Origin of the sequence: Pseudomonas fluvialis (assembly GCF_002835605.1) — a bacterium.
Taxonomy (GTDB): Bacteria; Pseudomonadota; Gammaproteobacteria; order Pseudomonadales; family Pseudomonadaceae; genus Aquipseudomonas; species Aquipseudomonas fluvialis.
In genome coordinates this window covers 230,687-326,341 of record NZ_PIYS01000027.1, presented here as the reverse complement: position 1 = coordinate 326,341, position 95,655 = coordinate 230,687, and the positions used below count along the sequence as shown (strand labels likewise).

Genomic DNA, 95,655 nt, shown 5'->3' with positions numbered 1-95,655 from the left:
GATTCAATTTGTTAAAGAGCGTTTCGATCAAGTCTTTCGTCTCAACCGAGGCCGCGCATTCTAAAGCAGCCCTTAAATCTGTCAAGCTGTTTTTGAAGAATTTTTCGTTTCTTCTCAACCGCTTAGCTGAACCGAAGCAGGGCTTCCGATCAGCGGGAGGCGCATATTACAGCATCCGAAAACACTGTCAAGCACCTCATTCATCAACAGCACCTCAGCCCTGCCGACCCGACGCATTCTACAGAATCGCACCGCTCTTGCAAGCCTTTTATCCACCTAAGCCTTTGGTTAAAAAGACTTTTTATGGGGGCCTGGCATTGCAAGAGCGGCGAATTATAGGCAGCTCAGCCCGCAGGTCAAGCTTTATCTCCAAACATCCCTCATCAGCCTCAAGGACATCGCAACAGCCGGTATACGCAATATCAACAGCAACCCACCCACCAAGGCATATGCCAACCATTCACCCCAGTCTGCCCTCACTACCCAGAGCATATGCAGCAATACCAAAGGCAGGATCAGATATATCGTGCGATGCAGGCGGCGCCAGTTCTTCCCCAAGCAACGCTGGCTAGCCCGTGTTGAAGTGAGTGCCAGCAGCAACAGGAGCATCCAGGCTAGCGCGCCAACCGCGATGTAGGGTCGCTGCGCCAGCTCTGCGGACAACGCCCCCCATTGCCAACCAAGCAAGAAGAACAGATAAGCCAGCACATGCAGGCAACCGGCAGTAAAACTCCACAAGCCAAGCTGACGGCGCATCAACTGCCACCCCGCCCAACCGGTTATTTTTCGTAGCGGAGTCATCGACAAACATGCCAGCAAATAGAGCAGAGCCCATGAGCCCAGACTGTCTACCAGCGCCTTGCCCGGATCCGCACCCAACTGTTCATTGATCGCCCCCCAGAACAGGTGCAGCAAGGGGACCAAGGCCAGAACGAATACCGAAACGCGCCAGTACAGTTTCGCTATCAATAGTTCACCCGCAAATCCATGTTGCTATATAGCCCCGCAACCTCCTTATACCCATTAAACAGGCGCGTATCGATTACGTTCGGCGCAAATAGCCTGCCCGGTAAGCGCCGCTCACGAGCCTGACTCCAGCGAGGATGATCCACATGCGGATTGACGTTGGCATAAAACCCATACTCTTGCGGCGCCATAGATTCCCAGGTGGTCAACGGACGCTCCCGTAGAAAGCTGATACGCACAATGGATTTGATGCTCTTGAATCCATATTTCCACGGCACGACAAGACGCAGAGGCGCCCCATTCTGCCCAGGCAGGCTACGCCCATACAGACCAACTGCCATGAAGGTTAATGGATGAGCCGCCTCATCAAGACGCAATCCCTCACGGTAAGGCCATTCAAGCAAACTAAACCCAGAACGCACACCCGGCATATTCTCAGCATCTACCACGCTTTCGAAGCGCACATAGCGGGCATGCGAACTGGGCTGGACACGCTCAAGCAGATCTCGCAGCGGAAAACCCAGCCAGGGGATGACCATGGACCAGCCCTCAACACAGCGCAGACGATAGATACGCTCTTGCAGTCGGTAGGGCGCCAGCAATTCATCCAAGGGCAGACGCCCTGGGCGAGCCACCTCACCATCCACCCAAAGCGACCAGGGTTGCGGCTGCCAGTTCCCCGCATGGCGAGCCGGATCCCCCTTCTGAGGACCGAACTCGTAGAAATTGTTGTATTGCGTGACATCACGAAAAGGCGTGAGCACCTCATCCCCGGCATCTCTACGCTGCCAACGTGCTTGCATCAGCTTGTCGCGCAACCAATCTGGATCCTGGCTCGCCGGCACCTCGCTATACGGAGAGACGCCTGCGCCACTCGCAGGTCCATGAGCACCTAGCAAACCAGCAGCCGCGAGCCCTTGAAGGAAATGCCGGCGCGCCCTATAAATCCGCTCATCGGTGACATCCGCCTCAGTATTACGCGAGGAGGAAAAGGACTGGATTAACATACAGGCTCCGCAGTCTTGACCTATGACAGGTCAACAGACCGCGGAGTGGGAGGAAAGTGCCTAGCTCACTGCCTTACGACGGCGCAACTGCAGGAGGTACTGCACAGGCCCGGAAGCCGCATAGGCCAGAAAAATCAGCAGCAAAATACGCGGCGGGTCACTGAAGACCACCGCAAACACCAGCACCACAACCAGAATCGCCACGAACGGCACACGTCCCTTCAGATCCAGATCCTTGAAGCTGTGGTACTTGATATTGCTGACCATCAACATGCCGGCAGCAGCGACGACCAGCGCCACCACAAACGCCATGTTAGAGCCCTTGATACCAAAATCACTGAAGGCCCAGACGGTGCCGGCTACCACCGCCGCCGCCGCAGGACTGGCCAGGCCGATAAAGAACCGCTTGTCAGCACTCCCGACCATGGTATTGAAGCGTGCCAGCCGCAATGCAGCACCCGCCACATAAATAAAGGCGACCATCCAGCCAACCTTGCCCAAACTCCCCAGAGCCCACTCGAAAGCCACCAGTGCCGGAGCCACGCCAAAGGCCACCATATCGGACAGCGAATCATATTCGGCGCCGAAAGCACTTTGCGTATTGGTCAGCCGAGCGACGCGACCATCAAGACCGTCAAGCACCATGGCGACAAATATGGCAATTGCCGCACTGGCGAATTGCCCGTTCATGCCATTGATGATGGCGTAGAAGCCGGAAAATAACGCCGCCGTGGTAAACAGGTTGGGCAGCAGGTAAATACCGCGATGGCGCACCTTGCGCCCTTCTGCATCTCGACCTTCTTCGACATGCTCATCGATAGGCAGCAGACTTTCGCTGCCGGCACTGCCCAGGGGCTCTTCGGGACGTTCACTCATGAACCATTCCTTGCGACTGATGCTGTATGAATTGAATCAGGCGTCACCCTGCGGGTTCAGCGCCGATGCGCAGGCTTTATACCAGATGCCACGCTGCAAAACGAAAAAACGCGGCTTGCGCCGCGTTTCTTCAGTCATCGTGCGACTCAGTTCTTGGCCTTGTCGACGATCTTGTTGGCAGCGATCCACGGCATCATGGCACGCAGCTTCTCGCCGACCACTTCAATGCCATGGGCAGCATTGTTACGACGGTAAGCAGTCATCGACGGGTAGTTGGTAGCCCCCTCGCTGATGAACATCTTGGCATATTCGCCGTCCTGAATGCGCTTCAGCGCATTGCGCATGGCGGCACGCGACTGCTCGTTGATGACTTCCGGACCGGTGACGTACTCGCCGTACTCAGCATTGTTGGAAATCGAGTAGTTCATGTTGGCGATGCCACCTTCGAACATCAGGTCGACAATCAGCTTCAGCTCGTGCAGACACTCAAAATAGGCCATCTCCGGCGCGTAACCGGCTTCCACCAACGTTTCAAAGCCCGCCTTGACCAGCTCAACACAACCACCGCACAGAACAGCCTGCTCACCGAACAAGTCGGTTTCGGTTTCGTCCTTGAAGGTAGTTTCGATGATGCCGGTACGGCCACCACCTACGCCACAGGCATAGGACAGCGCGACGTTCTTGGCGTTGCCGGAAGCATCCTGATAGATCGCGATCAGATCGGGGATACCGCCGCCACGCACGAACTCGGAACGCACAGTATGACCAGGCGCTTTCGGAGCAATCATGATGACATCCAGGTCAGCACGCGGCACAACCTGGTTGTAGTGAATCGAGAAACCGTGAGCGAAGGCCAGGGTTGCGCCCTTCTTGAGGTTCGGCTCGATCTCTTCCTTGTACAGCTTGCCCTGGAACTCGTCCGGGGTCAGGATCATCACCAGATCAGCAGCAGCCACAGCGCTCTTGACGTCAGTCACTTTCAGGCCATGTGCCTCGGCCTTGGCAACAGTCGCCGAACCGGCACGCAGACCAACGGTCACATCAACACCGGAATCCTTCAGGTTGCAGGCATGGGCATGGCCCTGGGAGCCGTAACCGATGATGGCTACTTTCTTGCCCTGGATGATCGACAGATCACAATCCTTGTCGTAGTAAACATTCAAGCTCATGGAAATCTCCTAGTGCGCGGCCTCAAGGCCATTTATTCAATTGGTTAGATGCTCAGGACCTTGTCACCGCGGGCGATGCCGGTAACACCTGTGCGTACGGTTTCCAGAATCGACGTAGTGCCGATGGCCTGGATAAAGCTGTCCAGTTTGTCGCTGGTGCCGGCCAGCTGAATGGTGTACACGCTGCTGGTGACATCCACGATCTGCCCACGGAAGATATCCGTGGTGCGCTTGATCTCGGCACGCTGCGCCCCGGTCGCCTTGACCTTGACCAGCATCAGCTCACGCTCGATGTGCGCGCTTTCCGACAGGTTCACCAGCTTGACCACTTCGATCAGCTTGTTGAGGTTCTTGGTGATCTGCTCAATGACGTCATCCTGACCAATGGTGGTCAGGGTCAGACGTGACAGACTGGGATCCTCGGTAGCCGCTACGGTCAGGCTTTCGATGTTGTAGTTACGCTGCGAAAACAGGCCAACCACGCGCGACAGCGCACCAGGCTCGTTTTCCAGCAACAGGGAGATGATATGGCGCATGATCAGGTCCGCTCCGTCTTGCTCAGCCACATGTCGCGCATGGCGCCATCGCGGATCTGCATCGGGTATACGTGTTCGCTGGTATCCACAGCAATGTCGAGGAATACCAGACGGTTCTTCATGGCAAAGGCCTCAGCCATCTTCGCCTTCAGCTCGCTACGCTCGGTGATGCGCATGCCGACATGTCCGTAGGACTCCACCAGCTTGACGAAGTCCGGCAGGGATTCCATGTAGGAGTGTGAATAGCGGCTGCTGTACTGCATATCCTGCCACTGACGCACCATGCCCAGCGCCTGGTTGTTCAGGCAGACAATTTTCACCGGCAAGTCGTACTGCAGACAGGTTGACAGCTCCTGAATATTCATCTGGATGCTGCCTTCACCCGTTACACAGGCGACGTCCGCCTCGGGGAAGTTGAGTTTGATACCCATCGCCGCCGGGAAACCAAAACCCATGGTGCCCAGACCGCCGGAGTTGATCCAGCGATTCGGCTTGTTGAACGGGTAGTACTGCGCGGCAAACATCTGATGCTGGCCTACGTCGGAGGTGATGTAGGCATCACCCTCGGTGACCTCCCAAAGAGTTTCGATGACCGTCTGCGGCTTGATGATCGAGCCGTCCCCTTCATCGTACGGGAACAGCTTGCGGCCACCGCGCCACTCGTCAATCTGCTTCCACCAACTGGCCACGGTTTCCTTGTGCGGAGCCTGACCGATCTCCTTGAGGATGGCGACCATCTCGCTCAGCACACTATCTACCGGACCAACGATCGGAATATCCGCCTTGATGGTCTTGGAGATGGATGCCGGATCGATGTCCACGTGGATGATCTTGGCGTTTGGACAGAACTTGGCCGCACCGTTGATGACCCGGTCATCAAAGCGCGCGCCAACAGCCAGGATCACATCGGCATGGTGCATAGCCAGGTTGGCCGTGTAGCTGCCGTGCATGCCGAGCATGCCGACGAATTGCCGGTCACTACCGGGATACGCGCCAAGCCCCATCAGGGTATTGGTTACCGGCAGGTTGAGCATTTTGGCCAGTTCGGTCAGGGCAGCCGAAGCGCCGCCCATGATGACCCCGCCACCGGCGTAAAGAATCGGGCGTTTGGCAGCCAGCAGCATTTCCGCCGCCTTGCGGATCTGTCCGGAATGACCGCGTGTAGCCGGGCTGTATGAACGCAGCTTGACCTTCTTTGGGTAGCTGTACTCGAACTTCTTGGTTGGATCACCCATGTCCTTGGGAATGTCCACCACGACCGGTCCTGGACGACCAGACTGCGCGAGGTAGAACGCCTTCTTGATCACCTCGGGAATTTCCGAAGGATGCTTGATGATGAAGCTGTGCTTCACGATGGGCCGAGAAATGCCCACCATGTCGGTTTCCTGGAAGGCATCGGTGCCTACCATGTTGCTCGGTACCTGGCCGGAAATGATGACCATCGGAATCGAGTCCATGTAGGCGGTGGCAATCCCGGTAATGGCATTGGTTGCACCAGGCCCCGAAGTCACCATGACTACACCGGCCTTGCCGGTGGCGCGCGCATAGCCATCCGCCATGTGCGTGGCAGCCTGCTCGTGACGCACGAGGATATGGGTTACCTCGGGCTCCTTGAACAAAGCATCGTAGATATGCAGGAGGGCACCACCTGGGTACCCGTAGATGTACTTAACGCCTTCGTCACGCAATGCGCGAACGACCATCTCAGCGCCAGATAAAAGCTCCACGTCAATCCCCTCTATAACGCTAGAACGCCAGCCAGCTGGCTTGGCTCTCAAATAGGTGCTGTCAGACACAGAGCATGAGCGACGGGTGGTCGCCGACTACGTCAGCTCCTGACTGAGCAAGCATCGGGATACGCCAGTTGTTTCTGGAGCACCCCACCCAGCGCGAGGTAACGCGGTACGGGTAGAACAGGTCGGCGCGGATATGCACCTCATGATCTGCTGCGCGAACTGACAGGAACAGTCCAGCGCCAGCGAATCCTGAATTGTTCGGATTAGACAGGGTCAAGTCAAGTCATGTGACCCAGTTATCTGCCCGCAAGAGGCGTGATGCAGTGCCAACACACGGCCCCGCGCTTTTGGTTATAGTAATCTCCAGCTTTGCTCAACCGGCACAAGGACATCGCATGCGTCGCATCATTCTCACGGGCAGCCTACTCATGGCCATGAGCCTGCCCAGCATGGCCGCCCAGGTCTACAAATGGGTCGACAGCAACGGCATAACGCACTTCAGCGCGCAACCGCCCGAAGACCAGAGCGCCACCAGCATCAGCACCACTATCAAGCCACCCAAGAGCAGTGGCAGCGTAGCGCCGCTGCCCAAGCTGGACAGCCAACTGGAAGCAGAACAGCAGAAAGCCACCGACGACAAGGTCAAGCGCGAAGTGGCCGAGCAAGAGAGCAAGCGCAAGCAGTATTGCAGCGACCTGCGCGAGAACCTCTCCCAGCTTCGCCTCAACCCACGGGTACGCGTCGAGGAAAATGGTGAAATACGCCGTCTAAGCGCCGAAGAACGCCAGGCGCGAATTAACGAAGCAGAAAAGAGCCTGCAGGAAAACTGCCCCTGATACCGTTCAACTGACGGAAGCAGCGTCACTCAGCAAAGCATCGAACTGCTCCAGCAGGGCTATCAGGCCAGGCGCCGATACGCCCTGCTGGGCAAAACTGTGCTGCGCCATGGGGGCGATCGCCGAAGCGTCCGGCAAGGGCGCACCTTCCTCAAGCAACTGGTGCATGCGCGGCAGAAATATCCACTGCAGCCACTCGACAAGGCTCAAGGTATCGACGCAGAAAGGTTCCCGACTGGCCAACCGCTCAACGCTGGGCGCCTGCGACACCCAATAGCCTTGCCGGCGCAGCTCCGCTTCGATCAGCAACAGCAGATCAGCCACCTGGTGGCTACGCGAATCCATCATCAGAACGTTGCCCGGGCCCGTTCGCGCGCCTGCGCCGCGCCCGCCGCATCGCCCAGCTGCTGACGCGCGCGGGCGATCACATCCCAGAACCCCGCCTGCATGGCAGTTCGCCCGCTGGCATAGGTCAAGCCACGTCGCGCCAGTTGCTCAGCCTGGGCGGCATCGCCCTGAGCCAGGCGCACTTCCGCCAGGCGATAGAGCACCTGCGGCTCCCGCGGTGCGATACGTTGTGCACGTTCAAGACTGGCCGCGGCACCCGCCAGATCACCATTGCCCTGCTGCTGCGCGGCCCCCGTCAGGAGCGCCAGCACCGGGCCATCCAACTGTTCATCGGCAGCCAGCACGGAAGACGAACCCGGCACCCCACTGGGCGCACTGTATACGGGGGTATTGGCAAGCGCTGGCGGCAAGGCGGGGGGTACCACGCCAGCTGGCCCGTCGACCACACTACTAGTGATCGGCGCGCTGGAGGTCTGTAACGGCGCACTGACCGCACCGGGCGGCACCATGACCACGACACCCGAGTCTTGCGGCAAGGTCTGTGGGGATAGCGTATCCGCAGCCGTATAGGCCGGCGCAGCAGAACCCTCTTCCAACTCAGACCAGGGCGCCCCGGCATCGACAACAGGAATGGCGCCCTGCTGCGGCGTGGCACAGCCACCCAGCAGCAAACCGGCAGCAAGCAGTATCGGCAACTTGTTCACGTCGCATCCTCGTAATTATCAATCAAGCCAGCCACGCACCCAGTCCATTACCGACTCCACCGGCGCGCCCAGCGACATACCGCAGGGCGTACCGGGAGCCGGCTGACTGCCGCGGATATAAGGCATTTGCACAGCACCGGGACAGCCCGGATCCGAACCCAGGCCGGTTTGCCCATCGATCCAGGCTGGCACCACGTTATCCGGCATCGGCATATCCAGCGGCAAGGGATCGGCGCGACGCATGAAATCGGTCCACACCTGCAGGGCGCCTGTGGCACCGGTCAGCGGTGTCTTGCCATTGTCGTCACGCCCCATCCATACCACACCCAGCAGATCCTGGCCAAAGCCGGCAAACCAGCTATCGCGCGAATCATTACTGGTTCCCGTCTTACCGGCCAGCTTGAGATTGGCTGACAACTGGTTGTACACCGACCGACCGGTACCTTCGCGCATGGTGCGCTGCATGGCTTCTTGCAGCAGGTAGATGGCACCGGGATCAAAGCGCTGCTGCACCTGGAAGGGATAGCCCTTGAGCGGCTCGCCATTGGCCGTCAAGACACTGCGAATGGCCCGCAAAGGGGTGTTGAAACCACCATTGGCCATGGTCTGGTACATCGCACCGACCTGCATGGGGCTCATGCTCCCCGCCCCCAGCAACATGGAGGGATAGGCAGGCCAGTCGACCTCTACCCCCAAGCGCTGCACGGTGCGCAGCACGCTGGGCACACCGAGCTCCAGCCCCAGGCGCGCAGTCGACAGGTTGTAGGATTGTGCCAGCGCCTGATAGAGGTACAGCGTGCCATGGCTTTGCCGGTCATAATTCTGTGGACGCCAGACCTGGCCATCCTGCCCCTTGACCGACAGAGGCTCATCCTGCAGCCAGCTGGTCAAGGTGTACTGGCTGGGGCGCTCCAGAGCGGTCAGGTAGATCGCCGGTTTGATCAGCGAACCGATCGGCCGCTGTGCATCCAGGGCCCGATTGAATCCGGCAAAGCGAGGCTGCCGGCTACCGATCAGGGCCTGCACTTCACCTGTTTCCGGGTTGCTGACCAACATGGCCGCCTCGACCTTATCCACCCCCTGGCGACCGGCCAGACGCTTGAAGGTTTCCGCCATGGCCGTCTCGGCCTTGCGCTGCAGGATGGGATCGAGGCTGGTAAAAACCCGCAGCCCTTCTTCGGTCAAATCCGATTCACGATAATCCTGACGCAATTGGCGCTTCACCAAGTCGAGAAACGCCGGGTAGGAACTGTTGGCCATGCTGCCGCGCTGGGTAACCCCCAACGGCCGCTGCTTGGCCGCTGCGCCCTGCGCGGCATCCACCACGCCCTGTTCAACCAGCAAGTCCAGCACCAGGTTGCGTCGCGCCAGGGCTCGTTCGGGGTGACGGCGCGGATTGAACACCGTCGGTCCCTTGACCATACCGACCAACAACGCGACTTGATCCAGCTTCAGCTCATTGAGCGGCTGACTAAAAAAGTACTGCGCGGCCAGACCAAAACCATGCACAGCCCGCTGACCATCCTGACCGAGAAACACCTCGTTGAGATAGGCCTCGAGGATTTCCTCCTTGCTGTAATGCAGCTCCAACAGCACGGCCATCATCGCCTCAACGGCTTTGCGGCTGAGGCTACGTTCACTGGTCAGATAGAAGTTCTTGACCAACTGCTGGGTCAGGGTACTGCCGCCCTGGCGCAACTGCCCGGCAGTAGCGTTGACCCACACCGCGCGCAAGATCCCTTTCGGCGACACACCGAAATGTTTGAAAAACTCGCGATCTTCTACCGCCACCAAGGTTTCCACCAGGTAAGGCGGCACCTGATCCAACTGGATCAACAGGCGATCCTCGTTATGCGCAGGGTACAGGCCACCAATCAGCAATGGCTCCAGGCGCGCTACCGGCAGATTAGCGCCGTTGGCCAGTTGCAGCGCCGCGACATAGTCGCCCGAGAAACGCACGCGCACGCGTTGCGCCGGTTCCTGGCCCTCATAGAACTGGAAGCCACGGCTATGCAACTCGATCTGGTTACCCGCCACGGCTACCGCACCGGGACCACTGGCCGATGACTCGCGTCGGTACCCCAACGCCTCCAGCTCACTCAGGAAATCGTCTCGATTGAGCTTGAGCCCGACAAACAGCTCCAGCGGCCGCGCATAGACCTTGGCCGGAACAGTCCAGCGCTTACCGGAAAACTTTTCCTGCACCACCGCATCGAGGTACACGGCAAATACCGCCAGCACCACCAGGCCGACCAGGGAAAGCTTGAATAACCAGCCCAGCCAGCGGCGACCGGCGGCAGGAGCAGAGCGTTTGGCGCGTTTGCGCGGAGTACGGGAACGAGTCATGGCGGGCGATTATACGCACTTTGCCCCACCCCAACAGGCACGCCGCAGCGGTTTGCACAGCAACGCACAGCAGCCATAATGCCAGCCCCGAACCACGCCCCAGCAAGGACTGAACGTGAGCCAAGCCCTGATCGCCGCCCTGCAGAACCCCGCCCTCTACCCCCACCCGGTGGAGCAGTTCCAGGTCATCGAGACCCATATTTCCTGGGTGCTGCTCACCGGCCCCTATGCTTACAAGATCAAGAAACCGGTCAACTTCGGTTTCCTCGATTTCACCACCCTGGCCGACCGCCAGCACTTCTGCGCTGAAGAGCTGCGCCTCAACCAGCGCCTGACGCAAGGTCTCTACCTGCAGGTACTGGCCATCGGCGGCAGCGAACAGCAGCCGCAGCTCGGCGTCGACGCCGGAGCGCCCGTGATCGAATACGCCCTGCAGATGCGCCAGTTCCCACAAAGCCAACTACTTGCCGAGGTACAGGCACGCGGCGAGCTGCTGCCACAACATATCGACCAGCTGGCCGAGCAAATCGCGCGCTTCCACGCCAGCACGCCGGCACTCCCCCGCGAGCACGCCCTGTGCAACAGCGCGGCGATTGGGGCGCCCATGTGGCAAAACTTCGAGCAGATCCGCCCGCTGCTGCAGGATAGCCGCGACCTGCAACAGCTGGAGGCCCTCGAAGCCTGGACACGCAGTACCTTTGCCCGTCTCGAGCCCCTGCTGGAGCAACGCTGCCAGCAGGGCATGCTGCGCGAATGCCATGGTGACCTGCACCTGGGCAACGCCGCGCTGCTGGATGGCCAGCCAGTGTTCTTCGACTGCATCGAATTCAATGAGCCGTTCCGCCTGATCGATATCGCCTCGGACGCCGCCTTCCTGGTCATGGACCTGGAAGACCGCGGCCTGAAGCCCCTGGCGCGGCGCTTCCTCGACCAATGGCTGGAGCACAGCGGCGACTATGCGGCGCTACCATTGTTCAACCTGTACCAGGCCTACCGCGCACTAGTACGCGCCAAGGTCAGCCTGTTCAGCATGGCCCAGGAAGGCGACGCTGTGCAGCGTGCCGTCATCCTTCGCCAATACCGTCGTTACGCCGACCTAGCGGAAAGCTACAGCGCCATTCCGTCGCGCTTCCTGGCTATTACCCATGGCGTATCCGCCGTCGGCAAGAGCCATGTAGCCATGCGCCTGGTGGAAGCACTGGGCGCCATCCGCCTGCGTTCGGACCGCGAGCGCAAGCGCCTGTTCGAGGCCCAACAAGGCGCAACCCAGGACACGCTGTACGCTGGCCTATATAGCAGCGAAATCAGTGCGGCGACCTACGCTCATCTGCATCGCTTGGCTGGCGACATTCTCGCCGCCGGTTATCCGGTGGTGATCGATGCCACCTACCTCCAACACAGCCAGCGTCAAGCCGCCCAGGCAGTCGCCGAAACACTGGGCTGCCCCCTACTGATCCTCGACTGCCACGCGCCACAGGCCTATATCGAACAGTGGCTGGCGCAACGCCAGGCCGACCAGCAGGACCCCTCCGACGCTACCTTGGAGGTAATTGCCGCTCAACAGAGCCGACGCGAACCCTTGCTACGCGAGGAGCAACTGCTCTGCCAGCGAGTGGACACCCATGACGCCAGCAGCCTGGACAGCCTGATCGAACGCATTCGCCAGCACCTTCCCGGCCTGTGACAGGTACGCCCGGGCAAAGCGCCCGGGCGCTGGCTATACTCGGGAAAACGGCCAACAGGATGACTTGCCATGCCCGCCCCACGCCAACTGGATAACCCGCTGTATCGGCTCCTGCACAGTGAGCGCGTCAAGGAATTCAACGCGCAAAAGCCAGCCGAAGGCCTGATCGACCTCAGCGGCGGAGATTTCCGTGGGCTTGACTTGCGTCTGCTCGACGCCGACCGGGTGATCCTCCGCGACGCCTACTTCCGTGGCGCAGACCTGCGCGGGGTAGACCTGCGTAGCTGCCAGATGGAGGGGGCGAGCATCGCTCATGCGCAAATCTCCGGCGCCTACTTCCCGGCCGAACTGAGTGCTGACGAAATCCTCATGTCGCTCAACTTCGGCACACGCATGCGCTATCGCCCCTGAGCCGCCAGCCATCATGCCCAGCACCAGCCGCGACGAGCTGCAGGAACTGCAGAATCTCGGCAAGACATCTGCCCAGTGGCTGCATGCCTGCGGCATCCACAGCATCGCCGAACTACGCCGACTGGGCGCAGTTCAGGCCTATGCCTGCGTGCGCCAACGCGGCTTCAGGGTCACGCGCAGCCTCCTCTATGCGCTGGACGCCGCGTTGCGCGACCTGCCCAGCCGGCAGCTGGATGAACAGCGCAAGGCCGAGCTTGATCGCCTTTACCACATCAGCCAGGAGCACAATGCACGCCAGCTCACACCTTGAACAGCGCGCCATTTACGCCCTGCCAGGCACAGCCTATTGTTTCACGGCCAGGCCCATGTCCAGCCATACCGCCACACTGACCAGCCGTCCTACCAGACTCACAGATCGCTCAAGGAATTACCGTCATGTATCTACTCGGGGAGCAACCGGCCTACGCCGACCAGCTGATCAACCGCCTGCAGAGCATTCCTGCCCAGTTGCTGCAGGGGCTAAGCCCGGAAGGCCCGGCACTGATCTTTGCCGGCAGCGACGATCTGTGCGCCGAACTGCCGCCCAACCAGCTGTACCTCATCGAGAACGGCCTGCTACACGCGTTGGTCGATGAGCGCCCGCTGTTCTATCTACAGGAAGGCGACCTGCTGGGCCTGCGCCAGGGCATTGACATGCCCAGCTGCCGCTACAGCAGTGACGAGCCGGTCACCTTGCTACCCTACGCGCGCAGCAAGGTCTTCCAGCATATCTATGCCGATGAAACTCGCCAGGAGCTGTTCCTGCAGTACTTGATCGGCCAAACCGCGCTGCTCTCCGACGCGCTGGCGCGCCTCAAGCAACCGGAAATCCGCCCCGCCACAGGCTTCCAGCATTTCGCCGCCGGAGAAGAGCTGATTCACCAGGGTGATGAGGCGGATCATGTATTCATCATCATCGAGGGACATGCCGAAGCCTATGTCGATGGGCACAAGGTCGGCGACGTACAGAAGGATGAGATTTTCGGCGCAATGGCCGTCTTCACCCGCGAGAAACGCAGCGCCACGGTCATCGCCAGCGAGCCCTGCACGGTCATGGTGATTCCCAAGGAGCAGTTCCTCAGCCTGATGCAGAGCAACCCACGCATTGCCCACAGCCTGATCGAAAGCATGGCGCGGCGCATCGACCTGCTTAATCGCGAGGTCACCCAACTGCGCCTGAAACAGGAGCCCGCCGAAAGTTTTTGAAAATTATTCTCAAAAAGACTTGCGCCATTTATGAGAATAGTTATTATTAACTCAACTGGCCGCGAGGCCAGCCAGATAGCGGAAAGGTCTGGCAGTCTGACCCTTCAGGTTATCTCCTCATCAGGCTAATCACGGTTTTTGACCCGGCTCTGCCGGGTCTTTTTTTGCCTGCTCAACGCTGCCGTAGGCTGGCGCAATAGTCCTGCTCCTCGACGGCCGCGCTGTACCACACATAGTCCGCCTGCTCAGCGGTGACCTCGCGCCCGGCCTCGGCGAGGATCAATACGCGAGCCGCAGGCCCGCCAAGATCAGCCAAGTGCAGGGGCACCCCCACATCGCGCCGCACGTGGTAGGCCCCGGCCAGCAGCATGGCCGGCTGCGCGGCGGCCAACAGCGCCTCGGCCATGCGCCGGTCACGCTGCTGCTGTACCGCCAGCATGGCCGGCAACTGGCTTTCCGGTAGTAACTGGCAATGGCTCTCGCGTATTTGCGCCAACAGTGCCTGACGCACCGCTGCAGCACTGCTCGCCGTGCCGACCAGCGGCGGAGGCTGGCGATACACCTGCAGCAACTCGCTACGACTCAGATTGGCAGCCAGCAATGGATAAGGCTGACGCAGTGCGTATTCCACCAGCGGCCCATAGAGATGCCAGGGCCAGCCGGCCTGCCAATGCAATGCCAGCAGCGGGTCCGCAGGTCGCGCACCACGCCGCCAGTCATCCTGCGCCTGGCGTAGCGCCTGCTGCTGACTGCTGTCGAGCATTTCCAGCAACAGGCTACCCTGTGCGCGGCGCTGCACCAGATTACGCAACAACCAGAGCTGCAGGGCATGATGATCGGGATTGTCGTGTTGCTCGCCGACCAGCAGCAAAGGGGTCGAGGCCAGTGCCTCCAGCAGTTGCGCAGGCGTCAACAGCCGGCCAGTGCGCAATTCGATGATATGCCCCAACTGGGCATGTTCGCGCGCTTGCGGACTTTGCCAGGCCGGCAGGGCGCTAGGCGCCTGCAACGACTGGCAGGCAACCAGGCCCAGCAGACAAAACAGTAGCAACACACGCATGTTTGACTCCTCGGGTCAGCGGATCAGCACCAGCGGATGATCCAGCAGGGGGTGACGCTGTACCAGCACCGGTAAGCCGAACACCTGCTCCAGCAAGCTGGCTTCGAGTACCTGCGCGGGGCTGCCCTGGGCGTGCACGTGACGCTGGTGCAGCAACAGCAGGTGATCACAATAGCGTGCCGCCAGGTTCAGATCATGCAGCACGACCAGCACCGCCACGCCACGCCACGCCAACTGTCGCACCGCCTGCAGGATGCCGTGCTGATGCGCCGGATCGAGCATCGCCGTCGGTTCATCGAGCAGCAACACCTGGCCAGGTTGACCAGGCCAGAGCTGTGCGAGCACCCGGGCCAGGTGCACACGCTGACGCTCACCACCGGATAACTCCAGGTAGTTGCGCCCTCGCAGATGTACGGCATCGGCGGCCTGCAGCGCCGCAGCTACCCGCTGCTCCGTCTGCTGGCGGGCTTCACTGTGTGGCAGACCGCCAAAAGCCACTACCGCTTCGACGGAAAACGCAAAATTCAGCGTCGAGCTCTGCGGCAGAACGGCAAGTTGAAGGGCGCGCTCACGCGCCGACCAGGCGCGCAAGGGGCGCCCCTGCAGCAACACCTGCCCCTGAGTAGGCTCCAGCTCTCCGCTCAACGCCGCCAGCAGCGAACTTTTACCCGCGCCATTGGCGCCCAGCACGCCCAGCACCTGCCCCGCCGGCAACGTCAATTCGACGCTTTCCAGCACGGCACACGGCCCCCGACAAACTTGCAGTTGCCGCGCCTGCAATACCCCGTCCATCAGTAGCGTCCCCGACTCAGCAGGTAGAGAAAAAAGGGCGCGCCGATCAGCGCGGTGACGATGCCCAGCGGCAACTCGGCCGGCGCCAGCAGCAGGCGAGCTGCCAGGTCGGCCAGCAACAACAGGCTGGCCCCGGCCAGGGCGGCCGCCGGCAACAGCAACCGATGATCCGGCCCGAGCAGCAGGCGCATCAGATGCGGCACCACCAGTCCGACAAACCCCACCATGCCCACCGCAGCAACCGATGCACCAACCGCCAGCGCGGTGGCCAGCACCAGCTCAGCCTTCAGCCGCTCGACACGAAACCCCAGGTGACGCGCCTCGGCTTCGCCGAGCAACAGCACATTCAGCGCGGCGGCGCGGCGTGGCAGCCAGGCCAGGGCCAGCAGGCCAATCAGCAGCAGCGGCCAGACTCGTGCGTAGCTGGCCGTATTCAGACTGCCCATGTTCCAGAACACCAGGCTGCGCAATTGCTGCTCATCGGCCAGGTAACTGAACAGGCCGACCAGCGCACCGGCCAGTGCCGTCAGGGCGATCCCTGCCAACAACATCGAGGCAACGTGAGTGCGACCGTCACGTTGACCGAGACGATAGACCAACAAAGTAACCAGACTGCCGCCGGCAAAGGCGGCCAGCGCCAGCGCCGAAGACTGCAGCCAGTCCGGCCAGCTGGCCAGGCCGAGCAGGCTGCCGCAGACGATGACCAGCGCCGCCCCGAGTGCCGCACCACTGGAAACGCCGATCAAACCCGGATCGGCCAGCGGGTTGCGGAACAGCCCCTGCATGATCACCCCGGACAGCGCCAGCAGCGCGCCCACGCACATCCCCAGCACGCTGCGCGGCAGGCGAATCTGCGCGACGATCAGCTCGGCCTGCTGCAATCCCGCGCCATCCAGCGGCACACCACAGAGGCGCAGCAGCGCCTGCAGGCTATCCAGCAATGGCAGGCTCAGCGGTCCCAGGGCCAGGGACAACCAGAAGCTGGCCAGCAGGAGTCCGGCGAGCAGCATGAATACGTAACGCGGAGCCAGGGAAAAGGCCATGTATGTGCCTGCAAGTACAAATCAGCCGGCAGGATAAGAGTCCGGCGCCCGCCTCGCCAGCCCCATGCCTGGTGCGCTTTGCCGGACAAGCCGCCGCCAGGCGATAATTGCGTCTTGTCCTACACGCCAGGAACAGCCGTATGCCACTGCTCTGCACCAGCCGCGAACTGCCCGAAGGCCAGAGTCGCGGTTTCCAGCACGGCACCCTGCGCCTGCTCGCCGTGCGGCATGCCGGACAGGTCTACCTGTACGAAAACCGTTGCCCGCACCGCGGCATTCCGCTGGAGTGGCAAGCCGACCAGTTTCTCGACAGCAGCGCCAGCCTGATCCAGTGCGCCAGCCACGGCGCACTGTTTCTCATCGAGGACGGCCAGTGCGTTGCCGGCCCGTGCAGCGGACAACGGCTACGCGCCCTGGCCTGCCACGAGGACGCCGCCGGCATCTGGCTGGACGCCGAATAGACCGCGACTCAGGCGGTGCCGCCCACCGTCAGCTGCTCGATCTTCAGGGTCGGCTGGCCGACGCCGACCGGCACCGACTGGCCATCCTTGCCACAGGTGCCCACGCCGCTGTCCAAACTTAGGTCATTGCCGACCATCGATACCCGGCCCATGGCTTCCGGTCCGTTGCCAATCAGCGTCGCGCCCTTGACCGGCGCAGTGATCTGCCCGTCCTCGATCAGGTAGGCCTCGCTGGTGGAAAACACGAACTTGCCACTGGTGATGTCCACCTGCCCGCCACCCAGGTTGGCGCAGTACAGGCCTTTCTTCACCGAGCGGATGATTTCCTGCGGATCGCTGTCGCCACCCAGCATGTAGGTATTGGTCATGCGCGGCATGGGCAGGTGCGCGTAGGACTCGCGCCGCCCGTTGCCGGTCAGCGCCATGCCCATCAGCCGTGCATTCAGCTTGTCCTGCATGTAGCCGCGCAGGATGCCGTTCTCGATCAGTGTGGTGCACTGCGTCGGCGTGCCTTCGTCATCCACACTGAGCGAGCCACGGCGCCCACTCAGCGTGCCATCGTCGACGATGGTGCAGAGCGGCGAAGCCACCGCCTGGCCCAGCCGTCCACTGAACGCCGAGCTGCCCTTGCGGTTGAAGTCGCCCTCCAGGCCATGCCCCACGGCTTCGTGCAGCAGCACCCCCGACCAGCCCGGACCGAGCACCACCGGCAGGCTACCGGCCGGGGCGGCGACCGCCTCCAGGTTGACCAGCGCCTGGCGCACCGCTTCGCGGGCATAGGCCATGGCCCGCTCCTCGCCCTGGCTATCGGCCTGCAGGAAATAGCGGTAGTCACTACGCGCGCCACCGCCTTGCGCGCCGCGCTCACGACGCCCTTGCTGCTCGACGATGACACTGACATTGAAACGCACCAGCGGACGGATATCCGCACTCAGGCTGCCATCCAGTGCCGCGACCAGAATACGTTCCCAGACCCCGGCCAGGCTGACTGTGACCTGTTGCACGCGCGGATCGAGCGCCCGCGTGGCGCGGTCGATACGTTGCAACAAGGCCACCTTGTCTGCCCGCGACAGTACATCCAGCGGATTGTCCGCCGCGTACAGCGGACTGAACGGCGGCACCTGGGCGGCCTGCACCCGCCCCTGCTGCCCGGCCCGGGCAATCGAACGGGCGGCACGCGTTGCCTGGCGCAAGGCGGGCAGCTCAATACCGTTGCTGTAGGCAAAACCGGTTTTTTCACCGGCCAGCGCGCGCACACCAACGCCCTGGTCGAAGTTGAAACTGCCTTCCTTGACGATGCCGTCTTCGAGCATCCAGCTCTCGGAAATCTGACTCTGGAAATACAGGTCGCCGGCATCCACGCCAGGCCCGGCCAACTCACCGAGCAAAACCGGCAACTGCTCAAGGCTCAAACCACCCGGAGCCAGCAAATGTTCGCTGACCTGGGCTAGATAATTACTGCTCATGCGCACTCCACAACGCTCGTTGGCAAAGGGCCAACGAGCTGAAAACGACGATGTTCTTCTACCGGCATGCGCTGGCGAATGGCCTGCTGTTCCGCGACATCCACAGTAGCCAGCAAGACGCCGGAGCCTGCGGCCTGCTCGGCGAGCACCCGCCCCCAGGCATCGATGATGGCCGAATGCCCGAAGGTCTGCCGTCCACCCGGATGCATGCCCCCCTGATTGGCCGCCAGTATGGCGCATTGGCTTTCAATGGCGCGAGCACGGGTCAACACCTGCCAGTGCGCCGCGCCGGTCACTGCGGTGAATGCCGAAGGCGCACTGATCAGCTCGGCACCGGCCTGACGCAAGGCGATGTACAGCTCGGCGAAACGCAGGTCGTAGCACACCGTCAGCCCCAGCCGGCCACAGGGCGTATCTGCCAGCACCAACTGCTCGCCGCACGCATAGTCGTCCGACTCACGATAGCGCCCGCGCTGGTCGGCCACGTCGACGTCGAATAAATGCAGCTTGTCATAGCGTGCCACCCGCTGCCCCTGGTTATCGAAGAGCAGCGAACAGGCCCGGGCGCGCGCCTCGGGCTGGCCGTCGGGTGGCAACGGTAAGGTGCCGGCCACCAGCCACAAACCGAGGTCGCGCGCAGTCTGGCGCAACCAGGGCAATAGCGGCCCTTCACCCAAGGCCTCGGCGCGCCCCAGCGCCGCCAGATCGCGCCGCCCCATGGCCGCAAAGTTCTCCGGCAATACCGCCAGGCGCGCACCGCCTGCTGCCGCCTGGTGCAGCAGTTGCCAGGCCTGCTGCAGGTTGTCGGCCAGGTTATCCTGGCTGACCATCTGAATGACCGCCACTGTCATACACGCGCTCCCTAGCGAGGTTTTTCGAAGGGTTTGTCGAAACTGATCTGCGGCTCGTTCCATGGCCCCTTGACGTCATACTGCACACTGGCAAAACGCGCCAGGCGATCACCCAACAACTTGTCGACGACGAACAACGCACCGCCGATGGCCGGCGCGCCAACCGCTACCGCGGCCAGCGGCAGGTTGTTGCTGACCGGCAGAGTGACCAGAAGCTTGGCATCGATCTGTTCGTTGGCCATGTCCAACGTGCCATTGAGCTCCAGGTTGCTGGAGGGGCCACTCAGGCGCAACGGTTTGCTGGTGACGAATACCCCGTCCCGTGCATGCAGCTGCCCACGTACTTTGTCGTAGGCCAGGCCCCGCCCCAGCAGGTCGGAGAAATCCAGACGCAGACGCCGGGCGATCGAGTTGAAGTTAAGCAGGCCGAACACGCGCAACGCCTGGCTACCGCCATCGGCCTCGACAAACTGCCCCTTGTCGAGACGCGCATGCAGGTCACCGCTCACACGCTTGAGGCTGACCCAGGCCGGTGAGCCAGGCCAGTGAGCATCCACATCGACACGAAACGACTCGCTGCTGGCGCTCGGCGCGTAGTCCCAGGCACGCAACACCTTGCCCAGATCGCCCCCCTGCAAGCGTCCCCGATAGCTGCTCTGGCTGTGTTCGGCGCTGCCGGTCCAGGTCGCCTCCCCGGTCAGCTGCAGGCCGCGCATCTGCAGGTCGAGCTGCTGCAGACGCACCCCGTCGGCCTGCGGTCGCGTTTGCAGACGCCAGCGTCCTACCGGCACGCCGGCCAGGCGCAACTCATCGATCTGCATATCCATCGCCGGCACGCGCCGCGGATCGAACCCAGCCAGCGGATCGGGGCGTGGAAGCGCTGTCGAAGGATCGACAGGCGTCTCGCCACGCGGCAAGTCAAGGTAGTCCAGCTGCAGCTGCAGAGGCGCCTCGCCCTGCTCGGGCCAGAGCAGGCTGCCACTGACCAGCGGACTGCGCAGCGCCAGACGCCAGGCCTCGGCCTGCGGCTGCAACTGCACGGCCGCCTGGTCGATCGTCAACTCGCCGACACGAATCTGCGCGATGTCCAGATCAACCAGGCTCAACCAGCGCAGATCAGTCGGCTGCTGGGCCTGGTGCTGCTGGTGCCAGCGCTGCCACTCCTGCAAGTCCAGCTGTTGCAAGGCACCACGCAAGGACCAACCCGGCTGTACCGGCAGACGTGCTGCAGCGCCACCCAGGCGCACTTCGCCGCGACCGTCGCGCCAGCGCTGCGGTGCTGCGGCCGCCGCCAGGCTGAGCAGACCGTCCATATCCAGCCAATAGCGACGCTCCGCGCCACTCAAGGTCATGCGCCAGGCCATATCACGGCGCTGTTCGGCCGGTTTTCCGAAAGGCTCCGGCAAGTCGATGTGCAGGCCACGCAGGTCAGACAATACGCGTAGCAAGCTGTCCTCATCGGCCAGCAGCACACGCAGGCGATAGGGCAACTGGCCGCGTAGCGGCGTACTGGCCGGCAGTCCCTGCCATTTCAGCAGGGCTGCCACGGGCGCTCGTCCCTGTACCTCAAGACGCGTCCGCGCACGGCCCTGGCGGCCTTCGGCAAAGGCTTGCAGGTTCAGCACATGCCCCAGGGTGCGCGCACTCAGACCGGTGCTGCGCATGCCCAACGCCGTGTCATAGTCAAAGCGCCCGGTGATCTCGCTGAACTGCAGGTCGGCCTGGGCCAGATACAACTGTGCCTGCTCGGTCTGCAACTCCACCTGTACGCGCGGCGCCTGGCCCTGCTGCAAAGGCAGGTCCAGATGCAGCAGCCCCTGCACAGGGCCCGCTCCTCGCCAACCGGCAAACACCTCGGCACTGGGCTGCGGGGTTTCCTGCAACAAGCCCAGAGCGTGCTGCAAATCGGCCTGCAACTGGCTGTGAAGCTGCAGGCGGGGTATTTGCCCTGGCTTGGCAGTGGCCACCTCGGCCTGTGCCTGGGCGATCTGAATCGCCCCCACCTGCCCCTGCTGCAGTCCCACCCGCACGCCATTGTCATCAACCAACACCTGGCCGCGCCCTTCGCGCAGTGCTGGCCAGCCGGCCTGGTAGGCCAGTTCGGCCTGCTCGACATCAAAGTACAGGCTGAGGCTGCGCGACTCCGGCGAGGCGCCCTTGTTCAGCGAACCCTGATACTGAAAATACCCCTGCTTGACCCGCCCGCCCTGCAGCGCCTGGCGTAACCAGCCATCCAGTTGGCGACTGAAGCCTGGCGAATGGCTCGGCAAGTACTTGCCGGCAAAGCGCGCATCGCCCTCGCGCAGGCCTACGCGCAGGTCCATGTAATCCTCGGCCTGCGGATCGAAGCGCAAACGAATCATGAAGTCCCCGGCCAGGCGACCTTCATCGGCCTCCAGCTGCAGGTAGGGGCTGATCAGGCTGAAAGCCTGCTCATCCACTTGCCAGAGCAGGCGTGCGCGGGGCTGTCGATAGTGCCAGGGCTCGGCAAACAGGGTCGGGAAATGCAACATGAAACGCTCACCCGCCAGTTGCAGCTCGCCGCCGGCCAGATCGCCAGCCACATAGCCGGTGATATGTTCCGCACCCGGCACCGCTCGCCAGGGAGCAAAGCCGACGTTCTGGAGATTGGCGGCAAAACTCAGTCGATCAAGGCCCTGGCGCTGCGGGTAGAAGTCCAGCTGCAAGGCCTCCAGCCGGCCATGCCCGGCCATGCTCAGCATCACCTCATCGGCCAGCGGCGGCAGACCACCCCAAGCAGATAGCAAGGGCGTCAGCACGGCCAACGGCAACTCGCTGGCGCGCAACTGCCAGACCGGCTCATCGGCATTGCGCGTCTGTATCACCTGCAACTGACGCAGCAACCAGCGTTCGCCACCCTGGCTGAAGCCCAGATCCTGCAACTGCAACCAGTGCCCCTGGCTGCGCTTGCGATAATGCGCCAGCAGGCTCAAATCATCGACTGCCTGGGCCGCCTGCTCACCGCGCGCCAGCTCTAGGGCCGCGCCCTGCAAGCGCAGGCTGGCCGCCTGTAGCGCGCGCGCCTGCCAGTCCAGCCACAGCTCACCGCCGAGCTGCAACTTGCCGAGCTGCCATTGTCCCTGTAGCGCCTCCGGCAGCAGACGCTGTAGCCAGGGCGCCCAGTCGCTCAACGGCAACTGCGCGTAAAGCCGCACGGCACTGTCCCGCCAATTTTCTCCCGCTGCCTGCAGCTGCAACTGCCAGGCCAGCGGCTGACCGTCGGGAAGCACCACCCGGCCATCCAGACGCACCCCGGATGCGCGACTGCGCAGGCTCAGGTTGACATAGCTGAGCGCCAGCGGCTCACCGGCCAGCGGCTGCACCAGCAAGTGACTGTCATACAGGTTCACCTGGCCCAGCTGCCGCAAGCGCTGCAGCATGCCCGGCCAGCTCGGCGCAACGCCCGCCGAGGGCGAGGCCAAGCCCTGCACCTGCCACTGTCCGGTCGCCTGCTCCTGGAGCTGCATGTGCAGACCACTCAGGCTCATGCTCATCAGGCGCAGCTCGCCGGCCAGCAGACTGGCGGGGATATCCGGACGCAGCTCGATGCGCTCCAGCAACAACCGATCATCGCCGTCACCCAGCTGAACCTGATGCGCCGCCAGGGTGGGTGACAGGCCATGCCATTGCCCGTCGAGCCGCTCGATACGTACCGCCATGCCCAGGCTGCGCTGCAGGCTGGCCTGCAGCTGCGGGCGATAGTCATCGAGCAGTGGCAACAACTCGCGGCCCACGCTGACGTACAGCGCAAGCAGCACCAACGCCAGAGCCAGCAGGCCCTGCAAACCGCGTAGCAGCCTCAGCAGCCACTCCCCCAGGCGTTTCATCATCGCGCCCCGCTCAGAGCAGCACCACGTCGTAGTGCTCCTGGGAGTAGGTGCTTTCCACCTGGAACTTGATCGGCCGACCGATGAAGGCCTCCAGGTCGGCAACGTTCCCCGACTCCTCATCCAGCAGGCGGTCGATTACCGCCTGGTTGGCCAGCACCCGGTAGCCTTCGGCCTGGTAGGCCCGTGCTTCACGGAGAATCTCGCGGAAAATCTCGTAGCAGATGGTTTCCGCCGTCTTCTGCAGGCCGCGCCCCTGGCAGCTCGGGCAGAATTCGCAGAGCACCTGGGTCAGGCTTTCACGGGTGCGCTTGCGAGTCATCTGCACCAGGCCCAGCTCGGTGATGCCGATGATGTTGGTCTTGGCGTGGTCGCGCTCCAGCTGCTTCTCCAGGGCACGCAGGACCTGGCGCTGGTGCTCCTCGTCTTCCATATCGATGAAGTCGATGATGATGATCCCGCCGAGGTTGCGCAGGCGCATCTGCCGGGCGATCGCCGTTGCCGCCTCAAGATTGGTCTTGAAGATGGTTTCCTCAAGGGTGCGGTGCCCGACAAAACCACCGGTATTGACGTCAATGGTGGTCATCGCTTCGGTCGGATCGATGATCAGGTAACCGCCCGACTTGAGTAGCACCTTGCGCTCCAGGGCCTTCTGGATCTCGTCCTCGACACCGTACAGGTCGAAGATCGGCCGTTCCCCTGGGTAATGCTCCAGACGGTCGGCCACCTCGGGCATCAGCTCGTCGACGAACTGGCAGACCTTCTGGAAGGTTTCCCGGGAATCGATGCGAATCTTCTCGATCTTCGCATTGACCAGATCACGCAGGGTACGCAGGGCCAGCGACAGGTCCTCGTAGATCACCGAAGGCGTCGCGGCGCTCTGCATCTGGCTGCTGATCTGCAGCCACAGACGGCGCAGGTAGCGAATGTCGGCAAGAATATCCTCGCTGCGCGCGCCATCGGCCGCGGTACGCAGGATGAAGCCGCCGGTCTCTTCGATACCCTCGGCAGCGATGCAATCGGCGACCACCTGTTTGAGCCGCTCGCGCTCTGCCTCATCCTCGATCTTCAGCGAGATACCCACATGCGCGGTACGCGGCATATAGACCAGATAGCGCGAAGGAATCGACAGCTGGGTGGTCAGGCGTGCGCCCTTGCTGCCAATCGGGTCCTTGGTCACCTGCACCACCAGGCTCTGCCCCTCATGGACCAGTGCGCTGATCGGCTCCACCGCACTGCCCTCACGGCTGGAGATTTCCGCGGCATGGATAAACGCTGCGCGCTCCAGGCCGATATCCACGAAGGCCGCCTGCATGCCCGGGAGGACCCGCACCACCTTGCCCTTGTAGATATTGCCGACGATGCCGCGCTTCTGCGTGCGCTCGACGTGGACTTCCTGCAGCACACCGTTTTCCACCACCGCCACGCGTGACTCCATGGGGGTGATGTTGATCAGGATTTCTTCACTCATCGCTCGTATCCACCTAGAACGCTCAAGGCTGCGGGCTGCACGCGATGCGTGAACAACCGGCAGGCTTTAGCCTTCTGCGGCCTGCCAGCAGGACATGCCAAAACGTTCCAGCAACTGCGCGGTCTCGCACAGCGGCAAACCCACCACGCCCGAATAGCTACCCTGCAGCGCCTCGACGAATACCGCCGCCAGCCCCTGAATGGCATAGCTACCCGCCTTGTCGCACGGCTCGCCAGTCGCCCAATAGGCTTGCGCCTCGCCTTCACGCAACACACGAAAACGTACCTGACTGGCTACCACGATACTCTCACAGCGCTGTCCCTGGCGCAGCGCCACGGCGGTCAGCACCTGGTGCGTGCGTCCGGACAGCGCCGCCAGGGTAGCCAGAGCATCCGCACGATCGCGCGGCTTGCCAAGAATCCGTCCGTCCAGCACCACCGAGGTATCGGCGCCCAGCACGCAGGCGCCGCTCTGCGCCGGCAGGGTCTGCCAGGCTGCCGTGGCTTTTTCCCGGGCCAGCCGCTCGACATAGGCATCAGCCTGTTCGCCGGCATGCGGAGTCTCGTCGATGTCCACCGGCAGACAGCAAAAGGGCACGCCGATCTGCGTCAGCAGTTCGGCACGCCGTGGCGAGGCCGAAGCCAGGTAGAGGTCAACCATGCCCGTCTCCTCAGTTGACCTGGAAACGCCGCTGCAGGCTGCGCAGGCCACCCTGCACCCAGGGCCAGAGCAGCGCGCTGACCAGCGCCGGCAACATGAACTCCAGGGTTGGCGGGCGATTGCCGGCCAGCGCCTGCAGCCACAACTGCAGTAACTGCGCCAGACCGAAGATCACCAGCAGGACCAGCGCCTGCTGCCATTGCGGGAACACCCGTAGACGCTGCTGCAGGCCTAGCACCATGGCGCAGACCAGGCAAAGAATCAGTGCGTTCTGCCCCAGCAGGCTGCCGTACAGTACATCCTCAGCCAGACCGAACAGCCAGGCCGTGGTCAGGCCCAGGCGGTGCGGCACGCTGAGTACCCAGAAGCTGAGAAACAAGGCCAGCCACAACGGCCGGCCGATATCCATGAAGGCCGGCATGGGGGCGACACTCAGCAGCAACGCCAGCAACAGCGTGAGCATGATCAGCCAGCCGCCGCGCGGCGCGGGAGCAGCCATCATGGTTGCGTACCGGAAGTGCTGGGCTGCGCCTGCTCCGCCGCCGCACGGTCAGCCTGTTCCTGAGCCTCGGCCGAATCCGCGGCACGCTGTTCGGCACTGCGCGGATCGGAGAACACCAGCAGCAGATAACGGCTGCGATTGAGTGCCGCGGTCGGCACCGCGCGCACCACGGCAAAAGGCTGCCCCGAGTCATGGATGACCTCCTTGACCACCGCCACCGGATAACCCGCCGGGAAGCGCTGGCCCAGCCCCGAGCTGACCAGCAGGTCGCCTTCCTTGATATCCGCGGTATCCGCCACATGGCGCAGCTCCAGGCGCTCCGGGTTGCCGGTACCCACGGCAATGGCGCGCAGACCATTGCGATTGATCTGCACCGGAATGCTGTGCGTGGTATCGGTGAGCAGCAACACGCGGGCGGTATAGGGCATCACCTCGACAACCTGGCCCATCAGTCCACGGGCATCCAGCACAGGCTGGCCAAGGGTCACGCCATCGCGGCTGCCCTTGTCGATCAGGATGCGGTGCGTGAAGGGGTTGGGATCGACACCGATCAGTTCGCCGACCAGCACCTGCTCATCGACCAGCGCCGCCGAGTTGAGCAACTCGCGCAGGCGCACGTTCTGCTCGGTCAGCGCCGCCAGTTTCTGCAGACGGCGCTGCAAGAGCAGCGCCTCGGCCTTGAGCTTCTCGTTCTCCGCGAGCAGTTCGCTGCGGCTGCTGATCTGGCTGGTCATGCCTTCCCAGGCGCGCACCGGCAGGTCCGCCAGCCAGTAGAAGGGCGTGAGTACCAGGCCCAGCTGGCTGCGCACTGGCTTGAAGGTGTCGAAGCGCGCATCCACCACCATCAGGACGACCGAAAGCACCGCCAGGATCAGCAGGCGGACACCCAAGGCAGGTCCTTTGGCAAATAGCGGTTTGATGGCAAAGCCCTCGCAACGGCATGGATCAAGCAGCAAGCCTCCGGCCCGGCAGGCTACGGCCGGGCACCCTCAGGCGAGACCGGCCGCCGGTGGCTTACTCGGTGGACAGCAGGTCCATGGAGTGACGATCCATCATGTCCAGGGCCTTGCCGCCACCACGCGCCACGCAGGTCAGCGGGTCTTCGGCGACAATCACCGGCAGGCCGGTTTCCTGGGAGAGCAGCTTGTCCAGGTCACGCAGCAGCGCACCGCCACCGGTCAGCACCAGACCGCGCTCGGCAATATCCGACGCCAACTCGGGCGGCGACTGCTCCAGCGCGCTCTTGACCGCCTGCACGATGGCCGCCAGCGACTCCTGCAGTGCTTCCAGCACCTCGTGAGAGTTCAGGGTGAAGCTGCGCGGCACACCTTCGGCGAGGTTACGGCCACGCACGTCGATCTCACGCAGCTCGGCACCCGGATAGGCCGCACCGATCTCCTGCTTGATACGCTCAGCCGTCGACTCACCGATCAGCGAACCGTAGTTACGGCGTACATAGGTCACGATGGCCTCGTCGAAGCGGTCGCCGCCAACACGCACGGACTCGGCGTAGACCACCCCATTCAGGGAAATCAGGGCGATCTCCGTGGTGCCACCGCCGATGTCGACGACCATCGAACCGCGTGCTTCCTCTACCGGCAAGCCGGCACCGATGGCCGCGGCCATCGGTTCTTCGATGAGGAACACTTCGCGGGCACCGGCGCCCAGCGCCGACTCACGGATGGCACGGCGCTCGACCTGGGTCGACTTGCACGGCACGCAGATGAGCACGCGCGGCGAAGGCTGCAGGAAGCTGTTCTCATGCACCTTGTTGATGAAGTACTGCAGCATCTTTTCACAGACGCTGAAGTCGGCAATCACCCCGTCCTTCATCGGACGAATGGCCGAGATATTGCCCGGCGTACGGCCCAGCATGCGCTTGGCATCGGTGCCCACGGCAACCACGCTCTTCTGGTTGCCGACATTGCGAATCGCCACGACCGACGGCTCGTTGAGGACGATGCCGCGCTCGCGCACATAAATCAGGGTGTTGGCCGTACCCAGGTCGATCGACAGATCGCTGGAAAACATGCCACGCAGTTTCTTGAACATGGGGAATAGAGCCCTAGGCAGAGCGTCAGGAAAACGCTGGGTAAAAAAGTGCGGCAAACTCTAACAACGGCGAGCCTTTTGGGCAACCGGCCCGCTGTGGTAGATTGCCGGCTTCTATGGGCCTTGAGCGCCCATCTGCGCGGGCTTTGACCGCATCTTGCGGCGACCGTTCCCGACGGCCTGCAGCCCCCGAACCCCAGCCTGGAGAGATCACGATGGCGCTTGAACGCTCCGACGTGGAAAAGATCGCCCATCTGGCCCGCCTGGGCCTGAATGACGCCGATCTGCCACAGACCACCGCCACCCTCAACAGCATCCTCGGCCTGATCGACGCCATGCAGGCAGTCGATACCGAAGGTGTCGAGCCACTGGCCCATCCGCTGGAGGCCACCCAGCGTCTGCGCGCCGACGTGGTGAGCGAAACCAACCAGCGCGAGGCCTACCAGGCCATCGCCCCGGCCGTGGAAAACGGCCTGTACCTGGTTCCCAAGGTGATCGAATAATGAGCCTGCACCAACTGACCCTGAGCCAGATTGCCGAAGGCCTGGCTGCCAAGCAATTTTCCGCCGTCGAACTGACCCAGCACCTGCTGCAACGCATCCAGGCGCTCGACCCGCAGCTCAACAGCTTCATCAGTGTCACCGAAGAGCTGGCCCTGCAACAGGCGGGTGCCGCTGACCAGCGCCGCGCCGCCGGCGAACAGGGCGCGCTGCTCGGCGCACCGATCGGCCACAAGGACCTGTTCTGCACCCAGGGCGTGCTGACCAGCTGCGCCTCGAAGATCCTCAGCGGTTTCAAAGCCCCCTATAACGCCACCGTGGTGGACAAACTGGCCGCCGCCGGTACGGTCACCCTCGGCAAGCTGAACATGGACGAGTTCGCCATGGGCTCGGCCAACGAATCCAGCCACTACGGCGCGGTGAAGAACCCCTGGGATGCCACGCGCGTGCCAGGCGGCTCCTCCGGTGGCAGCGCGGCTGCCGTAGCCGCACGCCTGATCCCGGCCGCCACCGGCACCGACACCGGCGGCTCGATCCGCCAGCCGGCGGCGCTGACCAACCTGACCGGCCTCAAGCCGACCTACGGTCGAGTCTCGCGTTGGGGCATGATTGCCTACGCTTCGAGCCTCGACCAGGGCGGCCCGATGGCCCGTGACGCCCATGACTGCGCCCTGCTGCTGCAGGCCATGGCCGGCTTCGACGCCAAGGACTCGACCTGCGTCGACCAGCCGCTGGATGATTACCTGGCAGCGCTCAGCCAGCCGCTGGCCGGGCTGCGTATCGGCCTGCCCAGGGAATATTTCGGCGCCGGCCTGGATGCGCGCATCGGCGAGAAGGTCATGGCTGTGGTCGACGCGCTGAAAAAACTCGGCGCCACGGTAAAGGACATCTCGCTGCCGAACATGCAGCACGCCATCCCGGCCTACTACGTGATCGCTCCGGCGGAAGCCAGCTCCAACCTGTCACGCTTCGACGGCGTGCGCTTCGGCTATCGTTGCGAAAACCCGCAGAACCTCGAGGACCTGTACAAGCGTTCGCGCGGCGAAGGCTTCGGCGCGGAAGTGAAGCGGCGCATCATGGTCGGCACCTACGCGCTGTCGGCCGGCTACTACGACGCCTACTACCTGAAGGCGCAGAAGATCCGCCGGCTGATCAAGAACGACTTCGTCCGTGCCTTCGAGGAGGTCGACGTGATCCTCGGCCCGACCACGCCCAACCCGGCCTGGAAGCTCGGCGAGAAGAACAGCGATCCGGTCTCGGCCTATCTGGAAGACATCTACACCATCACCGCCAACCTGGCCGGCATTCCCGGCCTGTCGATGCCTGCCGGCTTCGTCGATGGCCTGCCAGTGGGCGTGCAACTGCTCGGCAACTATTTCCAGGAAGGCCGCCTGCTCAACGTCGCGCACCAGTATCAGCAGGTCAGCGACTGGCATAAACACGCCCCGAGCGGCTTCTGAGGACGATCACCATGCAATGGGAAACCGTAATCGGGCTGGAAATCCACGCCCAGCTTTCCACCCAGTCGAAGATCTTCTCCGGCAGCGCCACCACCTTCGGTGCCGAGCCCAACACCCAGGCCAGCCTGGTTGACCTGGGCATGCCTGGCACCCTGCCGGTGCTGAATGCCGAGGCCGTGCGCATGGCGGTGAAGTTCGGTCTGGCGATCGACGCCGAACTGGGCCGCACCAACGTCTTCGCGCGCAAGAACTACTTCTACCCGGACCTGCCCAAGGGCTACCAGACCAGTCAGATGGACCAGCCCATCGTCGGCAAGGGCTTCCTCGACATCACCCTGGAAGACGGCACGACCAAGCGCATCGGCATCACCCGCGCGCACCTGGAAGAGGACGCCGGCAAGAGCCTGCACGAAGACTTCCACGGCATGAGCGGCATCGACCTGAACCGCGCCGGCACGCCGCTGCTGGAAATCGTCTCCGAGCCGGACATCCGCTCGGCCAAGGAAGCGGTGGCCTATGTCAAGGCCATCCACGCCCTGGTGCGCTACCTGGGCATCTGCGACGGCAACATGGCCGAAGGTTCGCTGCGCTGCGACTGCAACGTCTCGGTACGTCCGAAAGGCCAGGCCGAGTTCGGCACCCGCGCCGAGATCAAGAACGTCAACTCGTTCCGCTTCATCGAGAAGGCCATCAACCATGAAGTGCAGCGGCAGATCGAGCTGATCGAGGACGGTGGCCAGGTGGTCCAGGAAACCCGCCTGTACGACCCGAACAAGGACCAGACGCGCTCCATGCGCAGCAAGGAAGAAGCCAACGACTACCGCTACTTCCCCTGCCCCGACCTGCTGCCGGTGGTGCTCGAAGACAGCTTCATCGAACAGCTGCGCGGCGAGCTGCCGGAGCTGCCGACGCAGAAACGCGAGCGTTTCCAGAGCCAGTACGGCCTGTCCGCCTACGACGCCAGCGTGCTCTCGGCCAGCCGCGAGATGGCCGAGTACTTCGAACAGGTCGCCGGGGTCTGCGGCGACGCCAAGCTGGCCGCCAACTGGGTGATGGGCGAGCTGTCCAGCCTGCTCAACAAGGACAACCTGGATATCGAGCAGTCGCCGGTTTCGGCCGAACAGCTGGGCGGGATGATCCTGCGCATCCGCGACAACACCATCAGCGGCAAGATCGCCAAGATGGTTTTCGAGGCCCTCGCTGCCGGCGAAGGTGCGACTGCCGACGAGGTGATCGAGAACAAGGGCCTCAAGCAGGTCACCGACTCGGGCGCCATCGAAGCGATGCTGGATGACGTGCTGGCGGCCAACGCCGAGCAGGTCGAGCAGTACCGTGCCAGCGACGAAGCCAAGCGCGGCAAGATGTTCGGCTTCTTCGTCGGCCAGGCCATGAAGGCCTCCAAGGGCAAGGCCAACCCGGGACAGGTGAACGAACTGCTGAAGAAGAAACTCGAGGGATGAAGCCGCTGCAAGCCGCACACCACACGCTGCAAGGAAGGCTCCAGCGACCCCGTCGCGGCCTTTCTCTGCTGGCCTGTGGTGCGCAGCTTGTCGCCATCCTGCTGCTCGCCGGCTGCTCCACATCGGGCCGTTTCGTCTCCAGCGAAACCGGCCAGGCCTCCTGGTACGGTGGAAAACACCATGGACGACCGACCGCCAGTGGCGAGCCGTTCAACCAGCATGCACTGACCGCTGCCCATCGCAGCCTGCCATTCGGCAGCCGCGTGCAGGTCACCAACCTGCGCAATGAACGCCGTGTGGTGGTACGCATCAATGATCGCGGGCCCTTTACCCGGGGCCGCATCATCGATCTGTCACGCGGCGCGGCGCAGCAACTGGACATGCTGCGCGACGGTGTCGTGCCGGTACAACTGCAACTACTGAGCGAATGAACACAGCCTCTTACAAAGAGCCGCACACGCCAGCCAAAGCGCCTCTGGCGTGCCGTCCGGCAATGATTACACTAGCGCCATTTTTCTGGAGCCTTGCGCAATGACCCTGATGACTTTCGTTTATATCGTCGCCGGCCTGGTGCTGCTGGTCGCTGGCGCCGAAGTACTGGTGCGCGGCGCTGCCAAGCTGGCCGCACAGTTCGGTATCCCGCCCCTGATCATCGGCCTGACCGTCGTGGCCTTTGGCACCAGCGCGCCGGAAACCGCGGTGAGCGTGCAGGCAGCACTGGATGGCAGCGGTGACCTGGCCATTGGCAACGTGATTGGCAGCAATATCGCCAACGTCCTGCTGATCCTCGGGGTGACGGCCGTAGTCGCCCCCCTGCTGGTTTCGCGGCAACTGATTCGCCTCGACGTGCCGATCATGATCGGCGCCAGCCTGTTGACCTTCGCCCTGGCCTGGGACGGCAGCCTGAGCCGTGTGGATGGCGCCCTGCTGTTCGCCGGGGTCCTGGCCTACACCGGCTTCCTGATCATCAGCAGCCTTCGGGAAAAAGGCATTGCCGCCGAGGACGACGAGTTCGCTGCAGAGTTCGGCCTCGACGAAACGCCCAAGCCCTACGCCTGGCTGATCAACCTGGCGCTGATCGCCGCCGGCCTGGTCCTGCTGGTCAGCGGCTCGAACTTTCTGGTGGAGGGTGCCGTTACCCTGGCGCGCGCGCTGGGCATTTCCGAGCTGGTGATTGGCCTGACCGTGGTCGCCATCGGCACCTCGCTACCGGAGCTGGCCACCTCGGTCATGGCTGCCTTCAAGGGCGAACGCGATATCGCCGTGGGCAATATCGTCGGCAGTAATATCTTCAACCTGCTCTGCGTACTCGGCCTGGCATCGCTGGTCTCGCCACAGGCCATCAGCGTGGCAGCCAACGCCCTGGCCTTCGATTTCCCGGTAATGATCGCGGTAGCCATCGCCTGCCTGCCAATCTTCTTCAACGGCTATTCGATCAATCGCTGGGAAGGTGTGCTGTTCGTCGGCTACTACGCGCTGTACACCGTCTACCTGATTTCCAACAGCAGTGGCGCGCCCTGGCTGGGCGCCTTCGAACAGGCCATGCTGAGCTTTGTCCTGCCGCTGACCGCCATCACCCTGCTGGTTCTGGCGGCACGCGCCTGGCAGCGCCAACGCCATCACTAAAGCGCACAGACCACAACGCCGCTGAACAGCGGCGTTGTGGTTTTCTTCAGGTCAGCGCCTGCGGCACTTTCTGGCACAGGCTGGCCAGCGCCTCCACCCAGCGCGGATGGGTATTCAGGCAAGGCACCAGCACCAGTTCCTCACCGCCGGCGGCGATGAACTGTTCACGACCACGATCACCGATTTCTTCCAGGGTCTCGATACAGTCGGCCACGAAAGCCGGGCACATTACCAGGAGCCTCTTCACCCCGGCGGCGGCCAGTTCGTCCAGACGCTCCTCGGTGTACGGCTCGATCCATTTGGCACGCCCCAGCCGTGACTGGAAACCCACCGACCATTGTCCATCAGTCAGCCCGGCGCGTTCGGCAAAGGCTGCCGCACTGCGCAGGCATTGCGCACGGTAACAGCGCTGCAGCACCTCGGCAGGCGCCTGCTGACAGCAGTCGACGCTACGCAGGCAGTGCTTGCCACTCGGATCGGCCTTGTGCAGGTGCCGCTCAGGCAGGCCGTGAAAGCTCAGCAGCAGATGATCGAAAGGCTGCTGCAGGTAAGGTTCGGCACTGGCCACCAAGGCATCGAGGTATTCCGACTGGTCATAGAAGGGTGCCAGGACCTGCAGACGCAGCGGCAAGCTGTGCTGGGCGATGGCCCGGCGCGCCTCTTCGATCACCGTGGTGGTGGTGCTGTCGGCATGCTGCGGATAGAGCGGCGCCAAGGTCACCCGGCGCACGCCCTGCTCAGCCAGGCGCTGCAGCGTGCCGGCAATTGACGGTTCGCCATAGCGCATCGCCAGTTCGGTCGGTCCATGCGCCCAGAGCGGGCGCACGGCGTCGGTCAGACGCTGACTGAGCACCACCAGCGGCGAGCCTTCATCCCACCAGATGGACTGGTAGGCGTGCGCCGAGGCAGCCGGCCGGCGCCACAGGATCAGCCCGACCAGCAGGCGCCGCAGCGGCCAGGGCAGGTCGATGACATAAGGGTCCATGAGGAACTGGTTGAGGTAACGGCGCACATCGGCCACCGAGGTGGAAGCCGGCGACCCCAGATTGACCAACAGCAGTGCGTGATCGGACATGCTCAATCCTTGTCTGTACCCGCCAGCAGGTCGGCCAGGGCCTCCTCCAGCGTGGTGAAGCGAAAACGGAAACCCGCCTGCAACAGGCGGCGCGGCACGGCGCGCTGGCCGTCCAGCAACAACTCGGCCAACTCACCCAGCAGCAGGCGCAAGAGCCCCGCCGGGGCGGCCAGCCAGGCTGGGCGATGCAGGGCCTGGCCCAGTGCCCTGGCAAAGTCGCGATTGCGGACCGGCTGTGGCGCGCACGCATTGTAAGGCCCACTGGCCTGCGGATGCTGCAAGAGAAAATCGATCAGCGCGATTTGGTCGGCCAGGTGGATCCACGGCATCCACTGTCGCCCATCGCCCAACGGGCCGCCCAAGCCCAGACTGAACGGCAAGTGCATGCGTTTGAGCAAACCACCCTGACGGGCCAGCACCAGACCGGTACGCAACAGCACCACCCGCAGGCCCAGCGCCTCGGCAGCCCGCGCACTGTCTTCCCAGGCAGCGCACAACTGGCTGGCAAAGTCCTCGGCGGGGCTACCACTGTTCTCATCGAGTTCCTGCTCGCCACCACAGCCGTACCAGCCCACCGCCGAGCCGGACAGGAGCAGCGCCGGACGCTGGCGCCGCGTGGCCAGCCACTCGACCAACTGATCGGTAAGCTGCACCCGGCTGGCCAACAGCTCGGCCTTGCGCCGGCGCGTCCACAGACGATCGGCAATCGGCGCCCCCGCCAGGTTGACGATGACATCCAGCGGCTCCTCACCCAGTTCCTGCAGGCGTCCGATACCGCGTACCTGTGCACCGCACAGCGCGGCAACCTGCTCGGGGCGGCGGCTCCATACGCTCAACTGATGCCCGGCCGCCAACCAGTGGCGGCACAGTGCCCGACCAATCAGGCCGGTCCCTCCGGTAAGCAGAATGTGCATGACGACGCCTCCTCAGGTAACGGCCTGCTAACCTCAAGCATAGATGATCGGCCAGCAAAAACATGTACAGAATAAAAGACTTTGTACAATATAGGTACATCAATCTCCAGCCACCTTGTGAGGCCGCCCATGCAGCACCCCATCGCCATCATCGGTACCGGCCTCGCCGGCCTGTCCGCCGCCCGCCGCCTGCATGAGGCCGGCCTGCCCGTGCAGCTGTTCGACAAGAGCCGTGGCAGCGGCGGGCGCATGTCCAGCAAGCGCAGCGACTGCGGCAGCCTCGACCTCGGCGCACAGTACTTCACCGCACGCGATCGACAGTTCAGCACGGCCGTCCAGCACTGGCAGGCACAGGGCTGGGTCGCCCCCTGGCTGCCGCGCCTGTACCAGGCTCGCCAGGGCCAGCTGAGCCCGTCGGTAGACAGTCAGGAACGCTGGGTGGCTACGCCGCGCATGAGCGCGCTGTGCCGCCAGCTGCTGGGCGATCTGCCGGTGCAGTTCGATTGTCGGATCAGCGAGGTCTTTCGCGGCAGCCAACACTGGCAACTACTCGACAGCCAGGGCAACAGTCATGGCCCGTTCAGCGCAGTGATCGTCGCCACCCCTGCGCCACAGGCCAGCTCGTTGCTGAGCGCTGCGCCGAGCATGGCGGCGCAGGCCGCCAGCGTGGTCATGGAGCCGACCTGGGCGGTCGCCCTGTGCTTCGACGAGCCGCTCGACACAGCGCTGGACGCCTGCTTCGTGCAGGACCAGGCGCTCGACTGGATGGCCCGCAACCAGAGCAAGCCGGGCCGCGAGACGCACCACGAACAATGGATCCTGCATGCCAGCAGCACCTGGAGCCGCGCGCACATCGACCTGGACAAGACAGCGGTGATCGACCTGTTGCACGGTGAGTTTGCCGAACTACTCGGCTGTCGGATTCCCCCCGCGACGCTGCGCCTGGCCCATCGCTGGCTGTATTCGCGCCCAGCCCAGGCGCATCAGTGGGGTGCCCTGGCGCAGGGTGAGCTGGGCCTGTATGCCTGTGGCGACTGGTGCCTGAGTGGCCGCGTGGAAGGCGCCTGGCTGAGCGGCCTGGAAGCCGCGCGCAAGCTGCTGGAGCACCGCGATGCCTGAACAACGCCACCGCCTCAATCCACGCAAGCTGCTCCTCTCGAAATGGACCGCACGCCAGGTACAGCAGCGCGAACGGCATTTTCTGGTCAACGACTGGTTGCGTGACGAACAGGGCGAAGTCCTGCAAGTCGAGCTGCAGGCGGTGCTGACACGCCGCAGCCAGTGGATCGACTGGCGTGAACTGCAGGACTCCAGCCGCTGGCAGCAGGGCTGGCACTGAGTTTACTGCGCCGCCAGCAACGCCTCGAATTGCTCGACCGGCACGGGCCGGGCAAACAGGTAACCCTGGAAATGCCGGCAACCACTGTCCAGCAATACCTGGCGCTGCGCCGGGGTCTCCACCCCTTCGGCAATCACCTGCAGTCCCAGGCTCTGCGCCATGGCACAAGTTGCCCGGACAATCGCCAGGCTGCTCGGATTGCCGGGCAGTTCACGGATGAACGACTGGTCGATCTTCAGCTGATCCAGCGGCAGCTTCTGCAGATAGGCCATGGACGAATAACCCGTGCCAAAGTCATCAATGGAAAAGCGTATACCCATCTGTCGCAAGGCATTCATGCGCTGGCTGGCAGCCGCCATGTCATCCAGCAGCAACGACTCGGTGATTTCCAGCTTGAGCAGCTGTGCCGCCGCGCCGGTTTCCTCGAGCAGCGCCTGCAAGTCTTCGACGAAGCCGGGCTGATAGAGCATCACGGCGCTCAGGTTGACCGCCAGGCTCAAGCGCGCCAGCGCGCCACCCTGGGCCTGCCAGCGCGCCAGTTGCAGACAGGCCTGGCGCAGTACCAGGCCATCCAGCGCCTGGATCAGCCCGCTGCGCTCGGCCAATGGAATGAACGCCGCCGGCCCCAGCAAGCCCTGCTGGGGGTGCTGCCAGCGCAACAGCGCCTCGGCTCCCACCACGCCGCAGCCCTCTTCCACCTGGGCCTGGTAGTGCAGGATAAAGTGTCCTTCACGCAGCCCCTGGCGCATTTCCTCCTGCAGGCGCAAGCGCGTACTGACTACGGCCTGCATCTGCGGGTCGAAAAAGCGCAGGGCATTCTTGCCGGCATGCTTGGCTTCATACATGGACAGATCGGCGCGTTTGAACAGTTCATCGACACTCTCGTGGTTACCGAGGAACAGCACCACGCCGATGCTCACGCTACTGTGCAGCGGCTGGCCGAGCAGGCTATAAGGCTGGCTGAGGCTGTGCAGGATCTGCCCACCCAGTTGCTCGGCGCGGCTGGCCGCCTGGTCGGCCTGCCCACCCAGCTGTTCGAGCATCAGCACGAACTCATCGCCGCCCAGACGCGCCACCGCCTCACTGCTGCGCACCAGGGCCGACAGTCGCCCGGCAGCCTGCAGCAACAGCTGGTCGCCCGCCTGGTGACCATACAGGTCATTGATATTCTTGAAATTATCCAGATCAAGGAACATCAGCGCGCCATACTGGCCACTCTGCGCACTGTGCGCCATGGCCTGCTGCAGGCGGTCGAGCAGCAGGCGCCGATTGGGCAGACCGGTCAATGGGTCGTAAAACGCCAGGTGGCGAATCTGCTGCTCTGCCTCCTTGCGCTCACTGATGTCACTGAGCGAGGCGACATAGTGGCTTACCCGGCCATCCGTGGCGCGCACGGCACTGATCGACAGCCACTCGGGGAAGACCTCGCCACTCTTGCGGCGATTCCAGATTTCTCCCTGCCAACTGCCGTGCTGATGGATCGACTGCCACATCTGCCGGTAGAACTCGACCCCCTGCTGGCCCGAGGAGAGCAGCCGGGTGTGCTGGCCAATCACATCGTCCGGCTGATACCCGGTAATCCGGCAAAAGGCCTGGTTGACCCGCAGAATGTGACTGCTGGCATCGGTAATGAACATGCCCTGCTGAGTTTCAAAGGCAATCGCGGCGATGCGCAACTCCTCTTCGGCCAGACTCCGCTCGGTGATGTCACGAATGATCATGACCACCGCCGCACGCCCCTCGAGGGTGACATCCAGGCGCCGCGCATGGGCTTCGAACAGCCGCAGCCCGGCCAGGGTCTGCATGCGGTACTCAGTGACCTGGGGCGCATTGCTGGACAAGGTCAGGCGTACGAAGGCCAGCAGTGACTCCGCCTGGCTCAGCGCCAGCACTTCATGCAGGCGCTTGCCGAGCAGCGCGCCGACCGGCAGGCGCAACAACTGCGGGTCAGGGGCAATCACCTCCAGATAGCGGCCGTCCTCGTCGAGCACCATCAACAGGTCAGGCAGGGCGCCGGCAATCGCCCGCAGACGCGCTTCACTGAACTGCAGGTCGCGTTCGGTGTGCTGGCGCTGGCCAATATCCTTGAGCAGCAAGCCCAGCATCACCCCGGCCAACGGCAGGACCAGCAACGAAGGCAGGGCCAGGTACGTGAGAATGCGCTGGTAGTGCTCGGCCGGCAGGGCGCTGAGCACCAGCAGCACGCCCAGATGTAGCAAAACGCCGAACAACCACAACGACAGGGCATTCAGTGGCAGTCGCCCGCGCTGCACCAGCGCACGCATGGCCAGGCCCATGAGCAACGGCAGGATGACGTTCGCCACCCCGACGTACATACCAATACCGCCCAGCCACAGGCGCCCCGCAGCCGCAATCAGCCCGGCCAGCAAGGCAACCCAGGCACCACCGAACAGCGCGGCCATGCTCAGCACCGCCGTCCGTGCATCGAAGAACACGCCCTCGTGCGGGGCAATCGGCAGCCACATGCCCACCAGGCAAATGACGCCAAACAGCAGCCCCGAACTCAAGCGCAACAGCCAGGGTCGCCCCTGGCAGGCGCGTACGTTGATCGCCTGCAGGTAGCACAGCGCCAGCAGCAACGCCGCGCCCGTGACGAAATCCATAATCATGCCAAGCAACCCTGTACACGCCATGCCCACTCGGCATGGCTACTACCCAGACGTTCCGTTGAGAAGCACTTCGCCGTTTTCACGCCACACTCAGCGCTGCATGAGCAACGGTTGCAACGCCTGTGCCAAGCAGGGCGCCATGGCAATGGCGTTGCTCGGGTGGCTGATGCAGTCGGTACTCCACACCCGGCCAACACCGGCCGCCGCGATCACCGCCAGGGCATCACCGGCGAACAGCGCATGCGTCACCGCCACATCCACCGTGGCCGCCCCCGCTGCCAGGGCCTGCTGTGCGGCCGCCGCGAGGGTTCGCCCGGAACTGGCCACGTCATCCAGCAACACCACGTTGCGACCACGCAGATCGAGCGCCGGCAGGCTGATCTGCACCTGACGATCGCCGCTCCGCAGCTTCGTGCACACCCCATGCGGCCAGCCATGCACAGCCGCGGCCTGACCGACCCACTGTGCCGACTCGGCATCCGGCCCCAGCAAGAGCGGCTGCTCAACCTGCTCGGCAATCAGTTCGGCAAGCATCGGCGCACCCGACAGGCTGACGGCCACACCCCGCGGAATGGCCTCGGCCAGGCTGGCAATGCGATGCAGGTGCGGGTCCACGGTGATCACCCCATCGAACAGGCCGGCCAGAAAAGGCCCGATGATTTGCTGGCTGACCACTTCGCCAGGGTGAAAGGCCATATCCTGGCGCATGTAGGCCAGGTAGGGGGCGACCAGCCACAAACGCTGTACACCCAGGCGACGTGCTTCACCCGCCAGCAAGAGCAGTTCGACGAGTTTCTCGTTGGGGCGATCCAGGCTGCGGTACAGCACCAGCTGTTCGGGCAGCGCCTGGCCAGGCTGCAGGGGCAGGCGCAGACGCAGTTCTTCATCGGGAAAACGGTGAGATTCGACTGCCGCGGCAGGCAGACCGCAGGCCTCGGCCAGACGCCGCGCAGGCAGCGCCTCCTCGGCGAAATACAGCAACAGGCTCTGGCTCATTGATCAGCACTCCACAAAAAAGGCCGGCAGCTGCTCTGCCTCGCCCAGGCTCACCCCCGAGGCACGCGCGCAGGCCTGGCGGGCAAATTCCAGATCCGCCGCATAGGCGGCATACACGCGGTACAACGGCGTGCCGGCGCTGACCCGCGCGCCCAGCTTGTGCAGCAGGTCAAGGCCAGCGCCCTGTACCTTGGGCGCACCGGCCAGACGGGCAATACGCGCTAACTGCAGGTTGTCGATGGCGACCAGCACACCCTCCGTGTCGGCACACACCTCGAAGCTCAGCGGCGCCAGCGGTGGATTCCGGTAGTCGAACTCTCGCAGCCCCTGCGCCTGCATGATCGCGTGCATCTTGGCCAGGGCCCGCCCGGAATCGAGGATATCGCGGGCAATGGCAAAGCCATCGCCACCGCGCACATCCGGGTCGAACTCCAGCATGCGCCCGGCCAGGCGCAGCGATTTCTGACGCAGGTCGTTGGGCGCGGCCGGATCATTGGTCAGTACCTGCAGGACATCACGCGCCTCCAGCACCGGGCCAATACCATTACCCACCGGCTGCCGACCGTCACTGATGATCACGTCAATGGCCAGCCCCATGCGCCCGGCCACATACTCGAACAGCTTGCGCAGCTTCTGTGCCTCGGGCATGGAGCGCACCTTGGCGCTCGGCCCGACCGGGATATCCAGCAACAGGTGGGTAGAGCCGGCAGCGACTTTCTTGGAAAGGATCGAGGCCACCATCTGTCCGGGCGAATCCAGGGACAGCGGCCGCTCCACGGCAATCAGCACATCGTCGGCCGGCGACAGATCGCTGGTGCCCCCCCAGGCCAGGCAGCCGCGGTGGGCGTGGACGATCTCCTCCAGGCGGGCGAAGGGCAACTCGACATTGGCCAGCACCTCCATGGTGTCGGCGGTCCCGGCCGGCGAAGTGATGGCCCGCGAACTGGTTTTCGGGCAGAGCATGCCGTGGGCGGCAACGATCGGTACGACCAGCATCGAGGTGCGATTGCCGGGAATACCGCCAATACAGTGCTTGTCGACTACCGGGTGCTCACGCCAGTCCAGGCGCCGGCCCACGGCGGTCATCGCATCGCTGAGGAAATACACCTCTTCGCGGTCCAGTTCACCCTGGTTGCAGGCGACCACGAAGGCCGTCAACTCGATCTTCGAATAGCGGTGCTCGCTGATGTCACGCACGATGGCCCGGAAGTCATCATGGCTAAGACGCTCCCCGGCAATCTTGCGGTGCAGCGCATGGATCGAAGCCGGCGGCTCGGCCTGGGAAATACTCGCTGGATGCCCGTTGGCCACGCCCAGCTGGGCAAAGGCATCTTCCGAGAGGCCCAGTTCGCCAACCGCCACGATGCATTCGTCATCCACCACATTGAGGCTGGCGAGGATGCGCCGGCCATTGGCGCTCACCTCAACCTTGGACAACGCCTGGAAGCCCTCGGCACGATAGATGGCACAGTCGCGGTGCAGGTAGGCGACGTTTTCCCGGTAGGTATCAATGGCCACCCGGCGCAATTGCAGGGTGGCACTGGCGGGTGTTCGGCGATGGGCCATGGGCGGTCTCCGCAGGTGACAGTGCTGTGCCTGAACGGCACGTTAGCAGAGGCATAAACAGGCCGGCCATTATGCAAAGCCGCGCATGCGACCTGTTGTCGCAGATCAGTATGTCAGTCGAACAACGCATCCAGCGCCTGCTCCAGGCGCGTCACGGCAATCACCTGCAGGCCGGCCGGCGCCTCCTTGGGCGCATTGCCCTTGGGTACGATGGCGCGCTTGAAGCCATGCTTGGCCGCTTCCTTGAGACGCTCCTGGCCGCTCGGCACCGGGCGGATCTCGCCGGACAGGCCGATCTCGCCGAACACCAGCAGGTCGTGCGGCAGCGGCTTGTTGCGCAGGCTGGAAATCACCGCGGCCATCAGCGCCAGGTCGGAAGCGGTCTCCAGCACCTTGACCCCGCCGACCACGTTGAGGAACACGTCCTGATCGTAGGTGGCAATGCCACCATGCCGGTGCAATACGGCCAGCAGCATGGCCAGGCGATTCTGATCGAGTCCCACGGTCACGCGCTTGGGGTTGGCCATATGGCTGGTGTCGACCAGCGCCTGCACTTCCACGAGCATCGGCCGGGTACCTTCCCAGGTGGCCATGACCACGCTGCCCGGCACCGCCTCCTGGGCACGGGTGAGGAAGATCGCCGAGGGGTTGGTGACCTCCTTGAGGCCCTTGTCGGTCATGCCGAACACGCCCAGCTCGTTGACCGCGCCGAAGCGGTTCTTCACCGCGCGCAGCAAACGCAGGCGGCCGTCGGACTCGCCCTCAAAGTACAAAACGGTATCGACCATGTGCTCCAGCACGCGCGGGCCGGCCAGGGCGCCTTCCTTGGTCACGTGGCCGACCAGGAAGATCGCCGTGCCGCTCTGCTTGGCGAAGCGCACCAGCAGCGCCGCGCTCTCGCGCACCTGCGCCACGCCGCCGGGAGCGGACTGCAGTTGCTCGGTGAAGATGGTCTGGATCGAGTCGATGACCATCACCTTGGGCTGCTCGCGGCGCGCCACGTCGATGATCGATTCGATGCAGGTCTCGGTCATCACCTTGAGTTTGTCCTGCGGCAGCTCCAGGCGCCGCGCGCGCATGGCCACCTGCTGCTGCGACTCCTCGCCGGTGACATACAGCGCGGGGAGCCTCTGGGCAATGTTGCACAGGGTCTGCAGCAGGATGGTCGACTTGCCGATGCCGGGGTCGCCGCCAATCAGCACCACCGAGCCATCCACCAGGCCGCCGCCAAGCACCCGGTCCAACTCGCCGGAGACGGTGGAGAAGCGTGGCACTTCCTCGACGCTGACCTCGGCCAGGGTCTTGATCTGCGCCTGCTGCCCGGCCCAGCCGCCGCGCCCGGACGGTGCGCCAGCGCCACCACTCTCGATCACGGTCTCGGTCAGGGTGTTCCAGGCCCCGCACTCGCCGCACTGCCCGGCCCACTTGGGAAAGGTCGCGCCGCACTCGGTGCAGCCATACATGCGCTTGGCCTTGGCCATGAAGTGTCTCCGCCACCGGGAAAAGCGCGGATAATAGCGCACCCAACCGCCGGGCGAGGCCCCATGCAGATCGAACTCATGCGCACCGACGCAACAGCCACCGAGCTGATCGCCAACCTCTACCAGTTCTATGCCTACGAGTCTTCGGACTGGGAGGATGAAGAGGTGGAGAACGACGGGCGTTTCTACATCCACCATGCACACCTGGCGCGCTACTGGCAGGAGCCGGACTGGAGCGCCAGCCTGATCCTGGTGGACGGCTTCATCGCTGGCTTCCTGCTAGTCGAGCGTAGCGAGCTGCCCGGCATCGACGCCAAGGAATTCGCCGACCTGTTCATCCTGCGCAAATATCGCCGACGCGGTATCGGCCGGGCACTGTTCCAGCAACTGGTCTGCGCCAGCGGTGAGCCCTGGGTGATCAGCCTGTACCGCGACGATCCGCTGGGTAGGCCATTTGCCCAGGCCCTGCTGGGCGAGTTGCCCAGCCACTGGTGGCGCGCCCTGCCCAGCCCCGAACCCGCGCTGCTCAGCTACCTGCTGCACTGTCCTCGCCAGTAGGCGCATACACCACGCGGTCGCGCCCCTGCGCCTTGGCCTGGTAGAGCGCTGCATCCGCCGCTTTGAGCACCTGGGCGACCGGCGTGGGCGGCCCCGGCCACAAGGCCACGCCCAACGACACGGTGACTGCCGTACCCGTCGGGCTGGGCATACTGGCCATGCTCAGGCGCAGGCGCTCGGCAACCCGCATGGCCACCGCGGCATCGGCCTGCGGCAAAAGCATGAGAAATTCCTCGCCACCGCTGCGGCACAGCAGGTCGGTACTGCGCGAGCAGTCACGCATCAGCCCGGCCAGGTGCTGCAAAACGCGATCCCCCAGCGCATGGCCATAACGATCGTTGATCTGCTTGAAATGGTCGATATCCAGTGCCAGTACGGCAAACGGCAGGCGCTGCTGCTGCAAGCGCTCCAGGCCAAGGGCCAGGCCGCGACGATTGAGCAGGCCACTCAGCGGGTCGGTAATGTTCTCCTCGCTGAGTCGGCCCAGCTTGTCGTGCAGCATCGCCAGCCCTTCCTGCATGGCGCGCTGCAACTGCTGCGCCTCGAAATACCAGGCGCGCACACGGCGCACTTCCTCATCGGCAGTCGGGCTGTCCCAGTGCTCCACGGTATCGGCCAGGTTACGCAGTGGCCTGGCAATCCAGCGGGCCAGCCAGGCAATCGCCAGGAGCGACAGCAGGGTGATGGGAATGCTGTTACGCAGCGTCTTGAGCATCAGCTCGTCCAGCTCTGCCAGGGTTTGCGCCGTCGACCGCTGCGCGACCACCCCCCAGCCAGCGCTGGGCACCGGTGCGTAGCCGGCCAGCATATCGATGCCACGTGAATTGATCAGCCGCTGCATGCCGGCACGCCCCTGCAGCACGGCCTCCACCGCCGGATTATGGAAGACCACCTGTTCGCCCACACGCTGCGCATCGGAGTGATAAATCAACTGGCGGCTGCGATCGACCACGTAGAAGTGCGTACCGTCACGGTAATAATGCTCGGCCAGCAAGGCATGCAAGGCATTGGGCTGCTGCAGATAGAGCGTACCCCCTACCAGGCCGAGTGCCTGGCCGGCGGCATCCACCACCGGATAGGAGAGAAACACCAGCAGTTCGCCATTGACGCCGCGAAAGGGTTGCGACACCCAGGAGCGCTGGCCATGTCCGTCATCGGCTACCGTGCCCTGGCTACGCAGGCCCAACATGGCAAGACCGTCGCTGGACGTGGCGATGATCCGCCCCTGTCGGTCATGTACGGTAACCGCGTTGAAGCTGCGGCTCAGGCGACTCAGGCGTTCAGCCTCATCCATCCGCGCCGCGGCATCTTCCCAGCCCTCAGCCAGGCGACCGGCGCTATAGGCCAGTTGCTCAAGGGTGTTGAGCAAAAACAGCTCCGTGCTGGCGGCCTGTTTGGCGGCATACACCCGGTTGGCCTCCAGGGTCTGCGCCATCAGCAGATCGCGCTCGGTCTGGTAGCTCGAAAGAACGGCGTTGATGAAGGTCACCAGCCCGACCGCCAGCCCCAGCAAAACGATCAACAGGCGCAGATCAGGTTTGAACATTCGCGTCTCACCCTCCCCACGGCACGAGTGACGTCGTTGCTATGTCTCAGCGTAGCCCTACTACGACGCCGCACAGCGCCCGACCTGGCAACCCCTGGCAAATGCACATGACCTCTCGCAGCCATCGTGCTGGCCAGCAGGCAACAGACGGCAGTTTAGCCGGGATGGCGGGTAAATCGACATGCCAGCCCTTACGCATCCAGCCGCAAAAGCCGTTTGTTAATGATAAATAGTCGCATTAATATGCGCGAATATTTCCACTTCCTGGATGTTTGCCGTGCCTGCCGCTCTCAACCATGTCGCCAGTCTTTACCAGCAGCATCACCGCTGGCTGCTGGGCTGGTTGCGCCAACGCCTGGATTGTCCGGCCCAGGCTGCCGACTTGAGCCAGGACACCTTTGTGCGCCTCCTCCAGCAACCGCAACGCCCCACCATCGACGAGCCGCGTGCCTTGCTGGGCACCATCGCACGGGGCCTGCTGATCGATCACTATCGCCGGCGCAGCCTGGAACGCGCCTACCTGCAAGCACTGGCCGTGTTGCCGGAGCCTCTGCACCCGGGCCCGGAAGAACAATTGCAACACCTGCAGACCCTGGTCGCGCTGGACCGTGTCCTCGATGGGCTCAAACCGTGCGTGCGCGAAACCTTCCTGCTTTCCCAGGTTGAAGGCCTCGCTTATGCGGAGATTGCCCAGCGCCTGGGACGCTCGATCAGTTCCATCCAGCAGTACATGGGCCAGGCCCTGCGCCATTGCCACCGCCAGGGGCTGCTATGAATGCACCAGACGATACGCTGTTGGAGCAGGCTATCGACTGGCGCGTATGCCTGCTCTCCGGCCACGCCACGCCCGAGCAACAAGCGGCCTGCCTGGCCTGGCGTCAAACCAGCGCAGCACATGAAGCCGCCTGGCAGCGCCTGGAACGCTTCAGCGAGCGCCTGGGCAGTCTACCCCCAGCCCTGCTGCAGCCCACCCTGCAAAAAGCCCGACATGACCCGCAGCGCCGCCGGGCCTTGCGCCAACTAAGCGTGTGCGGCCTGCTGCTCGGCGGCACGGTGCTGGGCCTTGACCAGGCACCCTGGCCTACCTGGCTGGCCAACCAGCGCACGGCCATCGGCGAGCGTCGCCAGTGGCGATTGGCCGATGGCAGCTTGCTGCACCTCAACAGCAACAGTGCAGTGGACCTCTTGGAACTGGGCGATCAGCGGCGCCTGCAAGTCCATCAGGGCGAGGTACTGATCGAAGCAGCCAGTCCCTGGCTGATCGCTTGTGCGCAGGGTCGCTGCCTACTGCAGGAGGGCCAGCTACAACTGCGCCTTGATCCACAACCGGTTCGCCTGAGCCTGTATCGCGGGCAGGCCAGCTGGCAGGGCGAAGGCGCACTCACAGACCTGGCTGCCGGCCATGACTACTGGGTGCGCGACACCCAGGCACAACTTGCCGGCCCCGCCGACATCGACCGTAGTCGCTGGCAACAGGGCCTGCTGGTAGCCAAGCAGATGCCGCTGGCCGAACTACTCGGCGCATTGCGCAGGCAGCGCCATGGCCTCTTGCGCTGGGCGCCGCAAGTCGCCGCCTTGCGCATCTCCGGGGTTTTTCCGCTGGATGACACGGAACGTGTGCTGCAGGCCGTCGCCCGAACCCTGCCGGTACGCCTGCACTACCGCACGCGCTACTGGGTCAGCGTGGAACCTGCCTAAAAAAAATTGCAGGTTTTGCACGCTCGTTCGGCCTCCTTGCCAACAGCCATTGGCCACCGGAGCCCACACCATGCGTCATGCCGTCGCCCCTACCCTGCTCAGCCTCTGCCTGCGCGCCAGCCTGCTCGGCCTGGCCAGCGGGCCACTCCTGGCCCAGGCAGCCGGGCAACCCTTCCAGATCGCCGCTGGGCCACTGGAGCAGGCGCTCAACAGTTTTGCCAGCCAGGCTGGCATCCTGCTCAGCTACGACCCGCAACTCAGCCAGGGACGCCAGGCGCCCCCCCTGCATGGCGACTACGCCATCGCCGATGGTCTGGCCCAGTTGCTCGCCGGCAGTGGCCTGCGTGCAGTACGCAGTACCGACGGCAGCTACCATCTGGAGCTGGCCGCCGAACAAGGCCAGCTGCAATTGCAAAGTCTCAGCGTGATGGCCGAGCTGGACAGCCCGGTCGGCGAAGACCGCGGTTATGTCGCCTACAACAGTCGCAGCGCCAGCAAGACCAACACCCCACTGGCCGCTACGCCGCGCTCGGTCAGCGTGGTCACCCAGCAACAGCTCAAGGACCGCAACAGCCAAACCATCAGCGATGCACTGCGCTACTCGGCAGGTATCCAGGGCGGCTACTTTGGCGAGGACAACAAGCAGGACTGGTTCATCCTGCGCGGCTTCAAGCAAGCCAACAACGGCCTGTTCCAGGATGGCGTACGCGTCTATTCCAGCGGCTTCTACAGCTGGCAGGTCGATCCTTACCTGCTCGAACGTGTCGAAGTTCTCAAAGGTGCCTCCTCGGTGCTGTATGGCCAGTCCACGCCAGGCGGCATCATCAACCTGCAAAGCAAACGCCCGAATGCCGAGGCACGCAACGAAGTCGGCCTGCAATACGGCAGCTTCTCCCGCCAGCAACTGCACTTTGACGTGGGTAGCGACCTGGACAGCCAGGGCAGCATGCGTTTTCGCCTGGTCGGTCTGAGTCGCGACACCGGCACCCAGGTCGAGCAGGTGGACAGTGAACGACTGCTGCTGGCTCCGTCGCTGCGGATCGACTTCGCCGAAGACAGCTCGCTGACCCTGCTGGCCAGCTGGCAGCAGGATAATTCCCAGCCACAGCTGCAGTTCCTGCCGGCAGAAGGCAGCCTGTGGGCAACCGGCAACGGACGCATCGCTGACGATGTCGCGGTCGGCAATCCGGCCTATGAGAAGTTCGACCGCCGCCAGTTCAATATCGGCTATGAGCTCAACCACCGCCTCGACGAGCACTGGGACTTCCAGCAGAACATGCGCTACGGCAAGCTGGATGTCGAGTTACGCCAGATGTACTACGCCGGCCATGCCATCGACCTGCTCAACCGGGCCGCCGGCGTCCTCGCCAGCCGTCTCAACCTGCCTTTCGACACGGCATTCGCCCTGGCCAGCGGCGCACTGCCCGACCTCAACGATCCCTCGCGTCGCACCATCATGCGCGGTCTGACGTATACCGATGGCCAAGCCGACAACCTCTCGCTGGACAATCGACTGCTCCAGCACTGGAGCCAGGACAACCTGGAAAGCACCCTGCTGCTCGGCCTCGACTACCAGCAATTGCACATCGACGAACAGGCTTTTGCCAGCGACCCGCTGATTCGCGAACCCCTGGATATCTACCAGCCTATCTACCCGGCCGGCACCAGCCTGATCAACAGCGCCACGCTGGCCCCCTTGAGCGCCGCCGACCTGCAACACAAGCAGACCCGTGCCGACCAGCTGGGTTTGTACCTGCAACATCAGCTCAAGCTTGACGAGCGCTGGGTCAGCCAGCTGGCCATGCGCTATGACGATGCACGCAGCGACCTGAACAACCGCAGCAGCGGCGTCAACAAGAGCCTGCGCGACCATGCCATGACCTGGAGTGCCGGCCTGGCCTACCTGGCCGACCACGGCCTGACTCCCTACGCCAGCTACTCGGAGTTCTTCCTGCCGGTTACCGACATCAACCCCAGCAGCGGTGAGCCGTATCAGCCAGAACAGGGCGAGCAGTACGAAGTCGGCGTGAAATACCTGCCCGAACAGCTCGACGCCAGCGTCAGCCTGGCCCTCTTCGAGCTGACCCAGGACAACGTGCGCAAGAATGGCAGCCATGGTGTGCGTACCCAGCTGGGCCAGGTGCGTAGCCGCGGCGTGGAGCTGGAGGCCAGTGCCGACCTCAGCCCGCAGCTGCATGTAGAGCCGCGCGATAAATCGTGTAATCACGCGCGATAAACGTAGCGCCGACTGAGTTTCAAATACGGCAAATGAATTACAAAATCAACGTGCTACACGCCGGATCGGCCTGACGCGGTGAACGCTTGAGGCGGTCTTTGAGTAGCTTGATGTATCGGTATAGCCATCGACCATTCGTCTTGAGTAAGCGTATGTCGCATTAAATTGGGTAGATGTCCGGTAATAGTTTTGGGCATCCAAAGCTTGCGCTCCACCTGTTTTGAACAGGGCAGGTGTAGATGCGCCAGCCGGTCGCAGGTTTGTGTAGATGACGCCCAGCTCGTTAATCGAGGGTAGGTACCAGTCGTCTATAGCACCGACCGCGTAGGCCTGGCAGTGTGCACTGGCCGGGTGAACATCAGTTGTCATCGCTAGGGTGTTAGCCAATCCATCGGTCAAACTGTCGGCGCCACTAGTAGTAGTAGTGGATGTCTTCCATCGACATCCGAGCGTGTTGATCAGTTCGGCCGAAACGTCAGCAATGATGAGCGCCCAGGTAGTACCACCGTAGGTGAGGTCACCGGCATAAAAACCACCTCCATATGCTGTACCTACAACGGTTGGAGGCGCGACGGGAGGCGTTGCTAGGATTGAGACCTGGTCGCTAATCGCTGTGTCAGTGCCGCGTACGGCTTGAACACGGTAGTAATAGGTTGAGCCATCAATAGCACTCATATCGTTGAAAGCTGAAGCAGACGCAGCGACTTCAGCGAGCGCAACCGGCAACGCCCCGACAGACATAGGGCTATCAGACCTATAGATAAGGTTTTTATCGGGAACGCTGTTATTAGTCCATGTCAGTCGTACAGGCATATCAGACCCCTAAATAGCTAGCCGTAAGACCCGTTGGGGCGAGCAGAGGCAGGTATCTGTTGAAGGTATGACGCTGCCTTTGGTAACTCTCAACCCCTCCACGGACAGCCCACAGTTCGACCGTGACCGCCCCTTCATAGGTAATAGCCAGAGTTGTAGATGTTCCCGTGAGGCCTGCTTGGCTATACAAAACAGCACCATCGGAAACTCTCAACAGTCTTGCGCTGTAGGTGACGCCGGCTTCCGGCCCCACACCGCCGAATGTCGTATCAATAAGCTGATCAGCCTGTGTCAGGCGATCCCTTCCAACCCAACTGATCGTTACATCACCCACAACACTCGCAGGATAGTAAACACCGGAAATCTTGAACTGCCCTGGTGGATATGGCCGCCCCTGCCGCCCCGCCAGGGTGAGCGAATCACTAGGAGCCAGCCCCTCGGCCAACTGCCCTTCGCTCGTATTCGTCAACAGTTTTGCCTGGATGGTAACGCCGCTGGTGTACTCGGTTTCGTCCGCACCCTCGAATCCATCGTAAAACCAGATCCGGGCGCCGGCAGCGTGCAGCGCAGGTACGGTATCGGCGCAGCCTCGGGCCAGGGTGACCTGGTTGGTGGTGAGGTTGATGGCATCCACGCGCACGATCTCGTCATCGAGCAGCGCGGCCTGGCCAACGGCGACCTGGTCGAGATCGAGGGCGGTGGTCACAGTCACGACGTTCGGGCCGGAAGATGCCGGCAGCGCCGCTACCAGTAACGCGGTGGGGCACCAGTCAGCGGTACCTCGATCCGCGAACGCGCCGGTGGTACCGGGGCGAGTCAGCAGGCTGTAGCTGAGTGAGAGGCCGCTCGGGCGGGCGGCCAGCGATGCAGCCCATGCAGCGGTCACATCGACCAGCTCAAGGTTGGCCTGGTCGATCAACCCTGCCAGCTCGCGGTATGGCACCTCCATCAGCCGGCGCACGCTAGGAGCGTATGGCGTGCGATCGGGCGGCACGTAGCCGCTCGGCGGTACAACGACGAACGACGATGACGGCAGGCCGAACACGTCCTGCAGACAGGTGATGGTGATTGTGCCGTTGACCAGGGTGCCGTCCTCGATGCGCCCGGCGCGTACTACAACTTCAGCAATACCGCGCTTGAGCGAGCGAATGCGGAACGGATCCGCCGGGCCGATGTTCGCGGCCCGCCGATCCAGCTTCACCTTGTACTTGCGCAGGTTGCTGGCCTTAACCCGCATGTCGCGCTGCACTACACGCGCGGCCAGATCGCCGGTCGGGATAGCCGGGTAGCTTTTGGTTTCGGACGATGGCCCTCCCTGGACCTGTGCAATCGCGGGGTTTACTGCACGCGCTCGATCCTTCTTGCCGGTAATGGCGTCGACGAACTCAACATAGAGCTGGCTCGGCGCCTGCACCGCGCTGCCGGTTTCGTCATCCTCGATGCTCAGCAGGCCGCTTTCCTCGTCGAACAGCGGCAGATCGGCCACGTTGTAGTCATCGCGGATCAGCTTGAGAGTGATGAGCCCGGTATTCCGATCCGGGCCACAGTACGCGCCGATGTGCTCGCAGATCTGGTCACGGAAATCGGCTAGGGTGCCCTGGCTGCGCTTCCAACCAATGCACAGACCGAAGCCTTCGTTGTAGAGCTTCAGCGCTGCAGCGCGCCAGGCGGCATCATCGAGCATCGAGCGATCGAGGCCACGGCCGTTCTCGCGGTTGGTGTATGTCTCATAGAGGATGTGAGCCGGATTCATCGCCCGCACCTGTCCGCCGGCGAGGTCGATCGCGCAGGTCTCCGGGTACCAGACCGGGCCATCCCAGCCCGCCATGCGGCGATAGCTGAGCGTCTCCCATTTCTTAGGGTAGGGGTTGATCGAGGTGACCAGGCCGGAATAGAAGAAGCCGGCAAAGCCCCTGAAGTTCGGCACCTGGCCGCCGCCAAGTGCGGCAGCAAGGCGCGTGTTCAGCGGCTGGGCCTCGTCGCCCATCATCAGATCGAACTGCCCTTGAATGCCCCCTTCGCCCTTGTCACCGCCGAACAGGTTGGGGGCGTTGATACTGATGGACTGGCTGCTGGTGGCATTACCCGACCATGCCACCTTGCCGCTGGCGCGGATCTGCAGCAGGCCATCAATGGCCTTGGCAAGCGCGCCGTGGATGTCGAACGAATAACGGAAACCGACCGTCTGGGCTTTAGGCTTGGCTCCCATTGCGGGCCTCCTCAACTACTCGTGCGTGTGCCACTAGGTGCTCGGCCAGCGCGTTGCCGGTGGCGAGCAGCAGCTCGGCGTCGATACCCTCGCGGACGAACTCCAGCCAGTCCAAACCGTGCTCGGCGAAGAAGGCACGGGACTGCTTGGCGCAATAGCCAGTGCGCGTCGTCCAGGTCGGCACCGTGTGCAGATGCTGGATGGTAACGATCAACGGATCGGTCACTTCTTGCTCCCCTTCACTTTGATGGCCCGGCTGCGCTGGTTACGCACAGAGAGCACCATCCAGTCCTCCTGCCACACCTGCCCAAAGATCCATTCCTTTTCCGTTCCCTCGTCGCAGCGCGGAAAGTCGAAGTCCTGGAAGAACGCCGGCTTGGGCTTCTGCGTCTTCGGCTGGTTGGCCTGACTGAGCAAAAAGCTGGCAACAAGGATTGCAATCTGTAGCCACATTTCAAAACACCTGATCGCCGTCGAAAGGGGATTTGCCGTCCATCTGTGGCTGGCCACGGAAATTCGGCAGATTGCTGAACTTGGCGTTGCAGGTGCTGGCGGTGAAATCGCAACCCGGATACACGCGAATCGACTGCCCAGCAGCCAGTGCAAAGGTTCCACCCATCAGCACCAGCTCGCTGCCGGCGTGGCGCTCGATCGTGCGGCGGTCATATTCGCCCTGGCCAATCGGCCAGTCGACCCAGCCAGCGGTAAACCAGCCATCCGGGTATGCAGCCAACGCACCGCTGCTGATCGCGGCGCCATTGAGCGACTGGATAACGGTGTCCACCCGCAATGGGTTGAGGTCGACCTTGCACCAGGGAGATCCGAGAATCGTGGTGCAGGTGCGGCTGAACGTGTCGATCAGGCCCGGCCGATCCATTTCCGCATCAATGTCGTTGCAGGTGATCGAGCAGGTGTCCAGCGCTGGCCAGCGCACGTTCGAGATCTCGCCGGTGTAGCGCCATTTGCGATCGCTCTCGCCGTAGTGCATGTCATAGATGATCAACCCGATAGACGCGCTGGGCTGACTATTGCGAAATGGCTGCGCGACCTCGATGTCGGCCGGCGCGGTAATAATCAGGCTGTCCTGCTTGGCAACGCCGCTCTGACGGATGCCGTTGTCGGAGATGCCGCCGCGAACCGTGCGGTAGATCTGAGTACCGAACGTGATATCCCGGCCGCCGGTGTTGTACAGCCAGCGCATCACGCCACGTCGGAACTCGTAGAGGCGGATTGGCGTACCTGCAGCCAAGGAAGTCTCGCGGCTGTCAAAACTCATACCGGATCAGCCCAGATATTCACCTGGCGCCCGTGTAGGTAGTACTCAAATCCATCGGTGTGGCGCCAAAACCCTCGCTTCAAACTGAAACGCCAGCTAGTGATGCGAACAATCTTCAACGTTTCGTTTTGGGCTGCAGCGGATTTAAAACTCATCGTCGCGCTCCTCTGTAAACACAGTTGCCCATGCGGCAACGCCCTGGCTGTCAGTCATGTGATCGATGCGCTGCGCGTCAGCATCGAATCGGCACAGGTTCATCCAGCTGATACGCGCCACGTCGCCCGGCTGCACCTCAATGCCTAGGGCGGCATCGAGGGCCAGGCGCTCGGTTTGGCCATCCAGCTCGATAGCGCCGGTGATGCGGCGCATCAGCACCGTGCCATTCCACAGCTCGATGCGGATATCGCGGCGCCCAGGCTTGCCGTTGCTGAACCGGGTGTAGCCGATGTTGGCCACGTCGAGGGTGGTGGCCACCGCCGAGGCTGTGGCCACCAGTGTCAGGTCATCCATATGGCTCGGTACCCAGACGACTTTTTGCCGGCCGTGCATGCCGTAGATGAACGAGCGCACCAGTGCGCGCGCTTCGCGGCCCAGATCCAGGTGCCGTTGGCCGAGCATCTGCAGGGCGCGCTGGGCGGTATCGGTGATCAGCGGGATGGCCATGCCGCTATCGAGCGTCGAGCGTAGGCGCTGGGCTGAGTGGGTCAGGTTCTCGCTGTCGTCCGGGCGACGATCCCAGACAGGCCTTCCTCTATACAGGGTGGTCGGCAGCCATTCCGGCCATTCGCATTCCTCGACAACCAGGAACTGCACGCTGGCCTCGATCAGACGATCGGTGAGCTTGCTTAGCTCAGGTTCAGCCAGCAGTTGGGCGGTGCGTACTGGATACAGACGCGAGCCAGCCGGCCACGCCTGCTGCGTGCCGCGCTTGAGCTGCAGGCCGGTGCTCTGCACATCAAGGATCTCCACCGTCTCACTGGTGAATGCGTCATCGCCACGCAGCATGGCCAGACCGCCGGCACGAAAATCTAGGTGCTCGGTAGCGCACTGGATGAACTCGGCGCCAACGTCCACGGCCATTTCCAGCAACTGGATGTCCGGCCATATCGGCATGGCCCAGATGCGATCGCTCCAACCAAACAGCGCCAGATCCAGGTACTGCCGCTCACGGCCCTCGGCATACATCGGGCCGCTGAACTCACGGCGCGGCGCCAGGCGCAGTTGGCGGCGCTGGCTGACAGCCGATTCGCTCAGCAGGATGTCGGTGGACGCAGTGAGCGTCTCCTCGATGCCATCGCCCCAGTCCGGCACGAATGTCCAGGCGATGATGCGGTTGGCGGTAATACGCAGCGCTGCAGTGATATCGCCCTCGAACTGCCACTCCAGGGTGGCATCCAGCACCGGCTGGCCATCGGGGGTGATCGTGACTTGCCAGATACGCTCCTTCAGAGCCGGGAACAGCAGCGGTACATCAGGCTGGCCACTGATCTCGATGCCTTCGTCGAGGCCATTGATGGCACTGAGCGTGCGTGGCTCCAGAAATGCGTTCCACAGGCTTACGGGCGACGACTGAGCGGAAACGACGTTGCCGAGGTCGAGGCGATTGGGGGTGATATGGATTCGGTTGTAGTAGTCATCAACGAATGCCCGCAAGCGCACGGCCGTGATCTCGCGGCCGCTGGCTAATACGGGGTATCCCGCATTCAACGTAGCACCACCAGTCAATCGCTGTGCCTCTGATTCAGTGGGCTGCTCAACAAACGCGTAGGTGTAGAGATCAGCCGCGAATAGCTTCGGCTCAATCGAGCCCTGCGTGATATTCAAATGCTGAGCACTCAACGTGGCCATCACGCGCCCTCGTAACGAATGGCCCAACCGAACGTTCCGGTATGACTGATGCCCTCGCTACCGCCCGCCCTAGCAGCTGTGTTTTTGAGATACCACGGAAAAATTTTCCAGCGATCAGAACCTATATTGATGATCTGACCTGGCGCGTAATTGTCGACGCGCGTATAGCGAGCATGTTGCAGATCCGCGACTAGGCTAACTTTTTGAGATGGGCGCTGTTTGTAGCAGCGGACTGGCAGTAAAACGGCCTCGCTGTTCCAGGCGCTCGGCAGCAGCCCGATCAACGGTACGAGCTGAGTGATACCCACCTGCGAGGTTCCGCCTGATATCGTGAGATTCCAGCCCTCAGAGTCCAACCCCGAATGCACATAGCAATTACGATTGCGCGAGCCAACCTGAATACTGGTTGCCCAAAAAATTGCAGGAGTGATCGTATTGTTTGTGTTAACGCCATCGGAACCCGTGATACTGATTCCGGTCGGATTATTCGCCTCCAGCGTCGCCCCCAACCACATGCCACTACCTGGCAGCCCCTCGATTATCGAGCGGCCGAATGCACACCACTGGTAGTAGTCAATGCTGTAATTGATAACGACGTAAACCTCCCAGTCGAATACGAAAATCTCGTATGCAACGGGGTAGCTGATGGACGTTGCGGCTAACTGACCCATGCGCACTACGGACGGTGCATCCCCGGCACTGGCCGAAGTGCGGCCCAACAACTCTAGATAGCCACTGACAACACGCAATCTGAGATACAACACCCCTTTACTCAGCACCTCACCAGAGCCGTCCCAGCTCCATCCCTCGGAGGTGCAAGCAGATACCAGCGCAGAGCGCACAGCGGCCATGTCGACGGCAGATCCACTGTAATAAGCCATCAGTTATCGAGCCTCAGTGCGTAGTAATCGGTAAACCCATTGCGGGATACGTCCTGAATCACCACATAGTCGTGACCGTCCAGGGTGAAGGTGTTCTCCACGGCATTATTGAAACCGCTGATATAGAAAATGCCGTCAAGCGCCCCCCACATGTTCGCGGCGTTGTCGTGCAGCTCGACAGGCAACGGATGGTAATAACCACCGGTATCGCGGAGCTGTGTACCTCCCGCAATCGCTGAGTTTCCCCACGGATACCCATACGGCTGCAGCCAACCATCATTGCTGCGCAGCGCCATGTTCGCCCGGTTGCCCTTGTAGGGAATCGAGTGGCTGGTATCGCTGAACCGCGTTGCAGCAGCCCCACTCAGCATCCCGGCGCAAACAACCGGATACGGGTACTGGCTCGGTCGGCCGTAGGGCAGGCACTTGCCGACATAGGCGCTCTCGTAGACCGGGGTGCCGACCTTCATGGCCAGAGCGATGCGCTGTGGGTTGAGGGTTAGCCAGTAATCAATGCGGTTGTTGTGCGCGGGCACGCCGCTCAGGCGCGCACCTGGTTGGGTGTCGAACGTATTGCCGGGTACGTAGCCGGTGAACACGCCGGCCAGCAGGTTGTAGTAGTCGGCCGAGGCGTCTTGGTAGGTGCGAAACCCAACGAAAATCTCCTCGTCGCCGGTGTAGCCCACGCCCTTGAGGATCAGCTCGCGGTTGGCTGGAGCCGTGTCGTAGCGCAGCACCGTCCAGCCGTTCGCCGAGGCGAAGTCGCGGATGGTCTGCAGCATCTTGTAGTGGGCAAGCGTGCCGCCCGAGTTGTCGACGAAGCCAATGGTATGAGGCATATCAGAGTCCCAGTAGCTGGCGCACTTCGGCACCGTTCTGTTGCAGGTAAACGAGAAAGTGCTCTTGGCCGGCTTTGCCCCAGGCCATGCTGGCCACGTCCTCGGGACGTTGAACGGCGTAGAGGTTCACGTTGTTCTTGAGGTTGGTGCCCATGCTCTTGGCCGGCTCAGCCAGGCGGGTGTTGCCCAGGCTTGGCGCTGCCAACGCGGGGGCTGGCACGCCAGCCAGGCCACCCGTGTTGTGGTGGTAGGCGTACTGGAAGGCCCAGTCATGCAACGCCTGCATGCCTCGGGCGTTGAAGTCCAAGAGGAAGTCGGTCGCACCTGGTTGCATGGCCGAGGCGGCGCGGATGACGACCTCCTCGGTCGAAAGTGCGGCCAGGATGGAGTCACTGGTGGGCGTGCCGGGGCCCTTGACCTTACCGCCCTCGGCAAAGCCAAACGCGCCGGTGTAGGTACTGGCACCGGTAGCTGCGCCGCCAGCACCGCCGGCCCCAAATCCAGCAAGCAAACCAAGACCGGTGCTTGCCCCACTAGCTGCGCTAGCACTGGAGATCGCAGCCGCCATTGCCGTCGCTGCAGAGGCGCCGGCGGCCGTAATTGAACCCGCCATGGCAGAGGCTGCAGTCGCACCACTCGTGGTGATGCCGGTGCTCATCGCTGTCGCACCGGTTGTTGTTGCCGTGGTGATAGCAGCCGCTGTTGCTGTGGCACCTGCAGCATCAGCCGCAGCATCTGCACCTGAACCGAAAAGCCCCATGACGCTGCCCGCCAGTGACTGGGCAATATTCTCGGCGGCCATGCGGGTCAATGCATCGAGCACGCTCTGACCTAGCGCGGTAACAGCCTCGCGCAGGGTCATAGTTCCGGTAGCTAGGCCTGTCAGGGCCTCTGTCAGGCCGGAAGTAAGACCGTCGCGCAAAGTCTCTTGCAGCTGTGTAGTCGTGGCCTGAAGCTGCTGTGCCTGAGCGTCCAGGGCGTACAGGGCTTGGGAGGCCGCCTCGCCGATTGCACCAGGTTGCGCAGCCAGCTCGGCCAGCACCGGGCGGATCTGTGCGAGCTGGGCGTAGGTCTGGCGGTGGATCTCCAGGATGCGCTCACGCGCCTGTAGCTCCGTGATCAGGCCGGCATCCTGCTGCACATTCACCGACTGCTCCTGGCGCTGCTGCTCGGCCAGGATGCGCTCCATCTCGCGCTGCACGTCGTCGACGCGCACCTTGGCTTCGGCTACCGGGATCAGCTGGTCTAGCCACGCTAGGCCTGCTTCGTTGCCTGCCTTCTCCAACTCGCTACGCATGCCAGAGAACTTGGTGCGGATCTCCAGCATTGCCGCATCGGTCTCGCGCCCGGCAGCACGCAGAAGCTCAGCTTCCAGTCCGGCGGCGGTGCGCGCATTGGCGTCGGCTTGGCGCTGCGCTTCGGCGGCGTCGATCATTGCCAGGGCCGCGTCAGCGCGTGCGCGCATGGCACCTGTCAGACCCTTTTCGGCCAGTTCGTACTGACGCACCTCGGCGGCCGTCATACTCAGTACAGCAGCCTGGCGTTCCAGCTGAGAGACATAGCTCTCGCGGGCGCGCTGATCACGGTCTACAGGCGAGCGCTGCTGGCGTTCGCTGTAGCGTTTTTCAATGGCGGCAATGTCTTTGTCAATCTGCGCATCGGTGATCAAAGCAGAGTCCGCATTACCCGCACGGATCTTCTCGATGTTGGCCCGGTACTCGGCGATTGCCTTTTCTTTCTGTTCCGCACGCGTGAGTCCCTGTTCACGCACTTTGGCAATCGCCTGCTGCGCCTCGATAGACTCTTGATTGATGCGAGTAAGCTCTGCCTGCCACGCGGCTTCAGTGTCGCGCTGCTCAATAGAGAGCCGCAACCGCGTGCGCTCCTGATCGAGCTGCTTGGCGCCTTCCTCAGTAGCACCTTGGATGGCAGGCGTCAGTTGATCCCACAGTTCCTTTGCCGCCCCCAGCGGGCCTAGCACCACTGCATTCGCACCCACTGCGCCAAGATCGACATCGCGAACACTACGACGATCTAATGCGGCAAGTTGCTCCTCCAGGGTCTGCTCGCGACCAACGCCTAGCATCTCGTCCCAGGCCTCGGCGGCAACACGCTTAATGCCTCGCCAAGCCTGTTCGATTACGCCCAAGTTGCCCTCGATCTGCGTGGCCCGGCTTTCCATGGTCTGAGCCAGCTCTTCCATAGCCAAACGGGCAGCCGCAGCCTCATCGCCTTGCTCTGCCAAGGCGGCGATCTGTTCATAAACAGCGGCGCTAAGGAAATTGTATTCACGGTTCAGCTCAGCCACAGCAGTGACCGGGCTTTCGGCTAGCTTGACGAACTCAGCAACGGTTTCAGAAACAGCTCGACCAGTAGCCTGGTTCATCGCTACGGCAGCGGATGCCACCATTTGGATCTGCTCAGCAGCGATGCGGCCACTACCCGCCACCTCAGCCAAGGCTGCAGAGGCCTGACGTTGTGTGCCGCGCACAACATCCATCGACGCGGCCATATTCATCAGCAGATCACTGCTGGTCCCGGCAGCATTGCCAGTCATGATCAACTGCTCGCGGAAGCGGATGGATTCCTGTGCGCCTTGGTACGTAGCCAGTGCTGTAGCGCCGATCGCGACGGTGGCCGCAGCAACCGCAAGCGTCAAAGGGTTCATCACACTAATCAACGCGCGACCAGCATTTCCCCAGCCGCCAAACGAATCCTTGATTTGCCCGCCTTGTTGCACCGCCACCAACCAGATCGGCATGCCACTGGCCAGGCTGGTAGTGATGTCGGTGATCTGCATCGGCAACTGACGCATGGCCTGCTGGTACTGCCCAGCCGTGATGCCGGCGACGCGCATGGCATCCGTGGTACCGCCGAGACGCTGGCGTTGCTCCTGGAGCTTGGTGTTGAAGGTGTCGAAGGTATCCAGATCGATCTGACCGGAGGCACGAGCACGGCGTAGTTGCTGCTCCATGTCATCCAGCTCGTCCAGTTTGCGGATCACCGGATCGATCTTGCCGAGTAGCTGTTGTAGCTCCTGGCCTTCTTTCTCGGTTGCTGCTGCCGCCTGGGCCGCCGCTTCGGCGGCACGCAGGTCGGCTTGCGCCTTCTCCTGGGCGGCACGCTCAGCGTTATGAAAGGCGTTCATCGCCTCGGTCTGAGCGGTTGCTGTCTGCTGCCAGGCCTGGTTGGCATTCTGGGTGGCACTGGTCGTGCGCTGGAGGCTCTCGGCCACGCTATCTGCAGCGGCCTGTTGCTGCAGGCTGGCCTCGACCATGGCGCGGATGCGGGCGGTTTGCTGGTCGGCGGTTTCGCCGATCTGGCCGAGCTGAGTGCTCGATGTCGCGGCGGCAGCGCCGACGTCCTGGACCGAATCGGCGAGCGCCTGCAGCTGCTGCTGACCCTGTTCCAGGTCAGTCTTGAGGCGCAGTGCAAATTCGATATCGCCGCGATTGGTCATCGGTCAGCATCCAGATGGGTGGGATGCGGAGATACTCGCGCGCGCGGGGCGGGATGTAATTTGGACGCGGCAAAAAGAAGCCGCCCGAAGGCGGCTTAGGCAGGCACCAGGGCGCAACCCCTGCTTATTTCCCGTACGTCATTTCTGGTATTGGCCGAATAAACCGGCTCAGGAGGTTTAACGGGGCTTTACTCTTCCTAACGTTGCACCGCACTGGCGGACGCCTGATTCACTTCTGGAGCATCCTGAAATGCTCCTCTGCTTCTTTGACGCTTCCACCGGCTTTGTTCAGGTCGATGAAGTTTTCGGCTCGTTCCAGGCGCCGCCGACGCTTTTCAGCCTCGAACAGCAGCAGGATCTGCCGCTGGGTATAGCGACCTATTCGCTCGACGTCGCCGTAGCCTGCTCGGATGAGGCAGGCGTAGACGTCTGCCCAGCGCGGCGCTTTTCCAGTTCGGCGGCCTGGACCCGTTCCGCCAGTATCCGACTGAGGACGCGCCGATAAAAAAAAGGGCCGTTGGCCGTCCACCAGCGCATCAGCAGTACGTCACCTTCGTCCTGGTTCTCCAGTGACTGCAGCTCCTCGACCTCGATGTCGGCCGAGGTGGCCACCGCCTGCAGGACAACATCCAGATGATCAACGACCAGTTCCATGATCTGTTCCAGCGGCGGTACCGATTCACTCTTGATCAGTTCATACAGCCCATCCAGGAATGGCCTGAGTTGCTGGCGAACCCGCAGGCCTTCGACGAAGCCGTATTCACGCACCACCACGATGCGCCCGTTCAGCTGTGCCTCCAGGTTGGGATGCAGTTTCTGCAGATCATCCGCGCCCTCGGCCGCTGGGGCCTCGGGTGCGGTGATCAGACCTTTTCTTGCTTTGCGCTGCGCCATGGTCAGGCAGCCATTTCAACGAAGCGGCCGAACTGACCCAGGTTGCCCGAGGCGGGCTTGCTGGAGTCCAGCAGCGTAGTGAAGGTCACCGGCGAGCTGGCCAGCTGGTTACCGCTGGTGATGAGCGAGAGTTGCTGCAGCAGACCAGCGCTGGTCTTGTAAAGCTCGACCAGAATGGGCGCACCGTTCTCTGCCAGGTTCACGCCCTTGTACTTCAGCGCGTAGTTCTTGTCGCTGCCGGCCAGGAACGCGGCCTGCTTGGTAGCACCATGGCTATAGGCTGCTTTCAGCGGTTGGGTCGGTGCCGGCGAGGTAGGCAGGGCCAGGATTTCCAGGTCGCCAAACACGTCGTACTCATAGTGGGTGCCGCGTACCAGCTCGACCGGGGTTGGCGTGGCGCTATCGGTGATCACCAGGTTACTCACGTTCATATGATCGAGGGTGAGCAGATCACCATTTGCCACCGGGTTAGGCAGCAGCTCCCCCGTTACGGTACCGGCAACCTGCGCACTCATGCGCGAGCGGGTGAAACGCCCCACGTTGTCGGCGTCGAGCTGGTGCAGGGTAGCGTTCCAGGCCATGCCGGCTTCTTTACCGAAGTTGCGCACCATGGCATTGACGCCACTGAACGACTCCCGATGCTGAACGCGGGTTTCGTTGCTCTGGCCGCTCAGCTCGGACACGTCACCAACCCAGACCCAAGGGCCCAGTTGCCCATTTGCGAGGATCTCGGCAATCCACAATTTGCCTTGGCCGAAGTAGTAGGACTCAGACATTGTGCACCTCGTTTATTCGGCAGCCGGAGCGGCAGCGTCGGTAGTTTCAGGGGTGTTGACCACGCCCGCGCGAATCAGGAAGTCGCGCTCGGGGGCGGTCACGTCGATGGTCTTGCCACTGGGGTGATCCACGCCGGCATGCTTGTGCGGCTTGGCCAGTTGCACCTTGTACAGCTCGGGCTTGGCAGCCGGCTTGGCTGCTGTTTCGGGTTGCTTGCTCACGGGTTGCCCCCTAGTACGTGGGTGGTGGTGTAAATGTCGATCCAGAGCACACGGTCGCTGTCGCTATCGAGCACCTGGCCCTTGAGCCAGGTGCACTCCTTCCAGCCGGCCGGTGCCCAGCCGATAAGTGCCTCGCGGGCCTTACCGACAAAATTCATCACTTCATCCTTGGCCGCGTCCGCATGCAGGTCGCGGTAGTTCCTGGCGCAGATCACCACGCCGAACACCGCAGCGGCTGCTGCTTTGCGCCGAGGTTGGCCGCCATCGGCTGCCGGGTTGCTCTCGGCGGCCAGCACCACCCAACAGTCGCCCGTGCGGAAATCCTGCAGGCCCTTGAGCGTGTGATACGCGGCGGCGCCACTGACCGCGCCGAAGTCCGCTACCTGGTTGCGCAGGCGGTTCTCGACGAGCGTTGTATCCAGGGGCGCGAAGTTCATCAGTACGCCTGCCTGTCTTTGCGATTGAACACGCTCGGCGCGGACTCGAAGCGCACGTCGACCATCTGCGGGTTGCTGGTGATCGGGTCTTCAGCGCCTAGGCTGAACTCGCCCTTGGCCACCAGGGCCAGGAACTTCAGCGCGTCCCGGTAGTTGCGCACGATCGGATCAGAATCCTCTTTACCGCCACGATCCTTGTGCAGCAGGTACCGGGCGATATCGCGCGCCCAGCCGGTGACCAGTTTTGGTACCGGGCTGAGCGGCAGCGGGTAGCTGCGCTTGGCCAGGCTGCCGTCGATGATGCTTTCAGCTTCAACAACGGCATCCTGGATGCGCTGCAGGGCATCATCCGCAACGGCGACCAGGTCAGCCGCCCAGGCGCTGCGGTCCGCGCCGCGCAGGGTGGCCTCCATCAGGTCGGTGGCCACCGCACGCGCGCCTTCCTTGGTAGCTACCTGGGCCAGCTCGCGTGCGCCTGGCCGTTCAGCCAGGTCGTCGAGGGTGATGTATTGCATGCTTACTCCTGACGCTCGCCGACACGGCCGGAGAAAATGCCGCGCTCAACCTTGAGGTTGGGCTCGTTCTCCAGCTGCTCGATCTGCTCGGCCGTCAGGGCGTCCAGAGCGATGCCGAAGCCCTCACGGGTGAAGCGAAAGCCGCAGCGGCGGAAGCCCTGCTCGGGGAGCGCCACCACCCATAGGCCCTCGATGTCGCCATCGTCGCCCAGGCCACCAAGCGCTGCAGGGTGGGCTTCCTGCCCGCTCGAACCGGCGTCCGAGCCGGGTGCCTCGCTCTTGGTAGATGCCGCCGGCTGGTTGTCCAGCTGTTCGGCGGCCGCAGGGGCAGCCACTGGGGCTGCCTTTTCTGCGCTCGTGGTGGACGCCTTTGCAGGCGCCTTGGTGGTGGACCCTTTACCAGCCATGGATCACCTCCATCAGGCCAGCCACGGGGTGACGAGCACGTCCACCACGTCGCGGTTGATGTTGGTGGCGCCGGCCGCGTTGCGCTCGGCCTTGACCACTTCCAGGGCGGTAGCACGCATGCTTGGCGGCACCACCAGCAGCTTCGGACGGATACCCAGTGGGCGTGCGTTGTCGCCCTTGAGTTCCTGCATGGCGGCATAGGCCGCGTTGAAGCTGTCGGCATCCAGCGCATTCTTGGAGGCGTAGGCCAGCTGCCAGAGGCCATAACCGACGTTCAAGCGAGCATCCACGCCCCACACGAACTCCTTGCGGTCGAACACGTTGGAGTCGGTCTCGCCGGTCTTGGAAACGAACTGATAGTTCTTGCGCTTCTGCAGGATGATCGGCCGCATCATGCGAGTGACGTCCAGCAGGAACCACGCCGTACCGCTACCACCCTGGAAGTTGCTCACCGACGTTTCCTGGCCGTTGGCGCCGATCACCGGGTGGTCGGTGTCGAAGAAGAACTGCCCGTCGTAGCACTTGCCGGTGAAACCATTCTTCAGATGGGCATACACCAGCTCGGCCGGGTGCTCCTTGGCGTCCTGGCCCAGTTGCGCCATCAGGGTGTTGTAGGTGCCGTACTGATCGTCCTCGATCGCCTCGCGGGGCACGCCCACGGTGTTCTCGAACGTCTTGTTCTTGATGCTGTAGTCATGCAGCGCCAGGTTCTGGATCACGCGGTCGCCCAGCCACTCACGGAAGCGGGTGGTAGCGCCCAGCCAGCCGTAGGTTTCGATGGCGGTGCCGGACTGCACTTCCATCACGATCTGGTCATAGTCGATCGCTGCGCCCTGAAATGCGCCCAGGAACGACGCCTTATAGCCGGTGTGCAGGAGAGAGAGGTTTTGCTTGTTGATGATCATCTGAGTCTTGCTCCTTAGATCTCGACCCAGACGCCATCGCTATCCACATCGCGGATAACGCCGGCAACCGAGCGGGTGTTGGTGGCGGAGGTCTTGGCGACCGTCTGGTCGTCGACGATGTAGGCGTTGGCGCCGATATCGGCGCGGGTGATCTCGTCGGCCGAGGCGCTGTTGACGAACGGGAACACGCCACGGCGGGTTTCCACGCGCAGATCACCGGCGGCACCGGCCGAGTTGTCGACATACTCCTGGGCGACGCCCCGAGCCTTCAGGGTGGTGGCGGTGCTGCCCGGTACGGCGTAGCCCGAGGCGTTGATACATACCAGCGCACCGGCAAAAATCTTGGCGCTGGCGGCCACCGGGTCGGAGTACTGCACGCCATCACGGCGCTTGGTGTTGCGGTCTTTGGTCAGCGCAGTCATGGCTTATTGCTCCTCGGCCTTGGCGGCCTTGAACTGTTCGGCGGTCAGGCCCATTGCCGAGCAAACAGCCAGCTCGTCCTGGGTCAGTCCGGTTTTCTCGTCCGCCACCGGGGCTTTGCCCTGGGTCTGGCTACCGGCGATAGCAGCGATCGGCTGCGCCTTGTCCAGGTAGGCGGTCAGGGCGGCGCGGTTGCTCTTGCCAAGGTCACGCGCCCAACCTTCCATGGTCTTGTGCAGGCGGCCGTCTTCCAGGGCGGCGGTGATCTGGTTGTCGAGGTCCTTCTCATCGCGCTCGCCCAGTCGGGCGGTGAGCGCGGCCATTTCGGCCTTGAGGCCATCGACGACCGACAACGGCACGAACTGAGCCGGGTCGACGCTGACGGCGGCCTTGGCCTTCAGGCCGGTGCAAGCTGCGACCAGGGCATCGCCGAAAACGGCGCCTTCATCCAAGCCCATCAGCTTGCGCAGGTTGGTGGTGTGGGCGGAGAGCGCGGCGATCGCCTGCTCTTCGGTGGTTTTATCGGCCTGCAGGCCGAGTGCGGCACAGACCGCCAGCAGCAGTGGGTTCACGGGGTTTTCCTCTGGGGAGTCATCGAAACAGCCGAACGACGCGGCGGCGCGCAGGCTGAGTTCCTGCATGCCGTCGATTGCCGGGGCATTGGTGAGCGCGCCCATCTGCACGTCCAGGACGTCGCCGGTGGTCGGGTGGTAAAGGAACACGGGGGAGAAATACTGGTATTCGCCCTCGGCGATGTACTGCGCGGCGCGGGCGGTCAGTTGCACCTGGGCGAACAAGCCTTCGCCCTCGCGCCACTCCAGTGCCTGGTACCAACCAGCAGCTGGGGCAGGCTGGCCGTTCTCTTCCTTGAGCAGGGTCTGGTGTTCGTAGTCGACCACGCGTTTGTTCTTGCGGGCGTGGAAGCGCTCGATGACCTTGGTGGCCACCGCCTGGTTGATGTGCCAGGACGGCACCTTGATCTCGCGGCCATCAGCCGGCAGGAAATGGCCAGCCGGGGTCACCTGAACCCAGATGGTGTTGTCGGCAGCCGGCGCCCCCAGTACGAAACTGCAGGCGGCGAGTGCAACGGCGAGAGGGAGGCGTTTTGTCTTCATGCCGGCAGCTTGGCGCTGCAGGCCGGCCAAGTAATTTTGACGGGGCAAAAATCTAACGAAGCGGGTTTTCAGCGATACCGGCCGCAACAATTCGCTGCCACCCCGTCGCGGCGTGTTTATAAACGCCCAAACGGCCCGTTGTAGGGGGCAGCGAATACAACGGCGGCACCCAGGCCCCTAAAACGCATTTACGGGCCTTTCTGTGCCGTTTTCAGCCTCCGCCCCAAACACCTGGCATCAGGTGCTTCATGGCAATGTTGACCAGCTCGTAGTTGTCGGCCTCGCTGGTACCCAACCACGGGCGCGCCGGTATGGTGATCTTGTAGGCGCCGATGGTCACCCACTGGCTGAAGTTGCTGCGCTTCTTGTTGACGAACAGGTTGCTGACTTCGCCGCTCTTGCCATCCTGGCGGAAATAGGCCTGCTGGTTGCGGGCGGCGATATCGATGCTGCCACCGAAGTGATGGATCGCCCCGTAGACCATGTTGGTGCCCACCAGCAAGTCGCCGCCTACCACCTGGAATCTAAGCCCATTGCTCAGAGGGCCGTCACGCACCAGGATCTTGTCCTGGTTTTTCTTCTTGCGCTTGAGGTAGGCCGGCGACAGCGCCTGCCAAGGCGTTCCATCTGGTGCTGACTGGCTGGCGAAACGCTGGGGCAATGCCTGGAAGGCCAGGTAGTTCCCCATATCGCGGAGCATCTGCGTCGGGTCAGCAGTGGCAGCGGCTGCTTCATTGATGACGGCCAGCGCGGCAACGGCATCGAACTCAAGCGTGGCACCGGCCATTTTCTGCTCCTATACTGAACTTACCTGATCGAGTGAGAGAGCCCCTGCCAGGGCCTCCAACCCTACACTCGCGGGAAACCCGGTGTGGCAGCGCCGGGTTTAGTCTTGCCTGCGATACAGCCTGATACCTTGGCGCACCGTCTCTAGGTACTCGTCCTGGTGAGGCGGAAACGTCGTCACGCCCACCCAGCCATCTTTGCCAACTTCGAACACCGCCACGGCGGGCACCTGCAGGCCCTCCACCGTGAATCGCGCTACATAGCGCCTGCGCACCACTGCTTGGCCGACAGCGCCCAGCCACTCCAGGCGTGTCCATACCTCATCAGGGGCCTTCAGCGCGTCAGCCAGCAGGCGCAGCCATCTGCCGCGTCCGTTTTTGTTGGCCTTCAGCTCGCCACTCTTTCGCTCGGTGAACAGTGCTTTGCCTATCACCAAGCGTTCGCCCAACACATCGCGAAACAGCGCCGGGCTCTCAAGGGAGGCGCCGAACTCGGCCAGGTAGCTGCTGGCGTAGGCCTCGTCGGTCAGGCCTTCCGGCAGCAACCGCTCGGTCGATATCGCCCTAGGTGGCGGCAGCGGGTCGCCGGCCAGGCGGCTGGGCAGACCCGGTGCCGTGGCCGGAATCAGCTCCTCATCGGGGCGCGGGCGCGGTACCGCACTCTCCAGCCGGGCTTGACCGGGAATGTGCTCGAAGCCGGGGTCGATACCCACCGGCACCGTCACGGTGCGCGGGCCTTGCGGGCTGCGCTGGCCGATGGTGCGCTGCTCGAAGACGATCGGCGGCGCGGTGTCCGGCCCGGTCTTGCCCATGCGTACCAGGTCGTCATAGCTCAGCGCCCGCACGCTGCACTGGCAGCCCCAGGCGTTGATCGGGAAGTGGTACTGCCACCAGGGGTCATCCCAGCGCAGCACCATGCCGTTCCAGGCTTCGTGTTCCGGGCGTGGGAACTCCACCGCATCGCTGTGCAGGTACTGCCAGAACGGGCGCTCCTCACGCACGGCCAGCAGCTGCTCGTAGCGGCCGGCCATGTAGCTGCTGCGCATGTTGGTCTCGTAGATCACCCGGCTGCGCCAGTTGCGGCCGCCGTTGTAGCTCCAGCCGTACTTGGCCACGATGCGGTCGAAGTCCTTGCGGAAGTCCTCAAGCGTGGTGCCGCCCTCAATCGCCCGTTGCACGGCCTGGTGGAAGTCCGCCACGAGGTCGTCACGGTTGGCGCCGGCCACGGTGAAGGCATAGTCGTGCTCGCGGCCGTATACGTCCGTCCAGCCGTTGGTGGGCAGGTTGAGCTTGCGGCGCAGGAACTGGTTCTGCTCCTGGAACGGCAGCGAGGTGGCGCTAACGGCCATTGGCGGCCTCCTGGACGATATCCAGGCGCCCCTGCAGGGCAGCAGCGGCCAGGGCCTGGGCCATGGCCTCGGCGTACTGCTCGATGCTCATGTCCGGCAGCAGCTCGGCCAGACCATCGCGGATCTGCTCCAGGCTCTCGGCCTGTTCCACCAGTTGGCGGATGCGCGTGATCCACTGGCCGGTGATGGGCTGCAGGTCATCGTCCAGGCGCTGCGCGGCGGTGGTGGCCGGTTTCTGCGCGGTAGCCGCCGCACGCACTGCAGGTGGCTCGGGCGGCGTCGGCGCCGACGGCTCGGCCTGCAGCTGCAGCACATCCTCGTTGTCGGCCGGCTCGGGGATGGCCACCTTCTCCTGGGCCCATTGGCGCGGGATCTTGAAGCCAAGCTTGACCAGGCTTGGCAGCGCATCGGCGTAGGCCTTGAGATCCTCGGGTTCCTGGGTGGGGAATACCAGGCGCGGGCAGCGCTTCCAGTTGTCCACCAGGCCATTGAGCACGGCGATGGGGTACACCAGGTCACGACTGATGGTGGCGGCCAGTTGCTTGGCGTCGGAGTCGCGCAGGTCGAGGCGCACCTCGTTGTGCACGTTGCCCAGGGCGTTGGTGTTGGTGCCTTCGCCGGTACCGCTGGTGAGGGTGCCGCCCAGGATCACCTTGGACTGGGTGCGCTCGCACCAGTCGATCATCAGTTTGAACGCGGCTGGATCGCCCTGGGCGGCGTTGAGGAACTCCATCTCCATGCCGATCGGGATGATGCCGGCGGCGCTATGGCCGAGCTGGGCCAGGGCGCGCAGCAGGGTCAGCTTTTCCTTCTCAGTCGCGCCGCCTGGGTATTTGCCTACACGCATGGGGATGCCGTAGATCTCCAGGAACTCGGCCAGGTCGCCCACGCTGTAGTTCTTGAACAGGTACGGCCACACCAGCACGCGCATCAACGCGCTGCGCTCCAGGTAGCCCGATTTGGCCTTGTGGATGTGGGTGATCCAGGTCATCGGCTGCAGCGGCTCGCCGCCCATCGAGCCGCGCAGGCGGATCTCCTGGCGCCGTTCGCCACGGGTAAGCTGGAACCAGGTCTGTGGGCGGTGATCGATGGCACGCGGCAGCCAGTCGCCGTCTACGCGGTGCCAGCCGTCGAACTCCAGGCAGGCAAAGCCTTTGCCGATGGCGTCGGTCACGTCGAACAGCATCGCTTCGAAGTCATCCAGCCCGGCCAACAGGCTCTCCAGGGCGGCGGCGGCTTCTTTCTCCTTGGCAGTAGGGTTGTCGGGCGGGACGATCTGCCACTCCAGCTGAGAGACCGCGCGGCGCCGCTTGTCCATCTCGGCGAATACGTGGCCGTCCTTCTCCTCGATGTCTTCGAACAGCTCGTACTGCGCGACGATATCGCCCTGTTCGGCGGCATCGAGCAGCGCGGCCAGGCGGCTGGGCGTCAGGCCGCGCGAGGGGTGGTTGCCCACCTCGTGGTGCAGGCTGGTCAGGTGGGCGGTCTGCGGCTCGCGGATCTCGGCCAGGCGGATCGGCTGGCCATCGGGGCCCAGGATGCGGGATGTGGTCACCATGCTGTCGGTTCCGGGAGAGTGAGGTCAGTGTCGTTGTCATCGACGTTGTCGAAGCCACGGCTGTGGCGTGGCAGTGCGGTGAACTCGATGGCGCCGCCTTCCATGAAGCTGGCGCGCACCGCCATGACCAGCGATACAGCGCTGTCGCCATGCCGCTTGGCCTTGCTGTCCTGCGCCTGCAGATCCTTGGTGCGGCCCTTGTCGATAACCGGCACACCCTTGTCCACCTTGATCGCCAGCAAGTCATCGAGGCGGGTCTGGTGGCGGGCGATCTGCAGGTTGAAGGCTTCCAGCTCGCCCTTGAGCTTGGGCATCCACAGGGCGTACCAGGCCAAGTTCAGTTGCACCTGGTCTACCAGGCCGGCGCCATAGCGCAGCGCGGCCTGCTCGGCGAGGTAGCCGCCGTTGCCGGTGGCGTCGAACGCCAGGCCGCTCAGGCGCGGCAGGCGATCGCAGATGTAGAACATGATCTGGCGCTGCGCCTCATAGGTGAGGTTGCGCAGCTCGACCTCGAAGGGCACGCGCTTGCGCAGCAACGGGTCGATCTGTAGCGGCGTGAATACCGTAAGATCGCCACGGCGGGCGAAGTCCTCACCGAAGGTATGGCGGTTGCGCGCGTTCAGGCGAGCCAGCTCGGGTGCCAGGTTCTCCTCGCACCAGGCGCGGATCTCGGCCTCACGCATCTCAGGCGTCCACTGCTCGAAGCCCTCGGGCGCCTCATAGCGGTAGATGCGGATGGAGTGGTCATCGACCATCGCCTGTTCGATCAGCACCCGGCTCAGGTAGGTGCCGCCTGATTTCTTCGGCACGCAGCCGTACTCCTCCTCGGCTGACTCGACGTTCGGAGCGTTCTTGTAGAGCTTGTCGCGCCATTGCTTCTCGGCCTCGGGCGACCACTCCTGGTTGGTGACATAGCAGATCCGCTTGTACAGCCCCTGGGCCAGAGCGTCGTCGAGGGTGATGCGGTGGATGCTGTAATCCTTGCGGCCCTCGCGTGCGTCCTGGATGTAGCTGTTGAACGCGTTGTCGACGCCGTTGTGGGTGCTGATCAGGCGCACCTTGTTGCCCCACATGGTCAACGCCAGGGCGGCCTTGAGCAGCTCCTCCAGGGATTCATGGAAGGCCGCCTCGTCAATCACCACATCACCCTGCAGGCCGCGCAGGTTGCTGGGGCGCGAGCTGAGTGCCTGGATTTTGAAACCGCTCTTCGGGAAGCGGATCATGTACGCCAGGATCTCCTCGCGCCGGCCTTCATCCCAGAAGGTTTGCTCGTAGACGTCGGCCTGGGCCATCTCGTTGAACGCACGGGAGAACAGCGCGCAGGCACCGATATACTCCAGCGCCATCTCCTGCTTGCTGCCCACGTAGAACGTATTGCAACCACCGCGGCGCCGAGGCTTGGCGGCGTTGATCACGTTGCGCCCTGCCTCGGCCCAGGTCAGGCCGGTACGGCGCGACTTCTCGGCGATCATGATCTGGCTGGTGTCGTCGAACCAGCGCTGCTGGTACGGCAGGAAGACGCCTTCTTTCTCCGGTACCGCATCGGCCATGTCCTGGGGCACGACGACGCCATGCAGCTCCAGCTCGGCGGCGAGATCGATCTTGCGGGGCTTGGTCAGCGCCTTTAGCGCTTTGGCCTCTGGCTCACTCACTGGGCTCTTCCTTCGGTTCGATGGCAGTGCAGCGGTAAACGGTTTTGTCGACGAAGAAGGCGCCAAGGCGCTCGCACTCAGCGGCCACGGTGATATGGGCATGGCGCCAACCCAGCAGCCAGCCGATCCAGAGCAAGCCGATAGCAGCCAAGAACTCCATCAGTTGGCCCTCCAGTAGCTGAGCCACACACGGTACTTCGCACACACCAGCTGTCGTACCGCCAGGTTGAACCAGGCGCGCCGTATTTCCTTGGCGATGACCTCGGCAACAAGGACTGGCAGGACGGAAATCAGCACCAGCCGCTTCATCAGGCTTTCCCCATCAGTACGCGACGGATTCGGTCTTCGAACTCCTCGCTCATGCCATCGCTGCCGCGCATCTCTTCCAGACGCTGCTCCTGCTCGGCCAGCAGCGCCTCGCGGGCCTCGCGCTCGATCGCCTTGCGCTCCTCGCGGCTGGCCTTGCTGGCCTGCAGCACGTCCTTGGCGGCGCGGGCCAGCTTGCGCACGTCGTCGATGGTGGTCTTGTCGTCGATCTGCGCGCCCAGGGTCGCGTGCGTGGTCAGGGTCTGGATCGACTGCACCATCAGCGCGCCGGCCTTGTCGTTGGGGTTCTCGCCCAGCTCCTCGACCAGCAGGCTGGCCATGGCCTGCTGCTCGCGCAGCCGCTTGGCCATCTCGTCGAAGCTCACCTTGTAGCGGCCAATCGCCGAGCGGCTGGGCTTGTCCGCGCTGGGGAAGTGCTCGTGCAGATCCTCGATCAGCTCGTCCAGGGTGAGGCGGCGCTCGCGCAGGCGCTTCTCGATGTGGGTACGGACTGCCGGCTCCAGCCGGTCGATGCTGGACTTGCGCCCCATGGTCAGGGCCTCGGCTTGCTGACGCCCGGCACCGAGGCACGGCCAGCAGCTACGTCGCCGCCGCGCTCGGTCAGGGTCACGACCAGGACGGAGCCGATGTCCTCGATCGATACCAAGCCCTGTTCGCCGAGCCAGGTCAGGTCACCCTTCACCTGGTCGCGGCTCGGGTGGTGCCCGAACTGGCCCAGCAGGTTGGCGATCACCGAAGAGTTGGAGCGGTACTGCGGCAGCTCAGAGAGGATGCGCAGCATCACCAGGCGCTGATCCTGGCGCAGAAAGTCAGCGTATTGAGTGCTCATTGCAGCCTCACTTGTTGTTCAACAGGTATTCGTTCATGCGCTCAACCGCGCGGGCCAAAGGGTCGAGTGCTTTGGTCACCCCTGCGATCTCGACCTTGATTGCCTTCATATCGCCGGCCAGGTCGGCCAGTTCGCCCGCCAGCTCGGTCAGCTGCTCGCTATCGGGCAGGTGATTCATGCGCTGCTCCAGTACCAGGATGCGGTTGTCCTGCCCGTTAAGCCGACCGGCCAGCTGTTCGGCATCGGCCTTGGAGCTGGCTTTACGGGCGCTGCTGATGGAGAACAGCCCCACCGCAACCGTGAAAACGAACTGGCCGGCGCGCAGCATGTAGTCGAGATCCATCAGTGTTTGTCCTTGTCGTGTAGGTCGATCAGCGCGTTCAACTGCGCCAGGTTGGCGAGCGCCCACGCGCCGTAATCGCGGGCATGGGCCAGGATGTCAGCCGCGCTGACACCGCTTTCCAGTAGCTCGGCGTCAGCGCCGGGGGCGGGCCAGGCCGCTGCTTGAGCGCCGGGGGTAGCTCGGCATCCGGCTGTGGCGGGCAGACCGGTTCCAAGGGCTGCGTTGAAGTCGCGCAGCCAGCCGCAAGTGACAATGAAGCGAGGAGCAGGCACAGGCGCAGCGCCTGGCGCGGGGCGGTACTGAGTCGATACATGGGCGATTCGCTCCTGGTTGAGTTGGTGCTTTAGGCGCTGGATTTCATCCTGGGCGGACAGGTACTGCAGTTCGGCCTGGTTGGCGCGTTCTACCTGCTGGCGGTACAGCAGCAGGCTCTCTTGGGCGGCGCGGCGGCCTTGTTCGGCGTACTCCAAGCGCAGGCTCTGCAGGGCTGACTCTCCCTCGGCCTTGGCCGTGCGGTATCCGCTGTCATACATGCCCGAGCCATGCACCCCGAAGGCGGCGGCGAAGGCGATGACCAGCAACAGCCAGAGGTGGTCGCCGGCCCAACGAATGAGGGTATTCATCAGCGCCGCCCCTTACGCCGTTGCCGGTATGAGCCCGGCCTGGCTGCCGGGTCGCGGTGTGGCGGCGAGGCGTACAGCTCGCTGGCGGCGAGCCAGTTCAGTGAGCAGGCTGCAGGTGATGTAGTGGCGATGCTCATCGCCAGGCACAGCAGTGGTACTTTCATCATGGCGGTACCTTTCGGCACACACGCCAGGGCCCCAGCCGGCAGCCACGTACATCGGCTCCCAGCGCAGCAGGATGGCGCGCGGGTAATGGCGGTTCTCTTTGAAGTTGCTGGCCGAGCGGCCGGAATTGTGCCGCTCGACATGACCGAACCAGGCCAGCGGATCGGCGCCCTTTGCCGATGCCAGACGTCGATCACGATTCACCCAGCCATTGCCGCCGTTGTAGCCGGCCATCACAAAGGCCCAGCGGTCACACTCGCTAACGGCCTGGTTTCGCTCATAGAGCCAGCGGTCGAACGCCACCATGGCCCGCAGCGCCCACCCAGGGTTGTACGGCTGCGCCGGGCCCAGGCTGCGCGGGTAGATCTCGGCCATCCAATCGGCAGTCGCTGGCATGAACTGCGCCAGGCCCTGGGCGCCGACCGGCGAGCGAGCATTCACGCGCCAGGCGCTCTCCTGGTGCACCTGCGCGGCGAAGGTCGCCACAGGCGCGCCCAGGCCCCATTCAGCATGGGCGGCGCGCACCAGGGTGCGGCGGTGCTGCTCGGCAGCCGTCGGAATTGCAGCATCGGCGCTGGGCACCATAGAGCAACCGAGCACGACAAGAAGCACGAACAGCGGCCACAGGAACAGGCGCGGTTCGATCATCCAGATGATGTACAGATCGTTGCCGATCTCGGCGAGCCAACGCTTGAGGCGCGTCATAGTCAGAGCCCCAGCGTCATGCCGAGGACGCACGCCAGCACGATCAGGGCGCGGCGTAGCCAGGCGCCAACGATATGGATGCCGCCGATGCACTGATGAGGCCGGGCCTCGACCAGGAACAGTGCCCGATCGATGTAGTAGCCCAGCACAGCGCCAATGGTGATCAGGCTGGCCTTATACAGCACCACCTGCAGCTGCTCGGGGCGCACATACCAGATGGCGACGAGCAGCAAAATGGAAATGACAGCGAAGACAGTCATGCGCGGCAAGAAGCGGCGCTTGGGCTTGTTCTGACAGGCGGTGGCCATGGGGTGCGCTCCGAGGTTGGCCAATCCCTGGCCGTTGCTGTGCTCATACCGGCAGTCCGACCGGGAGAGAGATCACAGCTTCGCCTCGCGCGCGCGCGGAGTAATTTGGACGGGGCAAAAATACATTGCCGCAACAAGGGAGAAGAATCAGACGACCGAGAGTGCCCCCAGAGAGAGAGTTACAGCCATGAAAGACAAAGCCCTTCAAGACCTTTGCAATACCTGGGCTCAGCGAGCACAGGCCAAGTTTGCCAGTGCCGAGTTGGAAAAAGATGAAGTGGGGCGCCGCTTGATCGAGCACGGCGCCACGTGTTACGCCAACTGCGCGCTTGAGCTGCGCGAGCTACTCCAGACCCGGAATATGCCTACGGATCTCCAACTTGAGAAAGTCCAGGAGAACACCAAAAGTCCATGAGGCCGATGGCTTGATAACCTTTTCCTTTGCGCTGTTCCAGATCGTGTCATTACGAATGGCATCAGCAAAGTCATGGCCTAGCCAGGTCAGTCTCCAAAGCAGCGCTGCAGTCGGGATTCCACGCTGAGCAGGTGCAAGAGCGCCCTCGGCGAGTCCCGCCTCGATTAGCAGCTGTGCGTGGTAATTAAATTCAGCCTTATCGACATCAGGCAAACCGTTCAGGTGACTATTTTCCAGGGCGATAACCATCGCCCTAATTAAATCCATGTCACGCTTCATCCCTATACCCTCTACTGATTGAATCCTGCACGTAGGACATTCACTGCCCCATGATCAGCCGATAGCGCCGCTGGTATTCCTCGTAGCTCAGCCCTGGAGTCCGGGTCAGCTCTTGCAGTTGCTGCTCCTGAGTCGCCGCGCCGCTGGTAGAGGGCTGGGGAGCCACTGATGCTGCAGGCGTTGCACTGGAGGGCACGGAGGCTGGCGTCACAGCATGACCTGCACTGGGTATGCGATAGGCCGTCGCCTCAATCAGGTACTCGTTGACGAAGCAGTTGTAGGCCGGGAAGGGCTGAGTCTGCGACATGATCTGAACGTAGTTGGCCCCCATGGCATGCGCCCGGTTACGTAGATTGGCCACAGCTCCAGCGTAACTACCCCGGTACCCGAAAAGACCACATCCATGTCCATGGACCCCAGTGACTTCGCCGAGGTACTGGTAGCCCGTGACATCCCCCTTACCAATCTGTATCAGCTCCGCACCGGCAACTAATGGCTGTGGGTGCTTGCCCGCACACCCTGCCAATGTCATGGCCATTGCCAAGCCTGTGAACATCATCGCAACTCGCTTCATTCCCTTGCTCCCTTGGTTCAGAAAATCCAGCCGATAACCACCCGGCCAGCAGCACAGTGCACACCTGCTCCATTCCATTAACGTCTGCGGCGCAGTTCTGCCTCAATCGTGTCGATATAAGCCTGGCTGTCTTGCATCAATCGCCCTTCAACGCGTCGAATCCGCATCATCCAGGTCGACAGAATGGCCATCAGGATAATCGTTGGCGCCAGTACATAAGGCATGGTTTGCGGCCCCAGACTCAGTAACCAGCCACTGAGCAAGCCAACGGCCATCAGCGCCAACATCAGCATCAGCAGAAGACAGGGAGCATTTAGCCAAAAGCCTCGCCAGCCGCTCCACCACTGTGCCTTCCAATGAGCCAAATGGTTGAGTAGTTCGGAAACGGCCAAATCTGCCCAGGTGCGCTTCTGCCCCTGCGAATTGAAAACTATCTGGGTGCCGCCCAGCGAGATATTGCCGGAGTTATTACCGCCCACCGTTATCGATATCGAGTGCTCTTTTCCATCCTTGGGCAAGGCGTCAATTTCCTTGCCGAGCAACTCAGAAAGTTTCTGCAGATCATCGTCCTTCATACCTCACTCCTTACGCGCCGTGCGCTATCGACTTACTACCAACTTCAAAATCCGCTCGACTTTGGGCTCATCCAGGGCCGGCTCGTCAGCCAACACGTTGTAAACCTCGGCCGCCAGCACCACCAGACGCTTGGCGGGCCAGCGCTTGCCGGCCTGCGCAGCAAAGCGCTCCAGTAGCTCAACGATGCGCGCCAGGCGATCCGCATCGATCTGCGGTACCGCGCCAGAGTGCGTGACCGGATTGGCTTTTTCAGTCACATGTGTCGACGTCGACACATGTGACTGTTCGGTCACACATTGCAAGCGCTGCCCAGTTACCACGTAAAGCACATCCAATCCATGCTCCGCCAAAACGCCCAGAACGGTCGCGTTTGGCGCGGCTGCGCCTTTCTCCCAGTTGATCTGCGAGTGCTTGGAGGCCCCAGCCAGGGCAGCAAATTCCGTCTGGCTGAAGCCCAAGCGCTCCCTCTCAGCCTTAAGTCGAGCGCCAAGGTTCATAAATATCTACCAATCGCTTGACTGGTAGAGAATTCTCTACCATCATTAACCGCACACCACAGCGCAACACCTCGCCTAGCCACGAAGGTAAACGCCATGAACCCAGTACAAACCCAGAGCATCCAGCAGCGAGCTGCTGAAGCGCTGGCCGCTGCCAAGGTTGTGCCTGGCAACGGTATCGACACCTTTTCATACCTGAAGCTAACCGCCGAACAGCAGGCCCTGATCGATGCCGCCATCCTCGCGGATTTCGACGGCACCAATCACAGCGAGCTGGCGTGCCGTTATCGCGTCACCCTTCGTAAGGTTTACCAACTGGTGAAGCAGTCACTACGGCAAAACGTGTCTCTGGCGCTCCATCGAGTCGCGGATAGCGAGGCTGAAGTGATCTGGGCAAGCAGTCTTCACTCAGCGGAGCCCCTACGGCTGCTCGAAGCTGGGCTTGAAGCCTTTCAAAAGGCCAAAGCAAGGCTTCAGGCAGAGGCACATGACCCGGCTGGCCTTCTTCTATCGCATCGGCTTCTAGTCGCCATCGCTGTTCTTCCAGCAGGGCATCCAACAGTTCTTGCGGCGAGTAACCGGGGACCTGCTGCAAGCGCGCCAGCAGAAACCCCACCAGGCATTCAAAGCCCTGCAGGTAATCCGCCTGTTCCTGAGCCTGTTCCCTGATCGCTGCCAGCAATGGTTCCAACTGATCCATCAGCGCCGTTCCCTTGCCAGAAAACCGCAATCTACCACACGAGGCCCGACATGAAAGGCAAACGCAGTACTCCTAAAGCGGCCCCGCTGCCGTACCCGCAAACCGCCGAGAGCGCCAACGCCTGGTTCATCACCCATGGCATATGTAAGGCGCAATGGGCCAGGGAGATGGGTATCGAACGGGCCATTCTGGTCGACCTGTTGCGCGGCCGCCTCAAGGGGCTGCGTGGCGAGGCGCATCTCGGAGCCATCGCCCTGGGTCTCAAGGCTGCCCCTGAGTCCTCCGCATCCACCCGCCAGGTCGCCTGAGGGCCATTGCCATGTCCATTACTCGTGGCTTTGCGGCTTGGTTTCACGGAAGGCTTGATCCATTCGCTCCCATTCAGCAGCCAAACCCAGCATTGCCTGATGAGCCTGTTCGGCAAGCGGATGCTCACCCCATGGGAACGTCCGTAGATCCTGCATCAGCGCCTCGGCGCTCAGCCCCTGAAGCGCCAGCCGCCGCACCAATAGCGCCCATGAGTAGGTCGTCGCCGCAAGTCGCACTTGAAGCTCATCGGAATTTAGACGGTCTCGCATAACCCACCTCGTTCGTGAATGACGAGAACAGGCTGGCCCACAGGCAACCGCATTGCCAAGGGTGAAACAGCGTTTTTGATTGGACGCCGCAGCAGACGGCCCTAAGGAGCCCCATCCAATGACCCGCCGCAATTGGAAACACTGGGTACCACGCTCGCCCGCCGAGGCTATGAGCGGCTGCGCCGAGCATGCATTGCAGCGCCATAACCGCGGGATCGAGCGGCTTGCCACAGACCATCTGTGCCAGAACAACGCCAGCTCGCTCTACAAGTGGATGGGCAATGGCCGTCTGCCGCTGACCATGGTGTTGCCATTGGAAAAAGCCTGCGGCCTGCCGCTGATCACCCGCTACCTGGCGGCCGCCCACGGCAAGCTGCTGGTGGACATCCCGATCGGTAAGACCTGCAACAGCGAGGATCTGCAGCAGCTGCAGGGCGTGCTGCACAACGCCACCGGCGCACTGCTGGCTTTTTACGGCGGCAAGCAAACCGCCGAGCAGACCCTGGATGCCATCCGCGCTGGCCTCGAATCCCTCGCCTGGCACCACGGCAACGTCGCCCAGGCGCAAATCCCACAACTCGACTTTGGAGTGGCTGACGATGAGTAAGGCCATCGACATCCGCATGCTGCTGCGCCGCCTGGACGAACAGGCTCAGGAGCAGCTCTGCCAAGAGGTGGCGCGCCTCTTTGATGAGAACGCATGCCTGCGCGCCGAGCTGGCCCGCATGGAGGAGTGCGCCGAAGGGTGGTGCAACGAAGCCCAGCGTCTCCACCAAGAGCTGGCGGCAGCCACGGGTGGCCAGACTGCTATCACCCAATCCGGCGCTCTGGTCGTCATCTCGCTGGAGAGCTGCGCATGAAGGCTCAACGCGTTGCCATCTGGGCGTATGTGGTGACTGACCGTATTACGGGCAAGACATTCGTGCAGTACCTCCCGGTACAGCAGCCACAGGAGCGCTAGACATGTCCGTCAAACGTACTCATGACAGCGTGCGTCGCGCCATGCGACTACTCAAGGCGCTGCGCGGCCACACCCTGACTGGGCTGAGCAATGTCGAGTTGGCAAAGGCCCTGGGTGAGAGCGCTGCCAATGTCACGCGCTATGTCGACACCCTGGAAGAGGAAGGCTGGGTCACACGGCTACCCACCGGGCGCATTGCGCCGAGCATTGGCTTTTTGCAATACGCGATGGCCACCGCTGAAGAATTGCAGCGTGGCCAAGCACGCATCATCGAAATTCAGTCACGTATCAGCCCCCAGTAAAGAAGGAGCACCACCATGGACTATCTGAAACTCACTGCCACCATGCTGAAGGATGAGCCACGGCGCAGCAGGCCTTTCCAGGAGGGCATGGCAGCCGTACTGCGTAACCGTATCGATCAGACCTTGGTTAAAAACCCTTATGAGCCAGGCAGCCCGGAGTCTGACGCCTTTGATCATGGCCGTTTGCGGGCGCATAACGAATTTCGCAATTTACTGATCGAGGCGGGAGGTGATCGCTCTCAGGCCATTGCCATCTTGCAGCGCCTGGCCGGTGATGAGCGGAGGGTTGCCTGATGGCTCGCACACCCTCAAGCGACGTCGAACTGGTCGCCGACGTAGATATCGGCAGCGAACTTACCGCCGCCCAGCACCAGGTGGCCACGCTCACTGCTGAGCACGAGCACCAGGTGCGCGCCGTGGCCGCCCAGCTGGGCTACCAGCTGCCGGCCGACTGCACCGACCCGGATCTAATCCAGCGCGATATCGCCGCCAATATGCGGCGCAGCGTGGAGGCCTGCCTGGAAGTGGGGCGCGGGCTGAGAGTACTCAAGGAAGCCTGCGGGCCGGGAAACTTTATCGATCGCCTAGATGCACTAGGTATCGATCGGTTTGTAGCTGCAAAATTCATGCAGTCAGCAGCAAAGTTCGCCAGTCTGGGTAGCAACTCAGCCCTGACCAAAGCCCTCGGCAATCAGTCCAAGCTGTTCGAGATGCTCGTGCTGGACGACGAGGGAATCCAGGAACTGGAACTCACCGGCCAGACCGGCGAGCTGACCCTGGATGACGTGGCCACCATGAGCGTCAAGGAGCTGCGCAAGGCCCTGCGCGAATCCCGCGAGAACCTGAGCGCCAAGGAGCGCGTGATGGCGGATATCACCGCCAAGAACAACCAGCTGGCTACTGAGCTGGCGAAAAAGCCCAAGGTCATCGTGGTGCAGCCCGTCGAGGAGGCCAAGCAGTTGCGCCAGGAGGTGGTGGCCACCGCCTACGAGGTGGAAGGCACCCTGCAGGGCACCCTGCGCAAGGCCTTCGCCGACCTGGAGAAGCTGGCCCAGCAGACCGGGGAGGATCACCGCGGCTTCACCGCTGCCCTGGTGCGCAACCTGGAGGTGACGCTGATGGCGATTCGCAGCGAGTTCCACCTGCCCGAGCTGCACCCGGACCAGTTACCCGGCTGGCAGAGCCTGCTGGGCCTGGATGACCTGGCCGAGGGCTGACCCATGAACCCCATCCATGCCCAGGAGATTCTGGCGGCCTATGGCCAGGCCCAGCAGGCCGGCGCCAACCGCACCGCGCTGTATGCGGCCACGGCGGCACGGCTGGGCATGTCGCTGGCCACCCTGTACCGCAAATTGGAGGTACTGACCGTGAAGGACAAACCGCGCAAGCAGCGCAAGGATGCTGGTAACACCAGCATCCCGCTGCGCGAGCTGCAGCTGATCTCTGCCCTGCTGGTGGAGAGCATCCGTAACAACGGCAAGCAGTTGTCGTCCATCAAGTTGGCGGTGGCGCGGCTGCGCGCCAACGGCCTGATCCGCGCCGAGGTGCTGGACAAGAAAACCGGCGAGCTGCGGCCGATGAGCGAGAGCGCCATCAGCCGTGCGCTGTACCAGCACAACCTGCACCCCTCGCAGGTACTGGCCCCGGCGCCGGCCATCAGCCTGGCCAGCAAGCACCCGAACCATGTGTGGCAAATCGACGCCTCGATCTGCACCCAGTTCTACCTGGACGACGACGGCGCCCGCACCATCAACCCGGCCGAGTACTACGACGGCAAGCCGGCCAACCTGAAGAAGATCGAGCGCAAGCGCCTGTGGCGCTACGCGATCACCGACCACACCAGCGGCACTATCTATGTGCAGTACGTACTCGGCGCCGAGAGCGCGGAGAACCTCTGCCACGTGCTGATCTGCGCCATGCAGAAGCGCGGCGAGAGCGACCCGTTCCACGGTGTGCCCTTCATGATCATGACCGACCCCGGCGCGGCCATGACCTCGGCGATGTTCCGCAACCTGTGCCAGGCCCTGGGCATCGAGCTGATCATCAACGAGGTGGGCAACGCTCGCGCCAAGGGCCAGGTGGAACAAGCGCACAACATCGTTGAATGCGAGTTCGAGAGCGGCCTGAAGCTGGAGAAGGCCGAGACCCTGGCGCACATCAACGCCCGCGTCGGCGAGTGGATGCGCGCCTTCAACGCCACCGCCATCCACAGCCGCCATCGCCGCACCCGCTACGGCGTGTGGATGCTGATCAAGCCCGAGCAGCTGCGCATCGCGCCGCCGGCGGAGGTGTGCCGGGAGATGGCCACCTGCGCGCCGGAGCTGCGCAAGGTCAATGTGCTGCAGCAGGTGTCCTACCGGGGCGCGCTGTATGACGTCAGCAGCGTGCCGGGGGTGATGGTCGACGCCAAGCTGTTGATCACCCGCAACCCCTGGCGCGACGCGGAGAGCGCCCAGGTTGTAATGCGCGACGAGCACGGCCACCAGACTCTGTACGTGATCGAGCGCCTGGACCGCGACGAGCACGGCTTCGTTGAAGGCTCGGCGATGATCGGCGAGGAGCACAAGAGCCGCGCCGAAACCCCGGCCCAGGTGGCGCGCACGGTGCTGGAGCAACTGGCCACCGGTGCCGACAGCGAGGAAGGCGCCGAGCAGGCACGCAAGGCCAAGGTCACGCCGTTCGGCGGCGCCATTGACCCGCACAAGCATCTTACCGACACCAGCCTGCCGGCCTACCTGCCCAAGCGCGGTACCGAGCTGGAAACCCGCGTCAGCCTTGCCGGCCTGGCCTCGGTGGAGCTGCCCAAGCTCAACCGCATCGAGCTGGCCAAGGCGCTGCGCGCTCGCCTGGGCGCTACCTGGACGCCCGAGTCCATGGAATGGCTCAAGGCCAACTACCCCGATGGCGCCATGGAGGAGCAGCTCGACGCCATCGTCGCCCAGCTGCAGACGCCCGCACGCCCAGGCCTGCGCCTGGTTGGGGGCGAGTGATGAAACGCCTCAAGCAAGTGCTGGCCAGCGTAGGCAAGGGTCAGGCCGACCTGGCCAGGGCGGTGAAGCTCAGCCCGGCTGCCATCGCTCAGCTGATCAACCACGGTCAGTGGCCGAAGAGCATCCCGATGAACCAGCTGGCCTGGGCCATCACCGAGTATCTGATGCAGCAAGGCGCGGAGTTCGACGCTGTGCGCGCCGCGTTCGATGAGATGGGGCCTGCGCGCGCCAACGCGCAGACCCCAGCAACCCCGGAAACCAATCACGAAAACCAGGAGTGCCCCGACATGCTAATGGCTAAACAAACCCCGCGACCAGACACCAAGCGCGTCTTTGGCTTGATGAGCGACCCATTCGGCGATCTGCGCAGCGCCGAGGACATGTACTTCAGTGGCGACATCCGCTACATCCGCGAGTCGATGTACCAGACGGCCCGGTTCGACGGCTTCCTTGCCGTGGTAGGCGAATCCGGCGCCGGCAAAAGCACCCTGCGCCGCGACCTGTCTCACCGCCTGCGCAATGAGCCAGTCATCACCATCGACCCATTCGTCATCGGTATGGAGGCCAGCGAGGTCAAAGGCAAAACGCTGAAGGCGACCCATATCGCCGAAGCCATCATGTACGCAGTGGCGCCACTGGAGACACCGAAGTCCAGCCCCGAGGCGCGTTTCCGCCAGGTGCACACCACCCTCAAGAACTCGTTCGCCGCTGGCAATCGTCATGTGCTGATCATTGAGGAAGCCCACGCCATCCCCGTGCCCACACTCAACCACCTTAAACGCATGCGCGACCAGTTCGAGGATGGCTTCGACAAGCTGCTCTCCATCATCCTGATCGGCCAGCCCGAGTTGCTGAAGAAGCTGAGCCCACGCAACGCCGATGTGCGCGAGGTGGCACAGCGTGTCGAGATCGCCATTCTGCAACCCATCCCCAAAGGCGACGTCGAGCAGCACCTGGCGTTCCGCGTCGCGCGGGCCAACAAGAAGCTGGATGAGCTGATCGATGCCAGCGGCATCCACGCCATCATCGAGCGCCTCGGCAGCTCGGGCAAATACGGCGCCAGCCAGCTCTACCCGCTGGCCATCGGCAATCTGTTCAACGCCGCGCTGAATCTCGCCGCCGAGATCGGCGAGAGCCGCGTGACGGCTGATGTTGTGAAGGGGGTGTGAGTCATGGCCATCACCATCGAACAAATCATGGAGCAGGCCCAGGTTTACGCCTCGGCCTGGAGCCTGGTCGACGGGCCGTTCGACAATGGCAACCTGCTGGAGCAGGCCGAGCTGGAGAAGCAAGTGCTGCTGGAGCTGCTGATCGCCTTCGAAGACGAAACCCATACCGCTGGGGCCCAGGAAGCGCAGCTCGACCTGGCCAAGCCGCTGATCGAGTGGCACCAGCGTCGGATTAGCAACCTCGGCACGTTGCAGCAGGCGGTAAAGGGCACCCAGATCTGCCTCGGCGTGGACGATGCCAATCCCATTGTCCTAGAGGGCGCGATGCTCAAAGGTTGGCGCTTTGCACTGGCGATCGCCGAGCAGCAGTTCGAGAAGTTCCCGCTGTCCATCGAACGTACCGCCCCGGCCAGCGACGAGGAGGAATGACCATGCGCGCTCCCAACGTCATCCCGTTCAACGCCAAGATCGCCGCCGAGATCTCCATCCAGCACGCGCTGCCCATGTGCACCGTGCTGACCCCTGAACTGGCCGACAAGCTGCGCGCCCTCAACGACATGAGTCGCCGCCTTCGTGCGGCGGGTGTGCGCGTGAAGTCCGCGTCGCCGCTCGACGGCAAGATATTCATCTACGCCGAAGACTCCGACCAGCTCGCCGCATCGTTCCACAGCGAATGGCGCAGCCCGGTCTGGAGCACCAAGGGCGTCCACACCATCAACAGCGTCCGTCTCGGCGGCTGCTACGTCTGCTGGCTGACACCGGCAAAGGGGCTGCCGTCATGAGCCAGGCCGAACAACTGCAGCAGGAGCTGGCCGAAATGCAGGAGTCCATGCAGCGCATGGACGATCGCTACAACCAGCTCTCGCTTGCTCTGCATCACCTGACCCAGGCCAGCAATCTACTTTGCGCGCAGATCGCGGTGATGTGCGAGGCCCATATGGCAGGCGATAACACGCTAGTCATGCGCCAGGTCGAGCAGTTCACCCAGGCCTACCGCGCCAATCTCAAGCCCGCTGATGGGAGGACGCATTGATGAACCTGGACGCACGCCTGCGCGAAGCCCTGGCGCTGCTCAAACGTAGCGCCGGCTACGCCTCGGCCTACCCGAGCATCGGCGGACACAAGCTCAACGACGAGATCTGCCGCTTCCGCGAGGCGGTACAGGCCGAACTCGAAATCAATACCCAACAAGCCGAGGAAGAAACCCATGGCTGATACCGCGATGAACTATGACCCGAACCTGGTGCTGTGCGGGCGCAGAGCAGTACAGACCGTTCGGCTCACATTTGGAGTATGGGATTACCGGGCAGTCATAGAGGTCGAGGTCGGCGGCAACTGCACCGGCCTGACCGTAATCGACTGCGCTGTCGGCATCGCTTACGACCAGTTGGAACAGCGCGGCATCTACGGCAGCGATGACACCTATGCCGTCATTACCTTGGCCAAAGCTGGTGAAGCCGAGGCCGACATGGAGTGCGAAGACGACGAGGGACATTGCGAGGAATGGCTCAAGGACATGCTGATCGCCGCTGAAATCACCGCTATTCGCCCGAAGGAGGCATCCCATGGCTGAGCAAATCGTAATCCCAGCCGGCTTCGTCCAGAACGCCGCCGGCCATCTGGTGCCGGAGCACCAGGTGCGCGAACACGACAAGCTGCGTGACCAGGTCGCCGGCGATCTGGCCAAGCAGGCCGTGGCTATAAGTGAGTCCCTGACTGCCTTCAAGGCCAAGGCCTTGGGCGATATCGCTGACCTGATCGCTATCTCTGCCGAGAAGTACCAGGTCAAGGTCGGCGGCAAGAAGGGCAACGTATCCATCACCACCTACGATGGCCGCTTCAAGATCGAGCGCGCCATGGCAGAACGCATCACCTTCACCGAAGAGATCCTCGCGGCGAAGGAGTTGATCGATCAGTGCATCCGCAAATGGAGCGAAGGCGCCGACCAGCACCTGCGCATCCTGGTCGACCGTGCCTTCCGCGCCAACCGCCAGGGCCAGATCAAGACCGGCGACGTGCTCAGCCTGCTGCGCGTTGAGATCGATGCCCCAGACTGGCAGCGCGCCATGGAGGCCCTGAAGGACTCCATCCAGGTCAACGGCACCGCCGTGTACATCCGCGTCTACCAGCGCGTCGGCAACACCGACCGCTACGACCCGATCAACCTGAACATCGCGGCGGTGTGACATGCCTGCATTTGAATGCACCGTGCAGTACTACATGGGTGCCTACCAGACCAACACCGTGCGCAGCCAGCGCGCCAGTTGCAGCCACTCCGAGGACGAGGCCGTGCGCCACCTGGGCGTCAAGCTGTTCGGCGAGCGGCTCGATCACGTCGAGCGCATCGATCTCAAACCCGGTGATAAACCGGGCATGAGCCGCTGGCTGATTGTCGGCAGGGAGGCTGGCTGATATGCCTCTGCAAAAAGCCATTCTCAGCAAGATTCATATCGCTCAACAGCAACTAGGTATGGACGATCACAGTTATCGAGCATTGCTCGCTCGCATTGCAGGTGTGCGCTCGGCTAAAGAACTGAATGCCAAGCAGGCCAGCAATGTTCTGCGCGAGTTCGAGCGTCTGGGGTTCAAACCGAAGCCCAGCAGCAAAGCAGCAGGCAAACCGCACAACGCCAAGCAGCTCGGGCCGCGCATCGACAAGATAGAGGCTCAGCTCACCGACATGCGCCTGCCTTGGGCCTATGCCGACGCGCTGTCGCGGCAAATGTTCAAGGTCGAGAAGGTGGCATGGCTGAAAAAGGCCGAGCAGCTCGACGCTCTGATCGCCGCCCTGCACGTGGAGCAGGAGAAGCGCCAGCTGCTCAACCAGGTGGAAGCGCTGTGCAAGCAGCTCGGGGTGGATACTCCAGAACGCCTTGAGGGTTTGGAAGAACTGCCCGAAGGGTGGCGCCGGCAGCGTCCAATTCTCAAGGCTCTGGTGGGTGCCCTGAATGCGGCGGTCAACGCTCAGGAGCGCGACTGATGCAGCTGCAATGCCCCTGCTGCGGCGAGCAGTTTCCGATTGAGGCCGGTTTCGCAGACGCAGACGGCAAGAAGCTGGCGGCGCTGCTCGCTGGCCTTGATCCGAAGCTGGGCCGCGCGGTGCTCAACTACCTGCGGCTGTTCAGCCCGGCCAAGCGCGGCCTGCGCATGACCCGCGCCATCAAGTTGCTGGAGGAGCTGCTCGACCTGGTCAACGCCGGCACGGTTCAAAAGGACGCCCGCACCAACGATTCCAAGCCGGCGCCGCCCAGGATCTGGACAGCTGGCATCGAGCAGATGCTGATCGCCCGCGATCGCCTGACGTTGCCGCTGGAGAACCACAACTACCTGCGCGCGGTCGTCTATGGCATCGCCAGCGACCCCGCCCAAGCCCAAGCCGTCACGCCGTCTAAGCCAGCACGTGCAGCAGCCACTACTCAACAGATCCTGCAGGACACCCTCGGCCGTATTGAAGCCGACCGCCGCTTGGGTCTTATAGATGAAGAGGAAGCCGAACGCCGCATAGCAGCGGCAAGGGGGAGCGCATGAGCAACAAGCCCACAGCGATGGCGGAGAAGCGCCACGAACTACTCAGCGATATCGCCGACCACGTTGCGGCTGTGGTTTCTGAGCACGGTGTCGACGCGAAGATCGCCGAGCAGGCCGGCGCGGCGGTGGTCGAGCATCTGTCGAACACCTGGGCCGGCTCGTGCGTGACATTTCCGAAGGATTTCCGCTGGCGGATCACCCAGCGGGATCTGGAGATCCTGGGCAAATTCAACGGCCGCAACCACCACGCGCTGGCCGTTGAGTACGACATGACAGAGAATGCGATCTACAAGCTGCTCAAGAGAACGCAGGACAGGAAGTTCGACCGCGACCAGCATAAAATCGACTTCGGCGACGGCCTGTAACCCAGGCCGCCGCCGTTTCACCTACGGCAACACTGTTACAAACCCCGTCCCGCTATTTTCCCCTTCGTTCCTTTATATCCCGCCTTTATCGCGCTTTTCCGGTGTTATCTTTCTCAAGCCTGCACAGCTGCAACTGACAGGGGCGCTCACCCTGCTCGACGCGCAGACCCGCCGTAGTACGCTGGCCGCCGAGCAGGGCCGGCGCCCCTCGCAGGTCGCCGAACGCCTCGCCTCGCTGTGGGCGGTCTACCACTTCGACCAGGGCCCGCTGAGCGGCTTTAACCTGGGCATGGGCGCCCGCTACACCGGAGCCAGCTACGGCGACAATCAGGAAAGCGCCCAACTTCGCGTGCCGTCCTTTACCGTGTATGACGCCATGCTCAGCTACCGGCTGGACGACCTGACCCTGCAACTCAACGCCAACAACCTCACCGACAAGCAATACATTGCCACCTGTGATTACTACTGCTGGTACGGCAACCGACGCAACCTGATCGCCAGCCTCAGCTATGCCTGGTAAAGCGCGCCGAGTCCGCCACACCTTCGCCGGCGTCGGTACGCGCAGCCTGGCAGCCCTGCTCGGCGGCTACCTGGTGGCCTACAGTGGCACGTTGTGCCTGGCCGTCTATCTGCCCCTGGCCCGTCCCGATCGCGCCGTCTGGGCCAGCCTGGCCAGCTTTGCCCTGTGGGCGCTGGCCATGTTGCTGGCGTTTGCCTGCCGCACCCCCCTGCGCGCCTGGCTATGGCTGGCCGGGCTCAGCCTGCTGCTGAGCGGCAGTGCCTGGCTGGCCGGCACATGGGGCATGCGACCATGAGCCTGCGCCAACGCCTCGCAGAGCTGCACGGCTGGGCCGGCCTGGCCAGCAGCTGGTTGCTGTTCGTCATACTGTTTTCCGGCAGCCTGGCCTGTTTCGACAAGGAAATCGAACGCTGGATGCGCCCACTGCTGCACACGCCGCAGCCCATCGAGGCGAGTGCACAACAGGTCCTGCAATGGCTGGAGCAGCATAACCATGCCGAGCTGCATGCCATCTGGATGCAACCGCCCGCGCCCCGCCAGCCCTACTGGCGACTGATCTGGGAAACCGCCAGCGGAGCCCGTCAGCAGGTCCTGCTTGATCCGCAGTACGCACAGCCACTGCCCGCCAGCGTCGGCGGTGAGTTTTTCCTGACCTTGCACTGGAACCTGCACAGCGGCACTCCGGGCATGTACCTGGTCGGCCTAGCCGGCATGTTGATGCTGGTCGCCCTGCTCAGCGGGCTGCTGATCCATAGGCGGCTGATCAGGGATTTCTTCACCTTCCGGCGACGCGCCAGCGCCCCTCGCGCCTGGCTGGACCTGCACAACCTGGCTGGAGTCAGCGCCCTTCCGTTCCATCTGTTCATGGCCTACAGCGGCGTGGCCATCATGGTCGCCAGCTACATGCCGGCCGCCGCGCAATGGCTGTACGGCAGCGACCTCGGGCAGTTTGCCATGGAGGCCAGCGGCAGCTACCACCGCGACGAACTGCAACGCCCAGGCCCCGCCAGCCTACCCATGCAGCAAGTGCTGGAGCAGGCGCAAGCACGGTGGAACGGCGCGCCGATCTTGTGGATCAACATCGAGCATCCAGACGACGCCTCAGCCGTCATCCAAGTACGCCAGCGCAACGACTCGACGATCGCCAGCCCACAACAGCACCTGTACTTTGCCGCCGAGAACGGCGCGCTGCTGCACCATCAACAACCCAGCGACGCCTACCAGGCCTACACTTGGATGACTGGCCTGCATAAAGGGCAGTTCGCTGAAGCCCCGCTGCGCCTGCTCTACCTGCTGCTCGGACTGGCCGGCTGCCTGATGCTGCTGGCCGGCAACCAGCTATGGCTACGCAAGCGCCAGGCTCGCGATGGTCAGCCTCGCGCACTCCTGCAGGCAATCAATGCCGGCGTGTTCCAGGGATTACCGCTGGCCTGCCTGGCCTTATTGTGGAGCAACCGCCTGTTACCTCAGCACTGGCCGGGACGCGACGCACTGGAAGCTGCCAGCTTTGCCCTGACCTGGCTGGGCTATGCGCTGTGCTGCATGGCCTGGCGCCATCATCCTGCGCGGGGTAGGCGCTGGTACCTGTTCGGCGGCCTGGCCATTGCCTTGCCCTTGCTCGCCCCGCTACAGGTGCCAGGCCACCTGCTGACCAGCCTGGCCAATGCTGACTGGGCCTTGGCGGCGATCGACCTGGCGTTGCTCGGCGCTGGCCTGGTATGCCTGTATGTCGCACAGCATGCTGCCCGAGGACCTCGGACATGCTGATCGCCCTGCTGCTCTGCTATGGCTGCGCGCTGGGGCTAGGCATGCCCGCCCTGCATCGTCAGCAGCACCTGGCGCCGCTGGCCTCCTTCCCATACCGGGCCTGGCAGGTGCTGGCACTGACCTGCCTACTCGGTGCGGGATACTGGCTGGAACAGGCTGGCTACAGGCATGCCTGGCTGTGGCTAGTCTGCCTGCTGATGCTGGCCGGTCTGCTGCGCGGGCTTTTTCCGGCACGCCCCGGACAACTGCTGGGCGCCTGGCTATTGGCCTGGCTGCTGGCCGGCAGCCTGCATGGACTTGATCTCAGTCAATGATAAAAATTCGCATTTGCATAGGATAACCAACAACCCTGCACGACCAATCAGTCTGGAGAACTCCATGCACTACGCCCGCCCTCTTTCCGCACTACTGCTTGGCCTTTTGCTCGCCGGCCACAGCCTGGCCAGCGAGCGCTATGAACACTTCAAGGGGCAACCGTCCGAAAACCTCCCGCAAGCCCTGCACAACCTGGGTGAATACAACCAGAAACTACAGGCGCTGCTGGCCAAGCCGGCATTTGATGAACACGACCTGCACGAAGTCCATGCCCTGACCTACACCCTGGAAAACGCCCTGGGGCGTATCGACAGCGAGCTGAAAGTCATCGCCGCAGACCTCGAGGCCGTACACAAGGCCTCTGAACACAACGACCCAGCCAAGGTCCGCCAGCACGGCCAGGCGTACCTGCAAGGGAGCCAGCCACTCCAGCGCTGAAGCGCGCGGCTCAGCGTGTGGCCTGGCGCTCGCGCAGTTGCGACTTGCCCTGCTGCCTTTGCTGGTGCCTGAACTCAACCAGCTTGTAGGCCAGGTAGTACTTGTAGATGTTCGCCACATAGTCGACCGTCTCACGCCCCACCACGCGCGCAGCGGCATGCTCGACATTGCCGAACCAGACATTCGGGTCGAGGCCCGATTTCTCCGCCAGACGCCGGAACTTGCGCAGATTGCCAGGGCCGGCGTTGTAACCGGCGAAGGACAGCAGGGTGCGATTCATGTCGGTCAACTGCGGATCATCCAGGTAGCGCGCAGCGAGCAAGCGCATGTACTTGCTGCCCGCCTCGATATTGCGATCGGCACTCTTGTCCACGCCCTGGATGCCAATGTCCGCCGCCGTACTGGGCAACAGCTGCATCACCCCCACGGCCCCCATCGGGCTGCGCGCCGCCTGGTTCAGGCGCGATTCCTGAAACCCTTGCGCCATGAGCATCAGGTAATCGAAGTCATAGGTCATGGCGTGCTTCTGAAACAGTGCCACCAGGCTCTCGAACTTGCGCATTTCCGCTTCACGCGTGGGATTACGCAGGCGCTTGCCACTCTGCGTGACATAACGTACGCGCAGCGCGTTGCCGAATGGCGTGCCCAGCCGATGGCTACGCGCAAAACTGTCCAGCGCCTCTTTGAGCTGTGGGCTGCCTGGGCGAATGGCCCAGGCGAACTCGGCATCCTGATGAATGTAGAAGGCATCGTGAATCCGTAAGCGCTGATAAAGCGGCTGCCAGGCCTGGGCAATATAACGGTCCACCACCACGGCGTTGAGCAGGCCGGCATTGAGCATTTCCAGCAAGTCCTCGGACTCCAGGTTCTCGTCAGCCAGCATGATGCGCACGGGCGCCATGCCGCGCGCCTTGAACTGTGCGTTGAGCGCCAGCAAGTGCTCGTGATAGCTGCTGGAGCGTCGTACCGTCACCTCATAGCCGGACATTTCCTCCAGCCGACTGATCGGCTGGCTGGCCGGCCCGGTGACCAGAGCTTCACGGATACCGGAGACGAACGGACTGGCAAAATCGACCTGCTCCAGGCGCTGCGTGGTGATCGTCAAACCACCCGCGGCGATATCGCCCTCGCCGGCCAACAGCTTGGGTAGCAACTGGTCACGTGCGACCGGGATGAACATGACTTCCCAGCTCAGCGAGCGACGCGGAAAGGGCTGGTTACGATTCAGCCAATCCTCGAAGGCCTTGCCATAGCTGTAACTGATACCGTCCTGCTGCCCGCGATCAACGGTGTAAAAGGTCTTGCTGTAAGGCACCAGGATGCGCACCAGGCGCCGCTCGCGCATGCCCTGCAGATCCCCCGTCCAGGACTCGGGCAAGGCCAGTACCATGCCATCGACTTCCGCCTCCTCGCTGGCACTCAGTGCCACATCAGGAAGCGCCAGCGAGGCCTCGGGCGCAGCCTCCAGCGTGGGAGCCAAGGTTTGTGCCCTGGGCTGGCAAGCGACCAGCAGCAGGCACAGCAGCCATACAGCGAATACACGCATCAGCATCCTCCAAGACCTGTCGGCCCGTTCCATTGTCCGCCCAGAAAAAAACCGGCCTCCTCACGGTAGGCCGGTTTTTCAAGATACGCCGGGGCGAATCAGCCGCAGCAACCGCCACAGCAGGAACCCTTGCTCTTTCTCAGCAGCCCGGCGATTTCATCCTTGAGCGCCACACGCTCGACCTTCAGCGCACCCAGAGCGGCATCATCGAGCAGCTCGATGCCATCTTCGATACGGCAAATCTGCTTGTCGAGATCCTCGTAAGTTTCGGCCAGGCGCGCGAAGTGCACGTCAGTCTGGCGCAGCTCCTGCATTTTCTCGCGCATTTCCGGGAAATCCTTGATCAACGGGTGATGTTCTACATACATAACGGAAACTCCGTGGTTGGCCTATGTCTGTAGACTACCCAGCCCCAGGACGCGCGCCCTTGACGCCGGTCAACTGCCTGGCGCGCCGTGCGACAATCCGCCCCGTGCGCATTGAATTCGCCCCGCAGGGCGCTACCCTGCAAGAGTCCCCGCTAACCCTGAGAACCCTCCATGTCCGACAACCATCGCTGTAGCGCCTGCCGTGATGGCCAGGCATTCCCCTTGCCGCTGGGCATGGCCTTCCAGCCGATTGTCGACGTGCGGCAACGGCGGATATTCGCCCATGAAGCGCTGGTGCGGGGTGCCAATGGCGAGTCAGCAGGCAGCCTGCTGGAGCAGGTCAACGAGAGCAATCGCTATGCCTTCGACCAGGCCTGCCGGGTACAGGCCGTGGAATGGGCGGCACGCCTGCAGGTACCGGCCCTGGTTTCCATCAACTTCATGCCCAACGCGGTGTATCGCGCGGAAACCTGCATACGCACCACGCTGGAAGCGGCCAAACGCTGCAACCTGGCACTCGACAAGATCATCTTCGAGGTCACCGAGCAGGAGCAGGTACTGGATATCGATCATCTGGTCGGCATCCTCCGCGCCTATCGCCAACAGGGCTTTCGCACCGCCATCGACGACTTCGGCGCCGGCTATGCCGGCCTCAACCTGCTCGCCGACTTCCAACCCGACCTGCTCAAGCTGGACATGCAGCTGATTCGCGGCGTCGACCAGGATACGGTACGCCAGGTGCTGGTCGACAGTACGCTGCAAATGTGCCGGCGTCTGGGCATTCAGGTCATCGCCGAAGGCGTCGAGACCCTGGCCGAGCTGCACGTCCTGCGCGAGCTGGGTGTCGAACTGCTCCAGGGCTACCTGCTGGCCCGCCCCGGCTTCGCCTGCCTACCGGAAGTGCACTGGCCCGACTGAACAGCGGCTGCAGCCAGGCCGCCGCTGACATACACTGCCGGGTACCTAAACTCACAACAGGGACTCGACATGAGCTTGCTTTCCGAATTCAAAACCTTCGCCGTCAAGGGCAACGTGGTCGACATGGCCGTCGGCATCATCATCGGCGCCGCGTTCGGCAAAATCGTTTCCTCCTTCGTCGGCGACGTAGTGATGCCCCCCCTGGGACTGCTGATCGGCGGTGTCGACTTCAGCGACCTGGCCGTGGTGCTCAAGGCCGCCGAGGGCGACAGTGCCGCCGTGGTACTCGCCTACGGCAAGTTCATCCAGACCGTGGTGGATTTCATCATCGTCGCCTTTGCCATCTTCATGGGCATCAAGGTCATCAACCGCCTCAAGCGCGAAGAAGCGGCCGCGCCGGCCGAACCGCCCGCGCCCAGCGTCGAACAGCAACTGCTCGGGGAAATCCGCGACCTGCTCAAGGCCCGTCACGACCAGCCCTAAGAGGCCCACGCCTGCGCGCCGGGTGACTTTCCCGGCACGCAGGCGAAGACTGACCTAGACTCAGCAAGCGACCGCAGTCGCCATAACAACAATGCCATCACCCTTTGCAGTCAAGGCGAGTCGATGAGCCAGCACAGCGATGACGATCTGTTTGCCTTCGATCAGGAAGACCCTGGCGAGCCCTCCCACGCGGCACATGCCAGCTGGCGCATCCTGATCGTCGACGATGACCGCGATGTCCACCAGGCGACCTGCCTGGCCCTGGCCAAGACCGAGATACTCGGCCGCCCGCTGCAGTTCCTGCATGCCTACTCGGCACAACAGGCACTGCAACTCCTGGATAACGAAGCCCAGATCGCGGTGATCCTGCTGGATGTGGTCATGGAGTCCGAGCAGGCCGGCCTGCAACTGGTCAAGCGCATCCGCGAAGAGCTGCACAACAGCGAAGTGCGCATCATCCTGCGCACCGGCCAGCCCGGCTACGCACCGGAAATGGACGCCATCCGCGATTACGACATCAACGACTACAAGACCAAGTCCGAACTGACCCGCAACCGCCTGTACACCGTCCTGACCGCAGCCATCCGTTCCTACGAACAGATCCACACCATCAATGCCAATCGCCGCAGCCTGGCCATGGTGATCAAGGCCAGCAGCCAGCTGCTCGCCCTGCAGGGGGTCAGCGAGTTCGCCGCGGGCATCATCACACAGATCTGCGGGCTGTTTGGCTTGCCGCCGGAAGGCGTGGTATGTGCCTGCGAACAAGCCGACCAGCCTGGCCGGGCGCTGGTGGTAGCCGCTGCCGGACGGCTCACCGAGTGCATCAACCAGCCGCTTGCCAGCCTGCCGGACAACCGTGTCGCGGCAGCCCTGGCGCAGGCCCTGGAACAGCGCGGCAACCTCTACCAGGCGCAGGCCACCACTCTGTTCTTTGCCAGCCAGGATGGCCAGGACATGGCCGCCTACCTGCAAACCCAACGCCCACTGAGCCTGCTCGACCGACAACTTCTGGAAGTGTTCTGCAGCAATATCGTCATCACCCTGGACAATGTACTGCTGCTCAGTCGCCTCAAGGATCACGCCTACTACGACCCGCTGCTGCATATCGGCAATCGCCTGGCGCTGATCCAGGCGCTCGACCGTGCGCTGGCCGGCCCACAGCGTGAGCAGGCCAGCCTGGTTCTGCTGGATATCGATGGTTTCTCCGAACTCAACGACACCCTTGGCCACCAGCTTGGCGATGCCCTGCTGGCCGCCGCCGCCGAGCGTCTGCAGCAGCAACTACCACGCGAAGCTCTGCTGGCACGCGTAGCCGGCGATGTCTTCGGCATCCTCCTCGACAATCGACTGATCGATACGCCGCACCTGCAGGCGCTTTTCCAGCAACCCCTGCAGTTCGCCGGGTTGCAGCAGCACATCACCGCCACCATTGGCCTGACCTGCCTGGACCAGATCGACGGCAGCGGCAGCGATGCCCTGAAAGCCGCCAACATCGCGCTCAAGCACGGCAAGCAGCAGCAACGTGGCAGCATCAACCATTTCACCCGAG

The 95,655-nt window shown here is 63.1% G+C and carries 109 protein-coding genes (1 of these 109 running past the window's edge); 45 read left to right on the top strand and 64 right to left on the bottom strand.

The features are described 5' to 3' along the window. Positions 1-363: 363 nt before the first annotated feature. The 6 genes from CW360_RS14465 to CW360_RS14440 form a co-directional block, all read right to left on the bottom strand. On the bottom strand, positions 364-966 hold the full coding sequence (locus tag CW360_RS14465) for a protein-methionine-sulfoxide reductase heme-binding subunit MsrQ (RefSeq protein WP_101194199.1): 603 nt from the start codon (positions 964-966) through the stop codon (positions 364-366). Next, positions 966-1,973 (bottom strand): protein-methionine-sulfoxide reductase catalytic subunit MsrP, encoded by a 1,008-nt coding sequence (msrP, locus tag CW360_RS14460; protein ID WP_101194187.1) that lies wholly within the window; start codon positions 1,971-1,973, stop codon positions 966-968. Before msrP ends, CW360_RS14465 begins: the two co-directional genes overlap by 1 nt. Before the next feature lie 60 nt (positions 1,974-2,033). Beyond that, positions 2,034-2,849 (bottom strand): CDP-diacylglycerol--serine O-phosphatidyltransferase, encoded by an 816-nt coding sequence (gene pssA / locus CW360_RS14455; RefSeq protein WP_093984283.1) that lies wholly within the window; start codon positions 2,847-2,849, stop codon positions 2,034-2,036. A 146-nt stretch (positions 2,850-2,995) separates the two neighbouring features. Then, the gene (gene ilvC, locus CW360_RS14450) at positions 2,996-4,012 is read right to left on the bottom strand and encodes a ketol-acid reductoisomerase (RefSeq protein ID WP_093984403.1); all 1,017 of its coding nucleotides are present in this window, start codon (positions 4,010-4,012) and stop codon (positions 2,996-2,998) included. Positions 4,013-4,062: 50 nt separating this feature from the next. After that, positions 4,063-4,554: an acetolactate synthase small subunit gene (gene ilvN, locus CW360_RS14445; protein ID WP_093984284.1), complete on the bottom strand. Its 492-nt coding sequence runs from the start codon at positions 4,552-4,554 to the stop codon at positions 4,063-4,065. Positions 4,555-4,556: 2 nt separating this feature from the next. Next, positions 4,557-6,281 (bottom strand): acetolactate synthase 3 large subunit, encoded by a 1,725-nt coding sequence (locus CW360_RS14440; protein ID WP_093984285.1) that lies wholly within the window; start codon positions 6,279-6,281, stop codon positions 4,557-4,559. Positions 6,282-6,685: 404 nt separating this feature from the next. Between CW360_RS14440 and CW360_RS14435 the strand changes: the two genes are divergently transcribed. Next, positions 6,686-7,126, top strand: a complete 441-nt coding sequence (locus tag CW360_RS14435) for a DUF4124 domain-containing protein (protein ID WP_101194186.1) — start codon at positions 6,686-6,688, stop codon at positions 7,124-7,126. Between the two features lie 6 nt (positions 7,127-7,132). On the opposite strand, the gene CW360_RS14430 is transcribed toward CW360_RS14435, so the two are convergent. Genes CW360_RS14430 through mrcB form a run of 3 tightly spaced genes read right to left on the bottom strand, consistent with a single transcriptional unit; the run spans position 7,133 to position 10,524 of the window. Then, positions 7,133-7,471 (bottom strand): YqcC family protein, encoded by a 339-nt coding sequence (locus CW360_RS14430; protein ID WP_101194198.1) that lies wholly within the window; start codon positions 7,469-7,471, stop codon positions 7,133-7,135. A gap of 2 nt (positions 7,472-7,473) precedes the next feature. After that, positions 7,474-8,178, bottom strand: coding sequence for a tetratricopeptide repeat protein (locus CW360_RS14425; protein ID WP_101194185.1), 705 nt, complete (start codon positions 8,176-8,178; stop codon positions 7,474-7,476). An 18-nt stretch (positions 8,179-8,196) separates the two neighbouring features. After that, positions 8,197-10,524 (bottom strand): penicillin-binding protein 1B, encoded by a 2,328-nt coding sequence (gene mrcB / locus CW360_RS14420; RefSeq protein WP_101194184.1) that lies wholly within the window; start codon positions 10,522-10,524, stop codon positions 8,197-8,199. A gap of 115 nt (positions 10,525-10,639) precedes the next feature. On the opposite strand from mrcB, the gene CW360_RS14415 reads away from it, so the two are divergent. The 4 genes from CW360_RS14415 to CW360_RS14400 all read left to right on the top strand — a co-directional run bounded on the left by CW360_RS14415 (position 10,640) and on the right by CW360_RS14400 (position 13,864). Then, complete coding sequence (locus CW360_RS14415; protein ID WP_101194183.1) at positions 10,640-12,208, top strand: bifunctional aminoglycoside phosphotransferase/ATP-binding protein; 1,569 nt, start codon at positions 10,640-10,642, stop codon at positions 12,206-12,208. Between the two features lie 69 nt (positions 12,209-12,277). Next, positions 12,278-12,619, top strand: a complete 342-nt coding sequence (locus CW360_RS14410) for a pentapeptide repeat-containing protein (protein WP_093984290.1) — start codon at positions 12,278-12,280, stop codon at positions 12,617-12,619. A 13-nt stretch (positions 12,620-12,632) separates the two neighbouring features. Beyond that, complete coding sequence (locus tag CW360_RS14405; protein WP_093984291.1) at positions 12,633-12,929, top strand: TfoX/Sxy family protein; 297 nt, start codon at positions 12,633-12,635, stop codon at positions 12,927-12,929. Positions 12,930-13,054: 125 nt separating this feature from the next. Beyond that, complete coding sequence (locus tag CW360_RS14400; RefSeq protein ID WP_093984292.1) at positions 13,055-13,864, top strand: Crp/Fnr family transcriptional regulator; 810 nt, start codon at positions 13,055-13,057, stop codon at positions 13,862-13,864. 172 nt (positions 13,865-14,036) lie between these two features. On the opposite strand, the gene CW360_RS14395 is transcribed toward CW360_RS14400, so the two are convergent. The 3 genes from CW360_RS14395 to CW360_RS14385 are packed head-to-tail and all read right to left on the bottom strand — an operon-like array spanning position 14,037 to position 16,726. Next, positions 14,037-14,924, bottom strand: coding sequence for a ChaN family lipoprotein (locus tag CW360_RS14395; RefSeq protein WP_101194182.1), 888 nt, complete (start codon positions 14,922-14,924; stop codon positions 14,037-14,039). Between the two features lie 15 nt (positions 14,925-14,939). After that, positions 14,940-15,716 (bottom strand): heme ABC transporter ATP-binding protein, encoded by a 777-nt coding sequence (locus CW360_RS14390; RefSeq protein WP_101194181.1) that lies wholly within the window; start codon positions 15,714-15,716, stop codon positions 14,940-14,942. Beyond that, positions 15,716-16,726, bottom strand: a complete 1,011-nt coding sequence (locus tag CW360_RS14385) for a FecCD family ABC transporter permease (protein ID WP_425439772.1) — start codon at positions 16,724-16,726, stop codon at positions 15,716-15,718. Before CW360_RS14385 ends, CW360_RS14390 begins: the two co-directional genes overlap by 1 nt. Positions 16,727-16,899: 173 nt before the next feature. On the opposite strand from CW360_RS14385, the gene CW360_RS14380 reads away from it, so the two are divergent. Continuing rightward, positions 16,900-17,220 (top strand): Rieske (2Fe-2S) protein, encoded by a 321-nt coding sequence (locus tag CW360_RS14380; protein WP_093984296.1) that lies wholly within the window; start codon positions 16,900-16,902, stop codon positions 17,218-17,220. 8 nt (positions 17,221-17,228) lie between these two features. Here CW360_RS14380 and tldD read toward each other — a convergent pair whose 3' ends face one another. The 8 genes from tldD to mreB form a co-directional block, all read right to left on the bottom strand. Further along, on the bottom strand, positions 17,229-18,686 hold the full coding sequence (tldD, locus tag CW360_RS14375) for a metalloprotease TldD (RefSeq protein WP_093984297.1): 1,458 nt from the start codon (positions 18,684-18,686) through the stop codon (positions 17,229-17,231). Next, on the bottom strand, positions 18,683-19,537 hold the full coding sequence (locus tag CW360_RS14370) for a carbon-nitrogen hydrolase family protein (protein WP_101194179.1): 855 nt from the start codon (positions 19,535-19,537) through the stop codon (positions 18,683-18,685). Before CW360_RS14370 ends, tldD begins: the two co-directional genes overlap by 4 nt. Positions 19,538-19,548: 11 nt before the next feature. Beyond that, positions 19,549-23,385, bottom strand: coding sequence for a YhdP family protein (locus CW360_RS14365; RefSeq protein WP_101194197.1), 3,837 nt, complete (start codon positions 23,383-23,385; stop codon positions 19,549-19,551). A 13-nt stretch (positions 23,386-23,398) separates the two neighbouring features. Next, complete coding sequence (rng, locus tag CW360_RS14360; protein ID WP_101194178.1) at positions 23,399-24,856, bottom strand: ribonuclease G; 1,458 nt, start codon at positions 24,854-24,856, stop codon at positions 23,399-23,401. A 66-nt stretch (positions 24,857-24,922) separates the two neighbouring features. Continuing rightward, positions 24,923-25,516, bottom strand: a complete 594-nt coding sequence (locus CW360_RS14355; protein WP_093984300.1) for a Maf family protein — start codon at positions 25,514-25,516, stop codon at positions 24,923-24,925. A gap of 10 nt (positions 25,517-25,526) precedes the next feature. Next, positions 25,527-26,015, bottom strand: coding sequence for a rod shape-determining protein MreD (gene mreD, locus CW360_RS14350; protein ID WP_093984301.1), 489 nt, complete (start codon positions 26,013-26,015; stop codon positions 25,527-25,529). Further along, positions 26,015-26,938 carry a rod shape-determining protein MreC gene (gene mreC / locus CW360_RS14345; RefSeq protein ID WP_093984406.1) on the bottom strand — a complete coding sequence of 308 codons (924 nt, stop codon included), beginning with the start codon at positions 26,936-26,938 and terminating at the stop codon, positions 26,015-26,017. The genes mreD and mreC overlap by 1 nt, the downstream gene beginning before the upstream one ends. A gap of 94 nt (positions 26,939-27,032) precedes the next feature. Next, positions 27,033-28,070, bottom strand: coding sequence for a rod shape-determining protein MreB (gene mreB / locus CW360_RS14340; protein ID WP_093984302.1), 1,038 nt, complete (start codon positions 28,068-28,070; stop codon positions 27,033-27,035). A 215-nt stretch (positions 28,071-28,285) separates the two neighbouring features. Here mreB and gatC point away from each other — a divergent pair, with 215 nt between their 5' ends. From gatC to CW360_RS14315, 5 genes are all read left to right on the top strand, one after another. Then, the gene (gene gatC / locus CW360_RS14335; RefSeq protein ID WP_093984303.1) at positions 28,286-28,573 is read left to right on the top strand and encodes an Asp-tRNA(Asn)/Glu-tRNA(Gln) amidotransferase subunit GatC; all 288 of its coding nucleotides are present in this window, start codon (positions 28,286-28,288) and stop codon (positions 28,571-28,573) included. Then, positions 28,573-30,030 carry an Asp-tRNA(Asn)/Glu-tRNA(Gln) amidotransferase subunit GatA gene (gatA, locus tag CW360_RS14330; protein WP_170307399.1) on the top strand — a complete coding sequence of 486 codons (1,458 nt, stop codon included), beginning with the start codon at positions 28,573-28,575 and terminating at the stop codon, positions 30,028-30,030. The genes gatC and gatA overlap by 1 nt, the downstream gene beginning before the upstream one ends. 11 nt (positions 30,031-30,041) lie before the next feature. Next, entirely contained in the window at positions 30,042-31,490 is a 1,449-nt protein-coding gene (gatB, locus tag CW360_RS14325) for an Asp-tRNA(Asn)/Glu-tRNA(Gln) amidotransferase subunit GatB (RefSeq protein ID WP_101194177.1), read from the top strand. Then, entirely contained in the window at positions 31,487-31,921 is a 435-nt protein-coding gene (locus tag CW360_RS14320; protein WP_101194176.1) for a septal ring lytic transglycosylase RlpA family protein, read from the top strand. Before gatB ends, CW360_RS14320 begins: the two co-directional genes overlap by 4 nt. Before the next feature lie 100 nt (positions 31,922-32,021). Continuing rightward, positions 32,022-33,116 (top strand): calcium/sodium antiporter, encoded by a 1,095-nt coding sequence (locus tag CW360_RS14315; protein ID WP_101194175.1) that lies wholly within the window; start codon positions 32,022-32,024, stop codon positions 33,114-33,116. A 46-nt stretch (positions 33,117-33,162) separates the two neighbouring features. Here the strand turns inward: CW360_RS14315 and CW360_RS14310 are convergent, their stop codons facing one another. Together CW360_RS14310 and CW360_RS14305 are read right to left on the bottom strand one after the other, a co-directional pair. After that, positions 33,163-34,191, bottom strand: a complete 1,029-nt coding sequence (locus tag CW360_RS14310; RefSeq protein ID WP_101194174.1) for a ferrochelatase — start codon at positions 34,189-34,191, stop codon at positions 33,163-33,165. Positions 34,192-34,193: 2 nt separating this feature from the next. Further along, complete coding sequence (locus CW360_RS14305; RefSeq protein WP_101194173.1) at positions 34,194-35,105, bottom strand: TIGR01777 family oxidoreductase; 912 nt, start codon at positions 35,103-35,105, stop codon at positions 34,194-34,196. Positions 35,106-35,234: 129 nt separating this feature from the next. Here CW360_RS14305 and CW360_RS14300 point away from each other — a divergent pair, with 129 nt between their 5' ends. Continuing rightward, entirely contained in the window at positions 35,235-36,224 is a 990-nt protein-coding gene (locus CW360_RS14300) for an NAD(P)/FAD-dependent oxidoreductase (protein ID WP_101194172.1), read from the top strand. After that, positions 36,217-36,444: a TIGR02450 family Trp-rich protein gene (locus tag CW360_RS14295; protein ID WP_093984310.1), complete on the top strand. Its 228-nt coding sequence runs from the start codon at positions 36,217-36,219 to the stop codon at positions 36,442-36,444. Before CW360_RS14300 ends, CW360_RS14295 begins: the two co-directional genes overlap by 8 nt. 2 nt (positions 36,445-36,446) lie before the next feature. On the opposite strand, the gene CW360_RS14290 is transcribed toward CW360_RS14295, so the two are convergent. From CW360_RS14290 to radA, 4 genes are all read right to left on the bottom strand, one after another. Further along, positions 36,447-39,074 (bottom strand): EAL domain-containing protein, encoded by a 2,628-nt coding sequence (locus CW360_RS14290; protein WP_101194171.1) that lies wholly within the window; start codon positions 39,072-39,074, stop codon positions 36,447-36,449. 90 nt (positions 39,075-39,164) lie between these two features. Further along, on the bottom strand, positions 39,165-40,070 hold the full coding sequence (locus CW360_RS14285) for a ribose-phosphate diphosphokinase (protein WP_093984312.1): 906 nt from the start codon (positions 40,068-40,070) through the stop codon (positions 39,165-39,167). Positions 40,071-40,073: 3 nt separating this feature from the next. Continuing rightward, on the bottom strand, positions 40,074-41,636 hold the full coding sequence (locus CW360_RS14280; protein WP_101194170.1) for a thymidine phosphorylase family protein: 1,563 nt from the start codon (positions 41,634-41,636) through the stop codon (positions 40,074-40,076). A 113-nt stretch (positions 41,637-41,749) separates the two neighbouring features. Further along, positions 41,750-43,117: a DNA repair protein RadA gene (gene radA, locus CW360_RS14275; RefSeq protein ID WP_101194169.1), complete on the bottom strand. Its 1,368-nt coding sequence runs from the start codon at positions 43,115-43,117 to the stop codon at positions 41,750-41,752. Positions 43,118-43,180: 63 nt separating this feature from the next. Between radA and CW360_RS14270 the strand changes: the two genes are divergently transcribed. Continuing rightward, entirely contained in the window at positions 43,181-43,675 is a 495-nt protein-coding gene (locus tag CW360_RS14270; protein WP_101194168.1) for a GNAT family N-acetyltransferase, read from the top strand. On the opposite strand, the gene CW360_RS14265 is transcribed toward CW360_RS14270, so the two are convergent. Further along, positions 43,644-45,221 (bottom strand): GGDEF domain-containing protein, encoded by a 1,578-nt coding sequence (locus tag CW360_RS14265; RefSeq protein ID WP_101194167.1) that lies wholly within the window; start codon positions 45,219-45,221, stop codon positions 43,644-43,646. The two genes, CW360_RS14270 and CW360_RS14265, sit on opposite strands and share 32 nt — an antisense overlap. Positions 45,222-45,498: 277 nt before the next feature. Between CW360_RS14265 and CW360_RS14260 the strand changes: the two genes are divergently transcribed. The 3 genes from CW360_RS14260 to CW360_RS14250 all read left to right on the top strand — a co-directional run bounded on the left by CW360_RS14260 (position 45,499) and on the right by CW360_RS14250 (position 49,155). Further along, the gene (locus CW360_RS14260; RefSeq protein WP_371870540.1) at positions 45,499-45,996 is read left to right on the top strand and encodes a sigma-70 family RNA polymerase sigma factor; all 498 of its coding nucleotides are present in this window, start codon (positions 45,499-45,501) and stop codon (positions 45,994-45,996) included. After that, entirely contained in the window at positions 45,993-46,919 is a 927-nt protein-coding gene (locus CW360_RS14255; RefSeq protein WP_093984318.1) for a DUF4880 domain-containing protein, read from the top strand. Before CW360_RS14260 ends, CW360_RS14255 begins: the two co-directional genes overlap by 4 nt. Positions 46,920-46,989: 70 nt before the next feature. Continuing rightward, on the top strand, positions 46,990-49,155 hold the full coding sequence (locus CW360_RS14250) for a TonB-dependent siderophore receptor (protein WP_170307398.1): 2,166 nt from the start codon (positions 46,990-46,992) through the stop codon (positions 49,153-49,155). A gap of 45 nt (positions 49,156-49,200) precedes the next feature. On the opposite strand, the gene CW360_RS16860 is transcribed toward CW360_RS14250, so the two are convergent. The 9 genes from CW360_RS16860 to CW360_RS14210 form a co-directional block, all read right to left on the bottom strand. Then, the gene (locus CW360_RS16860) at positions 49,201-49,968 is read right to left on the bottom strand and encodes a fibronectin type III domain-containing protein (RefSeq protein WP_157825310.1); all 768 of its coding nucleotides are present in this window, start codon (positions 49,966-49,968) and stop codon (positions 49,201-49,203) included. A 1-nt stretch (position 49,969) separates the two neighbouring features. Then, a complete protein-coding gene (locus CW360_RS14245; protein ID WP_101194165.1) occupies positions 49,970-52,177 on the bottom strand; it encodes a hypothetical protein in 2,208 nt (735 codons plus the stop codon). Then, positions 52,161-52,391, bottom strand: coding sequence for a hypothetical protein (locus tag CW360_RS14240; RefSeq protein WP_101194195.1), 231 nt, complete (start codon positions 52,389-52,391; stop codon positions 52,161-52,163). Before CW360_RS14240 ends, CW360_RS14245 begins: the two co-directional genes overlap by 17 nt. 8 nt (positions 52,392-52,399) lie before the next feature. Beyond that, entirely contained in the window at positions 52,400-52,630 is a 231-nt protein-coding gene (locus CW360_RS14235) for a hypothetical protein (protein WP_101194164.1), read from the bottom strand. Between the two features lies 1 nt (position 52,631). Continuing rightward, entirely contained in the window at positions 52,632-53,453 is an 822-nt protein-coding gene (locus tag CW360_RS14230) for a phage BR0599 family protein (protein WP_101194163.1), read from the bottom strand. A 144-nt stretch (positions 53,454-53,597) separates the two neighbouring features. Then, on the bottom strand, positions 53,598-55,112 hold the full coding sequence (locus tag CW360_RS14225; protein ID WP_245874727.1) for a hypothetical protein: 1,515 nt from the start codon (positions 55,110-55,112) through the stop codon (positions 53,598-53,600). Between the two features lie 188 nt (positions 55,113-55,300). Beyond that, a complete protein-coding gene (locus CW360_RS14220; RefSeq protein ID WP_101194161.1) occupies positions 55,301-56,182 on the bottom strand; it encodes a hypothetical protein in 882 nt (293 codons plus the stop codon). Next, on the bottom strand, positions 56,182-57,021 hold the full coding sequence (locus CW360_RS14215; protein WP_101194160.1) for a hypothetical protein: 840 nt from the start codon (positions 57,019-57,021) through the stop codon (positions 56,182-56,184). Before CW360_RS14215 ends, CW360_RS14220 begins: the two co-directional genes overlap by 1 nt. 1 nt (position 57,022) lies before the next feature. Continuing rightward, a complete protein-coding gene (locus CW360_RS14210) occupies positions 57,023-60,025 on the bottom strand; it encodes a phage tail length tape measure family protein (protein ID WP_157825309.1) in 3,003 nt (1,000 codons plus the stop codon). Positions 60,026-60,121: 96 nt separating this feature from the next. Between CW360_RS14210 and CW360_RS16855 the strand changes: the two genes are divergently transcribed. Continuing rightward, positions 60,122-60,580 (top strand): hypothetical protein, encoded by a 459-nt coding sequence (locus CW360_RS16855; RefSeq protein WP_157825308.1) that lies wholly within the window; start codon positions 60,122-60,124, stop codon positions 60,578-60,580. A gap of 279 nt (positions 60,581-60,859) precedes the next feature. Here the strand turns inward: CW360_RS16855 and CW360_RS14205 are convergent, their stop codons facing one another. The 25 genes from CW360_RS14205 to CW360_RS17380 form a co-directional block, all read right to left on the bottom strand. After that, a complete protein-coding gene (locus CW360_RS14205) occupies positions 60,860-61,375 on the bottom strand; it encodes a DUF6631 family protein (protein ID WP_101194158.1) in 516 nt (171 codons plus the stop codon). Positions 61,376-61,377: 2 nt separating this feature from the next. Next, entirely contained in the window at positions 61,378-62,151 is a 774-nt protein-coding gene (locus tag CW360_RS14200) for a phage tail tube protein (RefSeq protein WP_101194157.1), read from the bottom strand. Between the two features lie 12 nt (positions 62,152-62,163). Continuing rightward, on the bottom strand, positions 62,164-62,373 hold the full coding sequence (locus tag CW360_RS14195) for a DUF7210 family protein (protein WP_101194156.1): 210 nt from the start codon (positions 62,371-62,373) through the stop codon (positions 62,164-62,166). After that, entirely contained in the window at positions 62,370-62,810 is a 441-nt protein-coding gene (locus tag CW360_RS14190; RefSeq protein WP_101194155.1) for a phage tail terminator protein, read from the bottom strand. The genes CW360_RS14195 and CW360_RS14190 overlap by 4 nt, the downstream gene beginning before the upstream one ends. Continuing rightward, positions 62,810-63,325 carry a gp436 family protein gene (locus CW360_RS14185; protein ID WP_101194154.1) on the bottom strand — a complete coding sequence of 172 codons (516 nt, stop codon included), beginning with the start codon at positions 63,323-63,325 and terminating at the stop codon, positions 62,810-62,812. Before CW360_RS14185 ends, CW360_RS14190 begins: the two co-directional genes overlap by 1 nt. 2 nt (positions 63,326-63,327) lie before the next feature. Then, positions 63,328-63,660: an HI1506-related protein gene (locus CW360_RS16850; protein ID WP_170307397.1), complete on the bottom strand. Its 333-nt coding sequence runs from the start codon at positions 63,658-63,660 to the stop codon at positions 63,328-63,330. Positions 63,661-63,744: 84 nt separating this feature from the next. Beyond that, the gene (locus CW360_RS14175) at positions 63,745-64,638 is read right to left on the bottom strand and encodes a Mu-like prophage major head subunit gpT family protein (RefSeq protein ID WP_101194153.1); all 894 of its coding nucleotides are present in this window, start codon (positions 64,636-64,638) and stop codon (positions 63,745-63,747) included. Positions 64,639-64,652: 14 nt separating this feature from the next. Beyond that, a complete protein-coding gene (locus tag CW360_RS14170) occupies positions 64,653-65,060 on the bottom strand; it encodes a hypothetical protein (RefSeq protein ID WP_101194152.1) in 408 nt (135 codons plus the stop codon). Positions 65,061-65,063: 3 nt separating this feature from the next. Continuing rightward, positions 65,064-66,173 (bottom strand): phage protease, encoded by a 1,110-nt coding sequence (locus CW360_RS14165; RefSeq protein WP_101194193.1) that lies wholly within the window; start codon positions 66,171-66,173, stop codon positions 65,064-65,066. A 211-nt stretch (positions 66,174-66,384) separates the two neighbouring features. Then, positions 66,385-66,960 (bottom strand): phage virion morphogenesis protein, encoded by a 576-nt coding sequence (locus CW360_RS14160; protein WP_101194151.1) that lies wholly within the window; start codon positions 66,958-66,960, stop codon positions 66,385-66,387. Between the two features lie 99 nt (positions 66,961-67,059). Continuing rightward, positions 67,060-68,307, bottom strand: a complete 1,248-nt coding sequence (locus tag CW360_RS14155) for a PBECR2 nuclease fold domain-containing protein (protein ID WP_101194150.1) — start codon at positions 68,305-68,307, stop codon at positions 67,060-67,062. Further along, a complete protein-coding gene (locus CW360_RS14150) occupies positions 68,297-69,865 on the bottom strand; it encodes a DUF935 domain-containing protein (RefSeq protein ID WP_101194149.1) in 1,569 nt (522 codons plus the stop codon). Before CW360_RS14150 ends, CW360_RS14155 begins: the two co-directional genes overlap by 11 nt. Further along, entirely contained in the window at positions 69,859-71,517 is a 1,659-nt protein-coding gene (locus CW360_RS14145; RefSeq protein WP_101194148.1) for a hypothetical protein, read from the bottom strand. The genes CW360_RS14150 and CW360_RS14145 overlap by 7 nt, the downstream gene beginning before the upstream one ends. Further along, on the bottom strand, positions 71,510-71,677 hold the full coding sequence (locus CW360_RS16930) for a hypothetical protein (protein ID WP_170307396.1): 168 nt from the start codon (positions 71,675-71,677) through the stop codon (positions 71,510-71,512). Before CW360_RS16930 ends, CW360_RS14145 begins: the two co-directional genes overlap by 8 nt. Beyond that, the gene (locus CW360_RS16845) at positions 71,677-71,826 is read right to left on the bottom strand and encodes a hypothetical protein (RefSeq protein ID WP_157719668.1); all 150 of its coding nucleotides are present in this window, start codon (positions 71,824-71,826) and stop codon (positions 71,677-71,679) included. Before CW360_RS16845 ends, CW360_RS16930 begins: the two co-directional genes overlap by 1 nt. Further along, complete coding sequence (locus tag CW360_RS14140; protein WP_101194147.1) at positions 71,826-72,374, bottom strand: phage protein Gp27 family protein; 549 nt, start codon at positions 72,372-72,374, stop codon at positions 71,826-71,828. Before CW360_RS14140 ends, CW360_RS16845 begins: the two co-directional genes overlap by 1 nt. 2 nt (positions 72,375-72,376) lie before the next feature. Then, positions 72,377-72,673: a VpaChn25_0724 family phage protein gene (locus CW360_RS14135; protein ID WP_101194146.1), complete on the bottom strand. Its 297-nt coding sequence runs from the start codon at positions 72,671-72,673 to the stop codon at positions 72,377-72,379. Positions 72,674-72,680: 7 nt separating this feature from the next. Further along, the gene (locus tag CW360_RS14130) at positions 72,681-73,016 is read right to left on the bottom strand and encodes a DUF2730 family protein (RefSeq protein WP_101194145.1); all 336 of its coding nucleotides are present in this window, start codon (positions 73,014-73,016) and stop codon (positions 72,681-72,683) included. After that, positions 73,016-73,639, bottom strand: a complete 624-nt coding sequence (locus tag CW360_RS14125) for a lysis protein (RefSeq protein ID WP_101194144.1) — start codon at positions 73,637-73,639, stop codon at positions 73,016-73,018. Before CW360_RS14125 ends, CW360_RS14130 begins: the two co-directional genes overlap by 1 nt. 12 nt (positions 73,640-73,651) lie before the next feature. Continuing rightward, a complete protein-coding gene (locus CW360_RS14120; RefSeq protein WP_101194143.1) occupies positions 73,652-74,509 on the bottom strand; it encodes a transglycosylase SLT domain-containing protein in 858 nt (285 codons plus the stop codon). Between the two features lie 2 nt (positions 74,510-74,511). After that, positions 74,512-74,817 (bottom strand): putative holin, encoded by a 306-nt coding sequence (locus CW360_RS14115; RefSeq protein WP_245874726.1) that lies wholly within the window; start codon positions 74,815-74,817, stop codon positions 74,512-74,514. 343 nt (positions 74,818-75,160) lie between these two features. Continuing rightward, complete coding sequence (locus CW360_RS14110) at positions 75,161-75,511, bottom strand: DUF2513 domain-containing protein (RefSeq protein ID WP_101194142.1); 351 nt, start codon at positions 75,509-75,511, stop codon at positions 75,161-75,163. 40 nt (positions 75,512-75,551) lie between these two features. After that, positions 75,552-75,818 carry a hypothetical protein gene (locus CW360_RS17145; RefSeq protein WP_245874725.1) on the bottom strand — a complete coding sequence of 89 codons (267 nt, stop codon included), beginning with the start codon at positions 75,816-75,818 and terminating at the stop codon, positions 75,552-75,554. Between the two features lie 344 nt (positions 75,819-76,162). Then, positions 76,163-76,660 (bottom strand): hypothetical protein, encoded by a 498-nt coding sequence (locus CW360_RS14100; protein ID WP_101194140.1) that lies wholly within the window; start codon positions 76,658-76,660, stop codon positions 76,163-76,165. Positions 76,661-76,684: 24 nt separating this feature from the next. Then, entirely contained in the window at positions 76,685-77,158 is a 474-nt protein-coding gene (locus CW360_RS17380; protein ID WP_157825306.1) for a helix-turn-helix domain-containing protein, read from the bottom strand. A 96-nt stretch (positions 77,159-77,254) separates the two neighbouring features. Here CW360_RS17380 and CW360_RS14090 point away from each other — a divergent pair, with 96 nt between their 5' ends. Further along, positions 77,255-77,827: a Mor transcription activator family protein gene (locus CW360_RS14090; protein WP_101194138.1), complete on the top strand. Its 573-nt coding sequence runs from the start codon at positions 77,255-77,257 to the stop codon at positions 77,825-77,827. Between the two features lie 81 nt (positions 77,828-77,908). Continuing rightward, the gene (locus CW360_RS14085; RefSeq protein ID WP_101194137.1) at positions 77,909-78,166 is read left to right on the top strand and encodes a helix-turn-helix domain-containing protein; all 258 of its coding nucleotides are present in this window, start codon (positions 77,909-77,911) and stop codon (positions 78,164-78,166) included. Between the two features lie 18 nt (positions 78,167-78,184). On the opposite strand, the gene CW360_RS14080 is transcribed toward CW360_RS14085, so the two are convergent. Then, the gene (locus CW360_RS14080) at positions 78,185-78,436 is read right to left on the bottom strand and encodes a hypothetical protein (RefSeq protein ID WP_101194136.1); all 252 of its coding nucleotides are present in this window, start codon (positions 78,434-78,436) and stop codon (positions 78,185-78,187) included. Between the two features lie 118 nt (positions 78,437-78,554). Here CW360_RS14080 and CW360_RS14075 point away from each other — a divergent pair, with 118 nt between their 5' ends. The 22 genes from CW360_RS14075 (at position 78,555) to CW360_RS13970 (ending at position 90,791) form a co-directional block, all read left to right on the top strand. Beyond that, positions 78,555-79,043: a hypothetical protein gene (locus CW360_RS14075; RefSeq protein ID WP_101194135.1), complete on the top strand. Its 489-nt coding sequence runs from the start codon at positions 78,555-78,557 to the stop codon at positions 79,041-79,043. Further along, a complete protein-coding gene (locus CW360_RS14070; protein WP_101194134.1) occupies positions 79,036-79,296 on the top strand; it encodes a hypothetical protein in 261 nt (86 codons plus the stop codon). The genes CW360_RS14075 and CW360_RS14070 overlap by 8 nt, the downstream gene beginning before the upstream one ends. A gap of 103 nt (positions 79,297-79,399) precedes the next feature. Beyond that, positions 79,400-79,699, top strand: a complete 300-nt coding sequence (locus tag CW360_RS14065; protein WP_101194133.1) for a helix-turn-helix domain-containing protein — start codon at positions 79,400-79,402, stop codon at positions 79,697-79,699. Between the two features lie 15 nt (positions 79,700-79,714). Further along, the gene (locus CW360_RS14060; RefSeq protein ID WP_101194132.1) at positions 79,715-79,993 is read left to right on the top strand and encodes a hypothetical protein; all 279 of its coding nucleotides are present in this window, start codon (positions 79,715-79,717) and stop codon (positions 79,991-79,993) included. Further along, positions 79,993-80,916 carry a hypothetical protein gene (locus CW360_RS14055; RefSeq protein ID WP_101194131.1) on the top strand — a complete coding sequence of 308 codons (924 nt, stop codon included), beginning with the start codon at positions 79,993-79,995 and terminating at the stop codon, positions 80,914-80,916. Before CW360_RS14060 ends, CW360_RS14055 begins: the two co-directional genes overlap by 1 nt. Positions 80,917-80,919: 3 nt before the next feature. After that, a complete protein-coding gene (locus CW360_RS14050; RefSeq protein WP_101194130.1) occupies positions 80,920-82,689 on the top strand; it encodes a DDE-type integrase/transposase/recombinase in 1,770 nt (589 codons plus the stop codon). Further along, positions 82,689-83,858 (top strand): ExeA family protein, encoded by a 1,170-nt coding sequence (locus CW360_RS14045; protein ID WP_101194129.1) that lies wholly within the window; start codon positions 82,689-82,691, stop codon positions 83,856-83,858. The genes CW360_RS14050 and CW360_RS14045 overlap by 1 nt, the downstream gene beginning before the upstream one ends. 3 nt (positions 83,859-83,861) lie before the next feature. Beyond that, positions 83,862-84,287: a host nuclease inhibitor protein gene (locus CW360_RS14040; protein WP_101194128.1), complete on the top strand. Its 426-nt coding sequence runs from the start codon at positions 83,862-83,864 to the stop codon at positions 84,285-84,287. Between the two features lie 2 nt (positions 84,288-84,289). Continuing rightward, complete coding sequence (locus tag CW360_RS14035) at positions 84,290-84,640, top strand: hypothetical protein (RefSeq protein ID WP_101194127.1); 351 nt, start codon at positions 84,290-84,292, stop codon at positions 84,638-84,640. Further along, on the top strand, positions 84,637-84,891 hold the full coding sequence (locus CW360_RS14030; RefSeq protein ID WP_101194126.1) for a hypothetical protein: 255 nt from the start codon (positions 84,637-84,639) through the stop codon (positions 84,889-84,891). The genes CW360_RS14035 and CW360_RS14030 overlap by 4 nt, the downstream gene beginning before the upstream one ends. Beyond that, positions 84,891-85,073 carry a hypothetical protein gene (locus CW360_RS14025; RefSeq protein WP_101194125.1) on the top strand — a complete coding sequence of 61 codons (183 nt, stop codon included), beginning with the start codon at positions 84,891-84,893 and terminating at the stop codon, positions 85,071-85,073. The genes CW360_RS14030 and CW360_RS14025 overlap by 1 nt, the downstream gene beginning before the upstream one ends. Then, positions 85,066-85,431, top strand: coding sequence for a DUF5406 family protein (locus CW360_RS14020; RefSeq protein WP_101194124.1), 366 nt, complete (start codon positions 85,066-85,068; stop codon positions 85,429-85,431). The genes CW360_RS14025 and CW360_RS14020 overlap by 8 nt, the downstream gene beginning before the upstream one ends. Then, entirely contained in the window at positions 85,424-86,044 is a 621-nt protein-coding gene (locus CW360_RS14015; protein WP_101194123.1) for a DUF3164 family protein, read from the top strand. Before CW360_RS14020 ends, CW360_RS14015 begins: the two co-directional genes overlap by 8 nt. Position 86,045: 1 nt before the next feature. Further along, a complete protein-coding gene (locus tag CW360_RS14010; RefSeq protein ID WP_101194122.1) occupies positions 86,046-86,270 on the top strand; it encodes a hypothetical protein in 225 nt (74 codons plus the stop codon). Position 86,271: 1 nt separating this feature from the next. After that, positions 86,272-86,838 (top strand): gp16 family protein, encoded by a 567-nt coding sequence (locus CW360_RS14005; protein ID WP_101194121.1) that lies wholly within the window; start codon positions 86,272-86,274, stop codon positions 86,836-86,838. Then, on the top strand, positions 86,838-87,386 hold the full coding sequence (locus tag CW360_RS14000) for a hypothetical protein (protein WP_101194120.1): 549 nt from the start codon (positions 86,838-86,840) through the stop codon (positions 87,384-87,386). The genes CW360_RS14005 and CW360_RS14000 overlap by 1 nt, the downstream gene beginning before the upstream one ends. Beyond that, positions 87,383-87,751, top strand: a complete 369-nt coding sequence (locus CW360_RS13995) for a Mor transcription activator family protein (protein ID WP_237856894.1) — start codon at positions 87,383-87,385, stop codon at positions 87,749-87,751. Before CW360_RS14000 ends, CW360_RS13995 begins: the two co-directional genes overlap by 4 nt. Next, complete coding sequence (locus CW360_RS13990; protein ID WP_101194119.1) at positions 87,666-88,271, top strand: TonB-dependent receptor domain-containing protein; 606 nt, start codon at positions 87,666-87,668, stop codon at positions 88,269-88,271. The genes CW360_RS13995 and CW360_RS13990 overlap by 86 nt, the downstream gene beginning before the upstream one ends. Further along, positions 88,261-88,566 carry a DUF3649 domain-containing protein gene (locus CW360_RS13985; protein WP_101194118.1) on the top strand — a complete coding sequence of 102 codons (306 nt, stop codon included), beginning with the start codon at positions 88,261-88,263 and terminating at the stop codon, positions 88,564-88,566. The genes CW360_RS13990 and CW360_RS13985 overlap by 11 nt, the downstream gene beginning before the upstream one ends. Then, a complete protein-coding gene (locus CW360_RS13980) occupies positions 88,563-90,038 on the top strand; it encodes a PepSY-associated TM helix domain-containing protein (RefSeq protein WP_101194117.1) in 1,476 nt (491 codons plus the stop codon). Before CW360_RS13985 ends, CW360_RS13980 begins: the two co-directional genes overlap by 4 nt. Further along, entirely contained in the window at positions 90,032-90,352 is a 321-nt protein-coding gene (locus CW360_RS13975; RefSeq protein ID WP_093984321.1) for a hypothetical protein, read from the top strand. The genes CW360_RS13980 and CW360_RS13975 overlap by 7 nt, the downstream gene beginning before the upstream one ends. Positions 90,353-90,416: 64 nt before the next feature. After that, positions 90,417-90,791 (top strand): DUF6746 family protein, encoded by a 375-nt coding sequence (locus tag CW360_RS13970; RefSeq protein ID WP_101194116.1) that lies wholly within the window; start codon positions 90,417-90,419, stop codon positions 90,789-90,791. A 10-nt stretch (positions 90,792-90,801) separates the two neighbouring features. Here CW360_RS13970 and CW360_RS13965 read toward each other — a convergent pair whose 3' ends face one another. Together CW360_RS13965 and CW360_RS13960 are read right to left on the bottom strand one after the other, a co-directional pair. After that, positions 90,802-92,337, bottom strand: coding sequence for an MltF family protein (locus tag CW360_RS13965; RefSeq protein WP_101194115.1), 1,536 nt, complete (start codon positions 92,335-92,337; stop codon positions 90,802-90,804). A 98-nt stretch (positions 92,338-92,435) separates the two neighbouring features. Next, positions 92,436-92,705: an HP1242/YdcH family protein gene (locus CW360_RS13960; protein ID WP_101194114.1), complete on the bottom strand. Its 270-nt coding sequence runs from the start codon at positions 92,703-92,705 to the stop codon at positions 92,436-92,438. A gap of 171 nt (positions 92,706-92,876) precedes the next feature. Here CW360_RS13960 and CW360_RS13955 point away from each other — a divergent pair, with 171 nt between their 5' ends. From CW360_RS13955 to CW360_RS13945, 3 genes are all read left to right on the top strand, one after another. Further along, positions 92,877-93,623 (top strand): EAL domain-containing protein, encoded by a 747-nt coding sequence (locus CW360_RS13955; protein ID WP_101194113.1) that lies wholly within the window; start codon positions 92,877-92,879, stop codon positions 93,621-93,623. A gap of 69 nt (positions 93,624-93,692) precedes the next feature. Then, entirely contained in the window at positions 93,693-94,106 is a 414-nt protein-coding gene (mscL, locus tag CW360_RS13950) for a large-conductance mechanosensitive channel protein MscL (protein WP_101194112.1), read from the top strand. Between the two features lie 123 nt (positions 94,107-94,229). Then, positions 94,230-95,655 carry the 5' portion of a bifunctional diguanylate cyclase/phosphodiesterase gene (locus tag CW360_RS13945; RefSeq protein WP_212633303.1) on the top strand. It continues 827 nt past the right edge of the window, so the window shows 1,426 of its 2,253 coding nt (coding positions 1-1,426); the start codon lies at positions 94,230-94,232; the stop codon falls past the right edge of the window.

Excerpts from the sequence above, each read along its gene's own strand:
- msrP (WP_101194187.1), bottom strand. The coding sequence starts at position 1,973 with ATGTTAATCCAGTCCTTTTCCTCCTCGCGTAATACTGAGGCGGATGTC.
- pssA (WP_093984283.1), bottom strand. The coding sequence starts at position 2,849 with ATGAGTGAACGTCCCGAAGAGCCCCTGGGCAGTGCCGGCAGCGAAAGT.
- ilvN (WP_093984284.1), bottom strand. The coding sequence starts at position 4,554 with ATGCGCCATATCATCTCCCTGTTGCTGGAAAACGAGCCTGGTGCGCTG.
- CW360_RS14435 (WP_101194186.1), top strand. The coding sequence starts at position 6,686 with ATGCGTCGCATCATTCTCACGGGCAGCCTACTCATGGCCATGAGCCTG.
- CW360_RS14430 (WP_101194198.1), bottom strand. The coding sequence starts at position 7,471 with ATGGATTCGCGTAGCCACCAGGTGGCTGATCTGCTGTTGCTGATCGAA.
- mrcB (WP_101194184.1), bottom strand. The coding sequence starts at position 10,524 with ATGACTCGTTCCCGTACTCCGCGCAAACGCGCCAAACGCTCTGCTCCT.
- CW360_RS14410 (WP_093984290.1), top strand. The coding sequence starts at position 12,278 with ATGCCCGCCCCACGCCAACTGGATAACCCGCTGTATCGGCTCCTGCAC.
- CW360_RS14405 (WP_093984291.1), top strand. The coding sequence starts at position 12,633 with ATGCCCAGCACCAGCCGCGACGAGCTGCAGGAACTGCAGAATCTCGGC.
- CW360_RS14400 (WP_093984292.1), top strand. The coding sequence starts at position 13,055 with ATGTATCTACTCGGGGAGCAACCGGCCTACGCCGACCAGCTGATCAAC.
- CW360_RS14395 (WP_101194182.1), bottom strand. The coding sequence starts at position 14,924 with ATGCGTGTGTTGCTACTGTTTTGTCTGCTGGGCCTGGTTGCCTGCCAG.
- CW360_RS14390 (WP_101194181.1), bottom strand. The coding sequence starts at position 15,716 with ATGGACGGGGTATTGCAGGCGCGGCAACTGCAAGTTTGTCGGGGGCCG.
- CW360_RS14385 (WP_425439772.1), bottom strand. The coding sequence starts at position 16,726 with ATGCTGCTCGCCGGACTCCTGCTGGCCAGCTTCTGGTTGTCCCTGGCC.
- CW360_RS14380 (WP_093984296.1), top strand. The coding sequence starts at position 16,900 with ATGCCACTGCTCTGCACCAGCCGCGAACTGCCCGAAGGCCAGAGTCGC.
- tldD (WP_093984297.1), bottom strand. The coding sequence starts at position 18,686 with ATGAGCAGTAATTATCTAGCCCAGGTCAGCGAACATTTGCTGGCTCCG.
- CW360_RS14370 (WP_101194179.1), bottom strand. The coding sequence starts at position 19,537 with ATGACAGTGGCGGTCATTCAGATGGTCAGCCAGGATAACCTGGCCGAC.
- CW360_RS14365 (WP_101194197.1), bottom strand. The coding sequence starts at position 23,385 with ATGAAACGCCTGGGGGAGTGGCTGCTGAGGCTGCTACGCGGTTTGCAG.
- rng (WP_101194178.1), bottom strand. The coding sequence starts at position 24,856 with ATGAGTGAAGAAATCCTGATCAACATCACCCCCATGGAGTCACGCGTG.
- CW360_RS14355 (WP_093984300.1), bottom strand. The coding sequence starts at position 25,516 with ATGGTTGACCTCTACCTGGCTTCGGCCTCGCCACGGCGTGCCGAACTG.
- mreD (WP_093984301.1), bottom strand. The coding sequence starts at position 26,015 with ATGGCTGCTCCCGCGCCGCGCGGCGGCTGGCTGATCATGCTCACGCTG.
- mreB (WP_093984302.1), bottom strand. The coding sequence starts at position 28,070 with ATGTTCAAGAAACTGCGTGGCATGTTTTCCAGCGATCTGTCGATCGAC.
- gatC (WP_093984303.1), top strand. The coding sequence starts at position 28,286 with ATGGCGCTTGAACGCTCCGACGTGGAAAAGATCGCCCATCTGGCCCGC.
- gatA (WP_170307399.1), top strand. The coding sequence starts at position 28,573 with ATGAGCCTGCACCAACTGACCCTGAGCCAGATTGCCGAAGGCCTGGCT.
- gatB (WP_101194177.1), top strand. The coding sequence starts at position 30,042 with ATGCAATGGGAAACCGTAATCGGGCTGGAAATCCACGCCCAGCTTTCC.
- CW360_RS14320 (WP_101194176.1), top strand. The coding sequence starts at position 31,487 with ATGAAGCCGCTGCAAGCCGCACACCACACGCTGCAAGGAAGGCTCCAG.
- CW360_RS14315 (WP_101194175.1), top strand. The coding sequence starts at position 32,022 with ATGACCCTGATGACTTTCGTTTATATCGTCGCCGGCCTGGTGCTGCTG.
- CW360_RS14310 (WP_101194174.1), bottom strand. The coding sequence starts at position 34,191 with ATGTCCGATCACGCACTGCTGTTGGTCAATCTGGGGTCGCCGGCTTCC.
- CW360_RS14305 (WP_101194173.1), bottom strand. The coding sequence starts at position 35,105 with ATGCACATTCTGCTTACCGGAGGGACCGGCCTGATTGGTCGGGCACTG.
- CW360_RS14300 (WP_101194172.1), top strand. The coding sequence starts at position 35,235 with ATGCAGCACCCCATCGCCATCATCGGTACCGGCCTCGCCGGCCTGTCC.
- CW360_RS14295 (WP_093984310.1), top strand. The coding sequence starts at position 36,217 with ATGCCTGAACAACGCCACCGCCTCAATCCACGCAAGCTGCTCCTCTCG.
- CW360_RS14290 (WP_101194171.1), bottom strand. The coding sequence starts at position 39,074 with ATGATTATGGATTTCGTCACGGGCGCGGCGTTGCTGCTGGCGCTGTGC.
- CW360_RS14285 (WP_093984312.1), bottom strand. The coding sequence starts at position 40,070 with ATGAGCCAGAGCCTGTTGCTGTATTTCGCCGAGGAGGCGCTGCCTGCG.
- CW360_RS14280 (WP_101194170.1), bottom strand. The coding sequence starts at position 41,636 with ATGGCCCATCGCCGAACACCCGCCAGTGCCACCCTGCAATTGCGCCGG.
- radA (WP_101194169.1), bottom strand. The coding sequence starts at position 43,117 with ATGGCCAAGGCCAAGCGCATGTATGGCTGCACCGAGTGCGGCGCGACC.
- CW360_RS14270 (WP_101194168.1), top strand. The coding sequence starts at position 43,181 with ATGCAGATCGAACTCATGCGCACCGACGCAACAGCCACCGAGCTGATC.
- CW360_RS14265 (WP_101194167.1), bottom strand. The coding sequence starts at position 45,221 with ATGTTCAAACCTGATCTGCGCCTGTTGATCGTTTTGCTGGGGCTGGCG.
- CW360_RS14255 (WP_093984318.1), top strand. The coding sequence starts at position 45,993 with ATGAATGCACCAGACGATACGCTGTTGGAGCAGGCTATCGACTGGCGC.
- CW360_RS14250 (WP_170307398.1), top strand. The coding sequence starts at position 46,990 with ATGCGTCATGCCGTCGCCCCTACCCTGCTCAGCCTCTGCCTGCGCGCC.
- CW360_RS16860 (WP_157825310.1), bottom strand. The coding sequence starts at position 49,968 with ATGCCTGTACGACTGACATGGACTAATAACAGCGTTCCCGATAAAAAC.
- CW360_RS14245 (WP_101194165.1), bottom strand. The coding sequence starts at position 52,177 with ATGGGAGCCAAGCCTAAAGCCCAGACGGTCGGTTTCCGTTATTCGTTC.
- CW360_RS14235 (WP_101194164.1), bottom strand. The coding sequence starts at position 52,630 with ATGTGGCTACAGATTGCAATCCTTGTTGCCAGCTTTTTGCTCAGTCAG.
- CW360_RS14230 (WP_101194163.1), bottom strand. The coding sequence starts at position 53,453 with ATGAGTTTTGACAGCCGCGAGACTTCCTTGGCTGCAGGTACGCCAATC.
- CW360_RS14220 (WP_101194161.1), bottom strand. The coding sequence starts at position 56,182 with ATGGCTTATTACAGTGGATCTGCCGTCGACATGGCCGCTGTGCGCTCT.
- CW360_RS14215 (WP_101194160.1), bottom strand. The coding sequence starts at position 57,021 with ATGCCTCATACCATTGGCTTCGTCGACAACTCGGGCGGCACGCTTGCC.
- CW360_RS14205 (WP_101194158.1), bottom strand. The coding sequence starts at position 61,375 with ATGGCGCAGCGCAAAGCAAGAAAAGGTCTGATCACCGCACCCGAGGCC.
- CW360_RS14200 (WP_101194157.1), bottom strand. The coding sequence starts at position 62,151 with ATGTCTGAGTCCTACTACTTCGGCCAAGGCAAATTGTGGATTGCCGAG.
- CW360_RS14190 (WP_101194155.1), bottom strand. The coding sequence starts at position 62,810 with ATGAACTTCGCGCCCCTGGATACAACGCTCGTCGAGAACCGCCTGCGC.
- CW360_RS14185 (WP_101194154.1), bottom strand. The coding sequence starts at position 63,325 with ATGCAATACATCACCCTCGACGACCTGGCTGAACGGCCAGGCGCACGC.
- CW360_RS14175 (WP_101194153.1), bottom strand. The coding sequence starts at position 64,638 with ATGATCATCAACAAGCAAAACCTCTCTCTCCTGCACACCGGCTATAAG.
- CW360_RS14170 (WP_101194152.1), bottom strand. The coding sequence starts at position 65,060 with ATGACTGCGCTGACCAAAGACCGCAACACCAAGCGCCGTGATGGCGTG.
- CW360_RS14165 (WP_101194193.1), bottom strand. The coding sequence starts at position 66,173 with ATGAAGACAAAACGCCTCCCTCTCGCCGTTGCACTCGCCGCCTGCAGT.
- CW360_RS14160 (WP_101194151.1), bottom strand. The coding sequence starts at position 66,960 with ATGGCCGGTGCCACGCTTGAGTTCGATGCCGTTGCCGCGCTGGCCGTC.
- CW360_RS14155 (WP_101194150.1), bottom strand. The coding sequence starts at position 68,307 with ATGGCCGTTAGCGCCACCTCGCTGCCGTTCCAGGAGCAGAACCAGTTC.
- CW360_RS14150 (WP_101194149.1), bottom strand. The coding sequence starts at position 69,865 with ATGGTGACCACATCCCGCATCCTGGGCCCCGATGGCCAGCCGATCCGC.
- CW360_RS16930 (WP_170307396.1), bottom strand. The coding sequence starts at position 71,677 with ATGGAGTTCTTGGCTGCTATCGGCTTGCTCTGGATCGGCTGGCTGCTG.
- CW360_RS16845 (WP_157719668.1), bottom strand. The coding sequence starts at position 71,826 with ATGAAGCGGCTGGTGCTGATTTCCGTCCTGCCAGTCCTTGTTGCCGAG.
- CW360_RS14140 (WP_101194147.1), bottom strand. The coding sequence starts at position 72,374 with ATGGGGCGCAAGTCCAGCATCGACCGGCTGGAGCCGGCAGTCCGTACC.
- CW360_RS14135 (WP_101194146.1), bottom strand. The coding sequence starts at position 72,673 with ATGAGCACTCAATACGCTGACTTTCTGCGCCAGGATCAGCGCCTGGTG.
- CW360_RS14130 (WP_101194145.1), bottom strand. The coding sequence starts at position 73,016 with ATGGATCTCGACTACATGCTGCGCGCCGGCCAGTTCGTTTTCACGGTT.
- CW360_RS14125 (WP_101194144.1), bottom strand. The coding sequence starts at position 73,639 with ATGAATACCCTCATTCGTTGGGCCGGCGACCACCTCTGGCTGTTGCTG.
- CW360_RS14120 (WP_101194143.1), bottom strand. The coding sequence starts at position 74,509 with ATGACGCGCCTCAAGCGTTGGCTCGCCGAGATCGGCAACGATCTGTAC.
- CW360_RS14115 (WP_245874726.1), bottom strand. The coding sequence starts at position 74,817 with ATGGCCACCGCCTGTCAGAACAAGCCCAAGCGCCGCTTCTTGCCGCGC.
- CW360_RS14110 (WP_101194142.1), bottom strand. The coding sequence starts at position 75,511 with ATGAAGCGTGACATGGATTTAATTAGGGCGATGGTTATCGCCCTGGAA.
- CW360_RS17145 (WP_245874725.1), bottom strand. The coding sequence starts at position 75,818 with ATGTCGCAGACTCAGCCCTTCCCGGCCTACAACTGCTTCGTCAACGAG.
- CW360_RS14100 (WP_101194140.1), bottom strand. The coding sequence starts at position 76,660 with ATGAAGGACGATGATCTGCAGAAACTTTCTGAGTTGCTCGGCAAGGAA.
- CW360_RS17380 (WP_157825306.1), bottom strand. The coding sequence starts at position 77,158 with ATGAACCTTGGCGCTCGACTTAAGGCTGAGAGGGAGCGCTTGGGCTTC.
- CW360_RS14090 (WP_101194138.1), top strand. The coding sequence starts at position 77,255 with ATGAACCCAGTACAAACCCAGAGCATCCAGCAGCGAGCTGCTGAAGCG.
- CW360_RS14085 (WP_101194137.1), top strand. The coding sequence starts at position 77,909 with ATGAAAGGCAAACGCAGTACTCCTAAAGCGGCCCCGCTGCCGTACCCG.
- CW360_RS14080 (WP_101194136.1), bottom strand. The coding sequence starts at position 78,436 with ATGCGAGACCGTCTAAATTCCGATGAGCTTCAAGTGCGACTTGCGGCG.
- CW360_RS14075 (WP_101194135.1), top strand. The coding sequence starts at position 78,555 with ATGACCCGCCGCAATTGGAAACACTGGGTACCACGCTCGCCCGCCGAG.
- CW360_RS14070 (WP_101194134.1), top strand. The coding sequence starts at position 79,036 with ATGAGTAAGGCCATCGACATCCGCATGCTGCTGCGCCGCCTGGACGAA.
- CW360_RS14065 (WP_101194133.1), top strand. The coding sequence starts at position 79,400 with ATGTCCGTCAAACGTACTCATGACAGCGTGCGTCGCGCCATGCGACTA.
- CW360_RS14060 (WP_101194132.1), top strand. The coding sequence starts at position 79,715 with ATGGACTATCTGAAACTCACTGCCACCATGCTGAAGGATGAGCCACGG.
- CW360_RS14055 (WP_101194131.1), top strand. The coding sequence starts at position 79,993 with ATGGCTCGCACACCCTCAAGCGACGTCGAACTGGTCGCCGACGTAGAT.
- CW360_RS14050 (WP_101194130.1), top strand. The coding sequence starts at position 80,920 with ATGAACCCCATCCATGCCCAGGAGATTCTGGCGGCCTATGGCCAGGCC.
- CW360_RS14045 (WP_101194129.1), top strand. The coding sequence starts at position 82,689 with ATGAAACGCCTCAAGCAAGTGCTGGCCAGCGTAGGCAAGGGTCAGGCC.
- CW360_RS14040 (WP_101194128.1), top strand. The coding sequence starts at position 83,862 with ATGGCCATCACCATCGAACAAATCATGGAGCAGGCCCAGGTTTACGCC.
- CW360_RS14035 (WP_101194127.1), top strand. The coding sequence starts at position 84,290 with ATGCGCGCTCCCAACGTCATCCCGTTCAACGCCAAGATCGCCGCCGAG.
- CW360_RS14030 (WP_101194126.1), top strand. The coding sequence starts at position 84,637 with ATGAGCCAGGCCGAACAACTGCAGCAGGAGCTGGCCGAAATGCAGGAG.
- CW360_RS14025 (WP_101194125.1), top strand. The coding sequence starts at position 84,891 with ATGAACCTGGACGCACGCCTGCGCGAAGCCCTGGCGCTGCTCAAACGT.
- CW360_RS14020 (WP_101194124.1), top strand. The coding sequence starts at position 85,066 with ATGGCTGATACCGCGATGAACTATGACCCGAACCTGGTGCTGTGCGGG.
- CW360_RS14015 (WP_101194123.1), top strand. The coding sequence starts at position 85,424 with ATGGCTGAGCAAATCGTAATCCCAGCCGGCTTCGTCCAGAACGCCGCC.
- CW360_RS14010 (WP_101194122.1), top strand. The coding sequence starts at position 86,046 with ATGCCTGCATTTGAATGCACCGTGCAGTACTACATGGGTGCCTACCAG.
- CW360_RS14005 (WP_101194121.1), top strand. The coding sequence starts at position 86,272 with ATGCCTCTGCAAAAAGCCATTCTCAGCAAGATTCATATCGCTCAACAG.
- CW360_RS14000 (WP_101194120.1), top strand. The coding sequence starts at position 86,838 with ATGCAGCTGCAATGCCCCTGCTGCGGCGAGCAGTTTCCGATTGAGGCC.
- CW360_RS13995 (WP_237856894.1), top strand. The coding sequence starts at position 87,383 with ATGAGCAACAAGCCCACAGCGATGGCGGAGAAGCGCCACGAACTACTC.
- CW360_RS13990 (WP_101194119.1), top strand. The coding sequence starts at position 87,666 with ATGCGATCTACAAGCTGCTCAAGAGAACGCAGGACAGGAAGTTCGACC.
- CW360_RS13985 (WP_101194118.1), top strand. The coding sequence starts at position 88,261 with ATGCCTGGTAAAGCGCGCCGAGTCCGCCACACCTTCGCCGGCGTCGGT.
- CW360_RS13980 (WP_101194117.1), top strand. The coding sequence starts at position 88,563 with ATGAGCCTGCGCCAACGCCTCGCAGAGCTGCACGGCTGGGCCGGCCTG.
- CW360_RS13975 (WP_093984321.1), top strand. The coding sequence starts at position 90,032 with ATGCTGATCGCCCTGCTGCTCTGCTATGGCTGCGCGCTGGGGCTAGGC.
- CW360_RS13970 (WP_101194116.1), top strand. The coding sequence starts at position 90,417 with ATGCACTACGCCCGCCCTCTTTCCGCACTACTGCTTGGCCTTTTGCTC.
- CW360_RS13965 (WP_101194115.1), bottom strand. The coding sequence starts at position 92,337 with ATGCGTGTATTCGCTGTATGGCTGCTGTGCCTGCTGCTGGTCGCTTGC.
- CW360_RS13960 (WP_101194114.1), bottom strand. The coding sequence starts at position 92,705 with ATGTATGTAGAACATCACCCGTTGATCAAGGATTTCCCGGAAATGCGC.
- CW360_RS13955 (WP_101194113.1), top strand. The coding sequence starts at position 92,877 with ATGTCCGACAACCATCGCTGTAGCGCCTGCCGTGATGGCCAGGCATTC.
- mscL (WP_101194112.1), top strand. The coding sequence starts at position 93,693 with ATGAGCTTGCTTTCCGAATTCAAAACCTTCGCCGTCAAGGGCAACGTG.